A 110,604-nucleotide genomic window follows, 5' to 3' on the forward strand; every position below is an offset into this window, starting at 1 on the left:
AACTCTTGCGGATACTTCGACGAACCAGACACAAACACATCCTTCCCCAGGCCAAAGCCAAGGATCAGAGTGTCCGACCCACCGGGGGAACCTCACACAATCAAGCTTCGGGGTGCCCCACGCAACACCGCAGCAATGTCGCCGCCAGGCGACGAGCTACTCCACAGCCCCCAACCGATCCAAAAACCCCCGCTGCCCCTTGACCAACTTCTCCCGAGCCACCTCCACCGAAAACCACTCCACCCGATCCACCTCAGGAAACTCCCGCATCACCCCAGACCGAGGCGGCCACTCCATCTCAAACACCCCCGGCACCACGTCAGCCGGATCAACCTCCCCCTCCACCGCCCAAGCAGTCACCACCTTCCCGGACTGCCGCACCTCCCCCAACGCCACCCATTCCCCCTCCGGCACCGGCACCCCCAGCTCCTCGAGGAACTCCCGCCGAGCCGCCACCTCCTCCGGCTCCCCCTCCTCGACCTCCCCCTTGGGCAACGACCAAGCAGCCAAATCCCTCTTCGCCCAAAACGGCCCGCCCATATGCGCGAGCAACACCTCGACCCCGCCCGCACCCCGCCGAAAAACCAACACCCCAGCACTCCGCCTGACAGCCATCCCCCCACCCTGCCAGCCCCGCTGACCAGCCCGAACACCGCCACAGAAAAAACTTCCCGGCGATGTGTCGATCCCAGCCACCCCCGTTCGACGCATAGGCAGAAGGCACCCAACAGCCACCCGGGAGGGACCCACAATGACCACCACCACCGCCCCCAAGACCGCCACGACCGCCACCGAAGGCAAGAAGTCCCTGGCAGACCGAGCCCGCCCCACCGTCCTGGCCCTCTTCCGCGCCGTGGTGTCCTTCCTCTTCCTCTGCCACGGCCTGATGGGCTTCGGCCTCTTCGGCGGCATCGACAACGCGGGCGGCGCGCTCCCCTTCGGCCAGTGGCCGGGCTACTGGGCCAGCCTGATCGAGGTCATCGGCGCGATCCTGGTCTTCGCCGGGCTCTTCACCCGGATCTCCGCGACCGTGCTCTCCGGCGTCATGGCCTACGCCTACTTCACCGTGCACGCCCCGGAAGGCCTTCTCCCCCTGCACAACATGGGCGAACCCGCCGCCCTGTTCGCCTGGATCTTCCTCGCCATCGCCGTAGTCGGCCCCGGCGCGGCAGCGCTGGACAACCTGCGCCGCCGCTGAAAACACCGCACCAGAGCGGCAATCCCGGGAAATCTAACCGGGGTTGCCGCTCACGAGCATCGCCCGCCCCAGCGCGTGCTCCATCAACACCGTCAGCACCTGCTTCGTCGAATCCCGCTCCCGCGCGTCGCACAGCAGCAACGGCACCTGAGGGTCGAGATCCAACGCCCCGCGGACTTCCTCGGTCCCGTACCGGTAAGCGTCGTCGAAGCAGTTCACCCCCACCACGAACGGCAGGCCGCGCTGTTCGAAGAAATCCACTGCGGGGAAACAGGATTCGAGCCGCCGTGTGTCCGCCAGCACCACCGCGCCGAGCGCGCCTTCGGCCAGTTCGTCCCACATGAACCAGAACCGGTCCTGTCCCGGCGTGCCGAACAGGTAGAGGATCAGCTCGGGGTTGATGGTGATCCGGCCGAAGTCGAGCGCGACCGTCGTGGTGGTTTTGCCCTCGACGCCGGACAGGTCGTCCACGCCCTCGGACGCGGCGGTGATCACCTCTTCGGTGCGCAGCGGAGGCACCTCGCTGACCGAGCCGACCAGGGTCGTCTTGCCGACTCCGAAGCCGCCCGCGACGAGCACCTTCACCGCCTGCGCGGTGAGCGACCGGCGGGGCTCAGAGTTTCCGGATGCCATCGAGAACCGCCTGGAGTACGTGGGGGCTGGGGGCGTCGGTCACCGGCGTCGCGGTGCGGAACAGCACGAGGTTGCGTTCTATCAAATCGCTCAGCAGCACCTTCACCACGGGCAGCGGCAGGTCGACGCGAGCCGCCACCTCGGCGACCGAAACCGGGCGCTGGCACAGGGAAAGAATGCGCGAGTACTCCGGTTCGAGGCCGGGCGTCTCGCTCGCGGTGCGCAGCGCGACGACGAGCGTGATCAGGTCGAGCCCGCGGGTGTCGGACCGGGTCCGCCCGCCGGTGACGGCGTAGGACCGCACCAGCGGACCGGCCTCGTCCTCGTACCAGGACTCGCGGCCCTGCGCCATCATGGCGAGGTCCGCTGGACCGCTCCGGCCCGCGGCGCCGCGGTGAGCACCGCGCCGACCCGCTTGACCATCAGGTTCATCTCGTAGGCGACGAGCCCCATGTCCGCGTCGACCCCGGCCAGCAGCGCGAGGCAGGCGCCCCGGCCCGCCGCGGTGACGAACAGGAACGCATGGTCCATCTCGACCATCGTCTGCCGCACGTTGCCGCCGCCGAAGTGCCGCCCGGTGCCGCGGGCGAGGCTCTGGAACGCCGACGCGACCGCGGAAAGGTGCTCCGCGTCCGCCTCGGACAGGTTGCCCGACCGGCCGATCAGCAATCCGTCCGCGGACAGCACCACCGCGCGGTCCGCGCCGGCGACCCGCTGCACGAGGTCGTCGAGCAGCCAGTCGAGCTCGTTGACTCCGTTGTTCGCCATCAGTCGCGATCTCCGTACCTGTTGTCGTGCCCGGGATCGGCCTCGCGGGCCCGCCGGGTGCCCTGCTGGAACGCGCTGAGCCGGGAGCGGGCCTCCTCCGGCGAATCCTCGCGGACGTCGTCGGATTCCGGCGCCGGCCGGTCACTGCGCAACTGCGGAACCAGGTTCTGCTGCCGCCGCCGCTGTGGAAGCGGCGGACGACCGGGCGGACGCGGCGGCGCGGCCCGGCCGTTTTCGACTGCCGGACGCGGCGCACGGCCGTTGTCCGCGGGCGGACGCTGCTCGCGGTTGTGCGGCGGACGGACCGGCGGCGCCTCGGCGACCGGACGCATGGCGCGGCGGGTCGGCAACTCCGGCCGCTGCTGCTCCGGCGCGACCCGCGGCTCGGGTGCGACCCGAGGCTCCGGCGCGCGACGCGACGGCTGCGGCAGTTCCGCCTGCACGGGTTCCGGACGAGACGCTTTCCGTTGCGGCAGCTCCGGTCGCTGCGGCTCACCCCGCTGCGGTTCCGGCGCAGGCCGCGACGGCTCCACCGCGAGCCGGGAAAGCTCCGGCACCCCGTCCGATTCCGAAGACGACTCGGCGTCGGCGTCCGAAGGTTCCGTCTCGCTGATCGGCGCGAGCAAATCCTTGCGCACCAACACGATCGCCCGGGTTCCGCCGTACGCGGAATCGCGCAGGTGCACCGAGATCCCGTGCCGCGACGCCAGCCGCGCGACCACGAACAGGCCCAGCCGCGGTTCGTCGGACAGCGCCATGATCCCGAAGTCCGGCGGGTCGGCGAGCATCGCGTTGAACTCGTCGGCCTGCTCCTGCTCGATGCCCAGCCCTTGGTCCTCGACCTCGATCACGACGCCCTTGCCGACGACGTTGCCGCGCAGTTCGACGCGCGATTCCGGCGGCGAGAACGACGTCGCGTTGTCGATCAGCTCGGCGAGCAGGTGCACGAGGTCGCCGACGACCGGCCCGCGCACGGCGACCTCCGGCAGCTTCGCCGTCTTCACCCGCGCGAAGTGCTCGGTCTCCGCCGCCGCGCCGCGGACGAGTTCCACCAGCGACACCGGATTGCGCCACTGCCGTCCCGGCTGGCCGCCGCCGAGGATGATCAGGTTCTCCGCGTTGCGCCGCGCGCGGGTGGAGAGGTGGTCGAGCCGGAACAGCGTGTCGAGCTGGTCCGGGTCCTCCTGCTTGCGCTCGGCGGCGTCCAGCACCTTCAGCTGCCGGTGCACGATGACCTGGCTGCGGTGCGCGATGTTCAGGAACACCGCCTTGGTGCCTTCCCGGGTCTTGGCCTCCTCGACCGCGGCGGCGAGCGCGGACTGCTGCGCCAGGTTGAACGCCTCGGCCACCTCGCCGATCTCGTCCGTGCCGTGGTCGAGCAGGTGCCCGCCCTCGTCGAGGTCGACCGGTTCGCCCGCCCGCACGCGGCCGACGAGTTCCGGCAGCCGCACCTCGGCCGCGTCGAGGGTGTCCTCGCGCAGCCGGGCGAGCCGGGAGATGAAGCGGTTCGACAGCCGCAGCGCGATCAGCACCACGGCGAGCGCGAACAGCACCGCCGCCGCGCCCGCGATGATCGAGTTCCGCAGCGTGTCGTCCGCGTCGGTGATCGCCGCGTTGGTCGCGTGCGCGCTCTGCGCGGCGAACATCGTCATCAGCGTGGTGGCGACCTGTCTGGCGTCGGTCCGCCACTGCTCCAGCGGCACCGGAAGCTGTTTCGCGCCGGACAGCAAGGCGTTCTCGACCTGCGTCACGGTCGTCCACGCGGGACTCGAGACGAGCTTGTCGTAGTTCGCCCGCACCTCGGGCACCATCTGCGGCACCGACTGTTCGAGCTGCGCGTGGTACGCGCCGATCTGGCCGAGGTACGCGCGCTGCTCGTCGCCGGACAGCCCGCCCGAGGCGAGCCCGGCCGACGCCAGCGCGTCGCTGCGCTGCATTTCCTCGGCGGCGTTGAAAATCGGGATCGCGGACAGCCGGGCGTAGGCGTTGTCCGCGCCGCGAGCGGCCTGTGCGAGGCCCGCGACGCCCTGGGTGAACTGGTCGATGATCTGGTTGTAGAAGGAAAAAACCTCGAGCCGCGGCACCTGGCCGGCGTCGACCTGCTGGCGCAGCTGCGGCAGTTTCGCTTCCAGCGCGGCGAACGTGGCGATGTTCTGCTTGACGCTCGCGGGCACGTTCGAGTCGCTCGCGAAGTTGCCCTGCAGCACCGAGGTGATCTGCGCGGCGGACGCGTCCGTCTTCGGCCGGGTGGCCAGCAGCGCGGCGCGCGCGGCGTCCTGTCCGGCCAGCACGCTCATCGACAGCTGCCGCTCTTGTTCCGCGGCGAGCAGGAACGGAATGCCGGGGCCTTCCGAACCGCGAATCTTCTGCGCGTAACCGCGCGCCTGCGACGCGTCGAAAATCAGGTATCCGGCGAGCGCGATACCGACGATCAGCAACGCCACGCTAGGAATCAACGCGATCGCGAGCACGCGAGAGCGAATCGAGGAGCCGCGGCCCTTTCGCCCGGAATTCTGCTTCACCGTGATCCGTTTTCCTTCCGGCACTGCTGTGGTATTCGGGTCCTCGGTGTTTTCGTTGCACCGGTCCGACCAGCCGGATCACAGTTCACCGTGGTCTGCGTTGCCCGCGACGACGGTAAGCAACCTTCACGGGCGAGTCAAGTCCGGACCCGCGTTGCCGTCATCCTCTTGTTACCTGCTAGTAACCCACTGCGGTGCTTGGAAAACTGATCACCACCGGACGTGACGTTGGTCGCACCGGCCGCGGCGGCGCCCGCCGGGCGCCCGCGCGTGAGGTCGGTCACGACCCCGCGCCCGCGAAAACCAACCGTAAACTTATGCGCATTTCCGCATCGGCGGCGGAATCAAACGAAAAACCGAGATCAATTTCCGGAATTCAGCGCCGGACACCATTCGGCGGCCGGTGCGCGGAAAGCCGCGGCCCGGGAGCGGGTTCCGTTTCCGGCGCGCCCGCCGGACGGTCGCGGCGGAGCAGATCGTGCAGCATCTCCCGGCACGCCCACGCCAGCACGGCCACGGACGCGACCAGCACCGCCACCAGCGTCGATTCGACCGGATAGCGCCCGACGAAGTCGCCGAAACGCGCGAGCACGAAGCCGAGAGCCACGCCGACGAGCAGGGTCACGACATACGAGAGCGGCACTTCCCGACCGCGGGTCTCGATCATTTCGGCCCCTTCCGCCCCGGATTCGCGCGGCGGCATCGTTCCCCGATCAGCTTCCGCCCGCGAAAAAACAGGCACCGAGCATACCCGCCGGGCAGCGCGCGGCGCCCCCGTCGATCACCCGAAGGGGCGAGCACGACACCGATTGTTCACCCAGAACCGGCGGATCACGGCGAATCCGCGAGGATATTGCGCGAATTCTTTTCAACGCACCTCGCGCAGCGCGGTCACCGCCCGCAGCACCTCGGCGTAAGTCGTGTACAGCGGGGCCAGCCCGAAGCGCAGCACGTCCGGCGGCCGGAAATCGCCGAGCACGCCACGTTCGTGCAGCGCGTCCATCGTCTGCTGCCCGCCCGGGTCGCGCACCGAAACCTGGTGTCCGCGCGTGTGCTCGCGCGGCGTCGGAATATCGGCTTCCGGCAGCAGTTCGTCCGCACACCGGAAAAAGAAATCGCCCAGCGCCAAGCCTTTCGCGCGCAGCACGGAAAGATCGACGCCGTCCCAGACGTCCAGCGCGGCGTCGAGCGCCAGCATCGACAGGATGTCCGGCGTGCCGGCGCGGGCGCGCGCGATCCCCGCGCTGCCGCGGTATCCCGGTTCCATTCCGAACGGATCCGCGTGCCCGGCCCATCCGGCGAGCGGCTGATCGAATTCCGCCTGATGCCGCTGTGCCACATAGACGAACGCGGGCGAACCCGGTCCGCCGTTGAGGAATTTGTACGTACAGCCCACCGCGAAATCGACGTCGCACGCGTCGAGCCGAACCGGAATCGCGCCGACGCTGTGGCAGAGATCCCACACCGCGAGCGCGCCGGCCGCGTGCACGGCCTCGGTGACCGACGGCATGTCGTGCAGCCGTCCGCTGACGTAATCGACGTGATTCACGAGCACCGCGGCCGTCCGTTCGCTCACCGCGCCGGGCAGTTCCGCCACCGGCACGCGCCGCACGGTGTGCCCAGTGAGCCGGGCAGCCTGGTCGGCCACGTAGCCGTCGGTCGGGAAGGTCGCCGCGTCGACCAGCACCTCGTCGCGGCCAGGGTTCGCCCGCACCGCCGCGACGAGCGCCTTGAACAGGTCCACGCTCGTCGAATCCGCCACCACGACCTGCCCGGCGGCAGCCCCGACCAGCGGCGCGATCCGCTCGCCGACCCGCTGCGGGGCCTCCCACCAGCCCTCGGTCCACGACCGGATCAGCCGCCGCCCCCACTGCTCGCGAACCACCTGGCTCAACCGCTCCGCGACGTGTTTCGGCGGCGCGCCAAGAGAATTCCCGTCGAAGTACGCGACTTCCGGGTCAAGGTCGAACTCCGCGCGTTTCGCGGCGAGCGGGTCGGCGGCGTCGAGCGCGGCCGCCTCGTCGGCAAGGCTCTGGCCGCACACGGCGGATTCGGTCATCGACGCTCCTCGGGGTCCCGGTTCGCCCCCTTTCTAACAGGAGGCGGGCCGGTCTATCGAGCGCCGAGGCTGGCCGGGATTCTCTATCGGCCGCCGCTTCGACGACCTACAGTGACCTCACCAGGCACCACCGGAGGAGGTCAGCGTTGACCCAGTCGATCGCCGAACAAGCCGAGGGCCACACCATCCCGTCGCTGCTGCGGCGCAATGCCGTCGAGTACGGGGACCGGCCCGCGCTCACCTCGCTCGATCTCGAAGGCCGTCCGACGCTCACCTGGAGCGAGTTCCGGACCGCGATCGCCGAGGTGTCCCGCGGGCTCGCCGGGCTCGGCCTCGCCGCGGGCGACCGAATGCTGATCATGGCCCCGAGTTCGCCGGACCACCTGGTCACCGACCTCGCCGCGGTGCATCTGGCGGCCATCCCGTGCACGGCGTACGCGACGCTCAGCCCGGAGCAGATCCGCTACGTCGCCCGGCACAGCGCCGCCCCGGTCGTCGTCCTCGCCGGCGCCGACGAGCTGTCCCGCTGGCTGCCGGTCCTCGACGATCTGCCCGCGCTGCGCCGCGTGGTCGTCATCGACGAATCCGCGATCCCGGACGGCGACGACCGGTTCGTCGCGTACTCCGCGGTGCGCGAAGCCGGCCGCGCCGCGCTCGCCGCCGACCCCGAGGCGTTCGATCAAGCGTGGCAGGCGATCCGCCCGGACGACCCGCTCGCGATGATCTACACCTCCGGCACCACCGGCGACCCCAAGGGCGTCGTGCTGTCGCACCGCAACGCGATCCACGAGGGCATCGCCGTGCACACGCTGCACAAGGCCCCGATGCACCCGACGAACATCGCGTACCTGCCGCTGGCGCACATCGCCGAACGCGAGCTGTCGATCTACCTCCCGATCGTCGCGGCGGGCCACGTGCACACCGTCGGCGATCCGTCCGGCGTGGTCGCGGCGCTCGGCCAGGTGCGTCCGCAGAGCTTCTTCGGTGTGCCGCGGGTGTGGGAAAAGATGGTGGCCGGCCTGAAGAACATGCTCGCCGGGGTGCCCGAGGACCGGCGCGAGGCGCTCATTTCGGCGAACGAACTCCTGCAAGAGGGCTACAAACTCCGCAGCGCGGGCGAGGAACTGCCCGCCGATCTCGCCGAGCGCATCGCGAAGACCGACGAAACCGTGCTCGCGCCGGTGCGCGGACTGCTCGGGCTCGACCAGCTCCACATCGCGTCCAGCGGCGCGGCCGCGCTGCCGCTGGAGGTGCTGTACTTCCTCGCCGGCCTGGGCGTCGAGATCCGCGAGGTCTGGGGTCTGTCCGAGACCACCGGCGCGGCGACCGCGAACAGCGCCGACGCGTTCCGCGCGGGCACCGTCGGCCGTCCGATCGACGGCGTCGAGGTGAAGACCGGCGAGGACGGCGAACTGCTCGTCCGCGGCCCGATCGTCTTCCTCGGCTACCTGCAGCCGGACGGCACGATCGAATCGGCCACCGACGCCGACGGCTGGTTCGCCACCGGCGACATCGGCACGATCGACGACGACGGGTACGTCACGATCACCGACCGCAAGAAGGAACTGATCATCACCTCGAGCGGCAAGAACATCGCGCCGACCCGGATCGAGGGTTTGCTGAAGGAACACCCGCTGATCGGCCAGGCGGTCGCGATCGGCGACGCGCGGCCGTACGTGACCGCGCTGATCGTGCTCGACGACGAGATCGCCCCCGGCTGGGCGGCGGCCAACGGCGTCGAAGCGGCCGGGATCGACGCGCTCGCCGCGCACGAGGCGGTCCAGGCGGAGATCGCCCGGGCCGTCGAATCAGCCAACAGCAGGCTCGCGCGGGCGGAGCAGATCAAGAAGTACCACGTGATCACCACCGCGTGGACGCCCGAAACCGGCGAGCTGACCCCGACGCTCAAGCTCAAGCGCCGGGTGATCAACGACCGCTACGGCTCCGACATCGCCTCGCTCTATTCCTCGTGAGCGCTAACGCCGGTGAGAACCGGCGCAGACACTCACGAGGCCTGACCGCCTTCCGCCGCTCCAGGCAGTAGCTGCATGCCTGCCCCGTGCGTGGCCGGAGGTCTCGTGAGTGCCGGTTCTAACCGGCACTCACGAGGCCTGCCGGGACCACTTGCGCAGCCGAGGCGGCACGCGTTTTTCCAGTCCGTAGTTCTCCAGGTGGGCGGAGAACACCTCGTCGAACGCCTGCTGCACGGTCTCGGTGTCCCAGTCCGGGCGTTCGAGGATCGGCTGCTTCAGGTACGGCTGCCCCATCACGTGCAGCTGCGGGCCGTTGCACCGGATCATCTGCCCGGTGATGCCGTGCGCGCCCTCGCCGAGCAGGAACAGCACGAGCGGCGCGATCTTCGCCGGCGTCCGCTCCGGCGGGCAGGCCCGCAGCGCCCGCTCGGATTTCCAGACCATCCGGGTGTGCGCCACCGGGCACACCGCGTTCACCCGGATCCCGGAATCGTCGAGGTCCAGCGCCCATGAATAGGTCAGCGACGCGACCGCGCCCTTGCTCGCCGAGTACACGCCGAGCTTGCGCTGTCCGAGCGACGCTCCGGAGGAGATGTTCACGATCGACCCGCCGCCGCCCGCGGCGACCATCGCGCGGATCGCGGCGAGCCCGGTGTACATCACGCCGAGCACGTTCACCTCGACCAGCTGGCGGGCCTGTTCCGCGTCGTCCTCCCAGGGCAGCGCCTCGTAGTTGAGCCCCGCGTTGTTGACCAGGCCGTCGATCCGGCCGAACTCGGCGACGCACTGGTCGACGATCGCCTGCGCCTGCGCCGGATCGGCCACGCTGTGCCCGTTCGCGACCGCGCGCCCGCCGTGGTCGCGGATCGTCTCGGCGGTGCGCTCGGCCAGGTCGGCGTCCACGTCGTTGACCACCACCGCGCCGCCCGCCCTGGCGACGTGCACGGCGAACGCCTCCCCGAGCCCGCGTCCGGCCCCGGTCACGACCACGGCCTTGTCCTGCAACAGTCTGTCCACGCTCACTCCCCGCTGGTGCGCCCGGCGCGAGGACGAACGCTCCGCCGGGTCTCTCCCAGTGTTGGACCGTTCGGCCCAGTCGCACCGGTCGATGGCGACGAACGGTGGCCGCGCTGCGCCGAACGAGGAAAGCTGATCAGTGGCACGGGTACCCCGCGGCAGGTCAGTCCGAACGGCTCCGCGTTCCGGCCACCGGATTCTTCCCGACTGTTCACCCTGGTGTGATCAGCGGCATACTGAGGGTGCACGCCCTGGCCGGAGTAGTGACACTCCTGGCCAGGAGCAGTACGGGCGAAGGCACAATGCGGGCAACACCGGCATTCACTCGATCGGGGAGGGGGCAGTGGTCATCTCGTGACGACCGAAGCGACCTCTCGGCTGACGGCACCGCTGCGGAATGTCGAATATCGCGTGCTCTGGGCGGCGGAGGCCATCTCGAGCGCGGGCGACCAGCTGGCGAAGGTGGCGCTGTCCATCCTCGTCTACCACCGCACCGGTTCCGCGTTGTGGGCCGCGGTCGTCTACGCGCTGACTTTTCTGCCCGCGCTCGCCGGCGGGCTCGGACTGTCCTTCCTCGCCGACCGCTATCCGCGACGAGCGGTGCTGAGCGTCAGCGCCGCCGCGCAGGCCGTGCTCGTGGGGTTGATGAGCCTGCCCGGAATGCCGCTGGTCGCGCTGTGCTTACTGCTCATCGCGGTGCAGCTGGCCGCGTCGCCCGCGAACGCGGCGCAGAACGCGATCACCCGCGAGGTGTTCACCGACGACCATCTCTACCTGCGCAGCCAAGACCTGCGCGGGATCACCACTAATACGGTGCAGCTGCTCGGCCTGGCCGGCGGCGGCGTGCTGGTGACGGCCGTGGGCACGTCGTGGGCGCTGGCGATCGACGCGGTGAGTTTCGCGGTGGCCGCGGTGATCGTGCGGGTGTGGGTGCACAACCGGCCCGCTGCCGGCGGCGACCACAGCACCTGGTTCTCCGCGACGCGCTGGGTGTTCGGGCAGCGCAAACTGCGGGTGCTGATCGCGTTGTCGTGGCTCGTGGGGCTGGCCGTGGTGCCCGAGGGGCTGGCCGCGCCGCTGGCCCAGCAGCTGAACGCGCCGTCCGCGGCGGTCGGCTGGCTGCTCGCCGCCGACCCGCTCGGCTTCGTCGCCGGGGCCTATCTGCTGTCGAAATTCGCGTCCGCCGAGGTCCGGCAGCGGCTGCTCGGAGTGCTCGCGACGACGTCGCTGGCCTTGCTCGCGCTGTTCCTGCTGCAGCCGAATCTGGTGGTCGCGCTGGTGCTGCTCGCGCTCGCCGGTGCGATGGGCGCCTACATCATCACCGTGACCGCTACGTTCTCCACCTGGGTGCCGAACGAACTGCGCGGCGGCGCCGGCGGGCTCTACCGCACGGGGCTGCGCGTGGCGCAGGGCATCGGGGTGGCTCTCGGCGGGGTGGTCGCACAGGCGACCGGGTCTGCCGTTACCGCCATCGCGCTGGCCGGGCTGGCCGGCGTGGCTCTGGCGATCCCCACCGCGTTCTCGTGGACCCGGGTGCGGCACGCGGTCGCGGCCGGGGCCTGATCGTGGGTTGCGGGATGAATCGGTGGCCGGGGTCGAGGCACCGGCCGAATGGGTCCGGGTACGCCGGACGGGAACTCGTTTCACGCTTCACGGTCACGCACGGAACACACCTCCGTTCGCATTGTTACGAATCCGTCTTGGATCGGTCACAGAACTCACGCTTCACGGTCACGCACAGCTGCTCACCTCCGCTCGCTGACAATTCATCGGAAAATGACAACAGGTCGATTCACGCTTCGCGGTCGCGCATGGGAAAACACCTCACTCGGGGGGACGGCGGGGACGCTCCTCCGCAATTTACTTCATGGATGCAGCAGTTGTCGCGGAAGGCGTCTCCGGGTTCGGAGACTACGACCGAATACAGCGTTCGAAGTCGGTGAGTGAGATGATACCGGCAACTGATAACGGCGCAGAACCGGGAACCGTCCGGGAACCGCATCCGACACCGGAGGAGGCACGGCCCGATGCCCGGAACCGAACCGGCGCGCGGTGAACGCCGCGGCCCCGGGGAGGAACCGCCCGCCGCGAAGGGCGGCGCGGGAAGGCTGCGCGCGCTGATCGCCGGGAACCCCATTCACTCCTGGGATCTCTGGACGAAACCGCCCCGGATGGTCGCGTTCCTGCTCGCCTGGGACGCGATCGCGGTGGCGCTGCTGACCTTCGGCGTCGTCACCTCGCCGAGCCCGGATCTCGTGGACTGGGGCCGGTTCGCGATCCTCGCCGGCTGCGCGACGGTGCACATCCAGCTCACCCGGAGGCAAGAGGAACGGCGGCGCAACCGGGTCACGGCCGTCCACATCGACCTGACCGGCATCTGGGTGTTCCCGGCCGCGCTGCTGCTGCCGATCCCGCTGACTTTGCTGCTGATCGCGCTGCTGCGCGTCCAGCGGTGGTTCAACTCCCGTCGACCCCCGCACAAGTTCGTGTTCACCTCGTTCACGCATGCGGTGTCGGCACTGCTGGCGCACCACCTGTACCAGACTTTCGCGTCCGCCGAACTGGCCCGGCTTTCGCCCGCGAACTCGTTGCAGGTCTTCGGAATCCTGATGCTCGTCGGCTTCAGCTACGCGGCGCTGCAGGCGATCGTGATCGGCGGGCTGCTCGCGCTCGGCGGCACGTCCGCGCCCACCCTGCGCAACGTATTGGGCACCAAGGACGACAACCTGCTGGAGCTGTCGACGATCAGCCTCGGCACCATCGCGACGATCCTGCTCGTGAACATCCCGCCGGCGATCGTGATCCTCGTGCTCATCACGGTGCTGGGCAACCGGCTGGCGGAAATCAACCAACTGCAGTCCGAAGCGCGCACCGATCCGAAGACCGGGATCTTCAACGTGCGCGGGTGGTCGGAGTCCGCCGAACGCGCGTTGGCGCGTGCCGCGCGCGGCGGGGAATCCTTGGCACTGCTGATGATCGACCTCGATCACTTCAAGTGGATCAACGACACGTACGGCCATCCGGCAGGCGACGACGTGCTCCGCACGGTGGCGCAAACTCTCGACGAGATAACGCGTCCCAAGGACATCATCGGCCGTTTCGGCGGCGAGGAGTTCCTGATCCTGCTGCCCGACGCGGACACCACGGCGGCGAAGGTGACCGCGGAACGGATCCGTACCGCAATCGCCGATCAGCGCATCGTGACGACCGACAAACGCGGCGGTTCGGCATTGATCACCGGGCGCACCGGGTCGATCGGCGTCGCATTGCTCGGAGTGAACGGAACGACACTGGAACAGTTGCTGCAAGCCGCCGACGCGGCCGTCTACGCCGCGAAGGAAGGCGGCCGGAACCAGGTGCGCTTCGCGGACGCGAATCTGCCTTCCGAGTGATCCACAATTCCGATCACCGGCACTGTTCGCGATTAATCGCGAAACCGATTCAGAAACTGTGCGCAACGGAGCGCACCCCGTTCCGCCGCCGGATTGGGCCGCCGGGTTAATTGTCCGCGGGACCGCTAACCGCGACAGCCGGTTTTCGGGAAGGAACGAAAGCCGCCGGGGCCGCCGGACCCGGTTGGCCGAGGCCCGAAAATCCGCCGCGGCCACATCGGACTCAGGCCGCGGATCTCTGTCCACACCAGACCTTGCCTGCCCGCCGGGCGACTTTGCCGGGCGATCCGGCCAGCTCGTTCGTGCAGTGGGGGGGGCGGCACCCAACGCCCCCGGGGGTTACCCCCCGCGCGGGTGAGGGGGACAGCCGCCTCCCGCATCGCGCACCGGGCTGGCACCCTGGAGCGCATGCCAGCCACCGACGACCGTGCCCCGGCCGCCGTTCGCGTTCGCCGACCCTGGTCGACGTCCGGCTGGCTGCTGCTCGTCCTGCTCGTGGTGTTCGGGTTCGGCCTGATCGCCTCCCGGCCCGCGTCGCCGCCCGACCAGGGCCCGCCGACCGGCGGCGTGCTCGCGGCGCGGAACGCGGTCGACGCGCTCGCCCACCCCGACGGCCAGGCCACCGCGCTGGCGCTCCTGCCCAAGGACTTCACCGCGGTCACCGGCGTGAAGCCCGGCCCGCTGCCCGCCCGCGACGGCACCGTCCGCGCGGCGCACCTCGACGGCGGCTGCTCGGCCCCCTGGGGCGACGACAACACCAAGTGGGACTTCTCCGTCCCGTGCAAGGCGCACGACCTCGGCTACGACCTGCTCCGCTACGCCAACGACAAGGGCCACCCGCTCGACCAGTCCGCCCGGGCGTCGCTCGACGACCGGCTGGAGCAGGACATGCACCGCACCTGCGACCTGAACCCGATGAACTCCGAGCGCACGTGCCAGCTGGTCGCGTCGGTGTTCACCGGCGGGCTGGTGGTCAACTCGTGGCACCAGCGCTGGGGCCCGCCGGTCGGCGACCCGATCGGCCCGATGGTCGCCGGCGTGCTGGTGATCGGCTGCCTGCTCGTGATGCGCCTGCGCGGCTGGCACACCAACCGCCGGACGACCCCACGCCCGCGGCTGCCCCGCGGCGTGCCCCGGCCGTGGGCGGTGCTCGGCATCGCCGGGGCCGCAGCGCTGATGGTCGGCGAATCGGCGACCGCGCTGGCCGACTGGGCGGACGCGCCGGAGGCCACCTGGTGGCCGTTGACCTGGCTCGCGCAGCTCACCCCGCTGCTCTTCTTCGCGGGCGGGCTCGCCAACGCGGCGGGCTGGCGGGCCGAGCGCGACCGCGGCTACCGGCATTACCTGGCCGAGCGGTCCAGTCCGCTGTTGCGCCCGGCGTTGATCTTCGCCGTAGTCGCCCTGATCGTGCCGCTGGCGCTGGAGCTGCTGGGCATCCCGGCCGGGACTAACGCCACCGTCATGCGGATCGCGCTGCACCCGCTGTGGTTACTCGGTGTCTACCTGCTGACCGTCGTCGGCGCGCCGATGCTGCTCGCGCTCTACCGCCGGACGCGGTTGTGGTCGGTCGCGGCGCTGATCGCCGCCGTCGTAGCCGGAGAACTCGCCGCGAGCTGGACGGACGTCTCCTGGCCGCGCTACGCCGCCACGCTCGCTTTAGCGCTCCTCGCACAGCAGGTGGCGTTCGCGTACGCGGAGGGCGTCCGGCTTCGCCGCGCGGTGCTCGGCGTCGCTGCCGTAAGCGGCGTCACGGCTCTCGCGGTCGCTGTGTTCGCCTTCGACGCTTCGCCGGTACTGCTCGGCAACCCGGGCGCGCCGGCCGCGTTGTCCGCGAGGCCGTGGACCGTGCTGCTGCTGGGTGTGTCGCAACTCGGCCTTATCGGGCTCCTCGCGACACCACTGCGACGCTGGGCCGCGCGCGACCGCGTCACCCGCACAGCCGCGCTCATGCTGCGCGCCCCGATGAGCCTGTACCTGGCGTTCCTGGCCGCGATGCTGCTGCTCGTCGCCGTGGTCTACCTGCCAGGACCGATCGCGAACGGCCTCAACTGGCTGTTGCGGCCGCGCATGCTCGCCGCGGTGGCGCTTCTGCTCGTACCCGCGGCGCTGGTGTTCTGGTGGTTCGAGCGGCATCCGGGCAAGCCCGGCAAACCCGGTGCCGAGACGCCGGTCGCACCGCTTCCGTACACGCCGACCGGCCGCCGTCCTGTGCTGCTCACTCGCGCGGCCGCCACGCTGGGCATCGGGTACGCGACGCTCGGCGTGTTCGGTCTCGCGCTGGCCCGGTTCGGCGCGCAAGCCGCGGACGCCGACGTGCTCGGCTTGCGGCTGGACCCGGTCCAGAGCCTCGTGCATCTGCTCCTCGGCGTCCTGCTGCTGCACGCGGTCCGGACCGGCGGAGCGGCGACCTCGGCCGCGACGTGGTTCGCCGCCGCGCTGACCTGTGTGCCGTCGCTCGTGGCCGCCGCGGGCGGCGAAACGCACGGCTCCGCGGTCGTCGTCCTGCACATCCTCACCGCGGTATTCGCCCTGGTCGGAGCGGGTACGTGCATGGTCCCGACGAGAAGGACGGCCGCCGCCGCACCCTGACCGGCGACACGCGTACCGCCGACCGGGCGAAAATGCTTCGGATACCGGACCATGGGTGGTGCGTGGGTGGTGCACGCCACACCGTCCGGGGGAGGTGCGAATCCGTCGCAACCCCCGCCCGGCACCATGCGTCTCCAGAAGCGGACGACCAGAACGACGAGAAGGAGCCGACCGCGTGGACTACCCGCCTCGGAACGGGCAAGGCGATCGCCGCCCCGCCCGCTCGTGGCAGGACCAGCCCGGCCGGGGACCGGCGCGGCGGCCCGGGCCACCGGCCCGTTCGCGACGCGAACCGCAGGCTTCGGGTCCGCCTCGTCGGCAAGGACCGCCGCCTCGCCGCCAGTCCCGCCGCGGCGGGATGCGCGGCGCGAAAATCGCTCTCGCGGTGGTGTCGCTGCTGGTCATGGGGCTGACCGGGTACGCGTGGGCGTCGCTGCAGGGACTGGTCAACGGGCTGAGCTACTCCGACGTGATCGGCGAGGGCGCGGGCGGAGACAAGCCCGCCGACGGCGCCCGCGACATCCTCCTGGTCGGCCTCGACAGCCGCACCGACGCCCAGGGCAACCCGCTGTCGCCGGAACTGCTCGCCCAGCTGCGCGCGGGCGAATCGGACGGCGAGCTGAACACCGACACGCTGATCCTGGTGCACATCCCGAACGACGGCAGCAAAGCCGTCGCGATGTCGCTGCCGCGCGACTCGTACGTGAACATCCCCGGCTACGGCAAGCACAAGATCAACTCGGCGTACGCCAGGGCGATGCTGCAGGCGCGCAAGGACCTGCAGGCGCAAGGCGTCACGGATCCGAAGGAACTCGACGTCAAGGCCAACCAGGCCGGGGCGAAGCTGCTGATCGCGACGATCCAGGAGCTGACCGGGTCCACGATCGACAACTACGCGGCGATCAACCTGCTCGGCTTCAGCGACATCACGAAGGCCGTCGGCGGCGTCGACGTGTGCCTGAACAACAACGTCGACGACGACTACTCCGGCGCGAACTTCACCAAGGGCCAGCACACCATCGCCGGGGTGGAGGCGCTGGAGTTCGTCCGGCAGCGGCACGGGCTGCCGCGCGGCGACCTCGACCGGGTGGTGCGCCAGCAGGTGTTCATGGCGGGCATGGCGCGCAAGATCCTGTCCGCGGGAACGCTGACCGACCCGTCCAAGCTCAACGCTCTGGTCGACGCCATCAAGAAGTCCGTGGTGCTGAACCAGAACTGGGACATCTTCAGCTTCGCCCAGCAGATGAAGGGCCTCACCGGCGGACAGCTCGAGTTCCGCACCATCCCGGTCGACAACGTCGAATACCGCACGCCGAACGACGGCGTCGCGGTCAAGGTCGACCCGGCGAAGGTGAAGGCGTTCGTGCAGGGCCTCGCCGGTCCGCAGACTGGAGCGAACGGCGCCCCGGTGCCGCCGCAGCAGAAGCCGGACGAGTCGCATAAGGACACGACGGTCGACGTGCGCAACGCCTCGGACCGCACCGGTCTCGCGGCGACCGTGTCGAAGCAACTGGTGGACAAGGGCTTCACCGCCGGCGACACGGACAACGCGTCCTCGCGCAAGACGACTGTGATCTGGGTCCCAAGCGGCGGCGAGGCGGCCGGGCAAGCGGTCGCCGACGCGCTCGGCACCAAGGCGACGGTGCAGGAAGACAAGAGCGTGCCCAAGGGCCACGTGAAGGTGTACCTCGGTTCGGACTACCAGCCCTCGGCCGGTGCGTCGAGCGGAACCGGTGCGGCACAAGCCCCTCCGGCGCAGCAGGCCGCGCCCCCGGCCACCCCTTCGGGTCCGGGGAGCGACGACCAGCCGATCACCGCTGACGGCGTGCCCTGCGTCAACTGACGCGTTGCTCCATTCGGGGAATGTCGAAAATCTTCCCGAAACCCGCGTAATGAGCGGCCGCTTCGGCACTTTCACCACCGGGACGCAAGCCCGCGTCCGTGAAGTTGGTTGAGGGGCAGGGGCCGTGATCGACGCTGAGCACTACCAGCGGGTGCTGGGAGACGAGCTGCGCAAGCTCAGGCGTGGCCGGGGATGGACGCGCAAAGAGCTGAACGCGCATCTGCAGAGCGAAATCTCGCTGCAGACACTGGCGACGTACGAACTGGGCACCCGGCAGTGTTCCGTGGTGCGCCTGGTCGAACTGTGCGTGGCGATGGACGAGCTTCCGCAGGATTTGCTGGCGAAGGTGCACAGCCGGGTCTTCACCGAGGAACCGGGCCGGGTCCGCGTGGACCTGCGCCGGGTCGTCGCGGAAGCCGGTCCGGAGCTGACTCCGTTGCGGCGCTGGGCCGAAGGACGGTTGCGGCAGAACGGAGTCGCGATGCCGGGGTCGCCCGCCCGCGCGGGCGCCGCCTCCCGGCCGTCTGTTCCGGTATCCGGATCCTCAAGCACGCCAACCTCTTCCGCTCCCGCGGCTTCAAGCCAGCCCGCTTCGGCGAGCGCCTCGTCCGACGAGGTGTCGTTCGACTTCGCCGCGCTGGAGCGGATGGCCGAACTGTGCGGTCTTCCGACGGCTGAGCTGGTTTCGCACCTGCGCAAGCTCGCTCCCGCCTGACCTGCGCCCACAGACCACGAGGGGGACCTTCGCGACTCCTCCCCTGCCGCGAAAGTCCCCCTCGTTCTGCTCAAGCCTCCGCGAGACCTCGTCCGCGCAGGTTTCTTCCCGCTCAACGACAACGCCGCCTTGCCTGCGTCCACTGTGGAGCGCCCGCTCCCCGCTCGATGCTGCCGTCTGCCGCTCCCAGTACTACGAGGGGAACTTTCGCGACTCCTCCCCTGCCGCGAAAGTTCCCCTCGTACCTCCTAGTCCACTGTGGACTAGGACCGAGACCACGAGGGGGACCCTCGCGACTCCATCCCCAGTCGCGAAAGTCCCCCTCGTGCCGCATCACCCGAGCAGTTCGTAGTCCTCCCGCCGCACCGTCCGGGTGTCCAGCCAGTACCGCCAGGTGAATCCCGGCCACAGCGTCCGGTTCACGCCCTTCGCGTCCAGATACCAGCTCTTGCAGCCGCCCTGGGTCCAGATGCCCCTGTCGAGTTTCCGTTGCATCTCGGCGTTGAACCGCTCCTGGACCTCCTCGCGCGGGTCGAGCGCCCGGTCGCCGGCCAGCCGCAACGCCTGCGCGATATAGGAAATCTGCGCCTCGATCATGAAGACCACCGAGTTGTGCCCCAGCCCGGTGTTCGGACCGAGCAGGAAGAACAGGTTCGGGAAGCCGTTCACGGTGATCCCGAGGTGCGTGCGCATCCCCTCGCTCGCCCACTCCTTCGCGAGGTTCCGTCCGTCGCGGCCGACGATCTCCAGGCTGTCGAACGCGTCGGTCACGTGGAAACCGGTGCCGTAGACGATCGCGTCCACCTCGTGCTCGACGCCCGCGTTGTCGACGACGCTGTGCTCGCGCACCTCGGCCACGCCGTCGGTGACCACGTCGACGTTGTCGCGGGCGAGCGCCGGGTAGTAGTCGTTCGAGATGAGCACGCGTTTGCAGCCCATGGTGTAGTCCGGGGTCAGCTTGGCGCGCAGCTCCGGATCCGACACCGCGCGGTCGATGTTGCTCTTCGCGAGCCGCTGGCCGATCTTCATGATCCACGGCTGGCCGTTGAAGCCGATCGCGCGCGCTTCCAGCGTCCAGTAAAGGAAATTCCGGTACAGCCGCTGCACCGGCGGCACCGCGCGGAACAACCCGCGCAGCCAGCCCGGCATGTCGCGGTCGGCCTTCGGCATCACCCACGGCGGCGTGCGCTGGAACAGCGTCAGCTCGGCCGCCTCCGGCGCGATCTTCGGCACGAACTGGACCGCGCTGGCCCCGGTGCCGACCACCGCGACGCGTTTGCCGGCGAAGTCGAAGTCGTGCTCCCACTCGGCGGAGTGGAACGCGCGCCCCTTGAACCGTTCGATGCCCGGCAGGTCGGGGATCATCGGCCGGTGCAGCGCGCCGACGCCCGCGACCAGCGCCGGGGCCACGAACTCGTCGCCGCCGCGGGTGCTGACGTGCCAGCGGTTCTCCTCGGCGTCCCAGCGCGCGCCGGTCATCTCCTGGCCGAAGCGGATGAAGCGGCGCAGGTCGTACTTGTCCGCGACCCCGCGCATGTACTCGTAGATCTCCGGCTGCGGCGAGTACGCGCGCGACCAGCCGGGGTTCTGCTCGAAGGAGAAGGAGTACATGTGCGACGGGATGTCGCACGCGCAACCGGGGTAGCTGTTGTCGCGCCAAGTCCCGCCGACGTCCTGTGCCTTCTCGAGCACCACGAAGTCGTCGCGGCCGTCCTTGCGCAGCTGAATCGCCATGCCGAGCCCGGAGAACCCGGTGCCGACCACGATCACGCCGGTCTCGGTGCGGTTGCCCATGCGTCCTCCCGTTAACTGTTACCCGAAGTCCAGCTTACTCGGAGTAGGTTACTGGCGGTAGAGTGTGCGGCATGACCACCGCCAAGCGCAAGCGCATGCCCCGAGCCGAGCGGGAACGGCAGATGATCGAGGTCGCCGAGCAGGTCTTCGGCGAGCGCGGCTACGCGATGGCGTCGATGGACGAGATCGCGGAACTCGTCGGTGTGTCCAAGCCGATGCTGTACGAGTACTTCAACTCGAAAGAGGGCCTGCTGCTGGCGTGCATCCGGCAGTCGCGGGCGGCGCTGCAGGAGGCCACCGAGCAGTCGATCGTCGGCGCGGAGTCCGCGCAGGACGCGCTGCGCCGCGGACTGCTGGCGTTCTTCGTCTTCATCCGCGAGCGCCGGCAGGCCTGGTCGCTGCTGCGGCACGAGATGGCCCTGATCGGCACCCCCGCCGCGGACGAGATCGAGGAAACCCGCCGCCAGCAGACCGACCTGATCACCGCGTTGATGAGCGGCTACTTCGACAGCGAGGACACCCTGCGCGCCGAGGCGTCGGCCGAGTTCGTCGTCGGAGCCTGCGAGCGGCTGGCGATCTGGTGCGAGCGCTTCCCGGAGGTGACCCCGGAGAAGGCCACCGAGTACGCCATGGATCTGCTGTGGGCCGGGTTGTCACAGCGTGCGATCTGATGTGCACGTGAAGATGACCGTGCATTAGGCCATTCGGTCGTCACTCAGCGCACATCTCGTCCCGTTACTTGTGACACAGAGTTTTCTTGCGGTATCGATGACACGGTAGAAAGACACACTGAGTGTCGCGCCAGCGGCTGGCAGGCAGGAATCGCGTCATGAGTTTGCGGTGGCCGGGTCTCGACCTGTGACGCATGCTGATGACGAGAGGGGTGAGGCAGTGGTGGAAACGATCACGGCGACTTACAAGCACGACAACGACGACTGGACGATTACCGTCAGCGGCCGCGGCAAGGAGCTGACCGGCAAGGCGCCGGGCATCATCGCCGCCCGCGACCGGGCCGACCAGCTCGTGGAGAAGCTCGCCCCGAACGAGCGTCCCACGGTCGTGCACCTGCTGAACGGCAACGCGCTGGAGTTCACCAGCACGTACATGGCCGCCCGCCTGACGCTGCCGGAGATCGAGCCGCTGGAAATCCCGCCGTCGGGCGGAGCCAAGGCGGCAGCGGCTGCTGCGGACTCCGGCAAGACTGAAGCTCCGGCTACTGCTGCTTCGGCTACTGCGGCTGCCGCTCCGGCCGCCGCCGCTCCGGCGGCTACTGCTCCGAAGGCCGCCGCGGAGAAGGCTCCCGAGCAGCCCGCCAAACCGGCGCTGCCGCCGAGCAAGCAGCTCCCGAAAGAGGTCGAAGACCGCAAGCCCGACGAAACGAGCCGCCCCGGTGTGACAGCCGGCGCGTCGGCCACGCCGCCGGTCGCACGCGCCTGACCTGCACTGTTTCTTTCACGCGGCTCGCGCTTTCGCGGGCTTGTTTGGCGTGCGCTGACTAGCCGCAGCCCGGCGAAGCTGGGTACCTGGGGCGCGGACTCCGGCAAGACGTCGCTCCTTGACGTCTGCGGGCCGCTGCTCAGGTCACCGCGCCCTGCGCGCTGACTAGCCGCGGCGGCTGTCGTCCCGCCCCTTCGCCTTTCGGACCGCGGCGCAGATCCGGCCGTACGACGTCCGGAGACAGTGTCGGCACCCCTCTGCCGACCGGGCCCGCAAACAGTCCGCTATGCCCAGTACAGCGGGATAAAACCGCCACCGTCACCCAGGCGGGGTAGCCCAATACGGCGAACGTGCTCCGCCAAACCGACCCAGGCGGGCGACCGCCGAATGAGTGACCCCGGGTTCAGTGGCACTTCTCACGAAGTTAACCCGCCGTGACGATCAAGGCTGTCGATCCGCCATCCAGGGATGAAACAGCCAGTATTCGGCAGGTCACGCGCCGCCGAGCAGCTCTGCCCAAGACGCGACGCGGGGTAACCACGGATCCGCCCTAGCGGCGCGCCTCGTACAGGCGCGCTCGCTCAGCCGCACCCTTGGAAAGCCCCAGGCAAGTCGCTCAGGCCACGGAGAGCCGCTCAGGCAGCTGGGAACCGGATACCCACACGCCCCGCGTGCGAGGTGCCCCGCGTGCAAGGTGCCCCACGTGCCCCACGTGCAAGAGCCTGCCCAGAACCCCAAGCCCCGCCTGCCCCGGACCAGCAAAGGCCCGGGGCTGTCAGCACGGGAGGCGAACCGTCAGCGGAACAGCTTCCGCACCAGCAGCACGGCCACCAGCACGCCTGCCCCGATCAGCGGGTACTTGACCTTCGGGTTGTCGAGCTTCGCGCGCACGCCGTCCTTCGCCTGTTCGGCGAGCTTCTGCGGATTGGCCTTCGTGCCCAGCTGGTCGAGGGTCGCCGCCAAAGCGGTCCTCGCCTGCTCGATCTCACGCTCGATGGTCTCGGGGTCGCGAGCCACGTGCCCTCCTCGCCGCAGTCGGACTGTAGGCGGTCCACGGTAGAGGACAACCCCCGCGAGACGGCGACTGGCCACGCCGAGCCGACCCGAACGTGGCGCGCGCTACGATCACACCTGGTTCCTGGGGGCCGTAGCCCAATTGGCAGAGGCACACGGTTTAGGTCCGTGCCAGTGAGAGTTCGAGTCTCTCCGGCCCCACCCGCACGCTCTGATCAGTAGTGCAGCAGACCGCCGCCGTTGAGGCATTTCAGTCTCTACGGTGGCTGGAATGGCTGACCATCTGCTCGTCATGACAACCACTCCGGACCGCGAGTCGGCAGCCCGGATCGCCTCGTCAGCCGTAGCGCGCAGGCTCGCGGCCACCGCTCAGGTCCGCGGCCCAGTCACGTCCTACTTCTGGCACCTCGGAGAAGCGGGCGAAGGCGAGGAATGGATCGTCATGTTCAAGACCACCGGCACGCGCTACGGCGAGCTCGAGGCACACATCATCGCCGAGCATCCGTGGGACAAACCGGAGGTGACCGGCATCGAGCTAGCCCGCGGGTCGGCCGAATACCTGCGGTGGATGGAGACAGCGACCACGCCTGAAGGCTGAGTCAGGCGCGGACCAAGTCGACCGCAGCGGCGAACTCGAGGACATCCCGGTGCCGATCGAGAGACTTGAGTCTCTCCGACTCCACACTGCCTCCAGCCTGAAAGCCCGTCCGAACAGGTTGCCGGACCGAAAGGTTCAGCTCATCCCCGGCCAGAAACCCACACCGTCAGCAGTGCGGCGGCGATCCGACCCATCCCGCGATGTTGCACTCCGGCACGAAACCCACACGCTGGCATTTCCCGGAGTCCTTGTCCTATTTCCCCTCGCCCCAGTCGGTCCAGCAATAGTCCGGATATACCGTCCATTCTTCGACGTCGTCGACCCACGGCGGATTCTCCAGCCGCGGCCACTGCCGGACGCTCAGGTTGATCCTCGGCCGCAATCCTGCAAGCGGCCCTTGGCATCCCGACCAGCAGCAGGTCGCGGCTGAGCAATGGCCGACACCGCCAACGGGCCTATCGGAACGCCGAGGAATGCCGGACAAGGAATCAAACAGCGGCTAAAAACTCATCAACCGCAAGCGGCATCGCCCCGGGCCGCGCTCGCTCGTGAGGACAGTTGCTCCCGTGCCCGGGTCAGCGCGGCGATGCGTTCGTCCAGTACGGCCAACCGCCGGTCCACCAGCGCCACCGCGCTCGAGGACAGGCGTCGCGAGGGCAAGTCTCCCTGCAGGCACGAGCCCAGCGGGCGGATGTCTTCCATGGTGAGCCCCGAATCGAGCAGGTAGCGGATGTTCGCCACCCGCTCGATCGCGGACTCGTCGTAGCGCCGGTACCCGTTGCGGGAGCGGGCCGCGGTCAACAGGCCCTGCTCCTCGTAGAACCTCAGCGCCCTGGTGGTGACTCCGGTGGCCTTCGCCAGCTCTCCGATCCGCACCGACCCGAGCGTACGCCGCTAAGCGATCACTGCGCCGCCGTCGACGGGCAGGACCACGCCGGTGAGGTAGTCCGCGCCGGGGCTGGCGAGTTGGACGATCCAGTGGGCGACTTCTTCCGGCCGGGCCAGCCGTCGCAAGGGCACCATCGCCTGCAGGGACGCGTGCTGTGCTTGGGCCTGCTCGGCGGTCAGGCCTTCGCGGGCGTAGATCTCGGTGGCGACCGGACCGGGGGCGACTGCGGCGACGCGGATGCCGCGCGGGGCGAGTTGCACTGCCCAGCTTCGGGTCAGCGAGTCCAGCGCGGCTTTCGTCGCGGCGTAGAACTCCCGGCCTGCCATCGGCCATCCGCGCTGGCCGATCGCGGTCGTCACGTTGACGACCGCGCCGCCGGTCTCGCTCAGGTGCGGCATCGCGGCTTGCACGAGATAGACCGGTGCGAGCAGGTTCGTCGCGACCACTCCGTCGAACGCGCCTGGCTTGATCTCGCCCAGCGCGGCCGGTTCGACGATGCCGGCGTTGTTCACCAGCACGTCGAGCCTGCCGAATTCGGCAAGCGCCGCAGCGACAATCGTCTCTGCGGTGCCTGCCTCGGTGATGTCGGCGGCGAACGGGCGGATCCGCGGGGAACTGGCCGCGGTTTCGGCGAGCCGTTCGGCGGTCCGGCCGACGACGAGGACGTTCGCGCCCTGCCGGGCGAACTCGTGTGCGGTGACCTGTCCGATGCCCGTTCCGCCGCCGGTGACGATCACGGCCTTGCCTTCAAACTGTCCTTCACTCATGTCATCCGACGCTAAACATTGCCGTATGCGTGAAGGTCAAGCCGCTCAGCGCACGCGGTCGTAAACCAGGGCCACTTCGCCGAGATCGCCGGTCTCCTGGTGCGCGACTGTCCACTTAGTACCCGGCAGGCCGTCGTCGAACAGCCGCGGGCCGCCGCCGGCGATTTGCGGGCAGATGGTCAGGTACAGCCGGTCGACCAGGTCCTCGGCCAGCAGCGCCTTGATCACGCTGACGCTGCTGTTGACCAGGATGTCGCCCTCGCCGTCGGCCTTGAGCGAGACGACGACCTCGGCGGCGGGCGCGTTCACGACGCGCGTGCGCTCCCACGGCGACTCGGTGAGCGTGCTCGACAGGACGACCTTTTCCGTGTCCACCAACCACTTCGCGTAACCGCGGTCGCGCGGGTCGGCGTTTTCGTCGGCGGCGACGGTCGGCCAGAAGCCGAGGAAGCCTTCCGCGTTGCGGCGGCCGAGCAGCGCGGTCGTCGCGTTCTCCCAGATGCGGGTCATCTGGTTGCGGGCGGTTTCGGTGGTCACGTACGGGATGATCGCGCTCATGTCGCCGGGGCCTTCCGGACCGTGGTAGCGGCCGTCGAGGGTCAGGGCGAGGTTGGCGGTGACACGACGCTCGGTCATGACTGGGTTTCCTTTCGGGCGATGACTTCGGTGAGGTGGTCGAGGACCTGTCCCCAGCCGGTTTCGATTCCGGCGATGGCGGACACGGCCCCGACGGTCGTTGCGCTGATCTCCAGACCCAGCCGCAGCTGGGTGCCGCCGTTCGCCGCGGCGGCGAGGGCGAGGTCGTAGTGGCCGCTGAACGCGACGGCTCCGGCCGCGTCCAGCACCGACAGGTCGAACACGAGCCGCTCGGTTTCGCGAGCGGTCCGGACCTGTCCTTCCGAGCGATAGCTGCCTTCGGCGTCGCGGTAGGCGAGAACGACGCGGCCGCCCGGCTTCGGCTCGAGGACACACTCGGTGACGGCCAGGGACGGCGGGACCCACCACGACGCCAGCAGCCCGGCGTCCGTCCAGTACCGCCAGACCGTTTCCGGCGGCACCGGCAGCACGCGTTCGAAGGAGAACGCGCGACCGTCGGCCCAGCGATCCCGGTCCGCGGCGGCGGTGTCGGCTTCGATCGCCGCGCGGTAGCGATCGAGCACGTCGCGCTCTCCCGCGTGTGCCTCGATCGTCGCGGCCAGCTTCTGGAGCTGGTCCGCGAACTGCCGCAGCGGAGCCGCTTCGGCCGCGTAGACCCGCCGTTGCCCGAGCGGGGCCATGGTGACCAGGCCGGCGCGGGCGAGGGTCTGCAGGTGCTTGGTCGTCTGCGGCTGCCGCAGCCCGGTCAGCTCGGCCAGTTCGCCGACCGACCGCGGCCGCTCAGCGAGCAGTCCGACCAGCTGCCACCGGGTGGTGTCTGCGAGTGCTGAGGCGATCCCGTCCATGCACCGAAGTATTCACTAGCTCGAATATTCGTGTCAAGGAATTCTTTTACCCGGGCAGCAGCCGGGCGGCGAGGTTCCGGACCGCCAAGCCCCGCTTCGTGCGCGGGACCAGCATCGACGCCGCCGTCCCGACCCCGCGCTGCTTGGGCTTCACCCGCGCTCGATGGGTGGTCTCGTAGTGCGCGAACGCCTCGGCGTGGGTGCCGTCAGCGAGCGCCGCAGCCAGGGTGTGCGCACCGACGATCGCAAGGCTCGACCCGTCGCCGAGCAGCGAGACGCACGACGCGGCATCGCCGACCAGCGCGACCCGTCCACGGGACCACTTCGGCGGATCGACCACGGCGACCGCGTCGAAGAAGACGTCGTCGGCCGCTTCGAAGCGCGCCAGCAGCTCCGGGACCCGCCAGCCGAGACCCTGGTAGGCGGCGGACACGATTTCCTTGCCCTGTCCGGAGTTCGGCGCGCGGAAAATGAACGCGACCCCGGAATCTCCCCGCACCGGATGGATCGCCACGAGCCTGCCCGGGGTGTTCAGCAGGACCACGTCCTCCGGATAATCGGACGGCTCGCCGAGCGACACCGTCCCGACATACAGCCCGGCGCGCCGGACGAACTTCTCCTCGGCGCCGAATACGAGCCGCCGCACCGACGAGTGCACGCCGTCCGCGCCGATCACCAGGTCGAACCGGCGCGGAGCAGCGTGCTCGAAGGTCACGTCGACCCCGCCCTCGTCCTGCTGCAACGCGGTGATGGTGTCGCCGAAGAGAATCTCGGCGTCGTCGCGCGCCGATTCGTACAGCGCGGAGGCGAGATCGGCGCGCGGGACCTCGATCTCCTTGCGCACCGCCATCCGCACCGTGGTCACCGATCGCCCGCGCGCGTTGAGCACTCGCAGTCGCTTCGCGTGCGTCGCGACCTCGCGCAATCGCGGCACGACGCCCATCGCGTCGGCCACCTCCATCGCGCCAGCGCGGACGTCGACCGGGTTGCCGCTGCTGCGCTGGCCAGCCGCCCGCTCCACGACGGTAGGCCGGAAACCATTGCGCGCCAACCAGAACGCGAGGGTCGAACCAGCGATCCCGGCACCGCACACGAGGACGTCACGAGTCATGTCTTCGACAGTAACCGCACTCAGTGCAGAATTGCAATGAGTGCAGGATTGCACCCGATGTCGTAAGCTCGCGGAGTGTCTCTCCGTGATCGCAAGCGCGCCCGCACCCGCCAAGCGCTGATCGACGCGGCGACGGACCTCTTCGAGCGCAACGGCTACGACGAGACGACCATCGCCGACATCGCCGCAGCCGCCGAGATCGGCACGCGCACGTTCTTCAGCTACTTCGCCAGCAAGGAAGAACTGGTATTCCCGGACGCCGAGAGCCGGGTACAGGCGTTGCTCGAAGCCCTCGCGAACCGCGCCCCGGACGACCGGCCGATCGACCTGCTGGTCCGCGTCCTCTCCGATGGCGGCGAGGTCAGCAACGACATCATCGGCAAGCTGACCCCGTTGCGGATGCGGCTGCTCCAGACCGTGCCCGCCCTCCAGGGCCGAGCGCTCCAGATCCAGTCCGACGCCGAGCGCCGGATCGCCGAAATCCTCGCCGAAGCCTTTCCCGACGAACTCGACGACCTCAGCGCCCGCACGTTGACCGGTGCGTTCGCCGGCGCGGTGCGCGGAGCGTCGCAGGCCATGCTCGACCGCACCGGCGACCTCACCGCCGAGCAGCGAACCCAAGCGACCCGGCAGGCCATCGTGAAGACGCTCGGGCCGTTGCTCAAACGCGACTGACGTGCTCCGCGCACAGACAGGCCACCGCGGTGTCGATCCACTCGCGGCCCTCCCACTCCGGATGCCGCTCGATCAGCTCCTCCCGCACCTCCGCGATCACGGTCTCCTCGGCCATCGCCGAATCGCGGCGACGCCAGGTCTCGTCGCGCAGCAGTTCGAGATAGGCGCGCAGATCGTCGAGGAGTTCCGGACCGCTGATGTCGCCGTGGCCGGGGACGACGATTTCCGGCCGCTGCCGCGAAAGCTTCCGCATGACCTCGATCCAGCGGATGCCGGACACGTCGGTGTCGTGCGGCGGGAACCACGGGAAGATCGCGAACTGGCCGGTCTCGGCGAGGTCGCCGGTGAACAGGACGCCCGCGTCCGGGACCGTCACGACCTGGTCGCCCTTGCTGTGCGCGCGGCCGGTGGCACGCAGCTGCACCACGCGACCGCCGAGATCGAGGTCGTGCGACGAGTCGTAGACGACGTCCGGCGTCGGCAGCTCAACGCCTTCGAGCTGCCGCGCGACCGGCTCCCCCAGCCCGGCGAACATCTGCAGGTAACCGGGACCCTTCGCGGCGAGATCGGTCGCCTGCGCGCGGTTGGCCAGATAGGTCGCGGCCCCGGCGAAGGTCTGCGCGCCGAACGCGTGCTCGGGGTGGAAATGCGTGGTGGTGAGGTAAATCCGGCGTCCGCGCGCGTACTCGGTCGCGAACTTCAGCACGGTTTCCGCGTTGCGCGGGCCCATGCCGGTCTCGACGACGAGCACGGAATGGGTCCCGCCGATGACGCCGACGTTCGGCACGAGCTGCACGCCCTGGTTCGGGATCACGACGAGGTCGCGGGCGAGTTCGCGCACCTGCGAGGTCTGCACGACGGGATCGGGATACGGATAGCCGGGCATGGGCGGGTGCTCCTCGGGGAACGCGGGATCAGTGACGGTTCCAGTCCAGCGCGGCGGCCGCGCGCGTGTCCAAGACCGATCCGCTTTTCCCGATACCGCACGGGTATCGTCCGACGTACGGCATGGTCCTGGCCCGCTTGCCAGATGACGTGATGGCGGCGCGCGTCAGCCGCTCCACTACCCTAGAGTAATGGATTCGCGACAGATCGCATTCGTTCGGGCAGCTCTTTCCGATGAGCTTCAAGCCGCTGGAGTGGAGCTGCCCGATGATCGTTTGGATCGCCTCGCCGAGCTGGCGACGAAAGCCGCGCTGAACTGGATGATCGCCGCCGCTCAAGAAGGCATGATCGAATCGGTGCACGTGTCCAGCGAGGATCCGCGCGATGGAAGGTAAGTACCGGTACCCGCCGATGGAGCGGCCGCTGGGCTCCGGCATCTGGGGACGGCCGACACTGGCCGACAACCTCAAGCACTTCGCGTACTACATCGACCGCGACGACCTGTGGAAAACGTGGTGCGGCCAGGAGGTGCCTCCAGACCACAAGTGCCCCCCGATCGGCTGGCGGCCTGACGGCACTCGCGGAGCCGTCCGGACATGCCAGGACTGCGAACGGCTCTACAAGGAGCAACACAACTTCGCCGCAGCCGTGAGCCGGAAGTTCTCCCCGCAGAGGCAGCAGCGGGTCCGGCTTACGTGCCTAGGCTGCGGTAAGGACGTGCCGCCGCAGACATCGGTCTGCGGTTGCGGCACTTTGTTTTACAACCCCAATCACAGCGGAAGCTAGGCCATCCCGCTTTCCATTCCGCACTGCCGCCGTTGCTCTCCTGCCACGCGGGCGACGGGATCTCGTTCGACATAGCCGAACGCCCAGCCAGCTTGTCGACGCGGCTTGCGACAATCTCGCACGGGTATCGTCGCTGGTTGTGGATCTCCGTTCGCTCCGGTACTTCGTCGCGGTCGCCGAGGAACGCCACTTCGGCCGGGCGGCGGCGCGGCTGCACATGACCCAGCCGCCGTTGAGCCGCGCGATCAAGCAGCTCGAAACCGACCTCGGTGCGGCCCTGCTGGACCGTTCGCCGTCCGGGGTCTCGCTCACCGCCGCCGGAAGCGCGCTCTACGGCGAGGCTCGCACCTTGCTCGAGGCGGCAGACCAGGCCCGCGCGAAAGTCGCGGCGGCCGCGGGACCCGGGACGCTCACGCTCGGCACCCTCGCCGACAGCTCGGAACCGGTCGGGATCCGGCTCGCCGGCGAGTTCCGCGAACGGCATCCGGGCGTGCGGATCAGCGTCCGCGAGGCCGATCTCACCGACCCGACCACCGGGCTGCGCGCGGGGCTCGTGGACGTCGCGCTCACCCGGATTCCCTTTGACACCAACGGAATCCGCACGCACGTGCTGCGCTCCGATCCGATGGGCGTCGTCCTGCGCGCGGACGATCCGCTGGCCGGGCGCGACGAGGTGCGCCGGGAGGAACTCGCCGACCGGACGTGGTTCCGGTTCCCGGACGGCACCGACCCGCAGTGGCAGGCGTTCTGGAGCGGCGGCGTCGCCGGCGGGCCGGTCGTGCGGACGGTGCACGAATGCCTGCAAGCCGTGCTGTGGAACGGAACCGTCGGGCTCGCCCCGCTCGCGCACGCGTTTCCCGAGGGTGTCGCGACGGTCCCGTTGGCGGACTACCCGCCGAGCCGGCTCGTGGTCGCGTGGCGCGAGGATTCGACGCCGCCGCTGGTCCGCTCGTTCGTCGAACTCGCCGTGCGCATCGCCGGGCTCGACCGCCGCGAAACCCCCGCGAACCCGTAGGCTGGGCCCGGACATCGGGGAGGTGTGGGCCGTGCCGGGACGCAATCCGCTGCGGGTCCTGCGCAAATGCGCGGACTGGTTCGAAAACCGCGGCGTGTACATCCCCGGCGAGGAAAGCCGCGCGGTCGACCCGGTCCGCGACTTCGGCTGGCTCATGGTCGCCTGGGGCGCCGGCGTCGCGGTGTTCATCCTGTTGTTCGCGTTCGCGGTCTGAATCCCGTCCTCAGGCTGTTGACATCGTGGTGACGACTGTCACCCGGAGTGCTCTTTCGATCACGGATCGGCCACGGCTGTACACCAGGTCCGCGTCTTCCGCACCGTGACGGCATTAGTGCCGCCAGAGTGGAGCGGGTCGGCTCGGCAACTACGCCGAACGGCACCCCGCCCCACCCCGACTGGAGTACCCCCGCGATGGCGCCCCCGCGCACCCCGAAACTGCTGTTGACCGCCTGCCTGCTGTTTTCCGTGGCAGCCTGCGGCGGCGTCAACGCTCGGGAAGGCTCCGCCGCGATGGGCGTCGGCAACCCGGCGGCGCAACCGGCCGCCGCACAAGCCTCCGGCGACCTGCCGTTCGGCGCCAACCACCGCTTCGCCAGCGGGATCACGGTCTCGCTGTCCGCCCCGCAGTCCTTCCAGCCGAGCCCGGCGGCGTACCCGCGCAGCGCTCGTGCGGCGGCGTTCTACATCCAGGTCACGAACAACGGCACGGATCCGTATCGGGTCTCCGGGCTTTCCGTCACCGCGATGGTCGCTGGGAAGCCCGCGAAGCAGGTTGTGGACGCCACGCAGGGTCTCGGCGGCGTTTCCGACGCAGGCAAGGACCTGATGCCGGGCCGGTCTACGCAGGTCACGCTCGCTTTCGCGGTGCCCGCCGACAGCGCCCGGATCGCGGTGCAGGTGCGGCCGAGCACGGGCGAGCCCGCCGTCGTCACCTATTGCGGAGACGCCTGAATTACCCTCGTCTCCATGACCGACCAGCGACTTGCCGTGGGCGACGAAGCGCCCGGATTCACCCTGCCGGACAGCACCGGCAAGAACGTCTCGCTCAGCGACTTCCGCGGCCAGGCCGTGGTGGTGTACTTCTACCCGGCGGCGAGCACGCCGGGGTGCACCAAGCAGGCTTGCGATTTTCGGGACAATCTCGCGGAACTGAACGACGCGGGATATCAGGTGCTGGGGATTTCTCCGGACAAGCCGGAAAAGCTGGCCAAGTTCGTCGATGCGGAGAAGCTGACGTTCCCGTTGTTGTCCGATGTGGACAAGACGGTGCTGACCGAGTGGGGCGCGTTCGGGGAGAAGAAGAATTACGGGAGGATCGTGCAGGGGGTGATCCGCTCTACGTTCATCGTGGACGCGGAGGGGAAAATCGCCAAGGCCGCCTATAACGTGCGGGCTACCGGGCACGTGGCCAAGTTGATCCGCGATTTGGGGATTGCTTCCTGAATTGTTTCCCGGAGCGCGGAGAGGCCGGACAAGCCTCTCCGCGCGATCGGTCAGCGACGCACCTGATAGCGCAGGTGAAGCACCCGGTCGCCCTGAACCACGTCAGGATCCTCCAGCAGGTGCTGTGCGTTGACCGAGCCGAAGTAGCGTTTGCCGGATCCGAAGACGACCGGGACTAAATCCATCCGCACCTCGTCGACCAGGCCCGCGGCGAGTACCTGACCGCCGACGTCGCCTGCGGCGACCTCGACTAGGCGGTCGCCTGCTAGCTCTTGTGCTTCGGCCACGGCTGTCTTGACGCTGTCGACGAAGTGGAACGGGGCCTCGGGGTTCCAGCCTTCGGGCGCTGGGCGGTGCGTTACGACGACTACGTGGTCGATTCCGCTCGGCGGCTTGCCTTCCCAGCCGTCTGTCAGGTCGAAGACGTGGCGGCCGACGATCGTCACCCCGATCCGGTTCCAGTACGGGCGGGTGTAGTCGTAGGACGCCTGCGAGACCTTGAGCGCGCCGCTTTCGTCCAGCGGGACGTCGCCGCTGGTCAACCAGTCGAACAGGGGTCCGGGCTGGTCGCTTTCGTCGGCGATGAAGCCGTCTGCCGACACCGAGCTGTACATGACGACCTTGCCCACGGGGTCTCCTCTGTATTGGGGGTGGCCCCAAATTAGCGGGTTGCGAGCGGTCGCTCTTGTAAGAAATCAATCGGTCGGCAGCGGCCAGTTGTTCAGTGTGTGGCCGGGGTGTTCGAGGAGGAAGCGCCGCCGGACTTCGACGTACTGGGTTGGCGTGAGGCCGGTGAAGGCGCGGAACTCGTGGCCGAAGTGGGCCTGGTCGAAGTAGCCCGCGCGACCGGCGAGTTCGCCCCAGTCGATCGGGCCGGCGGGGTCTAGCGCGAACACGGTGGCGGTGAAGCGGTGCGTGCGGGCCAGGCGCTTCGGAGTGACGCCGATGAGAGTTTTGAACCGCTTCGCCAGATGGGTGCTGCTGACCCCGGCTGCCACGGTCAGGTCGCCGATCGTCACCGAGCCGCCGGTCGCCGCGATGACGCTGCTCGCGTGGCTGACCAGGGCCAGACCGGCGGTCTCGGATAACCGACGCATCAGCTCCTCTTCGAGCAACGTCAGCATCTGTTGCGGTCCTGCCGTGGCCAGCCGGTCTCGTAGTTCTGAGACGGCGGAGCGGCCCCAGACCTGTTCTATCGTCACTGGCCGGTCGCACAATTCGGCCGCGGGCATCGGCAGGAACGGGGCCAGGCCCCACGGTTTGAAGTGCACGCCGACGGATCGGGTCTGGGGCGGGTAGCCGAACTCGTACGCGCGGGTGGGCATGGTGATTACGCAGCCGTCGGCGTACTCGGCCGTCTCCAGGTCGGTGCCGGAGCGGATGCGGAAGGGTGCTCCGAGGTTGACGATGAGCAGCGCCGCCGGTGCCGGCGGCAGCATCAGCCGGGCGTACGGCGGCGCGCCCTCCAGGTAGTAGAGGTCGTCGATCAGCCCGGCGAGGGGCGGTCGCGGCACTCTGGACACGTACTCCACGCCCACAGCATCGCCGACACCTGCCCGCGAGCGCTACTCACGGAAAACTGCCGGGAAGCGCACCGTGAAAGCCGTGCCTTCGCCGGGAGTGCTGGCGGCAGTTACTTCCCCGCCGTGGGCTTCGGTCAATTTGCGGACGATTGCCAGGCCTAGACCGCTGCCGCCGGAGATTCGGCTTCTCGACGGGTCCGCGCGCCAGAAACGGTCGAAAACTCGGGGCAGATCTTCTGCGGAAATACCGGTTCCGGTGTCGGTTACTTCGAAAATTGCGTCGTTTTCGCGTTGGGTCGCGGTGACGGTTACCGATCCGCCGGACGGGGTGTGGCGGATTGCGTTGGAGACCAGGTTGTCGAGGGCTTGGCGCAGGCGTACCGGGTCCGCGGTAATGGCCGGGTTTTCCATCGGCGGGACGGACAGGTGGACGCCCGCGGCTTCGGCGCGGGGGGCGTGGGCGGCGGCGAGGTGGGCCAGGAGCGTGTTCGCGTCGATGGGTTCTGGGTGGACGCGCAGCGCGCCGGCGTCGGCCAGGGCCAGGTCTTGCAGGTCGTCCACGATGTGCTGCAGGTGGACCGCTTCCTCCAGCAGGGAGGCGACCAGGTCGTCGTCCAGCTGGCTGATGCCGTCCTGGGTTGCTTCCAGCCAGCCTCTGATGGTGGACAGCGGGGTGCGCAGTTCGTGCGCGACGTCGCTGACCATCGCTTTGCGAGCGTTCTCCAGCTCTTCCCTCGCGCGCGCCATGTCGTTGAACGCCGCGGCCAGACGGGCGATTTCGTCCTTGCCTTTGACTCGGACCCGGGCGCCCGTCTCGCCCGCCTTCAGGCGTTGGGCAGCGCCGGTCAACGCGCGGAGAGGGCGGATCAGGCGGATCGACGCGAGCGCGGTGACGATGACCGTCAGCAGGAGGATCGCGGCGGTGACGGCGATGAGCTTCGTGCGGTTTTCCGACGAGAGAGCGAAGCCGGTCGGGGGCTGGTCGGTGCCCTTTTCGGTGATGTAAAGCCAGGCCGCGGGGGCGACGTAGGGGGTCAGCTGCTCTTTGCGGGCCGAGGTCACGCAGTTGGTGACGGTCTGGTCGGTGGCTTGGACGACCGGACCGTCGAAGGTCCAGGACAGGGCCAGTTTCGCTACCGGGATCGCGCGGTCGTTGCGGCCGAGGCAGGCGTCGATCAGGCCGGACAGCTTGGCCAGGGCGGCTTGTTCGGTCTCGGTGGGGCGTTCCAGCAGGCCGGTGCCGCATTGGGCGGTTCCGGCCGGGGCGATGACCCGCGGGTGGCCGCTCGGGGAGATTTCCAGGCTGCCGAGGCCGGTTCTGCGCTGGGTGCAGGACAGGACTTTTTCGGCTACTTCCTGGAGGTCGTCGCGTTCGTCCGCGGGGAGGTTGTACGGGCCGACGGCGTCGGGGTCGATCCGGTCCGGGGTGGATTTGACCCCGAGGCGGGTGTCGACGGCCAACGGGTCGATGACCGCGGACGGTTGCGGCGGGAGTTTGCCGGGGTTCTGTTCCGAGCTGGCGATCAGCTTGCCCTGCGGGGTGGTCAGGACGATTTTGCGGCCGGTCTTTTCCGCGTAGTCGTTGATGGTTTTGCTCGCGCCGGACCACGTGGGATGGGTCGCCGCGTACGAAAGGAGAGCCTGGTAGATCGTGCCATCGTCGGCGAAGAGCTGGCCTTGTTCTCGTTCGATGGCGCCGGAAGTGGTCCGGGAGGCGAGCCAGGCGGTGGCCGCGATCGCGCACACCGCAATGGCCGCGGTTACCGCGAAGAGGCGGAAGAGGAGGCTACGGGGCATCGGACTTGGCGGTCAGTTTGTAGCCCACGCCGTAGACCGTCAGAAGTTTCGCCGGTTTTCTCGGGTTGGGTTCGATTTTCTTTCTGAGGTTCATGATGTGCACGTCAATCGCGCGCTGAGTGATGTAGCGGTCGAAACCGTGCAGGTGTTCCAGGAGCTGGGCTCTGGTGAAAACCTGGTCCGGGCGGGCGGCCATGACCTCCAGGATCCGGAATTCTCCGGGAGTGGTTTCGATCGGGTTTCCGCTTACCGCGACCTCGTGTTTGTCTTTGTCGACGGTCAGCGTGCCGACTTTGAGGGGACCGTCTTTCGCCGCGTTCGTCCGCCGGAGAAGGGTGCGGACCCTCGCCATGAGTTCGCGCGGGCTGTAGGGCTTGGTGACGTAGTCGTCCGCGCCCAGGTCGAGGCCCTGGAGCAGGTCGTCCTCGGTCGAGCGGGCCGTGAGCATGAGGATGGGCAGGTCGGAGGACGCCCGGATGGTCCGGCAGACGGTCAGGCCGCTCATGCCGGGGAGCATGACGTCCAGGATCAGCAGATCGGGTTCTGCCGTGCGGATTTCCGCCAGTGCGGCTTCGCCGGTGGGCGCGACGACGACGGTGTGCTGCTCGTGTTCCAGGTAGCGGCGGACCAGTTCCGCTTGTTTGGGATCGTCTTCGGCCAGCACGATATCGGCGCACATACCAGCCGAGACTAGCCCGAGTCCCGCCCCGGAGCCACCAGCGGCTCCGGGGCGGGACGGGAAGTTATGCGCCGGCCAGTTTCCGCAAAGCCGGCAGAAGTGCGCGCAGGGCTTTGCCCCGGTGCGAAGCGGCGTCTTTTTCCGCCGGAGTCAGTTCCGCGCTGGTTTTCGTTTCGTTTTCCGGCACGAAGATCGGGTCGTAGCCGAAACCGTTTGTTCCGTGCTTTTCCCTCGTCAGCGTGCCTCGCCATTCGGCACGGACCGTCGTGGCCTCGCCGGACGGGAGCGCCAGTACGGCCGCGCAGACGAAGGCCGCGCCCCGGCGCTCGTCCGGGGTGTCGGTCAGCTGCGCCAGCACCAGGTTCAGGTTCGCTTCGTCGTCGCCGTGTTTGCCGGACCAGCGCGCCGAGAGGACGCCGGGCATGCCGTTGAGGGCATCGACGGTCAGGCCCGAATCGTCCGCGATGGCGGGCAACCCGGTGGCGGCGACCGCGTCCCGGGCTTTGGCCGCCGCGTTGCCTTCGAAGTCGGGGGCGGTTTCCGGGGCTTCCGGGAACTCCTCGACGTCGTTCAGGCCGAGCACCTCGACGCCCTCGATGCCTTCCGCTTCGAGGATCCGGCGCAGTTCGCCCAGTTTCTTCGCGTTCCGCGTGGCCAGCAGCAGCTTGGTCACTTCTGGCCCTTCTTCTTGTCCGGCCGCGGTTCCGGCAGCTCGCCCGGGTACGGCAGCGCCAGCGCTTCGTTCTGCAGGCGCGTCAGTTCCTCGCAGCCGCCCAGCGCCAGGTCCAGCATGGTGTCCAAAGTGGACCTCGCGAAGGTGGCGCCCTCGCCGGTCCCCTGCACCTCGATGAGGGTTCCGGCGTCGGTGGCGACCACGTTCATGTCGACCTCGGCGCGCGAGTCCTCCTCGTAGGGCAGGTCGAGCCGCACCCGGCCGTCCACGACGCCGACGCTCACCGCGGCCACCGAGGACGACAGCGGCTGCGGGTCGTTGAGCCGGTTCGCCGCGCCCAGCCAGGTGATCGCGTCCGCCAAGGCCACGTAGCCGCCGGTGACCGCGGCGGTGCGGGTGCCGCCGTCCGCCTGGATCACGTCGCAGTCGATGACGATGGTGTTCTCGCCGAGCGCGGCCAGGTCGATGCAGGCGCGCAGCGAGCGGCCGATCAACCGGGAGATCTCGTGCGTCCGGCCGCCGATGCGGCCCTTGACCGCTTCGCGGTCGCTGCGGGTGTTGGTCGCGGACGGAAGCATCGCGTACTCGGCGGTGACCCAGCCGAGACCGGACCCGGCGCGCCAGCGCGGCACGCCCTCGGTCACGCTCGCCGCGCACAGCACCCTGGTGTTGCCGAACTCGACGAGCACCGACCCGGCAGGCCACTTCTGGAACCCGCGGGTGAGCTTCACTTCGCGGAGCTGGTCGTCGTTCCTGCCATCTTTTCTCACCACGGGGAGCACTCTAGGACGCACCTCTGACACTTTCGCGATCAGAGGTCGTAGACCGCGCCTTGCGTCACCAGCTCGGCGTCCGGGAACACCGCTTTGGCCTCCGCCAGGACTGCATTTCGGTCCGTCCACGGGGCGACGTGGGTGAGCAGCAGACGGCCGGCCCCGGCTTCCTTGGCCAGTTCACCGGCTTCTTTCCCGGAGAGATGCACCCCTTCCGGACGGTCTGCGGCATCGGTCCAGGACGCTTCAGAGAGCAGGACATCGACGCCGTCGGCCAGCTCGCCCAAACCGCGACACAGCCCGGTGTCGCCGGTGTACGCGAGGATGGTGCCCCCGTACGCGATGCGCAGGCCGAAAGCTGGCGTCGGGTGGTACACAGCGACGGCGGTCACGTCGAAGGGACCGATCTCGATCCTCTCTTCGCGCAGCTCGTGGAACTCGTACACGTCCGACAGATCCGCGGCAGCGCGCTCGGCGGCGTCAGCTGCGTACGCGTGCGCGAGACGCGAAGGCGCTTCCGCTGGCGCGTACAGCGGAAGCTGCCGCGGCCGGGCCGGATACGGCGGCGCGGGATGGTAGCGGCGAAGCACGGTTAGGGAGTTGACGTCGGCACAGTGGTCGGCGTGCAGGTGCGAAAGGACGAGCGCGTCCAGGTCGAACGGATCCAGCACAGTCTGCAATTGGGCGAACGCGCCGGTGCCCAGCTCGAGGCCGAGCCGGTAGCCCTCCGCCTCCAGGAGGTATCCGGACGCGGCGGCACCCGGCCCGGGGATGCTGCCCGAACACCCGAGGATCGTCAGTCGCACCCCGTCACCCTAACTCCGCTCAGCGGCGCCGCAGCGTCACGCGCTGACCGGGTCCAGCGCACCCGGCGCGAAGCCCATGAACCGCTGCGCCAAGCGGGCGAACGGTTCCGGCGAGCCGGTGGCGAGGAACTCGTGCCGCGGCGGCTCGTCGCGTTCGGCGAGCAGGTCGAGTTCGGTCAGCACGCGGTAGAGGTCTTTGGCGGTTTCGTCGGCGCTGGAGACGAGCGTGACGTCCTGTCCCATCACGATCTGCAGTACGCCGGACAGCAGCGGATAGTGCGTGCAGCCGAGGATGAGCGTGTCGACCTCGGCTTCGAGCAACGGCTGCAGATAACCCTGTGCCAGCCCGAGAATCTGTCGGCCGGTGGTGATGCCGCGCTCCACGAAGTCCACGAAGCGCGGGCAGGCGACACTGGTGAGGCGTACGTCCGGCGCGGCGGCGAAGGCGTCGTCGTACGCCCTCGAACGCACAGTGCCCTCGGTGCCGATCAGGCCGACGCGTCCGGTGTGTGTGGCGACTGCGGCACGGCGCGCGGCGGGAAGGACCACTTCGACCACTGGTACGTCGTAGCGCTCGCGCGCGTCGCGAAGGCAGGCCGCGGACGCTGTGTTGCACGCGATCACCAACGCCTTCACGCCACTCTCGACCATGTCGTCGAGAGCGGCCAACGCGTACTCGCGAGCGGTGGCGATGGGCAGCGGGCCGTACGGGTTGCGCGCGGTGTCGCAGACGTAGCGGAGCTGTTCGGCAGGCAGCAGTTCGAGAATCGAGCGTGCGACGGTGAGCCCGCCGACGCCGGAATCGAAAACACCGATGGGCGCGCCGGGAGAACTCACACCCCGAGGTTACCCGGGGTCGTCGGCTCGATCTTCGGGGATTTGACGCGTTCGCCGCGTGAGGTCAGCCACGCGGCGAGGATCCCGGCCAGCGCGCCGAAGAGGTGGCCCTGCCACGAGATGCCGGGGTTGCCGGGCAGCAGGCCCCAGAGCATCCCGCTCCAGATGCCGAGCAGCACGACCGCGACCGCGATCTGCGCGAGCGACCGGTGGAACAGGCCGCGCACCAGCAGGTACGCGAGCCAGCCGAAGGCGAGCCCGGACGCGCCGACGGTGTAGGCGTTCGCCGGTCCGACCAGCCACACCCCGAGCCCGGAAACCAGCCAGATGATCGCGGTGACCACGGCGAACCGGCCGATGCCCGCCGCCATCGCGAGGAAGGAGAAGATCAGCACCGGGACCGTGTTGGAGAACAGGTGCGACCAGCCCGCGTGCAGCAACGGCGCCCAGAGGATGCCGTCGAGGCTGGACGCGTCCCGCGACAGGATCCCGCCGTGGGTGAACTCGCCCGGCAGGATCACGTCGAGCAGTTCGACGAGGTACAGCACCGCCACGAACCCCAGCGCGACGAACGCCGCGGCCTTGGGATTGGGCGGCAGGATGCGCTTCGCGGCGTCGACCGGCTTGCCGCCGCCGGCAGCGGGCGGCGTCGGCGGGAGGGGAGGCAGTGTGGTCACGCTCTCAGGCTACGTCGGCGGGAAGCCGACGGCCTCGGGAGAAATCCCTGAACTTGGCCCTTGGGTGACGTGGCCGTGAAGGACTCTAAGTCCGTGAGGGGCCGCCCCTTCACGACCATGCCGCTTCCGGGCCGTCCGTGAAGGGCCCCTTGAGGGAATCTGATTCCCTCAAGGAGTCCTTCACGGACCGGCAGTCACACCATTGCGGGCTTGCGGAGCAAGTTTCCGTAGGCGGCGGCGAACAAGGCGGAAAGCAGCGCGGCTACCGCCGCCAACGCGAAGCTCCATCCAGGACCGCCTGCCGACAGCACCACCGCGCCCACCGCTCCGGCGAGGCTGCTGCCCACCACCCGAACCAGCGCGTTGATCCCGCCGGCGGCGGCCGTTTTCGCGGGCTCGACGTGCTCGACGGCCATCGTCCCCAGCGCGGCGTACCCGAGCCCGATCCCCAGCCCCAGCACCGCCGCGACGGCATAAAGCCCAAGCCCGTCCCCAGGCAACGTGGTCAGCCACAGAGCAGCCGCCAGCACCACCGCCGAGCCGCCGGCGACCAGCGCGGGCGCGCTGAACCGCCGCATCAGCGAACCAGCCAGCACGGAAACCACCAGCATCACGATCGTCGTCGGCAGGAGATAAAGCCCCACCTGCAACACCGACGCCCCGAGCACGCCCTGCGCGTACGCCGAAAGCGTCATGATCGTGGCGAACAACGCGAAGCCGAGCAGGAACGACGCCACCGTCGCGCCGACCGTTTTTCGGTGCAGCAGCATGGGAATCTCGATCAACGGCGTCTTCGTGCGCCGCGCCGTCACCACCCACACCGACGCCAGCACCACGGCCGCGACCAGCAGCCCGACAGTCCCCCAGCCCCATTCGGAACCCTTGCTGATCGCCAGCAGCAGGCAGATCAGCCATCCCGACACCAGCACCGCGCCCAGCAGATCCGGCGAACCGCTCCGCACCGCGGCCGTCCGGTCCTCCTTAACCGCGGCGACCAGCGCGAACGCCACCGCGCCGAGCACCGCCAGCGCCCAGAACACCACCTGGTGATCGCCACCGGCGAGCCCGGCGAGGATCATCCCGCCGCCGCTGCCCGCGCCGATCGTCGCGCTCAGAACGCCGATCGCGGTCGGCAGCGATCGGGCTGGCAAAACGGTCCTGACCTGGCCGATCGCCAGCGGAAGCAACGGTGCGGCCGCGCCCTGCAGGATCCGGCCGACGACCAGCAGCGGCAGCGAATCCGCCACCGCCGCCAGCACCGATCCCCCGACCAGCAACGCCAGCACGACCAGCGACATCGTGCGCCTTCCGTACAGGTCGCCGAGCTGCGCGACCAGCGGAATCGCGACGGCGCCCGCCAGCAGCCCGGCAGTCAGCGCCCACGACATCGAGCTCAGCGGCACCCCCAGCTTGAGCTGCAACCTCGGCAGCAACGGCACCACCACGGTCATCTGCAAAGTCCCGACCGCCACCGCGAACGCCAGCGCGGCGACCGTCCCCCAGTAGTTTTTATACACGTATAAAAAGTAGCATGGCGACATGCCAGCGCGCACCGGCCGACCGCCGAAGATCTCCAAGGCCGACATCGTGGCCGCCGCTCACCGGGTCATCGAGGAGGACGGCGTCGACGCGTTGACCATGCGGCGGCTGGCCCGCGAGGTCGGCAGCACGGCGATGGCGCTGTACCACCACGTGCGCGACAAAGAAGGCCTGCTTCTCCTGCTGCTGGACGACTACGCGCACAGCGAGATGACTCGGCCGGAGAACCTCCCCGAGGAACCGGGCGACCGGATCGTGGCGGTCGCGACAGCGATGCGGGACGGGCTGGCGAACTGCCCGTGGATCGTGGAAGTACTGCGCTCCGACGACCTGCTGTCGGTCGGAGGGCTGTGGTATCCGGAGAAAATCGTTGCGGCGGCGGGAAAAGCCGGTCTGCCGATCGAGGCGGCGGTGGAGGTCTACCGGGCGGTGTGGCACTACACGCTCGGCGAGATCAGCTCACGCGCGGCCGCCGCGCGACGACGCGATCAGGGCGGCGACACCTACCGCCAGCGAGTGTTCGCGGAACTGGACGCGACGGAATTCCCGACGCTCGCCCAGATCGGGCCGCGCTGGGAAACCCTTACCGCACAAGACAGTTACGAACGAGGCATCCGCGCGCTCGTCAAGGGATTGCTGCCGTGAGGGGAACCCGGCCGGGCTCCCCTCACGGGCGCTAGGTCAGGCCCAGAGCTGACCGTCAAGCCGTTCTGCCGCTTCGTCCAGCGACCCGGAATACGCGCCGGTCGACAGGTACTTCCAGCCGGCGTCCGCGACCACGAAAGCCACGTCCGCCTTCTCGCCGCGAGCCGCGGCCTTCTCCGCGACCCCGAGAGCCGCGTGCAACACCGCGCCAGTGGAGATCCCGGCGAAAATGCCCTCGTGCTCCAGCAACTCCCGCGTCCGCCGGAGAGCGTCGTACGCCCCCACCGAATAGCGTCCGTTGAGCACACTCTCGTCGTAGAGCTCCGGCACGAACCCCTCGTCGAGGTTGCGCAGGCCGTACACCAGCTCGCCGTAGCGCGGCTCGGCCGCGATGACCTGGACGTCCGGCTTGTGCTCGTGCAGGTACCGCCCGACACCCACCAGCGTCCCGGTCGTCCCGAGCCCGCCGACGAAATGCGTCAGCGTCGGCAGGTCCTTCAGCAGCTCCGGCCCGGTCCCGCGATAGTGCGCGTCCGCGTTGGCCGGGTTGCCGTACTGGTAGAGCATCACCCAGTCCGGGTTCTGCTTCGCCAGCTCCTTGGCCCGCCGCACCGCCTCGTTCGAGCCGCCCGCGGCCGGCGAGAACACGATCCGCGCGCCGTACGCCTGCAGCAGCTGCTTGCGTTCGGTGGAGGTGTTCTCCGGCATCACGCACACCAGGCCGTAGCCCTTGAGCTTCGCGGCCATGGCCAGCGAAATCCCGGTGTTGCCCGAGGTCGGTTCGAGGATCGTGGACCCGCGCCGCAGGATGCCGTCCCGCTCCGCCGCCTCGATCATGGCCAGCGCGGGCCGGTCCTTGATCGAGCCGGTCGGGTTGCGGTCCTCGAGCTTCGCCCACAGCCGCACCTCGTCGGTCGGCGACAGCCGCGGCAGGCCGACCAGCGGCGTGCCGCCGAGGGCGTCGAGGAGGGACTCGTAGCGGGTCATCGGCTCAGCGCGCGCCGCCCGCGACGGCGGGCAGGATGGTGAGGGTGTCGCCGTCCTTGACCTCGGCGTCGAGCCCGCCGGAGAAGCGCACGTCCTCGTCGTTGACGTAGACGTTGATGAAGCGGTGCAGCTTCTCCTCCTTGACCAGGCGCGCCTTCAGCCCGGCGTGCCGCGACTCGACGTCGTCGATGATCTCGAGGACGGTCTTGCCCGCCGCCTCGACGGACTTCTCGCCGCCGGTGTGGGTGCGCAGGATGGTCGGGATGGACACGGTGACGGCCATGGTTCTTACCTCCGGGTGGGTTCCTACACGCTGACGCATCGGACGCCGCGCTTTATTCCGCGGGAGTTCAGTCGACGATCTCGACCGGCTCCTCGGTGATCTCGGCGTCCACGATCCGGTACGAGCGGAACTCGTGCGAATCGGGCTCTCTTGTCGAGACGAGCACGTAGTGCGCGTCTGGTTCGGCGGCGATGTTCGCGTCGGTGCGCGACGGATAGGCCTCGGTCGCGGTGTGCGAGTGGTAGATGACCACCGGGACCTCGTCGTTCGCGTCCATCTCGCGGTAGAGCTTGAGCAGGTCGCCCGAGTCGAACTCGTAGAAGGTCGGCGAGCGGGCCGCGTTCAGCATCGGGATGAACCGCTCGGGGCGGTCCGAGCCGGCAGGACCGGCCACCACCCCGCACGCTTCGTCGGGGTGGTCACGGCGGGCGTGGGCGACGATCTCGTCGACGAGTTCACGGCGGATCCGGAGCACACGGACATCTTAGTTCGTGGACCGAACGAGTCCACACTGTGAGAGCTACCGCTCATCCGCAGGTCAGGGCACAATAACGGGATGCCGGTGTCCTCGAAGCTCCGCGAACGCTGCCGCCCGCTGCTGGCCGAAGGGGACGTCGTCCAGTACGTGTTCCCCGCCACATCGCTGATGGTGTCGATGATGGCCGCGCACCGGAATTTCGTCGTCGTGGTCACCGATCGGCACGTGACGGTGCTGGCCTGCAGCACTTTCCGCCGGTGGAAGCCGGTTTCGGTGTGGGAACAGCTGCCGCGCTCGACCGAACTGGGCCCGGTGGACGTGCACCCCTCGCTCGGGCCGACCGTGTCGTTCGGCGGCCTGGTGCTGGAAATCGAGGAGGAGTACGTGGCCACCGTGCGCGCCGCCGACGTCGAACGGAACGAGGACGCGCTCCCGCAGGACCCGTTCTGACCTCAGCCCAGCGCTTCCGGCCACACGTCCCGATACGCCGGGATGCCCGCCGCGGAGGTCGCCGACAGCAGCCCGTGCACCATCGCCCGCGCGAACACCCGCGCTGATGCCGCGCACAACGCGTCCAACGCGCCCGCTCGCGCCGCCACCGCGAACGACCCGGGCTCCCCCGGCAGTTCCCGCGCGCCCGTCGCCAGCGCGAACACGGTGTCGCCGTCGAACATCGAATGCGCCGGACGCACCGCGCGCGCCAACCCGTCCTGCGCGGCGACCGTCAACCGGCGTGCCTCGGCTTTCGTCAACGCCGCGTCGCAAGCCACCACACCGATCGTGGTGTTCAGGTCGGTTCGCTGCCCCGGCACCTCGCCCGGCCGATCCGGCCAGCGGACACCGAACTCGCCGTCCACTTCGTGATCGCCGGCAAACGCCCGCCCGGTCGCGAAATCCACCGCCTGGCCCGCCGCGTTGACCGCGACGATCGCGCCGACGGTCACCTCTCCGACGACCTCGCTCGCCGTCCCGATGCCGCCCTTGAGCGAACCGACCACCGCGCCCGAGCCCGCGCCGACGGTACCCATCTCGACGGCTTCCCCCGCTGCTTCGCAAGCGGCGTAACCGAAATCGGCATCCGGCCGATTGCCCCACTCGCTGCGCGGCAGGTCGAACAGCACCGCCGCGGGCACGATCGGCACTACCTCATACGGCTGCGCGCCAACGGGAAACCCGAAATTCCGCTCGGACAGCCACCGCATCACGCCGTCCGCCGCCGCGAGCCCGTACGCGCTTCCGCCGGAAAGACAGACCGCATTCACCTGCTGTACCAGGTTTTCCGGCTCCAGCAGGTTGGTTTCGCGCGTGCCGGGCGCGCCGCCGCGCTGATCGACCGCGCCGGTCGCGCCGTCCGGCACGAGCACGACAGTGGTTCCGGAAGCCCAGCCCTCGTCAAGCCGCTGGTGATGGCCTACGAGCACGCCGGGAACGTCGGTGATTTTCCCGCCAGTCAGCCGGTCAGCGCTTGGATCAGCGTCTCCTGCACCCATGTCAGCCAATGGTAGACGCCGAGATGGGGTGCGCGGGGGTCGTCTTCGGGCAGTTCGTCGGGCATGTCCTCGGTGACGTCGAGCGCGGTGCCCAGCGCCAGCCGGACGTCGTTCAGCGCGCCGAGCCAAGCGTCGGCCTGCTCGAAGGTCAGCTTCACCGAACCGCCGTCGCGCGGGAGCGTGTCGAGCACGATCTTCGCGACGCCGACCTTCTTCTCCAGCAGTTCCGGCTCGTGCAGCGACCGCATCGCCGCCGCCGAATCGAGGTCCTCGCGGCTCGGGTTGTCCGGGTCGAGCCGGTGGAAGTCCGGCAGCAGCCGCGACAGCACCGGGTCGTCCGGCGATTCGGCGGGCCCGGTGCGGATCCCGGTCAGCTCGGCGAGTTCGTCCTGCGGGGCCTCCTCGGCCCGGGCGGTGAGCATGTCCTCCAGCTGCCCGACCAGCCCGCGCAGCACCGCTGCTTCCTGCTGTTCGAAGCCGGCGAGGATGGCGTCCCCCTTGCGCCGCCAGGCCTTCACGAGGGCTGTTCCATGGTCGCCCACAGGCCCGCCGCGTGCAGCTTCGCCACGTCGGTCTCCACCTTCTCCTTCGAACCGGACGACACGATCGCCCTGCCCTTGTTGTGCACGTCGAGCATCAGCTTCGTGGCGTGGTCCCGGCTGTAGCCGAACAGCTTCTGCAGGACGTACGTCACGTACGACATCAGGTTCACCGGGTCGTTCCAGACGATCGTCCGCCAGGGCTGGTCGGATTCGGCCAGCTCGGCCCCGAGTGGATCGACCTGCGTCTGTTCGGATGCGACAGGCGTGGACATGCACACCATGGTGTCACGGGGCCATCCCGGTACGCCGCGCCAGGTCCGTCCATGTGAGTGAATAGGCTGCTCCCATGGGTTCCCCCGAGCCGGTCACCAGCGCCAGCACGGCGCTGCTCACCGACCATTACGAGCTGACCATGCTGGCGAGCGCGCTCGCGGACGGGACGGCCGACCGGCCGTGCGTGTTCGAGGTCTTCGCGCGGCGGCTTCCCGACGGCCGCCGCTACGGCGTCGTCGCGGGCACCGCGCGCGTGCTCGACGCGATCGCCGACTTCCGGTTCACCGACGCCGAGCTGACCATGCTGGAGCAGACCGCGGTCGTCGACCCGGAAACGCTGGCGTGGCTGGCCGACTACGAGTTCCGCGGCGACATCGACGGCTACCGCGAAGGCGACCTGTACTTCCCTGGTTCGCCGATCCTCACCGTGACCGGCAGTTTCGCCGAAGCGGTGGTTCTGGAGACGGTGGTGCTGTCGATCCTCAACCACGACAGCGCGATCGCGTCCGCGGCGGCGCGGATGTCCGGCGCGGCGCACGGCAGGCCGATCATCGAGATGGGCGGACGGCGCACGCACGAGTACGCCGCGGTCGCCGCCGCGCGCGCCTCCTACCTGGCCGGATTCGCCACCACGTCGAACCTCGAAGCGGGCCGCCGCTACGGGATCCCGACGCGCGGCACCGTCGCGCACGCGTTCATGTTGCTGCACGACAGCGAGGAAGCGGCATTCCGCGCACAGGTCAGCAAGATGGGTGCGGACACCACACTTCTGGTGGACACCTACGACATCACCGCGGGCATCGAGGCGGCCGTGCGCGTCGCCGGTCCGGAGCTGGGCGCGATCCGGATCGACTCCGGCGACGTCGGCCCGCTCGCCCGCAAGGCCCGCGACCAGCTCGACTCGCTCGGGGCGAAAGACACCCGGATCGTGGTGTCCGGCGACCTCGACGAGCACGCGATCGCGGCGCTGCGCGCGGAACCGGTGGACGCCTACGGCGTGGGCACCTCGGTGGTCACCGGATCCGGCGCGCCGACCGCCGGGATGGTGTACAAGCTGGTCGAGGTCGACGGCAGGCCGGTCGCGAAACGCAGCGCGCACAAGGAATCCCGGGGCGGGCGCAAGCACGCGCTGCGCAGGCACCGCAGCACCGGGACGGCCGTCGAGGAAGTGGTCTGGACCGCCGCCAGCGGCCGCCCGGAAGCCGGCGAAAACGATCTCGACCTGCAGATCCCCCTGGTGCGCGAGGGCGCGCCGGTGGATGATCTGCCCACACTGGATGACGCACGCGCCCGCCTGCGGCGTGCGCAGGTGAGCCTGCCGTGGGAGGGCCTCAAGCTCTCGCACGGCGAGCCCGCGATACCGACGACTTTTCTGTAGGGAGCCGACCATGGGAACCGCGCTGATCGTGGTGGATGTGCAGAACGACTTCTGCGAGGGAGGCTCGCTCGGCCTGCCGGGCGGGGCGGCTGCCGCGGCGGCCATCTCGCGGCGGATGGCCGACGGCGGCTACACGCACATCGTCGCCACTCGCGACCACCACATCGATCCGGGCGACCACTTCAGCGACACGCCCGACTTCAACACCAGCTGGCCGCGGCACTGCGTCGCGGGCACGGCGGGCGCGTCGTTCCACTCGGCGCTGGACGTGGTGCCGGTCGAGGCGGTGTTCTCGAAGGGCGAGTACACCGCCGCGTACTCCGGTTTCGAGGGCAAGTCCGGCGACGGCAAGACGCTCGAGGAATGGCTGCGCGCGCACGAGGTGACCGACGTCGAGGTCGTCGGCATCGCGACGGACTTCTGCGTGCGCGCCACCGCCCTCGACGCCGCTCAGGCCGGGTTCAACGTGCAGGTGCTGCTGGATCTGACCGTCGGCGGTTCGCAGCCGACGGTGGACGCGACGCTGAAGGACTTCGACGAGGCAGGCGTGCGCTACACCGGCACGCCCGCCCTGCCGCCCTCGTGAGCGTTCACGCCGGTTAGAACCGGCTCAGCCGCTCACGAGGCTGGCGCGCCGCCCTTGCCGTACGGATTGCACGCCGCGGTGCCGAGGTAGATGTCCCCGCTCGCCGGACCGCCTTGCGGGAACAGCTTCACGTGCACCGCGTGCGTGACCAGGCTGCCGTCGGCGGGCTGCGGCGTCACGGTCTCGTTCAGCGTGATCGTGGCCAGCGCCGTGCCCGCCGCGCCGCCGGGGATCGTGATCCGGTAGTTCGCCGGGATCGACGACGGCATGGTGAAGCCGGAGACCTCGCCGATCGACATCGTGCCGGTGCTGCCCGAATCCGCGGTGGTGGCGCAGCCGACCGAGTACGTGCGGACCTTCAGCTCGGGCCCGCCGTACCGGGTGAGCAGGTCGGATTCGAACCGCTGCCCGCCGGTCTTCACCTGCGCGATCGAGCCTTTCCGCTCGCACGTGGTGCCGCCGAAACCGAACACCGCGACGTTGCCCGCCGCGCCGCCGGTGGTGCGCGCGAACGTCGGCCCGTCGGCGTCGCAGCGCGCCAGTTCGCCGGTGACCACGTGCTCGTGGTCCACCAGCACGTCGAGGCTGCCCGCGGAACCCCAGCCGGTGGACGTCGGCGGATCGGCGTGCGCCACCGCCGGTGCCGCCGCCAGCAGAACCCCGGTGACCAGCAGGATCCGTCCGCGCATTCGACCTGTCTCCCTTCGCCCGTGCTTCGACATCGGCAGCGCGGCAGGGGTCCCAAACGTCGACCGGGACAGCTCACCCGTACGTGTGGCGGAAGACAGGGGTGGTGAGGAACGCAACTTGTCTCGTTGCGCCGCCTCACTCGACGATAACCTGCCCGGACGTCCGTTTTCCGTGGTTGGAGGTCCCGTGTCGTCACTGTCTCTCCCGGCCCGCCGTCAGGTGCTGGCCGACCTCGTGCCCGGCACCCTGGTGCGCGACCTGACGCTGGTCGCCGGCGGAGCGTTGCTCACCGGCGCGGCCGCGCAGCTGGTCATCCCGCTTCCGGGCACGCCGGTGCCGATGACCGGCCAGACCTTCGCCGCGCTGCTCGTCGGCGCGACGCTCGGCATGCGCCGCGGCGCCGCCTCGATGCTGCTGTACTTGCTCGTCGGCGCGGCCGGCGTGCCGTGGTTCCAGGGCGGGACGTCCGGGCTGTCCGGAGCCTCTGCGGGCTACATCGTCGGCTTCGTGTTCGCCGGTGCGCTCGTGGGCGCGCTCGCCCGTCGCGGCGGCGACCGCACTCCGCTGCGCACGGCGGGGACCATGGTGCTCGGCAATGTCGCGATCTACGCGTTCGGCGTGCCGTGGCTGATGGCCGCCACCGGGTTCGATCTCGCCACCGCTTTCGACAAGGGCGTCACGCCGTTTCTGGTGGGCGACGTGCTGAAGACCGTGGTCGCGGCCGGTGTGCTGCCGCTCGCGTGGGCCGCGGTTTCGCGGTTCCGCAAGGAAGACTGAGCCGTAATTCCGGGAGCTTCGATCCGGCGCGAGGGGTCCGTTCGCGCCGGATCGAAGATCCTGTCGGACCCGGCGGCTATCGTGTCTCGCTGTGCCCGCCCGAACCGATTTCCCCGGCGTCCTCGAACTCCTCACCCACGCGGTGGAGTCTGTCGGCGGCGCTGAACGCCCCGGCCAGGTGAAGATGGCCGATGCCGTCGGCCACGCCATCCGCACCGGCGAACACCTCGCCGTGCAAGCGGGAACGGGCACCGGCAAATCGCTGGCGTACCTGGTGCCCGCGATCCGGCACGCGGTGGAGAAAGACACCACCGTCGTCGTCTCCACGGCCACCATCGCGTTGCAGCGCCAGCTGGTCGACCGTGACCTCCCGCGCCTCGCCAAGGCGCTCAAGAAGCCGCTCGGGCGCGAACCGACCTTCGCGATCCTCAAGGGCCGCCGCAACTACCTGTGCCTGCACCGGCTCGACACCGGTCCGTCCGACGAGCCCGAGGACGCGCAGCTGTTCGACCCGTTCGCGGTGTCCCGGCTGGGCAAGGAAGTCACGCGGCTGCACGAGTGGACGTCGGACACCGAAACCGGCGACCGCGACGAGCTGGTGCCCGGAGTGTCCGACCAAGCGTGGCGTCAGGTTTCCGTCACCGCAAGGGAATGCCTCGGCGCCGCGAAGTGCCCGGTCGGCACCGATTGCTTCGCCGAACGCGCGCGAGCCGAAGCGGGCCGCGCGGATGTCGTGGTCACCAACCACGCGCTGCTGGCCATCGACGCGCTGCAGGGCTACCAGGTGCTGCCAGACCACGACCTGGTGATCATCGACGAGGCGCACGACCTGGTCGACCGGGTCACCTCGGTCGCGACCGGCGAACTCACCAGCGCGATGGTTTCGGCCGCCGCACGCCGCTGCGGAAAGCTGATGGACGCGGGAATCGCGGACCGGCTGCTGGAGTCGTCGGACGGACTCGCGCTGATCCTCGACGACATCCCGGCCGGGCGGCTCGACGCGCTGCCGAAGCCGTTGCAGGGCGCGATCCCGGCGGTGCGCGACGCGGCGAAGGAATGCCTCACCGCGCTGGGCTCGGATCGCAAGGAAGACGTCGGCGAGGCGACCGCGCGCAAGCTGGCCCGGTCGCTGCTCGAAGAAGTGCACGACACCGCGGTGCGGCTGCTCGACGCGTACGACGAGGATCTGGCGCACCAACGCGACGTCGTCTGGCTGACCGGGGACAGGTACTCGGCGAACCCGCGACCGCCGGCGCTGAAGGTCGCGCCGCTCGGCGTCGCGGGGTTGTTGCGGGAGCGCGTGTTCAACCAGCACACCACCGTGCTGACCTCGGCGACGCTCACCCTCGGCGGCGAATTCGACACCATGGCACGGCAATGGGGTCTCCCGCCAAGCGGTCCGCGCGTGGTGAAGTCGCCGGGCACGGCCACCGACAAGGAAGCCCCGTCGGACGAGGACAACGGCCCGAAGTGGACCGGGCTGGACGTCGGCTCGCCGTTCGACCATCGCCGCAACGGCATCCTCTACCTCGCCAAGCACCTGCCGCCGCCCGGCCGCGACGGTCTCGCGGAGTCCACAATGGACGAACTGGCCGAGCTGGTCGAAGCCGCGGGCGGCCGTACGCTGGGCCTGTTCTCCTCGATGCGCGCCGCGAAACAGGCCGCGGAAGCGATGCGGGAACGGCTCGACCACCCGATCCTCTGCCAGGGCGACGACGCCACGCCGTTGCTGGTGCGACAGTTCTCCGAGGACGCGCGCACCTGTCTGTTCGGCACGCTCACGCTGTGGCAGGGCGTGGACGTGCCCGGGCCGTCGCTGCAGCTCGTGGTGGTGGACCGGATCCCGTTCCCGCGCCCGGACGATCCGGTGTCGTCCGCACGCCAACGCGCGGTGGAAGCCCGAGGCGGCAACGGATTCCTCACCGTCGCCGCGACGCACGCGGCGCTGCTGCTGGCACAAGGCACCGGACGGCTGCACCGCTCGGTCACCGACCGCGGCGTGGTGGCAGTGCTGGACTCCCGCCTGGCCACCGCGCGCTACGGCGGTTTCCTGCGCGCCTCGCTGCCGCCGTTCTGGCCGACAACAGATCCGCAGGTCGCACGAGACGCACTGAAGCGACTCGACGCGGCCGCGCCCGCCTGACCGAGCGCACGGGACAGGCGGGTACGGTGAGTGGAACGAACACGACAGGGAGCACCGTTGACCCAGGATTCGTCCAGCGCACAATCCCGGACCGTCAGTGTTGACGACACCGGGGTGCGGCGCCGGCTCGCCGATGGCAGCGAAGAAGCTGTGACGTGGTCAGAACTGCAATCCGTCATGGTGAGAGTCATCCCCGACGGCCCCTGGAACGAAGACGTCTTCTTCATGCTGGTCGGCAACGACGGCAAAGGCACCGCGGTCCCCAGCGGCGACCCGGCCGCGGACGCCCTCATCGAACGCCTGCAGACCTTGCCCGGCTTCGACAACGAGAAGTTCATCGAAGCGATGACTACGGACGCTGACCAGGCTTACGTGGTGTGGCAGAGCTGATTCGGGCTCGCTGAAGCGCCGTTCCAGAACTGGTTCTGTTGCGGCTTTCGCTGTTAGGTTTCACTGCTTTGTCCCGGCCGGAAACCTTTGCTGGGCAAGGGTTGCCGGGCTGCGGCTTCGACGGTTTCGGGGACGGCGGCTCGGCTGCCGTTCTGCGGGATTTCCATCGCCGCGCGTCAGCGACCCGGATCGCCGCAACCGCCCGCCACGGCAGCGCGGCGACCGCACCGGCGAGACAGCCAGCCGCCCGGCCCCGGGAACGGCCAGCCGCCACGGCTCAGCAACCCCACCCCGGGAACCGCCCGCCATCACAGCTCAGCAACCCCGCCCCCGGAACAGCCCGCCACCACGGCTCAGCAACCCCGCCCCCGGAACAGCCCGCCACCACGGCTCAGCAACCCCGCCCCCGGAACAGCCCGCCGCACCAGCTCGGCTACTCCACCGCAAGAACCAGCCACCGCACCACCACAGCAACCCGCGCCCGCCACCACGGCGCGGCCGCCCCACCTCACCAACCAACCGCCGCAGCTCAGGCGGTCGGGAAGGTCTCCGTCACCGGAATGCCCTTCTTCAGCGTCCGGCTCACCGTGCACAACCGCTCGATCGCCCGGTCCACCGCGCCCGCCAGCGCCTCCCGCTGAGCCTCGTCCAGGCCGGACACGTCAACGTCGAACGCAACGTGCACCGCGTCCAGTTCCGACGCCCCTTCACGCCGGTCGGCCGTCACCGCGACGCGGAACTTCGAGTCCTCGCCCACGCGCCGCGTGATCAGCTGCTCCGCTGTCACCGCGGAGCAGCCCGCCGCTGCGATCTGCAGCAGTTCCGCCGGGGAGAACGCGCCCTCCGCACCAGCCCGGCCCAATCGCACCTCCGCGCCGCGCTCGTTGCGGCCGACGAAGCTGTGCGTGCCTTCGCGCTGTACTTCCAAGGTCATCGGAGACGCCTTCCCACCCGTCGAATCACTGCATTGGCGCAACCGCGCGGGTCACGCCGATGTTCCGGGCTGCTGCGCCAGCACGGTGATCGTCCCGGGGTCTACCTCGGTGAAGCCCGCGTCCCGGACCGCGATCACGCGGTTGTCGCGCCAGCCCGCTTCCGGGTCGTCGACCGGGCACAGTTCCTTCCACTTGCCCGGGCTGGGCGTCCGGACCGCGACTCGGTAGTCCCTCGCCGCCCACGCCGCCAGTTCGTCGTCCGGAAGCAGCGACGCGAGGATCATCGTGGCGTGCCCGACCTGCGCGGACGCCTTGCCGACGGTCATCGGGACATCCGGATTGAGCATCAGCAGCGGGACGTCGGCCGGGACCGGACCGGGGGTGTCGGCGGGCAGTTCGCTGCCGGAGATCTGCAGCCGTGAGACCTCTTTCGGGGCCTCCTTCACGAGCCCGGGCACAAGCGCCCGCGCCTGCGCGCCGTCGACCTCGATCGTGATTCCCGGCTGGTCGAGCACCGCTTGCCAGTGCGCGCCGCGAGCCCGGCGCGCGACCTTCCGGATCCGGTTGTCGAGCCACGCGTGCACCGGCTCAGCCCATTCGCCGCCGGGCTCGACGCGTTCGTCCAGGCACACCGCGATCGCCGCCGCGGCGGCCGCTTCGAGCAGCGCCGTCCGGCCGGGCGGTTCGGCGCGTTCGATCCGCAGGATGATCGGCATCGCGCGGACCTCGTCCGGGTTTTCGTCGGAGGTGTCCGAGGTGTCTTCGGCGGGGAGGCCGAGCCACGAGGCGTACCGGCTGCGCAGCGGTTCGAGCAGAGGGTTCACGGGCGGGCCAGTTCGAGTCCGTCGGCCGCGTCCGCCGCCTCGACCTCGGCGCGCGTGACGCCGAGGACGAACAGCACCGCGTCGAGGTACGGGTGCGAGAGCGCGGTGTCGGCGACCTCGCGCAGCGCGGGCTTGGCGTTGAACGCGACGCCCATGCCAGCCGCGGCCAGCATGTCGATGTCGTTGGCCCCATCCCCGACCGCGACGCACGCGCCGAGCGGAATCCCGTACTCACCGGCGAACCGGCGCAGCGCGGTCGCCTTGCCCGCGCGGTCCACGATGTCGCCGACCACGCGGCCGGTGAGCTTGCCGTCGACGACCTCCAGTTCGTTGGCCGCCGCGAAGTCGAGGCCGAGGTCGTCCACGAGATGGTCGATGACCTGGGTAAACCCGCCGGACACGACGCCGCAGCGGAACCCCATGCGCTTCAGCGTCCGGACGGTCGTGCGCGCCCCCGGAGTCAGCTCCAGCTTCGCCGCGACCTCGTCCATCACGCTCGCGGGCAGTCCGGCCAGCAGCGAAACGCGCCGCTCCAGCGACTCCGCGAAGTTCAGCTCACCGCGCATCGCGGCCTCGGTGATCTCGCGGACCTGCTCCTCGACCCCGGCGTACGCGCCAAGCATCTCGATGACCTCGCCCTGCACGAGCGTGGAATCGACGTCGAAGACCACCAGCCGCTTCGCGCGACGCGTGATGCCCGCGCGCTCGACGGCGATGTCAATGTTGGCCTCGGGTGCCGCATCGGCCAGCATGGACCGGAGCTCGGCGTCGGCTTCTGCGGTGTCTTCGCGCACCGAGACGTACAGCTCAAGCCCGGTCACCGGGTAATCGGCGACACTGCGAATCGAGTCGATGTTCGCCCCGACGCCCGCCAGCCGCCGCGCGATCTCGGAAAACGCCCGCGCGGTCACCGGACGCCCGAGCAGGACGAGCACGTGCGACGAATCGCGCCGGCCGAGAGCGAACGGATCCGCGCCGATCGCGTCGCCGATCCGGACCTCGACCTCCATGCCGACGGTCGCCATCGCCTGCTCGACGGACTCCTGGAGCCCCTCCGGGTCGCGGTAGACGCCGGCGAGCACGCCGAGCACGAGCTGCCCGCGGATGACCACCTGCTCGATGTCGAGCACGTCCACGTCGTGCCGCGTGAGCACGGCGAACAGCACGGACGAGACCCCGGGCTTGTCCGGACCGGTCGTGGTGATGAGGACGGGAGTCTGGCTCACTGGTTCGGTATCCCTCGTTCGTCTCGGCACCGACGCTTAGGCCACGGCGAGTCGGCACGCACAGTCTGGCCTCCAGCGGCGGCGGGCAGAACGCCCCCGTGCCGTGCTTCACACCGCTGGCGCCACTAACGGGCGATGCGGGGGCGGTGTGGGGCGGGATATGGCCTGGGTCGGTCGCAGCGGAGACGACCAGGGGCGGGTGAGGACAGGGCGGGCTGGAGCGGCGGCAGTGCGTGCTGGGTGAGGGCAGGGCGAGCCGGAACGGCGGCAGCGCGGGCTGCGCAGGCTCGGACGAAGGCTGATGAAGCGGCGCGCTGGGACGCGCGTGGGTGGATTGCGCTGCGGCCATGGCGAGCGACTCAGGCTGCAGTGCAGGTGCGGCCAGGAACCGGGCTGTGACCGGGCGGGCTGGGGCGGAAGCTGGCGGAACGGTGCGGTCGCAGGTTCCAACGGAACGGACCGGGCGAGGGCTGGCGAACCAGTGCGGCTGGGCGCAACGGCGGATGGCGGACGCGCGGCTCGGGCAAGGCTTCGCGAGGCAACGAGGCAACGAGGCAACGAGGCAACGAGGCAACGAGGCAACGAGGCAACGAGGCAACGAGGCAACGAGGCAACGAGGCAAGCATGAGCGGTCGGTCAAGTCTCGCGGACGTTCATCCCGGCGAGAACGACACAGACACTCACCAACTCCCCCGCCAGCGCCGCCACCCGCACGCCCTCGGCATAGCCAGCCCAGCAGCCCGGCACGACAACCCAGGCACGAAAAACGGCGCGTGCCCGGCCGAGAAACCTCGACCGGGCACGCGCCGTGCAGCTGTTGCGAGCGCCGTTACTGCTCGCTCGCGTTGTCCTTGCCGTGGTCGCCCGGCATGGTGGCTTCCACGAGCTTCTGCGACGGGGCCGCGACGTGCTTGGCCTTGCCGAAGAAGCCGATCTCGCCTTCCGCGTGGAGGCGTTCGACCATGTGCGGGTAGTGCAGCTCGAACGCGGGCCGCTCGGAGCGGATCCGGGGCAGTTCGGTGAAGTTGTGCCGCGGCGGCGGGCAGGACGTGGCCCACTCGAGCGAGTTGCCGTAGCCCCACGGGTCGTCGACCGTGACGATTTCGCCGTACCGGTAGCTCTTGAACACGTTCCAGATGAACGGCAGCGTGGACGCCCCGAGGATGTACGCGCCGATCGTGGAGATCGTGTTCAGCGTGGTGAACCCATCGCTGGCCAGGTAGTCCGCGTAACGCCGCGGCATGCCTTCGGCACCCAGCCAGTGCTGCACCAGGAACGTGGTGTGGAAGCCGATGAACGTGGTCCAGAAGTGCCACTTCCCGAGCTTCTCGTCCATCATCCGGCCGGTGATCTTCGGGAACCAGAAGTAGATCCCGGCGAAGGTCGCGAACACGATCGTGCCGTAGAGGACGTAGTGGAAGTGCGCCACCACGAAGTAGCTGTCCGACACGTGGAAGTCGATCGCCGGAGCGGCCAGCATGATGCCGGTCAGACCGCCGAAGAGGAACGTGACGATGAAGCCCATCGAGAAGATCATCGGCGTCTCGAAGGACAGCTGGCCCTTCCACATCGTGCCGATCCAGTTGAAGAACTTCACGCCGGTCGGGACCGCGATGAGGAACGTCATGAAGGAGAAGAACGGCAGCAGGACCGCGCCGGTCGCGTACATGTGGTGCGCCCACACCGCCACCGACAGCGCCGCGATCGACAGCGTCGCGAAGACCAGGCCCTTGTAGCCGAACACCGGCTTGCGGCTGAAGACCGGGAAGATCTCCGACACGATCCCGAAGAACGGCAGCGCGACGATATAGACCTCTGGATGGCCGAAGAACCAGAACAGGTGCTGCCACAGGATCACCCCGCCGTTGGCCGGGTCGAACACGTGGGCTCCGAGGTGCCGGTCCGCCAGCAGGCCGAACAGGGCCGCGGTGAGGATCGGGAACGCGAGCAGGATCAGGATGCTCGTGATCAGGATGTTCCAGGTGAAGATCGGCATCCGGTACATCGTCATGCCGGGCGCGCGCAGGCAGACCACCGTGGTGATCATGTTGACCGCGCCGAGAATGGTGCCAAGACCGGACACCGCCAGGCCGGCGATCCACAGGTCGGCTCCGACGCCGGGCGAGTGGATGGCGTCCGACAGCGGCGTGTAGGCGAACCAGCCGAAGTCGGCGGCGCCGCCGGGGGTCAGGAAGCCGGACAGCACGATCAGGCTGCCGAACAGGAACAGCCAGTAGGAGAACGCGTTCAGCCGCGGGAACGCCACGTCGGGCGAGCCGATCTGCAGCGGCAGGATGAAGTTCGCGAACCCGAACAGGCTCGGCGTCGCGTACAGCAGCAGCATCACCGTGCCGTGCATGGTGAACAGCTGGTTGTACTGCTCCTGCGACAGGAACTGCTGCCCCGGCTGGGCGAGCTCCGTCCGGATGAGCATGGCCATCGCGCCGCCGATCATGAAGAAGGCGAACGACGAGACCAGATACATGATCCCGATCTGCTTGTGGTCCGTCGTGCGGAACAACCGCAGCAGGTACGAACCCTTTGCCGTCTCGCGCGCGGGATACGGGCGCGTTGCGATCGGCTTGGGGGCTACGGCCGTCACTCCTGCCTCCAACACTGCAACCTTGTGGTGGTCAACTTCGGGGCGCTCGGGCTCAGGCGCGGGCCTGATCCGGGCGGTTAAGGGGATCGTAGCCCTCGGTACCGACAGTCGCTCGCACCGGCTGGTTAGATCACCGCGTGACCGACTCGTACCGCGCCGCGGCGGTCTCCTCCGCGCTCGCGATCGGCCGCCGGTTCGGCCTCCCCACCGGCTCCGCGCAGGTGCTGCACGAGCGCTCGAACGTGCTGGTGAGGATGGGTCCGGTCGTGGCGAGGGTCCCGGCCACCACCCGGCTGCTGCGGCCGGACGCGACCGCGTGGCTCGAGCGGGACGTCGCCCTTTCGGCCTACCTCACCGAACGTGGTGTGCGCGTCGTCTCACCGGCCGTGGATCCCCCGGCCGGACCGCATTTCGCCGAGGGCTTGCCGGTCACGCTCTGGCACTGGACGCCGCACGATCCGGACCATCGGCACGGGCCGGGCGAGACCGCCCGATCGCTCGCCCGGGTCCATGCCGCGTTGCGCGATTACCCGGGCGAACTGCCCTCCCGCGGCCCGGTCGGCGAACTCCTGGACACCGTCGCCCGCGACGGTTCGCTGCTGGACGGCTTCGCCGGCCGGATCCGCGCGGAAACCGAACGACTGGCGGCGCTGCTGCCGTCCGGCCCGGTCCAGGCCCTGCACGGCGACGCCCATCCCGGCAACCTCATCGAGACCTCCGACGGCCCGTGTTGGCTCGACTTCGAGGACACCTGGCGCGGACCACTCGAATGGGACCTGGCAATCCTCGCCCAACAAGGCGGACCCGAATTCCTCGCCGCGTACCCGGGCGAAGCGGACGAAGCCGTTCTCGCGACGTGTACGCAGCTTCGCTCGCTCTTCGCGGTGGCGTGGCGGTTCCTGATCGCACAGCGTTTCCCACACCGTCTGGACGAAGCGCGCGCCGCAGCTGTCGAGTACTTCAGCTGACCCAGCCGAGGATCGCTTCGACCACGCCTGCCGGGTCCTCCAGTGGCGTCAGGTGCCCGACGTCGGGAAGGACTGCGAGGGTCGCGTCCGGCAGCGCGTCGACCATGGTGTTGGCGGCGTCGAGCGGCGTGATCGCGTCTCGGTCCCCCACGATGACGAGCGCCGGAACGTCGGTTTCGCGCAGCAGGTCAACGGAATCAGGCCGGTTGCGCATCGCCCGCGCGGCCCAGGCGACCCCGGACGGCGGCTGCGCGTCGATCAATTCGCGCACGCGCGCGAGGACGTCGGCGGACGCGGTGTCGGCGAGAAGGTTCGGCAGGTTCGCGTCGGCCAGCCAGTCTTTGACGCCCTCGGTCTCCGCACGATTCGCGACGTCGAGCCGGGTCTGCGCGGCTTCGGGGGTGTCGGCGGTGGCTTTGGTGTCGATGAGGATCAGTCCCCCGACGCGCTCGGGAGCCAGCCGGAGGACTGCCATCGCGAGGTAGCCGCCCATCGAACAACCGCCGAGAACCACCTGATCGAGTTCGAGCTTGTCGAGGAGCGCGACGACGTCCCGGGCGGCGTCGGCGAGATCCGGCTCGGCTTCGGTCTCCGGCAACGGGCTCCGGCCGAGACCGCGCTGGTCGGGCGTGATGACCCGGAGGCGTTCCGCGAGCGGCGCGCGGACCGGGTCCCACATGCGGGCGTCGAGCGGGAAGGCGTGCAGGAGCACCAACGGCAGTTCGGTCATGGCGGAGATTGTCGCTGTTGTCGCCGCGATTTTTGTCGGACCCCGTCGTTATGGTCGGGGCGTGACAGAGATCGTGACGGAAAGGCTGGTGCTGCGGCACTTCGTGGAGACCGATCGGCAGGCGGTGGTGGAGATCCAGAGCGACCCGGAGACGAATCGGTACAACCCGCGTCCGCCGGACACCGCGACCACCCTGGTGATGTTCGACAGCTGGCTCGAGCACTGGGCGGAGTTCGGCTACGGGTACCTGGCGGTCCGGGAGCGGGGCAGGCCGGAATCCGCCGACGGGTCGGACGTGATCGGCATGACCGGAGTGCGCAACCGGGAGTTCCGGGGCGAGAAGGTGCTGAACCTGGCGTACCGCTTCCGGCCGTCGGTGTGGGGAAAGGGTTACGCGGCGGAGGCGGCGCGGGCGTCGGTGGAGTGGGCGGAGCGGGAGATTCCGGCGATTCCGGTGCTGATCAGTGTGGCGGTGACGAACGCGCCGTCGCTGCGGGTGGTGGAGAAGCTGGCGTTCACGGAGTACGTGGAGGAGGAGTACGACGGGGCGGTTTCGCGGCATTTTCGGCGGTGACGGGGTTTCGGCTGCGCAGCGACTGGGGGCGGCTGGGGTCGGCGTGCTTGGGCGGTTACGCGTGGGGTTTCGGCGGTGACGGCTGCTTGGCTATGACGGGTGTTCGGCCGCGTTCGGCGGTGGGCGGTCCGCCGTGACGGGCTTTCGCGGTCACGGCGGGGTGCGGGTGCCGAGGCAGCTTCACTCGCAGCGGAACGCGGCGATACCGCATCCACGCCCGCGTCAACCGCGATGCGGTCTGGCGGCACCGGGCCCGACGGAAGGGAACCCTTTCGCAGTAACGGTTCCGCGTCACCAACGTCGGTTCGGCCGACGCCGGGCCCGAGCCTCCCAGCAAGGCCGATGCCAATGCCGACGATCCGCGACGCCGCCGGTCTCGTCCGCGGGCCAGACGACCAGGTGCGGAACGCCAGGGCGGATCTCGTGGTCGCACCCGGGGCAGCGGTAGGTCTTGGCGGCCTGCGAGCCGGGGACGGTGCGCACCAGCCAGTCCCCGTCGGGGCCGGATTCGCTGCGGGCCCAGCCGCTGACCGCACCGGCTTCTGGCCGCTCGGCAGAAGCGGGGCGGCCTCGGCCGGGTCGGTTGCGTCTGGGCACGCAGACACGGTAACCGGGCTTCTGCGAGACAGCTCAGCCACGCACCCCGTACCACCGGCTCACCCTGGCTGCCGGGAACCGCGTCTCGCGGGCACTCGCTGAATTGGCTGGCCACAACCACTCGCGCTCGATGCGTTGAGTGCGCCAGCGGTGCGCGCCGCCCTATGAAACGGCGAGGTGAGCCAGCGGCGCGCACCGGCCCATGAAACGGCGAGCTGAGCCAGCGATGCGCGCCGCCCCATGAAACGGCGAAGTGAGCCAGCGGTACGCGCCGCCCCATGAAGCAGCGAAGTGAGCCAGCGATGCGCGCCGCTCATGAAGCAGCGAAGTGAGCCAGCGATGCGCGCCGCTCATGAAGCAGCGAAGTGAGCCAGCGATGCGCGCCGCCCATGAAGCAGCGAGGCATGAACGGAGCGCCCAAAGCGGCATCCGGGTCGCCGGATCAACCCCGCGCGATCGCCAGCGGAACCAGCTGCTCCGCCGACGTCAGCGAACCGTGCTGGCCCACCAAGTTCGACTCCACTGCCTCGGCCAGTTCGCGCACCATGCCGAACGTCCCGGTAGCCGCCGCGACGACGTCGCCGATTCGGGGGCGGACCCGGTCGCTCACCGCGGCGCCGAACCAGCCTGCCGCGATTGCCTCTTCGCGCGGCAGGACCCAGGCCCGCGAGCCCAGCACCTCGCGCCACGCGGCTACGACATCCGGCGTCGCGCCAGGTTCCGTGTAGACATGCCGCGCGCGGACTTCGCCGCCGAAAGTGCGTACTCCCGACAGCAGCTCCGGAGCGTCCTCCAGGTTCAGCTTTTCCTCGACGGTCACCATTCCGTGATCCGCCACCACCGCCAGCACCGCACCGGCGGGCAGTCCGTCCACAATGGACTCTACCAAGCGGTCGACGTGCCGCAGTTGCATCCGCCAGGCGGTCGAGCCAGGGCCGTAGAGGTGGCCTAGCAGGTCTAATTCACTGTGGTAGGCATAGCAAAACGACCGCGAAGCCAATACCTCCAAGGTCCGCGCGGCCAGGTCGCCCAATGCGTGGACGCCGGCGTACCGGGCTCCGCTTTGGGTCGCTTGAGTCAAGGCTGTGTTGGCGAAATGCGCCGAAGACACCACTGCGGCCTCGATTCCCGCGGCGGCGGCGCGTTCGAAGGTCGTCGGCAGAGGCTGGACTTCGCGTGGGGGCAGGGCACCTCGCAGGTCGCTGCCGTCGTCGTGGGAGCGCCAGCGCAGGGCGTTCATGACGCCGGAGCCGGGGATCTCGAAGGTGTAGCCGACCATGCCGTGCTCGCCGGACGCCAAACCGGTGCCGATCGCGGCGACGCCTGCGGCGGTGGTCGACGGGAAGCCGACTCGCAGGGGGGTGCCGGCCAGTTCGGTGAGAACAGGGGCGTCCGCGGCGTGCTGGGCGAGCAGTTCCCAGCCGAGGCCGTCGATGAGGAGCACGCAGGCGCTGCGGGCTTCGGGCAACGCCAGGCCGCCGTCCTCGCCGGGCACGCCCAGCGCGCCGAGCAGAGCGGGAACGACCTGGCCTAGGTGCGGAACATCCGCGTACTGGGGCACATCCACCCGGACAGCTTCCCACCAACGCGGCCCGCCAGCGATAATCAAGGCATGCCCACCTACGCCTACCGCTGCCGCGACTGCACCGAGACGTTCGAACTCCAGCGCCCGATGGCCGAGTCCAGCGCGCCCGCCCCTTGCCCGGAAGGTCATCTGGACACGGTCAAGCTGCTCACGACCGTCGCGCTCACCGGCTCGGCATCCGCACCGGCACCGGCCGGAGGGGGTTGCTGCGGAGGCGGGTGCTGCAGCTGATCGGCGAGGAGAGCCCAGCCCCAAGCCAGGCCGCGGCATCCGCCGTCGAACCCGACGGCGGATGCCGCGACGCAAAACCGCTCAGCAGCCCTTCAAAGCCTGATCCAGATCGAGCCACAAGTCCTCGACATCCTCCAGCCCGGCCGAAAGCCGCAGCAACCCGTGCGTGATGCCGGAGCCCGTGCGGTCGTCCTCCGCGACAATCCGGTGCGTCAGCGAAGCCGGATGCTGGATCAACGTGTCGACGCTGCCCAGGCTCACCGCGGGCGTGATCAGCCGAACGGCGCCGATCACCGCGTGCGGGTCGCCGGTTACCTCGAAGGCCACCAGCGGGCCGCCCAGTTTCGGGTAGTGCACGGCGCTGACCGAAGGGTGGGAGGCTAGCCGCGAGGCCAGGACAGCGGCAGTCTCCGAAGCGGCCTTGACGCGGAGCGGGAGCGTCGACAGGCCGCGCAGCAGCAGGTATCCGGCGAGCGGGTGCAGGACACCACCGGTGGCGAAGCGCAGGGAACGCAGGCGCGCGGCTTCCTCCGCATCGCAGGCGACGATGCCGCCCATGACGTCGCCGTGGCCGCCAAGGAACTTCGTCGCGCTGTGCAGCACCATTCGGGCGCCGAGGCGGCCGGGGCGTTGGAGAACGGGCGTCGCGAAGGTGTTGTCGACCAGGACCGGGACGTCGCCGCACGCGGCGGTCAGCGTGGCAATGTCCAGTTCGCTCAAGGTCGGGTTCGCGGGCGTCTCCACGAAAACCAGGCCGGTGTCGGGGCGCAATGCCTCAGCGACATCCTCGGGAGCGGTCCAGGTGACCTCGGTGCCCAGCAGGCCGGTGGTCAGCAGGTGGTCGGTGCAGCCGTACAGCGGGCGGACGCCGACGACGTGGCGTTTTCCTTGCGACACGGCGGAAAGCAGGCACGCCGACACCGCCGCCATGCCGCTGGCGAAGGCCACGGCGTGGTCGAAGCCTTCGAGTTCCGCCAGGGCCTGCTCGAACCGTTCGACGGTCGGGTTGCCGATGCGGCCGTAGATGCCGGTGACGTTCCCGCCCGCGGCGAACTCGTCGATCCGGCGGGCCTCCTCGGCGCTGTCGCGCGCGGGGTAGGTCGTGGAGAAATCGAGCGGGACGGCGTGCAGGCCGAGGTCGGCGAGATCGTCGCGACCGGCGTGGACGGCTCGGGTGCTCAGGGCGGAAGTCATGGCAGTCACGGTCGGACAAGCAACGGTCGCAAAGCAACAAGCTCGGATAAGATTCAGGAATGTCCGAAACAGTCGAACTCAGTCCGGTTGATCTTGAGATTCTGCGGGTGCTGCAGAACGATGCCCGGACGTCGAACAAGGAGCTGGCGGCGGCGGTCGGGCTCGCGCCGTCCACGTGTCTGGACCGTGTGGCGCGGCTCCGGGAGACCGGCGTGATCACCGGGCAGCACGCCAAGGTCGACGCGGCGAAGGTGGGCCGTCCGCTGGAGGCGTTCCTGTTCGTGCAGGTCCGGCCGCATCGACGGCCGCTGGTCGAGCAGTTCGTCGAACACCTGCTGGCGCTGCCGGAAATCCGCGCGGTCTATCACCTCACCGGACCGGACGACTTCCTCGCGCACGTCGCCACCACCTCGGCCGCCGAGCTGCAACGGCTGGTGCTGGACGAGCTCACCTCCCGCGACGAGGTCGCCCGCGTGCACACGAATCTCGTCTTCCAGCAGTGGCAAGGCGGCCCGCTGCTGCCGCCGGACGGCGAACCCGCCCAGGGCGCGCGCATCCGGCGGCGCGAACGGTGATCTGCTGGCGGGCTCGCGTATTCGAATTACGTGTGTTCGGTCGGTTTGCCTGAGGGCGAGCGGACCGGCGTCGTCAGCAGGTGCCGCGGAGCCCTCGAACTGCTCAGCTGGACTGCTCAGCGCGGTTGTCGTACTCCTCGCGGGCGGCGAGAACCTCGGTCAGGTGCCGCACTGACCACTCCGTGAGCGCCTTCACGGGCACCCGCAGCGACTCGCCCAACGGCGTCAGCGCGTACTCCACGCGCACCGGCACGGCCGGGTACACCGTTCGCCGGACTATGCCGTCGCGTTCGAGGGCCCGCAGCGTCTGGGTGAGCATCTTCTCGCTCACTCCCGACAACCGGTTGCGCAGCTGAGTGAACCGGCACGGCCCCTGTTTGCCGAGTTCGCCGAGCACGAGGATCGACCACTTGTCGCCGATCCGGTCGAGCAGGTCCCGTGACGGGCAGCCGCGCACATACGGATCCCACGAGGATGTCGTCCCGGTCACGGCCTTGGCGGTTGCCACAGCACTCACCTCATTGCTTTCCGACGGGTGGCTACCTTACCAAAAAGTGGCTACTTCCCAACAGGAAGCAGCCGGGCCATCGTGGGCCGCAACGCCGCGGAAGACCGCGGCAGGAGGTCCTCGCCAACACCGGAAAGGTGCTCCCACGATGTCCACCCGCACCGCGTTCCTTGCCCTCACCGCGATATCCACCGCCCTGACTGCGCTCGCGTCTCCCGCCACGGCCGCAACACGCGAGGGCGACCCCGCCACGATCGCCATCAACGGCGCCAACGCCTATCCCGAAAGCGTCGCGGCCGACAACCGCTACCTCTACACCGGCAGCATCGCCGACGGCACCGTCTACCGCGGCCGCCTCGGGTCGAAGACGCTCGATCCCTTCCTGCCCGGCGGTCGCGACGACCGCACCGAGGTCGCCGGGATCAAGATCAGCGGCGATCGCCTGGTGGTCGCCGGAGCCTTCACCGGGCGCTTGTTCACCTACACCAGCACTGGGAAACTCGTTGCCGGCTACACCGTTCCCGACACAGGCGAGAAAACCCTCGTGAACGACGAAGCCGTCGCCCCCAACGGCGACGTCTACGTCACCGACTCGTTCCGCCCCGTGCTCTACCGGATCCCCGCCGCCGAGGTGCACGGCCCGGCCACCGGCGCCCGCCGAACCCTGCGGGCGGCCTACCGCCTGCCGGACTACGTGGCCGGCCAGTCCAACGGCAACGGCATCGTCGCCGCTCCCGACGGAAAATCGCTGATCATCGGCTACTGGTACAGCGGCGCGCTCTATCGGCTCACCCTCGCGACCGGCGAAATCCGCAAGATCGCCGCACCGCCGCTGACCAGCGCCGACGGCATGGTGCTGCGAGGGAACACGCTGTCCATCGCACGCTCCGTGAACAACGAGATCACCACTGTGCGGCTGTCCTGCGATTACGCCAAGGCCACCGTCGTCGGCGAACGCACCTACCCAGGGGCCGACACCACCACCGGCGTCGCCGTGAGCGGGGACCGGCTGCTGGTGACCAACTCCCAGATGAACTCGTACCTGCGCGGCGACCCGCCGGCCAGCCCGGTGTTCACCCTCGAAAGCCTGCCACTGCGCTGATCACGCCGGCCGAGCAGCGCAAAATAGACCCGTGCAGATCAGCCTCCTGACCGAATCCGACCGCGCCGCCTGGGAAACCCTCGCCCGCGGCAAAGACGCCTACTTCGACGTCGAGCGCACCGACGACAGCTACGACCGGACCTGGCGCCGTCTGCTCGACGACGACCGGATCCGCGGGGTCGCGGCCAAGCTGGACGGCGCGATGGTCGGCATCGCGCACTATCTGTTCCACGCCAGCATCTGGTACTCCGGGAAGTGCTACCTCGCCGATCTGTTCGTGTCCGAGAACGTCCGGCGCAAGGGCGTCGCGACGGCGCTGATCGAGTGGGTCGCCCGCGACGCCGACGAGCACGGTTTTCCTTCGCTCTACTGGAATACGCTCGAAGACGCCCCGGCCCGCGCACTGTACGACCGGGTGGGCAAATTCCACGACGGCTTCATTCTCTACACGTACAAACGTCAGTAGTCCTTGAAGCCCTTCCCCGTCTTACGACCCAATCGCCCGGCTGTCACCAGGTGTTCCAGCAACGGCGCTGGAGCAAAGCCTTCTTCGCGGAATTCGTTGAACAGCGTCCGCTCGATCGCCAGCGACACGTCCAGCCCGACCACGTCCAGCAGTTCGAACGGACCCATCGGCAAGCCGCAGCCGACCTTCATCGCGGTGTCGATGTCGTCCGCCGACGCGTAATGCGCCTCCAGCATTTTCACCGCGTCGTTGAGATACGGGAACAGCAACGCGTTCACGATGAATCCGGCTCGGTCGCCGCAATGCACCGGGTGTTTCCCGACTGCCGCGCACACGGCCGTCGCGGTCGCGGTGACGTCCGGGGCGGTCGCGATCGTCGACACCACTTCCACCAGTTTCATCACCGGCGCCGGGTTGAAGAAGTGCAGACCGATCACCTCGCCGGGACGCGAAGTCGCCGCCGCGCATTCGATGACCGGCAGCGAGGACGTCGTGGTCGCGAGCACCGCGCCCGGCCGGACGACCTCGTCCAAGGCCGAAAACACCGCCTGCTTAACGGAAAGCTCCTCGGCCACCGCCTCGACCACCAGGTCGACCTCGGCCAGTTCCTCGAATTCCGTCACCGGCCGGATCCGGCCAAGCGCGGCGGCAGCGTCCTCTTCGGACAGTTTGCCCTTCACCACGGCCTTGTCGAGCGACTTCTTCACCTTCGCCACCGACGCTTGCGCCTTCTCCATGCTCCGCGCCCGCAGCACGACGTCGAAACCGCGCTTGGCGAACACTTCCGCGATGCCGGTGGCCATCGTCCCAGTCCCGATCACTCCGACGGACTGGACCGGACGAGCAAGCGAAGAATCCACAGTGGACGATGCGACCGAATCCACCACCACCGGCGAATCCGGCGCGTCGTAGGCGTAAAACCCGTGCCCGCTCTTGCGTCCCAGCTGACCCGCGGTGATCATCTGCTTCAGCAGCGGCGCGGGAGCGTGCAGCCGGTTGCGGGATTGGTGGTACATCGTGTCGAGGATTTCGTACGCGGTGTCCAGCCCGATCAAATCGAGCAGCGCGAGCGGGCCCATCGGGTAGCCGCAGCCGAATCGCATTGCCGCGTCTAGATCTTCGCGAGTGGCGTAGCGCTGTTCGTACATCCGCACCGCGTGGTTGAGATAGCCGAACAGCAGCGCGTTCGCGATGAACCCGGCCCGGTCGCCCATCACCACCGGCGATTTGCCCAGCCGCTGCGCGAATTCCACGACGTCGGACACCACGTCCGGCTCCGTCACCACCGTGCGCACGACCTCGACCAGCTTCAGCACCGGCGCCGGGTTGAAAAAGTGCATCCCGACGACCTTGCCCGGCCGCGCGGTGTGCACGCCGATCTCGGTGATCGACAGCGAGGACGTATTGGACGCGAACACCACGTCCGGCCGCGTCACCTGGTCCAACTGGGTGAACACCTCGGCCTTCGCCGCGAGGTTCTCCGGGATCGCCTCGATCACCAGGTCCACTTCGGACAGATCGGCGAGCGAGGTGGTGGTGCGGATCCGGCCCAGCAGCGCCTCCCGGCCCGCCTCGTCGAGCTTCCCGCCCGCGAGCGCCCGTTCGGTCGAATGCCGCACGTGGCCGAGGCCGCGTTCGACGCCCGCCTCGTCCAGTTCCACCGCGACCACGTCGAGTCCGCTGCGGGCGAGCACCTCCGCGATGCCCGCGCCCATCGTGCCAAGACCGACCACACCGACCGTCGAGATTTCCCGTGCCACAAGGCCTCCAGAGGTTACCCGCTGGTAATTGCCGCTCACTGTGCCACGCGAGACCCCCGAAAGCACATCGGAATCGAGTCAGTCCAGCCGAAGTCACCCGGTCGGAAACCCGCAGGTCACTCCCCGAAGTTCGCCTCCACCAGCTCGGCCACCTTCGCGACCGCCTCGCTCGCCTGCAGTCCGCGGGCCCGCACCACGATCCGGTCGCCTTGCCGCGCGCCGAGCGACATCAGCGCCAGCACGCTGTGCGCGTCCGCCTCCTGCTCGCCCAGCCGGACCGACACCTCGGCCTCGAATTCGGCCAGGCTGCGCACTACGACCGCGGCCGGTCGCGCGTGCAGGCCGACGTCGTTGGTCAGCGTGAATTCCTTCTCCACCACGCCTTCCTCGCCGGCCGCCGACAGCTCCACCGCGGCCAGATCAGGCGCGACACCGGCACTCGCCGCGGCCTCGCCCACCGCCTTGGCGTTCGCTCCGCTCTGCGCCGCGACGGCCGCCGCCACCGCGCCTTCCACCAGCGGTGCGTCGACCACCACCGCGGCGGAGGGATCGGCTAGCGATTCCACCGCCAGCTCGGCGGTCATCTGCGCGCTGCCGAGGTCGTACAGCAGCACCACGCCGTCGCCGGAATCGGCGCGCTGGGTGGCGGCCACGACTTCGTCGTAGTCGGTGCCGATGCCGCCGCCGTCGGGCAACCCGCCCGCCGGGACGATCCGGACGTCCGGGGCCATCTGGGCGGCCAGTTCGGCCAAGCCTTCGGCCAGTTTCGCGCTGTGCGACACAAGAACGATTCCGACGGTCACCGGGCCGCCTCCGCGAACGCACGCAGCAGCAGCGCCGTCGAGCGGGCGCCTGGATCCATGTGCCCGACCGCGCGTTCCCCGAGGTACGAGGCACGGCCCTTGCGCGGCACCAAGTCCACAGTGGACTCCGCGCCGCGATCGGCCCCGTCGGCGGCCGCGGTGAGCACGTCGGCGATCGTGCCGTCGGCAGCGCCTTCGGCCGCGGAGACGGCCGGGATCAGCGCGTCGACCATCGTCGCGTCGCCGCCCACCGCCTTGCCGCGCGCCTGCACGCCCTCCAAGGCCGCGCGCAACGCGTCCAGCAGCAACGGCACGTCGATCTCCGCCGCGTCGCCGAGCTTCGCCGACGCGCGCAGGAAAGCCGTGCCATAAAGCGGCCCGGCCGCGCCTCCGACCTTGGAAATCAGCGTGGTGGCAGCGAGTTTCACGACCCCGGCCGGCGTTTCCGGCACCGCGGTCTCCAGCGCGGAGACGATCGCGGCGAAGCCCCGGTTCATGTTCTCGCCGTGGTCGGCGTCGCCGATCGCGCGGTCGAGGTCCACCAGTTCGGTGCGGTGCTCGGCGATCACTTCGGCGGCGGCGCGCAACGCGGCCGCGACCCCTTCGGCAGTGCAGGCCATCAGATCCCCCACCGCAGCGCGGGCGTGCGCACCGGCGCGTCCCACAGCTGCGTAAGCTCGTCGTCCAATTTCAGCAGGGTCAGGCTGATGCCCTGCATTTCCAGGCTCGTGATGTACGGGCCGACCAGCCGACGCTCGACCAGGATCCCGCGTTCGGCCAGCAGCCGCTCGGCGATCCCGTGCGCGAGGTACAGCTCCAGCTGCGGCGTGCCGCCCATCGAGTTGGTGAACAGCAGCACCTTCTCTCCGGACTCGAACGGCAGGTCGGACACCACTGCCTCGACCATCCGGGCGACCAGCGCGTCGGCCGGTTCGGCCGGGATCCGCTCGCGGCCGGGCTCGCCGTGGATGCCGATGCCGAACTCGATCTCGTCCGGCCCCAGGTCGAAACTCGGCTCGCCCGCATGCGGCACGGTCGGCGCGGACAGCGCCACCCCGATCGACCGCACCTGCCCGATCACCTTGCGCGCCAACGCTTCCACCGCGTCCAGCGAATCGCCGCGCTCGGCCGCCGCGCCGGCGATCTTCTCCAGCAGCACGGTTCCGCCGACGCCGCGCCGCCCGGCGGTGAACGTGGAATCCTTGACCGCCACGTCGTCGTCGATCACCACGCTGCGCACGTCGAGGTCCTCGGCCGCGGCCAGTTCGGCGGCGGTCTCGAAGTTCAGCACGTCGCCGGTGTAGTTCTTCACGATCAGCAGCGCCCCGGCCGGACCGGTGGTGGCCGCGATCGCGCCCTGCACCGCGTCCGGGGTCGGCGAGGTGAACACCGGCCCGGGCACCGCGGCGTCGAGCATCCCGGGGCCGACGAACCCGCCGTGCAGCGGTTCGTGCCCGGACCCGCCGCCCGAGACCACCGCGACCTTGCCCGCCACCGGCGCGTCCGCGCGCACGACCAGCGCCGGATCGTCGCGCACGCGCAGCAGGTCCGCGTGCGCGACCGCGAGCCCTCTCAGCGATTCGGCGACAACGGCCGCCGGATCGTTGATGATCTTCTTCATGGCGGACCTCCGGCACCTCGGCGTCGTGGACGGACCCAACCTATGAGGTCGCCGGGCCCGCCGCAAAGCGCCCCACGGGTCACGCCGCGGGCAGTTTCCCGGCCAGCTGCTTGGCCAGCCCGACGGTCTTGCCGCACGGGTCGTCCTTGTCCGCCTGCGCGTCGGAGTTCGTGTACTCCAGCTGGACAACCTCGACGTGGTCTTCCTTCCACTGCCGGTGCTGCCATTTGACCTGGCAGCTCGACCCGGAGGTGCCCTGTTTCGCGTACGCCTGGTTCGGCGTGCCGACGTCGGCCTTCAGCCAGCCGTCGCCTTCGGACGGCGCGACGCCGGGGAACATCGTCACCCGGACGCTCGGAATGAGTCCCCATTCGCACGAGTGCAGCCCGGAAGCCCGCGGCTTGCCGCCCTTCACGACGCCGTCCACCGCGGCCGCGTCGAGCACCGTGCACGGGTCGACAGCCAGCAGCGAGCCTGGGCCCGGCGTGTACTTCTGCGGGTTGTTGTGCAGCTTCTCGACCGCCGTGGCGACGAGTTTGCGCCCGGCCGCGCAAGCGTCGCCGCCGGTGTAGTCGATCCGGAAGGACACGCCGAAGGACGGATTCCGCGCGGTGAGCGCGCTGACCACGCAGCCGGTCCCGCCGCCGAGGTCGGGCACCTCGACCTGCGGCAGTCCGCCGACCGCACCGGTGGTCTTGTCCGAAGCGAACGTCACGATGCCGCCGACCTCGACGCTCGCGCGGATTTCCTTGCCGCCCGGGTCGTTCGCCTTGGCGACGCAGGAGTCGAACTGCGTGCTCGACGCCGTCGCCTCGCCCTGCATCGTGCCGAGCGGGCTCATCGCGGTCTTGTCCACGAACTGGCACGGCAGCAGGTCGCGCAGGGCGGCGGGGGCGACCGCGGGATCGGTGATGGGGCCGGATGACGCGCCGCTGTCCCCGGCGGCGGGGACGGTCGTGCGCGCGAAGTTCTCCTTGCCCAGATTCGGGCCGCCGCACGCGGACATCGCCGACGTCGCGACCACGCCCGCGGCGACCAGGGCGGACAACTTCAGGAACCGGCCGAACCGGCGATCGTGCACCACGTCCGGCAACCTAGCGGGCGAGGTTGCCGGACGTGGGAACAACCCGGTTATTCGGCGGGTGAGGTTTCCGTCGTTTCCGCCGACGGCGGCACGACCAGCGGCCGCAGCACCGCCCACAGCACGAACAATGCGGTCACCACCAGCAGGCCGATGCCCGACCAGAGATTGATGTTCACGTCGGCGGCCTTCTTCAGATCGGCGTCGCTGGTGAACCCGGCGCCCATGATCGTGAGGATCACGCCGTAGACGCCGAGCAGCAGCGCGATGATCAGCCGGATGTCGAAGGCGCCCGCCTTGTGCGGCCGCGAGGTTTTCTCGGTCATGCGGGCCTCCTCAGAAGATGATGTTGAGGGCGATGGTGATCACGAGGACGATGCCGGCCAGCAGGCCCGGCTTGCGGTACCAGCCCGCGTTCTCGCCGGTGTTGTCGTGCTTGAGCGCGTCGCGCGGCGTGAGCGAGTAGACCAGGCCGACCAGCTGCGCGTCCGGCTTCGGCTGGGTGGCCAGCGAAACCCCGATGCTCACCACGATGTCGACGACGAACGCGGTGCCCGCCGCCACGAAGCTGGTGCCCTGACCGGCGAGCGAAAGCACGTCGAACTGCGACAGCAGCCAGATCGTGATCGCCGACGCGGTGCCGGCGACCAGGCCGATCCACCCGGCGGCCGCGGTCATCCGCTTCCAGAACATGCCGAGGATGAACGTGGCGAACAGCGGCGCGTTGAAGAAGGAGAACAGGTCCTGCAGGTAGGTCAGGATGTTCGCGGACTGCGACGCGACGAACGCGGTGCCGATGGCCAGTACGGTCGCCCAGACGGTCGTCTTCCGGCCGAGGTTCAGGTAGTAGCCGTCCGGCTTGTCCTTCTTCACGTACGTCTGCCAGATGTCGTACGTGAACACGGTGTTGAAGGAGCTGAGGTTCGCCGCCATGCCCGCCATGAACGACGCGAGCAGGCCGGCGATCGCGATGCCGAGGATGCCGTTGGGCAGCAGGTCGCGCATCAGCAGCAGGAGCGCGTTGTTCGCGGTGACCCCGCTCGTGGCCGGTTTGTCCGCGAGCAGAAGTCCCTTGTCCTGCAAGTACTCCGGCACCACGACGCCGGCGATCATGCCGGGGATGATCACGATGAACGGCACCAGCATCTTCGGGAACGCGCCGATGATCGGCGTGCGCCGTGCGGCCGACATGCTCTTCGACGCCATCGCGCGCTGGACCTCGACGAAGTTCGTCGTCCAGTACCCGAACGACAGCACGAAGCCGAGACCGAACACGATGCCGAGGACGGACAGGAAGTTGTTGCCGAAGCCGGTCAGGTTGTCGCCCGGCCAGGAGTGCAGCTGCGCGGTGCCGCCGGGGCTGTGCGTGATCTTGTCGACCAGGCCCTGCCAGCCGCCGACCTTGACCAGGCCGACGATGGTGAGCGGCAGCAGCGCCACGACGATCACGAAGAACTGCAGCACCTCGTTGTAGATCGCGGCGGACAGCCCGCCCAGCGCGGTGTACCCGAGCACGATGGCGGCGGCGATCACGATCGACACCCACAGCGGCCAGCCCAGCAGCAGGTTCACGACGCTGGCCAGCAGGAACAGGTTCGCGCCCGCGATGAGGATCTGCGCCGCGGCGAAGCTGATGCCGTTGACCAGATGCGCGGTCGGCCCGAACCGGCGGCGCATGAACTCGGGCACGCTGCGGACCTTGGAGCCGTAGTAGAACGGCATCATCACCAGGCCGAGGAACAGCATCGCCGGGATGGCGCCGATCCAGAAGTAATGGACGGTCGGCAGGCCGTAGAGGACGCCGTTGGCCGACATGCCCATGACCTCGACCGCGCCGAGGTTCGCGGAAATGAACGCCAGACCGGTGACCCACGCGGGCAGCGACCGGCCCGAGAGCAGGAAGTCGAGGCTGCTCGACACCTGCCTTCGCGCGAGATAGCCGATGCCCAGCACCAGGACGAAATAGAACGCCAACTCGATGTAGTCGATCGGACTCGCGTCGAGCCGCAAGTTCGCGTCGGCGAGGAACGGCACCCCTGCCACCTCCGAATCAAACATTCTCACACAGAAAACACCATCGTTCCTGTCAGACCGGCACAGTACTGCATGGATTCCGAACAGGCACCCCGACACCGCGGTTTTTCACCAACCTGCCGCTGACCTGTGCATTCCGCGTGCCCGGAAGCACCCGTGTTGAGTCCTGTCGCTTCACCTCGCCAGGACTCACCATGGTCACAGATTCACCCGATTCGGGAAGGTGCCCCTCCGCCGCCCATAAGATCCCGGCACCCTTCGACCGACCTCGGAAAGGACACCCCCGAGATGACCAACCCCACCCCCGCCCTCCGCATGCCCGGACGACTGCGCGGCGCGCTCGTGTTCGTGTTCCTGCAGGCGCTCCTGAACGGCCTATACGGCGTCCTCGCCCAGGTGGAGATCGCGAGATGGGTGGACCACGGCCAAGATCCGGCCGGGGTCCTGTACCTGATCGAAATCCTGTCCTACATCTTCGCCGCCGGCCTGCTGGCGTCCGGCATCGCGATCCTGCTCGGCTACGACTGGGGCCGCTGGGCGCTGCTGGCGTGCGAGGTGCTGTCCGCGATCAGCGGGCTGATCAACCTGGTGTCCGGCACTCCCCAGGCGCTCATCGGGCTGGTGCTGGCCGGACTGGTGGTGTCGACGCTGTTCCAGGAGCAGGTGAAGGCCTGGTTCGAGGCGAAGGCGGCGCAGCGCCGGGGCGCGGCGGGTCCGGCGGCCCCGCAACCCGGATCGACGATCTGACGGATTCGCCGAGCCGAATGTGCTGAACAGAGGGCTCCCGGCCTGGGCCGGGAGCCCTTTCCTCTCTCATCGACTGGCGTTGTCGAGCCGTGCCAGCCATTCGCGAAGCAGACCGGCTTCGAAGACGCTGAAGCCCGCGTCCGTCACCGGGTCGGCGTCTTTGGTGGGAGTGACGATCCCGAGCAGCGCCTGCGCACGGTCGGCGACGGGAGAGCGATCGCCGGGTGCGGCTTGCTCCGTCAACGCGTCGAGCACGATGTCGCGCAACGGCCGGATCAGCTGGATGTCCCGCGCTTCTTCCGGCTGGGCGAGGAGAAGCAGAACCGCGCCGGTCGTAGACGCCTCGATCGCCACCTCAGCCGCTTCGACCGATCCTCGGAGCAGCCCTTGCGCGTTGGCGCGTTCGAGCATGCCGCGCAGGATGGCCCGGTTCTCCGCGGCTGCCGCGGGCTGTCGGCCCGGCCGGACGTTTCCGTACATCAGCTGGTAGATCGCCGGGTTGGCCAGCCCGAACGCGACGTGCATGTCCCAGCCGCGGCGCAGGTCTTCGACCGGGTCATCGCCGGGTTCGAACGCGCGCTTCTCCGCGAGGTAGCTCTCGAACCCGAACGTGGCCACGGCGTCGAGCAGCCCGTCCTTGTCCGCGAAAAGCCGGTACAGCGTGGGTGTTTGCACTCCGGCCGCCGTCGCGACGGCGCGAGTGGACAGCCCCGACGGTCCCGCCGCGGCCAGCAGTTTCACCGCTTCGCTCAGGATGCGCTCGCGCTGGTCGTCCGTTGCCATGTGCCGACGATAACAGAATCCTGTTGACGTTGACACTGACGCTGTCACGGTAATAACGTTACCAACGTCAACACCGAAAGGATCAGCTCATGTCTTCTGTGCACGTCGCTATCGCCTACTACTCCGGATACGGGCACACGCTCGAGCTCGCGAAGGCCGTCGTCGCCGGCGTCGAATCAGTGCCCGGAGCCCGCGCCGACCTGGTCGACGTAGCCGAAATGTCCGACGCGAAGTGGGAAACCCTCGACGTCAGCGACGCGATCGTCTTCGGCACCCCGACCTACATGGGATCCGCGTCCGGGGCGTTCCACGCGTTCGCCGAGGCGACCTCGAAGCGCTGGATGACCCAGCGCTGGCTGGACAAACTCGCGTCCGGGTTCACCAACTCCGGCTCGATGAGCGGCGACAAACTGCACACGCTGCAGTACCTCGCGCTGCTCGCCGCGCAGCACGGCATGCACTGGGTCAGCCTCGGCCTGATGCCCGGCTGGAACACCACCACCAGCAGCGAACACGACGACAACCGGCTCGGCTTCTACCTCGGCGCGGGCGCGCAAACCTGGAACGACCAGGGCCCGGACGCCGTCCACGCCGCGGACCTCACCACGGCGCGCCACCTCGGAGCGCGGGTCGCGACCCAGGCTCTGCGGTACCAGCAGCCGCTGGCGTCCTAGCCGCTGTCAGAACAGCCGGAACTCGTCCGAATCCGTGCCGCGCAACGCGTCGTAGTCCAGGACGACGCAGCGGATCCCGCGGTCCTCGGCGAGGACGCGCGCCTGCGGCTTGATCACCTGCGCCGCGAACACGCCCTGCACCGGGGCGAGCAGCGGGTCGCGGTTGAGGAGTTCGAGGTACCGGGTCAACTGCTCGACACCGTCGATTTCGCCGCGGCGCTTGATTTCCACCGCGACCGAACCGCCGTTGGCGTCGCGGGCCATGATGTCGACCGGGCCGATCGCGGTCGGGTATTCGCGGCGGACCAGGGTGTAGCCGTCGCCGAGGGTCTTGATGTGCTCGGCGAGCAGTTCCTGCAGGTGCGCTTCCACGCCGTCCTTCTGCAGGCCCGGGTCCACGCCGAGTTCGTGCTTCGAATCGTGCATGACCTCGGCGAGCGTGATGACGAGTTTCTCGCCCGCCTTGTTCTGGACCGTCCAGATGTCCGGGTCCTCGATCAGCCAGCACGGCGGCGACATCCAGTTCAGCGGCTTGTACGAGCCGCCGTCGGAGTGCACGAGCACCGAACCGTCGGCCTTCACCATCAGGACGCGGTTGGCCATCGGGAGATGCGCGGTCAGCCTGCCGACGTAGTCGACCTGGCACCGGGCGACGACGAGCCTCATCGGATCCGCCCCGCGCGGAGCGGGCTGGCGAAACCGGCCGGAGAGGGTGGGAGCACGAGACGCACCCGCCGAGGGTAGGACAGTCTCGGTGATACTGGCGAGGTGGACCCCATTCAGCGTGTCGCGACCCGCGAGGTGTATCGGAACAACTGGATGACGGTGCGAGAGGACGCCATCCGCCGCGCCGACGGCAGCGACGGCATCTACGGCGTCGTCGACAAACCGACCTACGCACTGGTCATCCCCCTGGACGGCGACCGGCTGCACCTGGTCGAGCAATTCCGGTACCCGCTCGGGATGCGGCGATGGGAATTCCCGCAGGGAACCGCGCCCGATCTCGCCGAGACCCCGCCCGCGGAGCTGGCTCAGCGGGAGCTGCGGGAGGAGACCGGATTGCGGGCGGCGACGTTCACGAAACTGGGAACGCTCGACGTCGCGCCGGGGCTGGCGAGCCAGCGCGGGCACGTGTATCTCGCGACGGGGCTTACCGAGGGCGCTCCGGAGCGGGAACTGGAAGAGCAGGACATGCGGACGGCGTGGTTCAGCCGGACGGAGGTGGAGAAAATGATCTCTGCCGGGGAAATCACGGACGCGCAGTCGGTGGCGGCGTACACGTTGCTGTTGTTGCACGAACGCCGCTGAGCGCTGGCCGCACGACCGAGAAGGCTGTGAGGGCCACCCTGAGGGAATCAGATTCCCTCAGGGTGGCCCTCACGGACGTCAGGTCAATCCGTCCAGTCGGGCTTGCGCTTCTCCAGGAACGCCGCCATCCCCTCACGCGCGCCCGGCAACTGCGAAGCCGACGCCATCACCTCGACGGCGATTGCGTACGCGTCGGCTTCCGGGCGGTCCAGCTGGGCGTACAGCGTCTGCTTCCCCATCGCCTTGCTCGCCCGGCTGCCGCGGGTCGCGCGGCCGAGCAGCTCCGCGACTGCCTCGTCCAGGGAGTCGTCCGGGACCACGCGGTTGACCAAACCCCAGTCCAGTGCTGTCGCCGCGTCGACCACGTCGCCGGTCAAAGCCAGTTCCATCAGGCGTTTCCGGCCGATCGCGCGCGCCACCGGCACCGCGGGCGTGTGGCAGAACCAGCCGCCCTTGCCGCCCGGCAGGGCGAATCCCGAGGATTCCGCCGCGACCGCCAGATCGCACGACGCCACCAGCTGGCACCCCGCGGCCGTCGCCAGGCCGTGCACCCGCGCGATCACCACCTGCGGGACCGATTCCATGGTCCGCATCAGCGTCGTGCAGAGGGTGAGCAACTCGCGCACCCCGATGAGGTCACGCGCGGCGACGTCGCCGAAATCGTGCCCGGCCGAGAAGACCGGCCCAGCTCCGGCCAGCACGATGCCGGTCGCGTCGGACTCGCCCGCCTCACGGAACGCGGCGAGCAGCTCGCCGAGATGCTCGGCGGACAGCGAATTGCGCCGCGCCGCGCGGTTCATCGTGATGGTGACCGTGTCGCCGTCCCGCTTTACGAGGATGTGCTCGTACTCGCCCATGCCCCGACCGTAACCCCGCCGGCCGGGATGCGGAAAGTGCGCCGATAGGAATCCGGCCCGACCCCCACCTCCGCCCGCAGCCGTCGGCGCAGGTTCGCGGCACTGCCGAGCCCCGCCCGCTCAGCCACCCGCGCGACCGGCAGATCCGTGGTCTCGAGAAGCCGCTGCGCGTGCTGCACCCGCTGGACGAGCAGCCACCTTCCCGGCGTACTGCCCGTGGCGGCGGCGAACTCCCGGTGAAACGTCCGAGGACTCATCCCCGCGTGCTCCACCAAATCCGGCACGCCTATCTCATCGGCGAGCCGAGTCATCGCCCAGTCCATTGTGGACGCAATACCCGGCCGCGAGGCGTTGGCGGGCAACGGAGATTCCGCATACTGCCGCTGCCCGCCTTCCCGAACCGGAGGCATCACCAGACGGCGGGCAAGACGCGCGGCGACCTCCGCCCCATGGTCACGGCGCACCAGATGCAGACAAAGATCAAGCCCACCGACGACCCCCGCCGACGTAAGCACGCCGTCCTGCTCGGTGTACAACACGTCGCGACGAAGCTCCGCTGCTGGCGCGGCTGTCGCGAGCGCGTCGAGATCGCGCCAATGCGTCGTCGCAGGCCGCCCGTCTAGCAGCCCCGCAGCAGCGAGAGTAAACGCTCCAGAGCAAAGCCCGGCAACCGTCGCCCCGCCACGATGAGCCCGCCGAAGCGCCCCGCGCGCGGCGGCAGGCACCTCAGCCAGCGGATCGTCACGACCCGGCGCGAGAATCAGGTCGCACTCATCCAGTCCGGAAAGACCATGCGTCGCAACGACTTCACCAAACGGCGAGACCCGCGTACGCCCCCGTCCGGGCGCACACACGCGCACCGTGAACGGCCCGATGCCACTGTCGGTGCGGTCCTGAGCCCACACCTCCGCGATCACCGCCAGGTCGAACATCCGGCTGCCCGGCAGGAGCAGCACCCCGATCGTGCGCATGGCAGAAAAGTACCGCATCGCGCCTCTTGTGCCACTCCCCTCCGACGCGATCCCCCGGCCACAATCGAGCCCATGACCACCGCACTGCTGCTGATCGACGTCCAGCAAGGCTTCGACGACGCCGAGTTCTGGGGCCCGCGCAACAACCCCGGAGCCGAAGCGAACATCAAGGCCCTGCTGCAGGCTTGGCAGGATCGGCGCGACCCAGTCGTGCTAGTCCACCACGATTCCGTCAAGCCAGAGTCGCCCCTGCGCCCCGGGCAGCCCGGCAACGACTTCAAACCCGAACTGGCAGGCGCCCGCCCAGACCTGGTCTTCGGCAAAAAGGTGAACTCCGCCTTCCTGGGCGACGTCGACCTGAACGCCTGGTTCACCACCCGAGGCATCACGAGCTTCGTCCTGGCCGGAATCCAAACCAACTTCTGCTGCGAAACCACCGCCCGCATGGGCGGAAACCTGGGCTACGACGTGACTTTCACCCTGGACGCCACCTTCACCTTCGACCTGAACGGCCCGGACGGCACCACCTTGACCGCCGAAGAACTGACGAGAGCAACCGCGACAAACCTCCACGGCGGCGGCTTCGCCACAGTGAAATCCACCAAGGAAATCCTGGCCAGCATTCCGTGAGGGGAACCCTGAGGGAATCTGATTCCCCCAGGGTTCCCCTCACAGACCAAACCGCCACCACCACACCCACCTAACCCAGGCAGCCAGTCCCCGCCCCGCACCCCGATACGAAGCCAGAAATGCAGTCCGCGGGGGCTTGTCAAGGCATCTTTCCCGCCTTGACAAGCCCCCCGCGGACTGTCATCACCATCAGCTTCGGGGTGCCCCAACTCACCGGGGCGCAATGTCGCCGCCAGGCGACGAGCCCCTAAGAACCCAACCCGTGCCGCTCCCGAACCAATTCCACAATCCCAGCCATAATGTCCGTCAGCTCGTAATCCTTAGGCGTAAACACCCGAGCAATCCCCCGCTCAGTCAACAACGCTGCATCATCAGGCGGAATAATTCCGCCCACGATCACCGGAACATCCCCAGCCCCAGCCGCCCGCAACCCGTCGACGACGAGCGGCACGACCTCCAGATGCGACCCGGACAACACCGACAGCCCGACCACGTGCACGCCTTCCTGCACCGCAGCCGCGACAATCTGCTCCGGGGTCAACCGAATCCCCTGGTAGATAACCTCAAACCCCACATCCCGGGCCCGCACCGCAACCTGCTCGGCCCCGTTGGAATGCCCGTCCAGCCCGGGTTTCCCGACGAGAATCCGCAACCGCTCGCCCATTTCAGCTTCGGTGCGACGAACCAGCTCCCGAACCCGCTCCAACTCCGGATCCCCTTGCCCCGCAGTCGCTGCGGCAGAAACCCCGGTAGGCGCCCGGTACTCCCCGAACACCTCCCGCAAAGCCCCGGACCACTCCCCGGTCGTCACGCCCGCCCGCGCGCAGTCCACAGTGGCCTCGAAAAGGTTGTCCGAAGTGGACGCTTTCTCCTTCAACGCGGCAAGGGAAGCAGCGACAGCAGCGTTGTCCCGCTCTTCCCGCCACTTCTCCACCGCGGCAACGGCAGCCTTCTCCACCGCGGGATCAATAGTCTCGATCGCCTGAGCCCCCTCCGCCTGCAACGGCGACGGCTCAGTCGTCTCGAACTTATTCACCCCGACGAGAACCCGCTCCCCGTTCTCCATCCCCCGCCGGTACTCGGCAAGAGACGAAACGAGCTGCGACTTCATGTACCCGCTCTCGACCGCGGCCACCGCCCCGCCGAGATCCTGCACGCGGGCGATCTCCTCCCGGGCCCCGGCCACGATCTCGTCCACTTTGGACTCGACCACCCGCGATCCGTCGAAAATGTCCTCGTACTCCAGCAAATCCGTCTCGAACGCGAGCACCTGCTGCATCCGCAACGCCCACTGCTGATCCCACGGCCGCGGCAAGCCCAGCGCCTCGTTCCAAGCGGGCAGCTGAATCGCCCGAGCCCGCGAACCCCGCGACAACGACACCGCCAGCATCTCCAGCACGATCCGCTGGACGTTGTTCTCCGGCTGCGCCTCCGTCAACCCGAGCGAGTTCACCTGCACGCCGTACCGCAGCCGGCGCGCCTTCGGGTTCTCGACGCCGTAGCGCTCGCGCGTCAGCTCGTCCCACAGCTGCGTGAACGCGCGCATCTTGCACATCTCTTCGACGAACCGGACGCCCGCGTTGACGAAGAACGAAATGCGCGCGACGACCTTCTCCATGTCGGCCTGGTCGACCTGGCCGGAGTCGCGCACCGCGTCCAGCACGGCGATCGCGGTGCAGAGCGCGTACGCGACCTCCTGCGTCGGCGTCGCGCCCGCTTCCTGCAGGTGGTAGCTGCAGATGTTGATCGGGTTCCACTTCGGCACGTGGTGCACGGTCCACGCGATCATGTCGGTGATCAGCCGGAGGCTCGGCCCGGGCGGGAAAATGTAGGTGCCGCGGGACAGGTACTCCTTGATGATGTCGTTCTGCGTGGTGCCGGTGAGCTTGGCCAGCACCTCGTCGACGTCGCGGCCCTGCTCCTCGGCCTGCTCGCGGGCCACCGAAACGTAGAGCGCGAGCAGCCACATCGCGGGCGCGTTGATGGTCATCGAGGTGTTCGCCTCGGCGAGCGGGATGCCGTCGAACAGCCGTCGCATGTCGCCGATGTGCGAAACCGGCACGCCGACCTTGCCGACCTCGCCGCGCGCGAGCACGTGGTCCGGGTCGTAGCCGGTCTGCGTCGGGAGATCGAAGGCGACCGACAACCCGGTCTGCCCCTTGGCGAGGTTCCGCCGGTAAAGCTCGTTGGACGCGGCGGCGGACGAGTGACCCGCATAGGTGCGCATCACCCAGGGCCGGTCGCGCTCGTGGTCGGTGGGGTACGGCACGGTGCACCTCTCTTCGCCGAGACGACCGCCCGAGTGTACCCGCCGGTAACTTAATCGGCGGAGTGGATTCGGCCACGCCCGGGTGACGCGCCGGGCCGGACGACCACTACCCCGCGGTCAAGGTCGACCGTACCCAGCGGCGGCGCTCCCTGCGCTTCCTCCTCGAGGGTCATCTCGACCGAATCGCGGTGTTCGAGCTCGGTGCGCTTCGTGCCGTAGAGGAACGCGGTGACCTCGTCGAGGTACGTCGAGGACAGCCGCGCCTTGAGCCGCGACGGTTTTTTCTTCCGCCGCAGTTCCCAGCCGCCGACGATCAGCAGCACGATGGTGGCGACCGGCAGCGAGAGACCCAGCAAGGTCATCAGCATGGTTAGCCAACGACCGGGGCGCGCGGAGCGTTCCGGGCGATCAGGTCGGCGACCTGGGCGGCATCCGGGACGGCCATCAGCTCCGGCAGGAACGGATACCAGGCGGGCCGGTGGCGGAAACTCTGATCGCGCAGCCACTCGTCGGCCGTGGGACGGAAGTCGATCGTCCCGGTGCCGTCGCCGTGGTCGCGTACTCGCGGCGGGCGGAGATCGGCGAGCTGGACCCAGCGGAACTCGACGCCGGGCGGCGATTCCGACACGAAGATCAGCCTGCGGTCGGTGACCAGGTACGTCGTCACGGCGATGAAGCCGCGACGTTCGCGGTTGCGCTCGAACCCGCTGGTGAGAGCCATGCCGAGCAGAGCGGCCCAGCCGGCCGTGACCCAGTTGCCCAGGTCCAGGAGCGCGGTCAGTCCCGAGGCGACGAGGAACAAGATCCCCACCGTGAGGTAGTAGTGGTAATCGCGATAGCGCCGCACGTAGTGCTGCGGTCGCCCGGACCAGAGCAGGTGTTCGTCTTCGGCCAGTGGGTACATGACACCCTCCTCGCTCCCGAAGAGTGCACGCCGACCGGTTCGCCCTGGTTGCCCAGCTGGCCGGAATTATTGCTGCGGTGAGGGCGAGCGCGGAGCGTGCTGGGCGATCAGGTCGGCGACGTGCTCCGGATCCTCGATCGCGATCAGTTCGGGCACCATCGTCGCGAGCGACGACTGCGCCCGGAACTGCTGGTCGCGCAGCCAAACGCGCAAGGACGCCCCGAAACCGACCGTGCCGGTGCCGTCGCCGTGGTCGCGCACCCGCGGCTCGCCCAGATCGGGAAGCCATACCCAGCGGAACTCGACGCCGCTCGGGTGATCGGCGACGAAGACGAGCCTGCGATCCGTGACGAGGTAGGTCAGCACCCCGAGCAGCACCTTGCGCTGCCGGTTCCGTTCGGCGGCCAGCCCGAGAACCAGGCCGAAGAAGCCCGGCCACAGAGCGAAGAGGGCGAGATCCACGCCGAACTTCACGGTGCCGATGACGCCGACCGTGACAAGCGCCGCGAAAGCCACCATCGCTACGACGTAACCGTGGTAGCGCGCGTACCTGTGGGGGTACCGCTGCGGCCGCCCAGACCAGAGCAGGTGTTCGCCTTCGGCCAGTGGGTACATGACGCCCTCCTCGCTCCCGAGGAGAGCATGCCGCCCGGTTCGACCGGGTTGCCCGGCTGGCCGGAATCAGCAGGATGTTCTGCCCGACGGATGGAGAGCGCGGAGCGTCCGAGCGATCAGTTCGGCGACGTGCTCCGGCCCCTCGATCCCGATCAGTTCGGGCGTCATCGTCGTGAGCGACGACTGCGCCTGGGACTTTTGGTCGCGCAGCCGGACGCGCGAGGGCGCCTTGAAGCTGACGGTTCCGTCGCCGTGGTCGCGCACCCGCGGCTCGTCCAGGTCTGGAAGCGGAACTCGACGCCGCCCGGTCGGTCGGCGACGAAGACGGTCCTGCGATCGGTCCCGAGGTAGGTCAGCACCTTGCGCTGCCGGTTCCGTTCGGCGGGATACCTGACGCCCTCCTCGCTCCCGAATGATGCACGCTCGCCCTGGTTGCCGAACCGGTGTGACGGAAATCCGCGAGACGTCGGCCGATCCGGGATCTACCGTGGTCAGACGTGACGTGGAGCGGGTACGGCAGTTATCTGGTGATCGTGGTCCTCATCGTGCTCGCGCCGGGGCCGGACACGATGGTGATGCTGAAGAACGCGCTGTCCGGCGGGGCGCGCGGCGGTTTGCTGGCCACCGCGGGCATCCTCGCCGGCAACGCGGTGCAAGGCACCGCCGCGGCGCTCGGGCTCGGCGTGGTGATCGCCCGCTCGCAGCCGGTGTTCCTCACGCTCAAGTGGCTCGGTGCGGCTTACCTCCTCTTCCTCGGCATCCAGGCGCTGCGCGGCGCTTGGCGCGGCAACTACGACGCGGTCGCCGACACCCAGCGCAAGCGCGCCAGCGGCTTCCGGCGATGGCGCGAGGGGTTCCTCTCGAACATCACGAACCCCAAGGTGCTGGTGCTGTACCTGTCGGTGCTGCCGCAGTTCCTCGACCCGGTGCGCACGACGACCTGGGACGCGCTGGTGCTCGCGTACACGGTCGCCGTGCTGGGCACGATCTGGCTGCTGGTCCTGCTGTTCTTCGTGCACCGGGTCCGCGCGTGGCTCAGCCGCCGCAAGGTCCGCCGCGCGCTGGACGGGGTGACCGGCACCGCGCTGGTCGGGTTCGGCGCGGCGCTGGCCCTGGAATCCTGATCCCGGCCAGAACCGGGGTGTTCGAGTTCAAGACCTCGTGAACGGTTGACGTTTCAGGGCATCGTGGACACCGTCCGGCCCGTCAGCGTGGTCGCCAGGATTTTCATGGTGATCATGCGTCGACGGGCAGAGCCGGGTTTTCGATGGATCCGGAGTTCCTCGCCGAGGCGCCGCCGGGTTCACCCTCCGCAGCACCGCCCCGCCCCGCCGCCAGACCGCCCTAGGTGCGGCCGCGGCCCCGGAATCAACACCCGCGAAACCTCACAGAACCTCGTCCAGCCAGTCGTAGATGCGGCCGTTCGCGAGCCGCATCGCGCCGACGTGGCAGTGTGCGTCCGCGCCCTCCTCGGCGGTGAACTTCAGCAGCTTCTTCGGGCCGCTGATCCGGTCGTACAGCTGCTGCGGCTGACCGGTGAAGAACAGGTCCTCCGGAGCGTCGCAGATCAGCGCCGGGCACGCGATGCGCTCGGCCACGCCGTCGTACAGGTTGTATTCGAGGTACTTCGCCAGGAACTCGCGATCGGTCGCGCCGCCCATCACGTAGCGGCCGTGGCTCAGTGCCCAGCGGACGGTCGGGCTCTGCTCCCTCGCGGCGGTTAGAAAAGCGTCCAGCTCGGGATCCTCCGGCGCGTTCGCCCGGCGGACGAGCTCATCGCGGTCCCACGGAAGCTGTTGCACGAAGACCGCACCGGCGTCGAAGAGTCCGTCCACCGCGACGACGGCCGACAGCCTCGGCTCGAACGCGGCGGCGCGCGGCGCGAGCATTCCGCCGAGGCTCCAGCCGATCAGTGCGACCTTCTCCGGGATCACCTCCGGGAGAGCGAGGGCGTAGTCGAGCACCTGGCCGACGACGTGCTCCCAGTCCGGGCGGAACAGCAGGCCGTCGCGGTGGACGGCGCTGGGCTGTCCGGGGCCGTCGAAGGTCAGCACGTGGTAGCCGCGCTCCTGGCCCGCGGTCGCGCCCATGAAATGCAGGTCCTCGGCGCTGCCGTCGAAACCGTTGTGCGCCACCAGAAGAGGCTTCGGGCCGTCGCCGGGGGCGCGGTAGAAGTAGCCGCGCAGGACGTGGCCGTCGTAGGGGATTTCGATCCGTTCGACGTGGTCGATCGACTCCACGGCGCGCTGGAAACACTCGACGTTGCGCTCGTAGGCGTAGTTGATCCGCGGGTCTTCGGGGTTGCCGTGCAAGAAAAACTCGGCACGGCGGTAGTACGTCGAGGCGCGCAGGTAGGCGTCGCGCGCGCTGACCGGGTGCATGGTGGCGGCTTCGGCGTAGAGCCGCTCGGCGGTGGCGAGCCACGCGTCGTGCCAGCTGTCGTAGTCACCGGACTTGATGTTCGACGCGATCGCGACGACCTCGCCGAAATCCGCGCCCCCGTAGGCGATCTCGCCAAGGGCGATCAGGGTTTCGAACCAGAATTGCGGGTCGTCTTCGAACAGCAGCGGCTTCATCGGATCTCCTCTTTCGCGAAGGTGCGGAAATCACGGGCGGGTCGTCCGGCGACCCGCTCGACGGTGTCGGTCACGCGGTCCTCGGCGCCGCCGCGGATCGCCTCGTCCAGCGAGGCGAGCATTTCGGCGTACGACTCGGGGAGACCGTCGCGGACCAGGAATCGCTGGTACTCAAGGGTGGAAACCGGAGCGTGCACGACCGGATGGCCGAGCCGTTTCCCGACGATCTCGGCCGCCTCGGCATAGCTGAGCGCACGCGGGCCGGTGATCAGGTGGTCGGTGTTGTGCGGTTCCGGGTCGAGCAGCGCGCGAACGGCGACCGCGGCGATGTCGCCGGCGTCCACGAACGCCACCCGGGCGTCGCCGGTCGCGGTCACGATCCGGCCCGCGCGGGCACTGTCGCCGACCAGGTTCCCGGCGGTGAAGTTCTGCATGAACCACGACGGCCGCAGCACCGCCCAGCCCGGCTGACGACGGACGAGACCGGGCAGACCGCCGATCACCGGGGTGTGTCCGTCCACCGAGGACGAACTGAGCAAGACCACCCGCGCGTCCGGAGCGTGCTTGAGAAACTCCTCGACGAGCGGCTGCGGATCAGCCGCGACCGGGGCGATCAAGTAGACCGCAGAGACCCCGTCCAGCGCCGGGCCGTACGTCGCGGGCTCGTCCCAGTCGAACCGGATCTGGCCTGCCCGCACCGGATTCCGGGTCGCCTCCCGCGGCCGTGCGCCTGCGGCTTCGAGTCCGTGCACGACGCGGCTGCCGGTGGTGCCGGTCGAGCCGAGCACGAGGACGTCAGACACCCGGCACCCCGAGAACGTCGATCACGGCGAGCGGGCTGAAGTAGTCGCGATAGCGGCGGATCAGGCCGTCGCGGACGGTGAACACCACGACGTAGCCCAGGCGGTACGGCTTCTGCGTGGCGACCGCGACGCCGGCCAGTTCGAACTCCGCGATCGAGACCTCCGGATCGGTCGTCTGGTGCACGGTCTTGGCGGCGACCTCGCGGATGTCGAACAGGTTCGGGTAGTTGCTCAGGTACTCGGCCAGGGCGGCGCGGCCCTCGACGCGCTTGGGCTCGCTGGGCGCGGCGAACGGGAACTCGAGCACGGCGTCCTCGGCGAACAGCTGCACAAATCCGGCCATGTCGTGCTGGACCAGCAGGTCGAGCGCGTGGTCGATGAGTGACATCGAACCCCCTCCTCAGGAACGGACGAGACGGTCCCGTCTCGTCGCCAACGTACACGGGACGGGACCGTCTCGTCCACACGCTATGCTGATCGGCATGACGACCCGCCGGACGCCGACCGGAGCTGCCGTGCTGCAGCCCGACGTCACCTACGCCATCACCGAAGCCGTGATCGACGAATTGGCCGATCACGGCTTCGGCAGGCTGTCGATGGAAGCGGTCGCGAAACGCGCGGGAGTCGGAAAAAGCGCGCTGTACCGGCGCTGGCCGTCGAAAGACGAAATGATCGGCGCGGTCATCGCGGAATTCAGCGTGGCGCGCGCGGTGGACCCGGACACTGGCAGCCTGCGCGGCGATATCCGAGCCTCGCTGGAAGCACTCTGCGAATGGATCACGCATCCGCGCTTTTCGCGGATCTTCCCCGGGCTGATCGCGGAAGCCCAGCAAAACCCGGCAATGGCCGAATTCGCCCGCTTGACGATCGGCGGACCTCGGCGGGCCGTCAACCGGGCGGTGTTCACGAGAGCGATCGAGCGCGGGGAGATCCCGGCGGACACGGATATCGAACTGGCACTGGATATGGGCGCGGGAATTGTTTACTGGCGGCTGATCGTGCGCGGGTTTCCGGCGGAGGAAGGGTATTTGGACAAGGTGACAGACCTGGTGGTGCGCGCACTGACCGCATAACCGCGGCCGTCCTTACCGACGACCGGGCACCGAATCCTCCGCAGGCGAATCCTCTTCGAGGTTCGCGACGAGCCTTTTCAGCAAATCCACCAGGAGATCGGCTTCTTCGGCGGCGAAGCCTCGCAACGCCTGCTCATTGGTTTCGACCAGCGCCGACTTCACGTGCGCGACCTTCGCCGATCCGGTCTCGGTCAGCGAGATCAGGCTGACCCGTCGATCATGCTCGGCGGGGACGCGCCGGATGAGGCCGTCTCGCTCCATCCGGCCGAGCAACTGGGCCATGGACGGCTGCTCGATCCGCGCCAGCGCCGCCAGCTCCTTCTGGGAAAGCGCGTCCGTCTTGGCCAGCGCCGCCAGCACGGGCATCTGCGCGAAGGTCAACCCCAACGGCCGCAGCCGCCGGTCGTTGACCCGGGACAACGCGCGCGAGGCGAGGTTGACCAGGGCGGCGGGCGCGGATTCGAACCGGGGGTCCTTCACGCCGCGAAGTATATAGGCTCCTATTGACCTAATGCATAGGCTCCTATACATTCATAATGCATAGGAACCTATGCATCATGGTCCAGGCAGGGAGAGACCCGTGATCATCCGCAACGTGACCGTCCTCGACGGGCAGTCGGCCACCCCGATCGCCGACGCTGAAGTAGTAATGGCCGACGGGAAATTCACCGCCGTCCGGTCGTCGGCGGACGCGCGGCCCGCCGACGGCGACGGTCCCGTGTTCGATGCACGGGGCGGCTACCTGGTGCCGGGCCTGTGGGAGAGCCACACTCACCTGGGCGGGCTCGCTTCCTTCCAGCCCGAGAACGAGCGCGCGGCGTACGTTTCCCAGCTGCTCACCGACTACCTGGGCGTCGGGGTGACCACCGTCGTCGACCTCGGCGGCCCGCTCGACATCGAACTCGCCGTCCGGGACCACCGGAGCAAGGCCGCCAACGCCGCTGCCGAACTGTTCTTCGCCGGGCCGGTGTTCACCGGGATCGAAGGCTGGCCGGTCCTCGACGATCCGAAGCGGGCACCCATCGCGTACCAAATCGACGACGCTGACGTCGCCTACCGGCAGGCCCTGGAGCTGGCCGACCAGGTCGACTTCCTCAAGTGCATCTACGACGGCGAGCCAGGAGCACCGGACAAACTGCCCCTGGACGCGCTCAAAGCCATCGTCGCGGCCGCCCACGAGAAGGGCAAGAAAGTGCTCGTGCACATCCACGAACGCATCGACCTGGAGGAGGCGGTGGCAGCCGGCGCGGACGGCATCGAACACGCTTTCCAACCGCAGGATCCCAGCAGCACCGCCGAGGCCCGCGACGTCGCCGCGATGCTGGCGGAAACGAACACCCACTACTGCCCGACGCTGGTCACCTGGGAGCAGATCGCGCACAACGGCGACGCTGGCTACTTGCAGCAGCTGGTCAAGGACGGCTTCGCGACGCCCGAGGACCTCCCGCAGATCACCAGCCGCCCCATCTACGGCCAGGAGTTCCCGCGGCATTCCGCGAAGGACTCCCTCCTCCGCTTCGACTACGCGATGCGCACGCTGGCGCTGATGCACGACGCGGGGGTGAAGATCAGTGCGGGCAGCGACGTGGCGCTGCTGATGCCCGCGCCGCCCGTCGCGCTGCTGCGAGAACTGCAATTACTGGCGAAGGCAGGCGTGCCACTGCCCGCGGTCCTGGCGGCCGGCACCCGGCATTCAGCCGAAAAGATCGGTCAGCAAGGGGGAACGATCACCGTCGGCTCCGTCGCCGACGCACTGTTGCTCGACGCCGATCCCTACACGGACATCGCGCACCTGACCGAGCGTTCCCACCACGTCGGGACGCTGCGGACCGGACAGCTGAGCTGGGAAGAGGCCTGACACAGCCGAATCGCGAAGCCGGGGACAAATCAGCGTCCCCGGTTCGCGACCACGGTGCGGCTCAAGCCCGCTCCGGCTCCCCCGCCACCCGGTCGATCCGGGCGCCCAGCCGGTTCAAGTTCTCGACGAAATGCGGGTACCCGCGGTCGATGTGGAACACGTCCCACACCTCGGTCACCCCATCCGCGCACAGCCCGGCCAGCACCAGCCCTGCCCCCGCGCGGATGTCCGACGCCCACACCGGCGCGCTCGACAGCTTCTCGACCCCTCGGACCACCGCGTGATGACCGTCCGTGCGGGCGTCGCCGGACAGCCGGATCATCTCTTCGATGAAGCGGAACCGAGCCTCGTACACGTTCTCCGTGATCATCGACGTGCCCTCGGACACCGCCGACAGCGCGACCGCGAACGGCTGCAGGTCCGTGGCGAAACCGGGGTACGGCAGCGTCACCCAGTCCACCGCCTTCGGCCGCTCCGGCTGGACGACGCGGAAACCCTTGTCGTCGTAGGTGGTGACCTCCGCGCCGGCCAGGCGCAGCTTGTCCAGGACCAGGTCGAGGTGGTGCGGGTTCACGCCGCGCACGGTCAGGTCGCCTCGGGTCATCGCCGCGGCGAAAGCCCAGGTCGCGCCTACGATGCGGTCGCCGATCACGCGGTGTTCGGTGGGGTTCAGTGCTTCGACGCCGTGGACGGTCAGCGTCGAGGTGCCCGCGCCCTCGATCTTCGCGCCCATTTCGGTCAGCATCGTGCAGATGTCGGCGATTTCCGGTTCGCGGGCGGCGTTGTCGATCACCGTCGTGCCCTCGGCCAGCACGGCCGCCATCAGGATGTTCTCGGTCGCCCCGACACTCGGGAAGTCCAGCCAGATCTGGGTGCCGACCAGCGTTTCGGCCTTCGCGACGACGCAGCCGTGCTCGATGGTGCTCGTCGCGCCGAGCTTGCGGAGGCCGTTCTGGTGCATGTCCAGCGGACGCTGGCCGATCGCGTCGCCGCCGGGCAGCGCGACGACCGCCTGCTTCAGGCGGCCGACCAGCGGGCCCAGCACGCACACCGACGCGCGCAGCTTGCCCATCGCCGCCGAATCGGCGCGGTGCGACAGCTCCGCGGGCGTGGTGATGCGCGCCGTGTCGCCCTCGATCTCCACCTCGCAGCCGACACTGCGCAGGACGTCGCCCATCAACGGGACGTCCAGGATCTGCGGGCAGTTCGTGATGGTCGTGGTGCCTTCGGCCAGCAGTGCCGCGGCCATCAGTTTCAGCACGCTGTTCTTGGCGCCGACCACGTCGACCTCGCCGACCAGCCGGGCTCCGCCATGCACGTCGAAGTGCTCGCTCATGGCCGCCAATCATGCCCTCTCGCCCAGTTTTGCCCGAACCCGGGCCGGTAGAGTCGAACGCATGGTGGTTCGTATCAACCGGGTTTACACGAAGGTCGGCGACAGCGGCACGACCGCGCTCGGCGACGGTTCCCGGGTGCCCAAGACTTCCGCCCGGCTGTCCGCCTACGCCGACACCGACGAGGCCAATTCGGTGCTCGGCCTGGCGATCTCCCTCGGCGGGCTGCCCGACGAGATCGCCGAAGTGCTGCGCCGGATCCAGAACGACCTGTTCGACGTCGGAGCGGACCTGTGCCTGCCGATCCAGGAGGACCCGCCGTACGAGCCGCTGCGCATCACCGAGGCGTACCTGGAACGGCTCGAAGGCTGGTGCGACGAGTTCAACGACCGGCTGCCGAAACTCACGTCTTTCATCCTTCCGGGCGGCACCCCGGGCGCGGCGTTCCTGCACCAGGCGCGCACGGTCTCCCGCCGCGCGGAACGGTCGGCGTGGGCGTTGATGGAGGCCGAGCCGGAGACCTCGAACCCGATCGCGGCCAAGTACCTGAACCGGCTCTCGGACCTGCTGTTCATCCTCGCCCGGCTGGCCAATCCGGACGGCGACGTGCTGTGGCAGCCGGGCGGCTGATCGTCTCCGGGCGGCCGATCACGGTGTTCTTCATGCCGTCGAGCCGGAACGAGGACGGCACCCTGCCGCGGTTCGCGGAAACGTCCGCTCCGTCACCGCCCGGCTCTGACTACCGGACCCAGCTGGCTTCCTGAGCGGCCCAGTAACGCTCGTAGTCGACGTCCCACGTCGAATCGCGGCCCGGCTCGACGGCCTGGGCGACAGTGAGGTCCTCGAGCCGCACCGGCTTCGGCAAGGTCTGCCACCGGCGGGCGCGGTCTTCCCGTTCTCGGGCGTCCATACACCCAGGGTAGCGCCGGAGAACCCGCCGCACGAGAAACACAAACCGGGCCCGCCGCAATGGCGGACCCGGCTGAAAAACTCACGAAGCTCGCGGCAGCCTTCGCCCCGGCGGAGCCGATTCGAGCCACGACAGGAACCCGGTCAGCGCACCCGGCCCCATCGCGATCTCGATCGCTTCCTGGTCCGAGGACTCGCAGCGCAGCACCGTCGATCCCTCAGGCACCGCGTACGCCTCGGAACCGGACGGATCCCGCCGGTCCGCGATCTGCATGCTTTCCCGCTGGAACACGCGATCCGGACCAGTGCGCAGGCTCCACACCCGGTACCAGACGAACTTCTCGCCCTCGTACCGGCCGAGGCCGAGGTGCCAGCTCGAACGGGGACTGTCCGGACGCCACCGCAGCGCGACGCTGACGCCGCCGCCGCGGCGCATCCGGATCCACCGCTGGCCGTACCAGCCGACCACGACGACGAGCACGATCAGGAGCACTAGCACCACCACAGCGATCTGCACGGCCCGGCTCCTGCCCGTCTAGTCCGCTCAGACCGACTGTCCAGCCGCGCGGAGCTGGGCCGTGGCCCTCGTCCGCTCGGTCTCGTCGCCGGTGCTGAGGGCTGCCTTCGCGGCGGCCACGTCGATTTCGTCGGACAGCTCGGCGCTCTCCGCGAGCACGCTGACGCCGGTCGCGGTGACGGACAGGAATCCGCCGTGCACCGCGGCGGTCAGCACGTCGCCGTCCGTCGTGTTCACCTTCACCACGCCACCCTCGACGAGCTGGCCCAGCACCGGCTCGTGTCCGGGCATGATGCCGATCTCGCCCTCGGTGGTCTGCGCCACCACGAAGGTGGCGGTACCCGACCAGAGCCGGCGCTCGACGGCAACCAGCTCCACGGACATCTCAGCCACGTAGCACTCCTTCGCTCGGGGTGTCACCACCGAGTGTAATAGGTCTTGCTTCGGTTACGAGAACGGCGGGGGCCGATGTCCACAGTGGACAGTGCCCCCGCCGGTCTCACGCACTCACTTGCCGGTGATCTCGTGGTACTTCTTCTCGAGGTCCTCGAGCCCGCCAATGCCCAGGAACGCCTGCTCCGGGTAGTGGTCGAAGTCGCCCTTGGTGATGCGGTCGAACGACTCGATCGTCTCGGCCAGCGGCACCGTGGAGCCCGGGATCTGCGTGAAGGCCTCGGCCACCAGCATGTTCTGGGACAGGAACCGCTCGATCCGGCGCGCCCGCTGCACGGTGAGCTTGTCCTCTTCGGAAAGCTCGTCCATGCCGAGGATCGCGATGATGTCCTGCAGCTCCTTGTACTTCTGCAGGATCCGGATGACCTCGGAGGCGACGCGGTAGTGGTCCTCGCCGACGATCGCCGGGTCGAGGATCGTCGACGTCGACGCCAGCGGGTCCACCGCCGGGAAGATGCCCTTCTGGAACACCGACCGGGAAAGCTCGGTGGTGGCGTCCAGGTGGGCGAACGTCGTCGCCGGGGCCGGGTCGGTGTAGTCGTCCGCGGGCACGTAGATCGCCTGCATCGAGGTGATCGAACGGCCGCGGGTCGAGGTGATCCGCTCCTGCAGCTGGCCCATCTCGTCCGCCAGCGTCGGCTGGTAGCCCACGGCCGAAGGCATGCGGCCCAGCAGGGTCGACACCTCGGAACCGGCCTGGGTGAACCGGAAGATGTTGTCGATGAACAGCAGCACGTCCTGGTTCTGGACGTCGCGGAAGTACTCCGCCATGGTCAGCGCGGACAGCGCGACGCGCATACGCGTGCCCGGCGGCTCGTCCATCTGGCCGAACACGAGGGCGGTGTCGTTGATGACGCCGTCCTCGGACATCTCCAGGAAGAGGTCGTTGCCCTCACGGGTGCGCTCGCCGACGCCGGCGAACACCGACGTACCGCCGAAGTTCCGGGCGACACGGGTGATCATTTCCTTGATCAGCACCGTCTTGCCCACGCCCGCGCCGCCGAACAGGCCGATCTTGCCGCCCTGCACGTACGGGGTCAGCAGGTCGACGACCTTCAGGCCGGTCTCCAGCATCTCCGTCTTGCCCTCGAGCTGGTCGAAGGGCGGCGGGTTGCGGTGGATGCCCCAGCGCTCGAGGTCGTCGCCGTAGCCGGGCTCGTCGAGGCACTCGCCGAGCGCGTTGTAGACGTGGCCCTTGACCTTGTCGCCCACCGGGACGGTGATCGGCTTGCCGGTGTCGGTGACCTCGGCGCCGCGGACGAGGCCGTCCTGCGGCTGCAGCGAAATCGTGCGCACGAGGTTGTCGCCGAGGTGAGCCGCCACCTCGAGGGTCACCGTCTTGCGCAGCTGCTCGAACTCGATGTCGACCTTGAGCGCGTTGAACTGCTCGGGAACGGAACCGCGCGGGAACTCGACGTCGACGACCGGCCCGGTCACCGAGACGATGCGCCCCTTGGCGCGCGGGGCTTCAGTACTGGTCATCAGTCATCACTTCCTGCTGCGGTGAGCGCGTTCGCGCCACCGACGATTTCGGAGATCTCCTGGGTGATCTGCGCCTGCCGGGCCTGGTTCGCCTCCCGCGTCAGCGTGTTCACCAGTTCGTTCGCGTTGTCCGACGCGGCCTTCATCGCCGTACGGCGGGCGGCCAGTTCGGACGCGGCGGATTCGAGCAGCGCGGAGTACAGCCGGGTGTTGATGTACTTCGGCAGCAGCGCGGAGAGCAGCTTGTCGGCGCTGGGCTCGAACTCGTAGCTCGGCAGCAGACCGGCCGGCTTCTCGTCCTCGCCGTCGGAGTACTCGACCTCCAGCGGCGCGACCCGCTTGGCGACCGGGCGCTGCGTCAGCATCGACACGAACTCGGTGTAGACGACGTGGATCTCGTCCACGCCCGTGATGCCGTCCGCGTTGCCTGAAGCGTCGTCCACCCCGGCGTTGAAGGACTGCACCAGCGTCTCGGCAGCGGTGACCGCGTCCGGGTAGCCCGGCTGGTCGGAGAAGCCAGTCCAGCTTCCGGCCACCGCGCGGTTGCGGAACCGGTAGTAGTTCAGGCCCTTGCTGCCGGTCGTGTAGATGTCGACCTCCTTGTTCTCCTTCTTCAGGAGAGCAAGCAGTTCTTCGGTCGCCTTCAGCACGTTGGAGTTGTAACCGCCGCACTGGCCCTTGTCACTGGTGACGACCAGGACGGCGGCGCGCTTCGGGTTCGGGCGCTCGACCAGGAGCGGGTGGTCGAGATTGGCCGCCGCGCCGGCCAGCGCCGAGAGCACCTTGGTGATCTCGTCCGCGTACGGCCGGGAAGCGGCGACCTTCGCGCGCGCCTTGGTGATGCGCGCGGTGGCGATGAGTTCCATCGCCTTGGTGATCTTGCCGATCGACTTCGTCGCCTTGATGCGCGAGCGAAGCTCCCGGAGTTGTGCGGCCATGGGCTACCAGCTCACTTCTTCGGGGCGGGCTTGTTGACCTTGACGGTCTCCTGCCCGACCTTTTCGGCGGCCATCGCGTCGGCGTTCGACTCGAGCGGCTTGCCCTCGGAGGTGGTGAACTCCTTCTTGAACTCGTTCACCGCCGCGATCAGCGCGTCGCGGGTGTCGTCCTCGAACTTGCCGGTGTCGCGGATCGCGCCCAGCACCTCGGCGTGCTTGCGCCGCGCCGAGTCGAGGAACTCGAGGTTGAAGCGGCGCACGTCCTCGGTCGGGACCGAGTCGAAGTAGCCGTTCGTGCCCAGGTACACCGTGGCGACCTGCTCCTCGACCGGGACCGGGGAGTACTGCGGCTGCTTGAGCACCTCGTACAGCCGGGCGCCGCGCTCCAGCTGCGCCTTCGACGCGTCGTCCAGGTCCGAGGCGAAGGCGGCGAACGCCTCCAGCTCGCGGTACTGGGACAGGTCGATGCGCAGCGAGCCCGCGACGTTCTTCATCGCCTTGACCTGCGCGGCGCCGCCCACGCGGGACACCGAGATGCCCACGTCGATGGCCGGGCGCTGGCCGGCGTTGAAGAGGTCCGACTGGAAGAAGCACTGGCCGTCGGTGATCGAGATGACGTTCGTCGGGATGTAGGCCGACACGTCGTTGGCCTTGGTCTCGATGATCGGCAGCCCGGTCAGCGAGCCCGCGCCCAGCTCGTCCGAGAGCTTCGCGCAACGCTCGAGGAGACGGGAGTGCAAGTAGAAGACGTCGCCGGGGAACGCCTCGCGGCCCGGCGGGCGGCGCAGCAGCAGCGAGATCGCGCGGTAGGCGTCGGCCTGCTTGGTCAGGTCGTCGAACACGATCAGGACGTGCTTGCCCTCGTACATCCAGTGCTGGCCGATGGCCGAGCCGGTGTAGGGGGCGATCCACTTGAAGCCGGCCGAGTCGGAGGCCGGGGCCGCGACGATGGTGGTGTACTCCATCGCGCCCGCGTCCTCGAGCGCCGTCTTCACCGAGGCGATCGTGGAGCCCTTCTGGCCGACCGCGACGTAGATGCAGCGAACCTGCTTGCTCGGGTCGCCGGTCTCCCAGTTGGCCTTCTGGTTGATGATCGTGTCCACCGCGACCGCGGTCTTGCCGGTCTTGCGGTCGCCGATGATCAGCTGGCGCTGGCCGCGCCCGATCGGGGTCATCGCGTCGATCGCGGTGATGCCCGTCTGCAGCGGCTCGGACACCGGCTGGCGCTCGACCACCGAGGCGGCCTTCAGCTCCAGCGCGCGGCGGCCGGTGGTCTCGATCTCGCCGAGGCCGTCGATGGCCTGGCCGAGCGGGTTGACGACCCGGCCGAGGTAGCCGTCGCCGACCGGCACCGAGAGGACCTGGCCGGTCCGCTTGACCTGCTGGCCTTCTTCGATGCTCTCGAAGTCGCCGAGGATCGCCGCGCCGATGGAGCGCGCGTCCAGGTTCAGCGCCACGCCCAGCACGCCGCCCGGGAACTCGAGCAGCTCGTTGGCCATGGCCGAGGGCAGCCCTTCGACGTGGGCGATGCCGTCACCGGCGTCGGCGACGACGCCGACCTCTTCCCGCTCCACCGAAGGGGCGTAACTCGAGACGTAATTCTCGATCGCGTGGGCGATCTCGTCCGAGGAGATCGTCAGCTCCGCCATTTCGTTCCCGCTCTCGCTTCTGTTCTGTCCAGTGTGCAAAGTCTGTTGTGCCGCTCAGGCCCGGCTCAGCGTGCGGCGCACCGCCGCCAGCTGCCCGGAGGTGCTGCCGTCGATGACCTCGTCCCCGACGCGGACGACGAGGCCGCCGCCGAGTGCCGGGTCGATCTCGACGTGCAGCGCGATCGGCCGCCCGTAGATGCCGTCGAGCTTGGTCCCGAGAAGGGCCCGCTGCTCGTCGGTGAGCGCGTTCGCCGAGGTCACGTACGCGACCGAGCGCTCGCGCCGCTCCGCGGCCAGGGTGACCAGCTTGTCGAGCGCGTTGCCGATGCCGCGCCCCTTGGCGCGCTGCACGGCCTGCTCGACCAGGGTCTCGACGACCGCGTCGACCTTGCCCGCGAACAGCCCGCGGACCAGGGTCCGCTTCGCGTCGGCGGGAGCGGTCAGGTCGGACAGCGCCGCCTCGAGTTCCGGGGCGCCCGCGACGATCCGCGCGACCTGGAACAGCTGAGACTCGACGGTTTCGATGTTCCCGGCCTTTTCGGCGGCGGTGAGCAGCGCCGAACGGCCGATCGATTCGAGCCCGTCCACCAGCTCGCGGGGACTGGACCAGCGGCTGCCCGCCACGGTGTCGAGCACCTTCAGGGCCTGCTCGCTCAGCTTTCCGTCGAACAGGCGGCGGACCAGGCCCTGGCGGCTCCCCGGCGCGACCGAAGAATCGCCGACCGCGCGGCGCAGGCCGATTTCGCGGTCAAGGAGGTCGACGACCGAGAGCAGCTCGTCCCCGACCGAGGCCGACACTGTGGGGTCGGCTCCGGCCAGCACCTCGCCGAGCGAGCGCTCGGCGAGGTCGAGCGCTTCACGGCTCGCAGCATGCAGCGTCATCTCTGGTTACTTCCCCGCTCCGTTAGTGGCCCCGGCGGTGTCCAGCTCCGCGAGGAACCGGTCGACGGTGCCGCGACGGCGCGCCTCGTCCTCGAGCGATTCGCCGACGATGCGGCCGGCCAGCTCGACCGCGTTGCGGCCCATCTCGGCCCGCAGCTCGGCGACGATCTGCGCCTTCTGCGCCTGCAGCTGGGCGTGGCCCTGCGCCACGATCCGCTGGGATTCGGACTCCGCCTGCTCGCGCAGCTCCGCCTTGATCTGCTCGGCTTCGAGCCGGGCGTCGTCGCGGATCTTCGCGGCTTCGGAACGGGCGTCCGCCAGCTGCGCCTTGTACTCCGACAGCGCCTTCTCGGCCTCTGCCTGAGCCTTCTCGGCCCTCTCGATGCCGCCTTCGATCTTCTGCGCCCGCTCCTCGTACGCCTTCTCGAAACGAGGGACGACGTACTTCTTGAGGATGAACAGCAGGATCAGGAAGGCGACGATGCCGAGGATCACTTCCGGCCACGCCGGAATGATCGGATTGTGGGCTTCTGCCGCGAGCACCACTTGGGTCTTCAGCACAACGTCTCCTTACGCGAGAGCGGACGACTCAGGCGGAGGCGATGAAGTAGATGACGATACCGATCAGGGCCAGCACCTCGGTGAGCACGAAGGTGGCGTAACCGATGCCCTGCAGCTTGCTCTGGGCCTCCGGCTGACGCGCGGTGCCGTTGATCACCGCGGCGAAGATCAGGCCCACGCCGATGCCGGGGCCGATCGCGCCCAGGCCGTAGCCGATCGCGGCGAGGCCCTTGTTGATGCTGACGGCTTCGGCGGCCTGCTGGGCCAGAACGATGTTGCTCACGTGCGTTTCCCTTCACTTCGGTCCGCGCACTCACGCGGATCGGGGTCTTTAGGTGTTCTCAGTGCTCCGACGCCAGCGCGGCGCCGATGTACCCCGCGGACAGCAGGGCGAAGATGTACGCCTGGAGGCACTGGATGAACGCCTCCAGGAACGTCAGGCCGATGGCGAAGATCCACGCCACCAGCGACACCGGCTTCAGCGCGATGCTCGAGGTCTCGGTCAGCAGGAAGGAGCCGCCGAGGGTGAAGACCGCCAGGATCAGGTGTCCCGCGAACATGGCGGCGAAAACACGGATGGCGAGCGTGAGCGGGTTCAGGAAGAACTTCTCCGCGAACTCGATCAGCGCGTACAGCGGAAGCACCGCGCCGGGGACGCCGGCGGGCGCGAGTTCCTTTTTGAAGTATCCGCCGAGCCCGTGCTTCTTGATCCCGACGTAGTGGTACATCGGGTAGACCACGAGCACCGACAACGCGATCGGGAACCCGAACCGCGCCATGGTGGGGAACTGCAGGAACGGGATGACCCCGTAGAGGTTGTTCAGCAGGATGAAGGTGAACAACGCGAAGATCACCGGCACGAAGCGCTGGAAGTCTTTCGAGCCGATCTGCTCGCGGGCGATGTTGTTGCGCGCGAAGTCGTAGATGCCCTCGGCCACGAACTGGCCTTTGGTCGGGACGACCTTCAGCTTGCGCGTCGCCAGCAGGAAGTACCCCGCGATGATGATCACCGAGAGCACCACCAGAAGCATCGGCTTCGTGACGAAGCCGAACAACGGCGGCAGCTCAAAGCTTTCGGCGCCAGGGGGCGCGAAGGTCGCACCCTCGGTCAGTACCAGCGCGGCCACTGGGCTCCTCCCGGTTCTCCCGGCCGGCGTTCACTCCGCCGGGGGAATCGTCACGATCTGGACTTAACGTACCCGATACGCATCGGGACGCCGGAGGCGGCGGTACCCACCGTGCGCGGAGCCAATCGACCGGTCTGCGCTCGAGGGATGTCTCGCGTGAACACTGCCCTGCGGTCTACTTCGGACCAGGTGAGAGAGGCGGAACCATCCGGTCGCCACACTGCTGATCGCGGTTCGTCGTCGGGAGTGCGCGGCCGAGGCCGCCACCCATGACGCGGACCATACCAGCAGGTCAATCAGTGCCGTACAGGCGTACTCCTTACCAGCCGAATGGTCCAGGACTTAGGTCCCGGGTCCGGCTGGGACCCTTGTCCCGAATCCGTCAATTCGAGGCGGGAATGATGGTCGGGATACGCGCTTTGCGGAATGTCGCGAACTCCACGGCGGCGGCCACGAGAATGGCGACGATCATCGTGATCCCGAGCGAAAGCGGGTGCAGCACGGTGACGCCCTTGAGCAGAGTGAGCGCGAGGAACAGCAGGATGACCTTCGCCGCGTAACCGCCGAGCGCGATGAGCATCACCAGCGACGGGTCCTGTCCGGCGGATACCTTCATCATGCCCAGCGTCGAGAGCGAGGCGACCATCGCCAGCACGCCGCCGACCAGCGCCCCGAGGAAGCCGTGCAGTCCGTTGAGGACGGTGAAAAGCACGATGCAGACCAGGATGAACGGCGGGGTGAACAGGAGCGACGCCCGCGTCATCGAGCGCGCCAGCTGGCGCACCGGAGCGGCGTGCGGGTTCTCCGGAGCTTGGGCAGCTTTTGCCTGAGCCGCGGCCTCAGACGTCTCAGACGTCTCGGGCGTCGTCTCCGGCGTCTCGGTGTCGCTCACTGCATTCGCTCCTCGTTCGGTTCGACCCGCCAGTATAGACCGCCCGCGGTCTCACACGCCGTGGCGGTGCCGGGAACGCAACCTCGGCACCAGTGAAACGAGCACCGCCATCACCAGTGCCGCGCCAATAGCCCAGAACACGACCGGGCTGTCGAAAATCGTGATGGAAACCGCTCCGAAAGAGAGAATTCCGGCCCACAAATAGATCAGCAGCACCGCGCGCCGTTGCGAATGGCCGATTTCCAGCAACCGGTGGTGCAGATGCATTTTGTCGGCGGCGAACGGGCTCTGCCCGCGCCGCGTGCGCCGGACGACGGCCATCACGAGGTCGAGCACCGGCACGAAAAGCACCGCGACGACGACCACCAGCGGGGACAGCAGGGCCAGCGCGTCCGAGGCGGAGAACCGGGTGTAGTTGACTCGTCCGCTCGCCGAGGTGGTGGCTCCGGCGAGCATCAGCCCGATCATCATCGATCCGGAGTCGCCCATGAAAATTTTGGCTGGCTGGAAGTTGTACGGGAGGAAACCGAGACAGGCCCCGGCGAGCGCGGCGGCGATGAGCGCGGGCGGGTACGAGCCGAAGTCGCCGCCCGCGTTGTCGAGCAAGCCGAGCGAGAACACGCAGGTGGCCGTCGCGGCGATGAAACCGAGCCCGCCGGCCAGCCCGTCGAGGCCGTCGACGAAGTTCATCGCGTTGACCATGACGACGACCATGACGACGGTCAGCAGCGCGCCCTGGTTCTTGTCCAGCACCAGCACCGAGCCGATGGAATCGCCGTTGCCGCCCCACGGCACCCAGAACGACACCCACTGCACGCCGAAGATGACGAGGATCCCGGCGCACATGACCTGTCCGGCGAGCTTCGTCCACGCGTCGAGTTCGAACCGGTCGTCCAGGATGCCGATGAGCGAGATGACGCCCGCCGCGAGCAGCACGCCGACCGCGTCGTAGGAGACGTCGAAACCGTGGCTGAGCGCGGGAAGCTGGTGCGCGAGGCCCATCGCCGCGGCGATCCCGAGATAGATGCCGACGCCGCCCATCCGCGGGATCGGCTTGACGTGCACGTCGCGCGCGCGAGGGTTGGCGATCGCGCCGATCCGGATGGCCACGCGCCGCACGACGCCGGTCAGCAGATAGGTCACCGCGGTCGCGGTGAGCGCGACGAGCAGGTACTCCCGGATCGGGAGAAGTCCTTGGACTACGGGCATGACCGCGTCACGCCCGCCGGGAGGTCGAAGTCACCGCGCCACGCTACCGCGCCCGCGTGCGGCGCCGGTGAACGGCAGTCACTTCCCCGGCTCAGTCCAGCGTCTCCTCGGCGACGCCGATCACCTCGGCGATGGCGGCCTTCGTGACCGCGCCCTCGCGCAGCACCACCGGCTTGTCGCCGGTGAGGTCCACGATGGACGACGCCACCGCTTCCCCGCTCGACCCGCCGTCGAGGTACACCGACACCGAATCGCCGAGCTGCTCCTGAGCTTCCTCGGCGGTCGAGGCGGGCGGACGCCCGGAGACGTTCGCGCTCGACACCGCCATCGGGCCGACGTCGCGAAGCAGCTCCAGCGCGACCGGATGCAGCGGCATCCGCAGCATCACCGTGCCGCGCGAGTTGCCGAGATTCCACTGCAGACTCGGCGCGTGCGGCAGGACAATCGACAGGTCGCCGGGCCAGAACGCCTCGATGAGCGCCCGCGCCTGCGGCGGAACGCCGAGCACCAGACCGTCCACAGTGGACCAAGAACCGACGAGAACGCCGACCGGCATGTCCGGGCCGCGGTTCTTCGCCCGCAGCAACGCCTGGACGGCGCCGGAGTCGAACGCGTCGGCGCCAATGCCGTACACCGTGTCCGTCGGCAGGACGACCAGCCGGCTCGACCGCACCGCGGCAGCCGCCGCGGACAGGCCTTCGGCTCGGGATTCGCGCTTGCCGCAGTCGTAGACCGCACTCATGACGGGCAGCCTATCCCCCGGCGCGGAGGGGTTCGGAGCGCCCCGACGTGCGATGGGGCACCGGGCGGCTGAGGACGCGGGGCAATGCGCGGGGATCTCGCGCCGCGCGGGCTGGCCTGGCGCGCGATGCCGAGGTCCGTGAGGGGAACCCTGGGGGAATCAGAGTCCCTCAGGGTTCCCCTCACGGACTTTCGCAGGCACACAGCCCGCCTCGCCAGGCGGTGCACCGCCTGCACCGTTGCCAGCGCCGCCACAACGGACCCGCCGCGCACCGCGTTGCTGAAACCCCAAAGTGGCATTCGGCGCGTCCCGCGCGCCCAACGCCCCATTAGGGGCATTTCGTCAGGAACGAGGCGGAGGGCTCGGTCCGGTGCGGGAGCGCGGCCGCACCGGACCGAGCCTGGCCGAGCGGCCAAGCAGCCGAAGGTCAGCGGTCAGGCGATCAGCTGCCGTAGGTGGCCTGCTTCACCGCGAACACGTTCCGGTTCCCCGCCCCCTCCTGGAGCGACCACAGGAGATCCGCGTCCTTCGGGTCCTCCCAGTACGAGATGCTCTCCCCGCTGCTCACCCAGGCGTGCGTGGCCGGGCCCGCCGTCGGGGTCCAGTAGTAGAGCTGCTTCTGGGCGGAGGAGTTGAACCACCAGCGGCCGTTGTGCGAGGCGACGCCGTTGAGGTTGTACCAGGGCAGTTGGAGAGCCTGGCTCGCCGTCGTCGAGGCGGCGAACGTCGTCGCTCCCGAGGCGAACGGGAACCGCACCGCGCGCGGCGGGCGGTTCGGGTAGTCGGTGCAGTCGGCCTTGCAGGTGTACTCGGTCATCACGATCGACTTGCTCACCCGGTCCAGCGAGATGCTCGACCAGGCCAGGTTCGCGCCGGACGTGGTGTGCGCGGCGACCGTGCCGACCTGCGGCAGGACGTAGCGGTAGTTGTGCGCGTAGTACTGGCCGCCGGAAAGGCCGATCTGATCGGCCGTGCCGCCCGAGTTGACCTCGAGGATCTTGCGCATGTCGAAGACCCGCATGCCGCCGCCGGTGTCGGCGACGTACAGGTAGTCGCCGTACCAGGAGACGCCGCCGGCGTGGATCGGGATGTCTTTGTAGTTCGGCGAAGCGGTGGTGCCGGTGGGTTCGACGAGCAGGATCTTGCGGTACTTGTTCGGGTGGGTCGCGTCCCAGTCGGCGAGCGTGATCCGGCTGCGGGCCTGTTTGCCGCCGCATTTGTCGCGGGTGTACCAGCTGACCGCGACGAGCTGGTGGCCGTCGTAGTTGCCGCCGTTGTCGCCGCCGACCGCGTCGCGGCTGGTGGTGATGCCCTGCGGGTAGTTGGTGCAGTCGGTGTTGTCGCCGTCGTCGAACCGGAATCCGCCGGTCAGCCCGGCCGGGTTGAAGGTCGACGGCAGCGGTTGGCGGTCGTGGTTCGCGTTGTCCATCACCGTGTGCACCGGCACGGTGTGCAGCTTCGACGAAAGGCCCGAGTAGGCCGCGTCGTACTTGTGATAGTCCGAGGTCAGGGTGTATTCGCTGGCGGGCAGCGTGGTCGGCCCGGCGGCGGCGGACGCGGTGGTCGCGCTCGCGGTGAGCGCCGTGGCGGCGATGAGCGCGGCGCCGCATCCGGCGGTGATTCGATGACGCAAGAACATGACTCCCCCAGAAGTCTGCTTGTTCGGCCGCCCCAAGGTAGGGGCTCGCTCGGCGCGGGGGCAAGCAGTTGCCGCCCAGTCGAAAGGCGCCATCCGCCGGATGGGCGGATGGCGCCTTTCCGTGCTCAGAATCCGATCGCGGTGCAGGCGGTCGTCGTTGACTTCGCCGGATCGGCGATCGACGTGGCGGTCAGCCGCACGCGAGCGGTGTGCGGTGCGCCCGCCGAGCGTTTCGCGTACGCCTGGATTTGCGTCGAGCTGCCGAACTTGGCGGTGGCCAAGGCGTTCGGGAGCCGGACCTCCCAGCCGCGGGTGTCGGTGGACGCGGTCAGCCGGTAGGTGTCCTGGTCGTACGGGGCTGCCGCGCCGCGTGCCGAACCCTGGTTCGAAAGGCGGAAGTCGCAGGTCGCCAGCCCGCCGCGGGTGAACGCGGGCAGTGCGGGCCACAGCCACGCGCCCCGCGCCTGCGGTCCGGTGCCGTCGAGCGACGCGACGGTGACCGTGTACGACAGCACGCCGCGGCTGTCCCGGTCGAGGTCAGTGACGAGGAACCGCAACCGGTTGGCCTCGTCGGTGTACTCGTAGCCGCTGGCCGCCCCGGTACCCGCCTTGAACGTGGCGTCGTTGAGCTGCCGGTAGTCGCCGACGGTGATCTTGACCGGCGTGCCGTCCGAGCGGACGTAGTCGGTCAGGCCGATGTCCTGCGGGTTCGCGTCGACGATCCATTCGAACGGCGCGGCGTCCCGGGCCTTGGTCTTGGCCAGCAGGACGCCGGAATCCGGCGCGAACGAGTCCGAACCCATCCGGTCGATGACTTCGACGCTGTAGTGGTCGTACCCGCCGCCGTCGCACTTCGGATCCTTCGTCGGATCGCACTTGGGCGAACGGTCGCCGCCGGTGAGTGCGATCGTGACGCCCGCGTACGCGCCGGTCGCGGGCTCCGCTTCCCGAGCGGTCACGCGAGCGGTGACGGGACCGGTCGTGGCGAGCTGATTCCGGTCCAGGGTCAGGACGGACTTCGGATCGACGATGCCGAGCTTGAGTTTGTTGCGCAGCATGTGGTGCGCGCCCATCGAACCGCCTTCGGTCGCCGGGATCTGCCAGCGCGTGTGCGGGCCGCCGGGACCGTTGAAACTGCCGCGCGACAACATTTCCCACGGCCCGGTGTACGAGCGTCGCGGCGGGTTGCCGAACGGGTTGTTGTAGTTGTCGCCGATGCCGAGGATGTGGCTGAACTCGTGCGCGAACACGGCCTGGCCGGAGCTTTCCCCCTGGGTCGAGGACCCGTCGGCCGCGTTGGGCCAGATGCTCGCCGCCGAGGCCCACGACGTCCACGGCACGTAGCGCGTGTGCGCCCAGTTCTGGTCCCCGGGTTTGCTGCCCGGCGGGCCGAATTCGGCGGGCACGTTCTCCTTCGAGCCGAACTTCATCTCGCCGAATTCCTGCCACGTCGAGCTTTCGTCCTGGCCCGCGGAGAGGAAGAAGATGAAATCGAACTGGTCGGCGACCGGGCCGACGTCGGCTCGCCACGCGTCGCCCGCGTCCTTGCGCAGGTCGCGGGTGCAGTCGGCGTTCGCCGGACAGTCCTCCGGCTGCATTTCCATGCCGTACTCGAAGGATTTGCCGGGCATCCGGTAGGGGCCGAACGCGGTGAGGTCGACGCCGAAGCGGCCGCCGGAATCCTCCATCCAGTACTCGTTGATGGTGTGGCCGTGGTTCAGGGTTTCGGGTTTGTTGAGGAAATCCTGGTAATGCTGCGCGACTTTTTCCCGCGGCAGATTGCTCGCCGACGGCGTCGGATTGCCGAAGACGGTCGAATGCGGCGGCTTCGTGACGACGAAATCCTCGTCCGGGTAGTCGGCCAGCACGACGGCGCCCTTGAACTTGCGCACGGTCGGTTTCAGCGACGGATCGGCCCAGTTGGTGCCGGGCACGTGGCGGTAGTCCTGCCAGGTCATGCTCGCCTGGTCGGTCCAGTGCGCGGAATCCAGCGGTGCGGGCCAGCCCTGGGTGAGCGGATCGGCCGCGGCGGTCCCGGCGAACAGCGCGGGCGCCAGTGCGGCGACCGCGACGACTACGGCTACGCGGCCGCGGAGGGTCCGGGTGCGGGCGGCGCCGAGGCGGGTTGCCCTCGCGCGGGTGGTCTCGACGCGAGTGGTCCCGGCAGGGGCGGTCTCGACGCGAGTCGTCCCGGCACGGGTGGTCTCGACGCGAGTGGTCCGGGTGCGGTGATTCCGGCGGGGTAAGGGGGATCTCATCCTCGCTCCTCACAGTCCGCCGGTCCGCCCGGCGGTCCCGAGGCCCGACGCTAACGGTGATCGTTAGGCGGGCGAACGAAATCCACCCCGCTGCCGCACGACGAAAGTCGGGCAAGACAGGGGCAAAGGTGCGAATGGCGCAGTGGTGCCGCCGGGCAGATGCCGAGCGAAGTCCGTGAAGGGCTCCTTCCGGGAATCTGATTCCCTCAGGGGTCCCCTCACGACTCACTGCTGTCCGTGAGGGCCACCTTCACGGACGGCCCGGCCCGCGAAGTGTGGTTACGGACGTCGGCTGTCCGTGAAGGGCTCCTTGAGGGAATCAGATTCCTTCAACGAGCCCTTCACGGACCTTCGGAGAGCAGAGAGGTCAGCCCAGTCGGCGGGCGGTGACGAAGCGGGCCCGGCCCGTGTAGTCCGGGTGGTCCTCGACGCCGGTCAGCACTCGCCGCGCCCGCACGAGCGCGGGCACCGCCGAACCGTGGGTGTCGTCGTGTTCGATCGCCAGCCCGCCACCGGGACGCAGCAAGCGCGCACCGGCCGCGATCGCGTGCCGGATCACCGCCAAGCCGCTTTCCTCGGCGAAGACCGCGCGGGCCGGGTCGTGCTCGCCGACTTCCGGCGGGACCGGCGTGCCCTCCGGCACATAAGGCGGGTTGCAGAGCACCAGATCCACGAGACCGTCGAGTTCGGCGAACATCGTCGGGTCGGCGATGTCGCCGGAGTAGAGCCGGATCGGCGTATTTCCGGCCGCGGTGTGCACGTCGGCGTTGTGCCGGGCCCAGGCGAGCGCCTGCGGGTCGACGTCGACCGCGTAGACCACCGCGTCCGGGCGTTCGTGCGCGAGCGCCAGCGCCAGCGCGCCGGAGCCGGTGCACAGGTCGACCACCACCGGGTATTCGCGGCCCTGCAGGAACTTCACGCCCCATTCGAGCAGCAGTTCGGTCTCCGGGCGCGGGACGAACACGCCCGCGCCGACGTTGACCGTGATGTTGCCGAGCGCCGCCCATCCGGTCAGGTACTGCAGCGGGATCCGTTTGGCGCGCTGCGCGACCAGCTGCCCGATCGCGTCGATCACCGGCGGGTCGACCAGCGGCACCATCGGCAGCCTGCCCCGTTCGACGCCGAGCACGTGCGCGGCGATGAGATCCGCGTCCGACCGCGGCGATTCCACGCCCGCCTCGGTGAGGATCCGGGTGGCCTCCATGATGGCCAGGCGCAGCGGCTGCCGATTCACTGGTCGTCCTTCACTCGTCGAAGCTGCCCCCAACGGGGGTGCTGCTCAGCGTATCGACCCCCGCCCGCGCGAGCGTCACGCCTGGCCGAGATACCCGGACAGGACTTCGCGCCGCTGGGCGAGATCCCCGATCCGCCGCTCCACTTCGGCGAGTTCCCCGCGCAGCCTGCGGACGAGGTCCGGGCACAGGTCGAGGTGCGCGGCGGGGCCGCTCGCGCAGTCGAGCATCCCGGCGATCATCTCCGTGGTCAGGCCCGCGGCCAGCAGTTTCCGGATCTGCAGCACGCGGACCACGGCTTCCTCGCCGTACACCCGGTAGCCGCTCGTGTTGCGCGTCGAGGCCAGCAGCCCCTGCTCGCCGTAGTAGCGCAGCAGCCGCGGCGCGACGCCGGTGCGCTGCGCGAGTTCGCCGATCAGCATCCGATTCCCCCGGGTCTGGCCTTCACACTGGTGTCAATCCTTAACGTCGCGAACATGACAGAACATTTCGCGCCTCTCGTTCTCGGAGAGGGTCCCGGCCTGCTGCTCGCGCACGGCGCGGGCGGCGGCGTGCGCGCCAACTTCGGTCCGCTGCTGGACGATCTCGCCCGGACGCACACCGTGGTCGGGGCCGATTACCCCGCCGCGGGCGGCACGCTCGACGAACTCGCCGACGGCCTCGTCGCGACCGCCGCCGACGCTGGCGTCGAGAAATTCACCGTCCTCGGCTACTCGCTCGGCACGGCCGTCGCGGTCCGCGTCGCCACCCGGCATCCCGACCGCGTGACCGGGCTCATCCTCACCGCCGGCCTCGCCCGGCCGGACGCGCGGATGGAGCTGGCGCTGGACCTGTGGGCAGAGCTGCTGAAGGGCGACCGCACCCTGCTCGCCAAGTACCTGATGCTGACCGCCGCGAGCGAGCCGTTCCTCGCCACGCTGACGCCGGAACAGCTCACCGCTGCGGTCGCCGGGCTGGCCGAGTCGGTGCCCGAGGGCACGGCGAAGCAGGTCGAGCTGGTCCGATCCGTGGACACCCGGGCGGAACTGGCGTCGATCGCGATCCCGACGCTGGTGATCGCCACGACGCTGGACGCCCTCGTGCCGCCGCGACACTCGCGGGAACTGGCCGACGGCATTCCGGGCGCGGAGCTGGTCGAAATCGCGTCCGGGCACGGCATCACCGACGAAGCGCCGGATGCCTGGCTCACCGCGATCCGGAAGGTGCTGCGATGAGCCGTCAGGTGGTCTTGCCGAATGAATCGCCCGACCTGACCCCGCGACGCCTCGCCGAGCTTGCCCGGCTGGCCGAGGAGCTGGGGTACGAATCCGTCTGGCTGCCGGACCACGTGCTGCCGCCCGAACCGTTCGGCGAGGTCTTCGGCGGGGTGTACGAGCCGCTGGCGACGCTCGCCTACCTGGCCGCGGCGACAGAACGGGTGCAGCTGGGCACCTCCGTGGTGATCGTGCCGCTGCGCGAGCCGTACCTGCTGGCCAAACAGGCCGCGACGATCGACCGGCTGTCCGGGCACCGGCTGATCCTGGGCGTCGGCGCGGGATGGAACGAGCCGGAATTCGCGGAGATCGGCGCGGATTTCTCCCGGCGCGGGGCGACGCTGGACGAGACGCTTTCGCTGCTGGACCAGCTGTTCACCACCGGACGAGGCCGGGATGGCGGGTACTTCGAGCCACGACCGGAAGGCCGGATTCCGATCCTGGTCGGCGGGAATTCGACGGTGGCGCTGCGCCGGGCGGTTCGGGCCGGGGACCAGTGGCTCAGCGCGGGTCTATCGCCGGAGGCGTTCGCGGAACGAGTCGCGACGCTGGCTCGGCTCGATCCTGAGCGGCGCGTGCGGCGGATCGCCCGACAGCAGTTCAGCGAGGACCTGAGCGCGGCCGTCGAGACTTACCGGGCGTATCGGGAAGCCGGGGCGGACGCGGTGGCCGTGCACCTCGGGGGTGACGACGGATACGAGGAGCGGATGGCGGCGTTTGCGGCGGCGACCGCGTGAGGTGCGGCAGGGCGCGGAGTCGGGTCACAAGACCCGGCCACTGCCCAAGCCCCACCCCCTCGCCATTGCCGCAGCTCCCCTAGACTCCGGCCGGTGAGATCCAGGGACCTGCGCTTCGGCCTCGGGGTATTCGTCGCCTCGCTCGGACTGTTGCTGCTGCGGTTCCTGGTGCCCCGCCCGGTCGGCATGGCCGACAACGGCGACGGCTGGCGGTTGCTGTGCCAACTCGGCGGGCGGCAACTGGACCGGCCGTCGGAAGGGTTCGTCCGGTTCAGTTACGGGTCCGCGCCGCCGTGCGATTCCGCGTACGTCTCGAGCCAGACCTGGCTCGACTGGGCGGCGGGCAAGATCGGCGCGCTGTTCGGTGCGTCCGGAGTGCTGAACCTGCTGGTGCTCGGCGTGCTGACCTGCGTGCTGGTCGCCGGCGCGATCACCGTCACCGTGCTCGGCCTCGATCTGAACCGGCGCAACCGGCTGATCGCCACGGTGTTGCTGCTGCTTGTGATGGGCGACTCGGCGTTCTTCGGCTACTTCGCGTCGGTACTCAGCGAAGGCGCGGCGTTCCTCGGCATCCTGCTGATGTGCGGCGGCCTGTTCCTGTTGCACCGCACCGGAAAGCTGCGCTGGGCCGGTGCCGCCGTGACTGTCCTCGGTGGACTCGTCGGGATCAACGCCAAATCGCAAACCCTGTTGCTTATCCCGCTTTTCGCGCTCGCGCTGCTGCTGACCCGGCCGTCCGGCGCGCGCGGGCGGAAACGCTGGGTGCTGCCGCTCG

General features: G+C 69.1%; 119 protein-coding genes, 1 tRNA gene and 1 pseudogene (1 of these 121 only partly in view). 41 read left to right on the forward strand and 80 right to left on the reverse strand.

Features of this window, described 5'->3' with window-relative positions:
- Nucleotides 1-156: 156 nt before the first annotated feature.
- On the reverse strand, nt 157-615 hold the full coding sequence (locus tag ACZ7OI_RS21635) for an NUDIX hydrolase (protein ID WP_470266002.1): 459 nt from the start codon (nt 613-615) through the stop codon (nt 157-159).
- A gap of 136 nt (nt 616-751) precedes the next feature.
- Between ACZ7OI_RS21635 and ACZ7OI_RS21640 the strand changes: the two genes are divergently transcribed.
- Nucleotides 752-1,198 (forward strand): DoxX family protein, encoded by a 447-nt coding sequence (locus ACZ7OI_RS21640; protein ID WP_470266003.1) that lies wholly within the window; start codon nt 752-754, stop codon nt 1,196-1,198.
- 33 nt (nt 1,199-1,231) lie between these two features.
- On the opposite strand, the gene ACZ7OI_RS21645 is transcribed toward ACZ7OI_RS21640, so the two are convergent.
- The 6 genes from ACZ7OI_RS21645 to kynU form a co-directional block, all read right to left on the reverse strand.
- Complete coding sequence (locus tag ACZ7OI_RS21645) at nt 1,232-1,831, reverse strand: GTP-binding protein (protein ID WP_009082429.1); 600 nt, start codon at nt 1,829-1,831, stop codon at nt 1,232-1,234.
- Nucleotides 1,812-2,183, reverse strand: a complete 372-nt coding sequence (locus tag ACZ7OI_RS21650) for a DUF742 domain-containing protein (protein WP_344271717.1) — start codon at nt 2,181-2,183, stop codon at nt 1,812-1,814. The genes ACZ7OI_RS21645 and ACZ7OI_RS21650 overlap by 20 nt, the downstream gene beginning before the upstream one ends.
- A complete protein-coding gene (locus ACZ7OI_RS21655; RefSeq protein ID WP_009082431.1) occupies nt 2,183-2,599 on the reverse strand; it encodes a roadblock/LC7 domain-containing protein in 417 nt (138 codons plus the stop codon). Before ACZ7OI_RS21655 ends, ACZ7OI_RS21650 begins: the two co-directional genes overlap by 1 nt.
- Complete coding sequence (locus ACZ7OI_RS21660) at nt 2,599-5,121, reverse strand: sensor histidine kinase (RefSeq protein WP_470266004.1); 2,523 nt, start codon at nt 5,119-5,121, stop codon at nt 2,599-2,601. The genes ACZ7OI_RS21655 and ACZ7OI_RS21660 overlap by 1 nt, the downstream gene beginning before the upstream one ends.
- Before the next feature lie 376 nt (nt 5,122-5,497).
- Nucleotides 5,498-5,788, reverse strand: coding sequence for a hypothetical protein (locus ACZ7OI_RS21665; RefSeq protein WP_470266005.1), 291 nt, complete (start codon nt 5,786-5,788; stop codon nt 5,498-5,500).
- A 201-nt stretch (nt 5,789-5,989) separates the two neighbouring features.
- Complete coding sequence (kynU, locus tag ACZ7OI_RS21670; RefSeq protein WP_470266006.1) at nt 5,990-7,180, reverse strand: kynureninase; 1,191 nt, start codon at nt 7,178-7,180, stop codon at nt 5,990-5,992.
- Between the two features lie 146 nt (nt 7,181-7,326).
- Here kynU and ACZ7OI_RS21675 point away from each other — a divergent pair, with 146 nt between their 5' ends.
- On the forward strand, nt 7,327-9,153 hold the full coding sequence (locus ACZ7OI_RS21675; protein WP_470266007.1) for an AMP-dependent synthetase/ligase: 1,827 nt from the start codon (nt 7,327-7,329) through the stop codon (nt 9,151-9,153).
- Between the two features lie 129 nt (nt 9,154-9,282).
- Here the strand turns inward: ACZ7OI_RS21675 and ACZ7OI_RS21680 are convergent, their stop codons facing one another.
- Nucleotides 9,283-10,170: an SDR family NAD(P)-dependent oxidoreductase gene (locus ACZ7OI_RS21680; protein WP_470266008.1), complete on the reverse strand. Its 888-nt coding sequence runs from the start codon at nt 10,168-10,170 to the stop codon at nt 9,283-9,285.
- 354 nt (nt 10,171-10,524) lie between these two features.
- On the opposite strand from ACZ7OI_RS21680, the gene ACZ7OI_RS21685 reads away from it, so the two are divergent.
- The 5 genes and pseudogenes from ACZ7OI_RS21685 to ACZ7OI_RS21705 all read left to right on the forward strand — a co-directional run.
- Nucleotides 10,525-11,733 (forward strand): MFS transporter, encoded by a 1,209-nt coding sequence (locus ACZ7OI_RS21685; RefSeq protein WP_470266009.1) that lies wholly within the window; start codon nt 10,525-10,527, stop codon nt 11,731-11,733.
- Nucleotides 11,734-12,197: 464 nt separating this feature from the next.
- A complete protein-coding gene (locus tag ACZ7OI_RS21690) occupies nt 12,198-13,562 on the forward strand; it encodes a GGDEF domain-containing protein (protein WP_470266010.1) in 1,365 nt (454 codons plus the stop codon).
- A 408-nt stretch (nt 13,563-13,970) separates the two neighbouring features.
- The gene (locus ACZ7OI_RS21695; protein ID WP_470266011.1) at nt 13,971-16,151 is read left to right on the forward strand and encodes a phospholipase A2; all 2,181 of its coding nucleotides are present in this window, start codon (nt 13,971-13,973) and stop codon (nt 16,149-16,151) included.
- A gap of 175 nt (nt 16,152-16,326) precedes the next feature.
- Nucleotides 16,327-17,994, forward strand: coding sequence for an LCP family protein (locus ACZ7OI_RS21700; RefSeq protein WP_470266012.1), 1,668 nt, complete (start codon nt 16,327-16,329; stop codon nt 17,992-17,994).
- Between the two features lie 124 nt (nt 17,995-18,118).
- Nucleotides 18,119-18,469 (forward strand): annotated as a pseudogene (locus tag ACZ7OI_RS21705) (helix-turn-helix domain-containing protein); the annotation flags it as partial.
- A gap of 573 nt (nt 18,470-19,042) precedes the next feature.
- On the opposite strand, the gene ACZ7OI_RS21710 reads toward ACZ7OI_RS21705, so the two are convergent.
- Complete coding sequence (locus ACZ7OI_RS21710) at nt 19,043-20,503, reverse strand: flavin-containing monooxygenase (RefSeq protein WP_470266013.1); 1,461 nt, start codon at nt 20,501-20,503, stop codon at nt 19,043-19,045.
- Nucleotides 20,504-20,574: 71 nt separating this feature from the next.
- Here ACZ7OI_RS21710 and ACZ7OI_RS21715 point away from each other — a divergent pair, with 71 nt between their 5' ends.
- Both ACZ7OI_RS21715 and ACZ7OI_RS21720 read left to right on the forward strand, forming a co-directional pair.
- Nucleotides 20,575-21,174 carry a TetR/AcrR family transcriptional regulator gene (locus ACZ7OI_RS21715; protein ID WP_116204995.1) on the forward strand — a complete coding sequence of 200 codons (600 nt, stop codon included), beginning with the start codon at nt 20,575-20,577 and terminating at the stop codon, nt 21,172-21,174.
- A gap of 220 nt (nt 21,175-21,394) precedes the next feature.
- Nucleotides 21,395-21,940, forward strand: a complete 546-nt coding sequence (locus ACZ7OI_RS21720) for a hypothetical protein (protein WP_470266014.1) — start codon at nt 21,395-21,397, stop codon at nt 21,938-21,940.
- A gap of 795 nt (nt 21,941-22,735) precedes the next feature.
- On the opposite strand, the gene ACZ7OI_RS21725 is transcribed toward ACZ7OI_RS21720, so the two are convergent.
- Nucleotides 22,736-22,957, reverse strand: a complete 222-nt coding sequence (locus ACZ7OI_RS21725) for a DUF3618 domain-containing protein (RefSeq protein ID WP_037358573.1) — start codon at nt 22,955-22,957, stop codon at nt 22,736-22,738.
- A gap of 124 nt (nt 22,958-23,081) precedes the next feature.
- Here ACZ7OI_RS21725 and ACZ7OI_RS21730 point away from each other — a divergent pair.
- Nucleotides 23,082-23,155: transfer RNA gene (locus ACZ7OI_RS21730), tRNA-Leu, on the forward strand.
- A 70-nt stretch (nt 23,156-23,225) separates the two neighbouring features.
- Complete coding sequence (cutA, locus tag ACZ7OI_RS21735; protein ID WP_470266015.1) at nt 23,226-23,552, forward strand: divalent-cation tolerance protein CutA; 327 nt, start codon at nt 23,226-23,228, stop codon at nt 23,550-23,552.
- A 510-nt stretch (nt 23,553-24,062) separates the two neighbouring features.
- On the opposite strand, the gene ACZ7OI_RS21740 is transcribed toward cutA, so the two are convergent.
- Genes ACZ7OI_RS21740 through ACZ7OI_RS21760 form a run of 5 tightly spaced genes read right to left on the reverse strand, consistent with a single transcriptional unit; the run spans nt 24,063 to nt 27,761 of the window.
- On the reverse strand, nt 24,063-24,428 hold the full coding sequence (locus tag ACZ7OI_RS21740) for a MerR family transcriptional regulator (protein ID WP_470266016.1): 366 nt from the start codon (nt 24,426-24,428) through the stop codon (nt 24,063-24,065).
- Nucleotides 24,429-24,446: 18 nt separating this feature from the next.
- Complete coding sequence (locus tag ACZ7OI_RS21745) at nt 24,447-25,208, reverse strand: SDR family NAD(P)-dependent oxidoreductase (RefSeq protein ID WP_470266017.1); 762 nt, start codon at nt 25,206-25,208, stop codon at nt 24,447-24,449.
- 45 nt (nt 25,209-25,253) lie between these two features.
- Nucleotides 25,254-25,844, reverse strand: coding sequence for a dihydrofolate reductase family protein (locus ACZ7OI_RS21750; RefSeq protein WP_470266018.1), 591 nt, complete (start codon nt 25,842-25,844; stop codon nt 25,254-25,256).
- On the reverse strand, nt 25,841-26,650 hold the full coding sequence (locus ACZ7OI_RS21755) for a metalloregulator ArsR/SmtB family transcription factor (protein ID WP_470266019.1): 810 nt from the start codon (nt 26,648-26,650) through the stop codon (nt 25,841-25,843). Before ACZ7OI_RS21755 ends, ACZ7OI_RS21750 begins: the two co-directional genes overlap by 4 nt.
- 46 nt (nt 26,651-26,696) lie before the next feature.
- Complete coding sequence (locus ACZ7OI_RS21760; RefSeq protein ID WP_470266020.1) at nt 26,697-27,761, reverse strand: FAD-dependent oxidoreductase; 1,065 nt, start codon at nt 27,759-27,761, stop codon at nt 26,697-26,699.
- A 75-nt stretch (nt 27,762-27,836) separates the two neighbouring features.
- Here ACZ7OI_RS21760 and ACZ7OI_RS21765 point away from each other — a divergent pair, with 75 nt between their 5' ends.
- The gene (locus tag ACZ7OI_RS21765) at nt 27,837-28,436 is read left to right on the forward strand and encodes a TetR/AcrR family transcriptional regulator (RefSeq protein WP_470266021.1); all 600 of its coding nucleotides are present in this window, start codon (nt 27,837-27,839) and stop codon (nt 28,434-28,436) included.
- Here ACZ7OI_RS21765 and ACZ7OI_RS21770 read toward each other — a convergent pair.
- The gene (locus ACZ7OI_RS21770; RefSeq protein WP_470266022.1) at nt 28,423-29,322 is read right to left on the reverse strand and encodes an MBL fold metallo-hydrolase; all 900 of its coding nucleotides are present in this window, start codon (nt 29,320-29,322) and stop codon (nt 28,423-28,425) included. The genes ACZ7OI_RS21765 and ACZ7OI_RS21770 overlap by 14 nt on opposite strands.
- A 190-nt stretch (nt 29,323-29,512) precedes the next feature.
- On the opposite strand from ACZ7OI_RS21770, the gene ACZ7OI_RS21775 reads away from it, so the two are divergent.
- The 5 genes from ACZ7OI_RS21775 to bcp all read left to right on the forward strand — a co-directional run bounded on the left by ACZ7OI_RS21775 (nt 29,513) and on the right by bcp (nt 32,565).
- A complete protein-coding gene (locus tag ACZ7OI_RS21775; protein ID WP_470266023.1) occupies nt 29,513-29,716 on the forward strand; it encodes a hypothetical protein in 204 nt (67 codons plus the stop codon).
- Nucleotides 29,717-30,246: 530 nt separating this feature from the next.
- The gene (locus ACZ7OI_RS21780; protein ID WP_470266024.1) at nt 30,247-31,122 is read left to right on the forward strand and encodes a LysR family transcriptional regulator; all 876 of its coding nucleotides are present in this window, start codon (nt 30,247-30,249) and stop codon (nt 31,120-31,122) included.
- 31 nt (nt 31,123-31,153) lie between these two features.
- Nucleotides 31,154-31,336 carry a hypothetical protein gene (locus ACZ7OI_RS21785; protein ID WP_116205006.1) on the forward strand — a complete coding sequence of 61 codons (183 nt, stop codon included), beginning with the start codon at nt 31,154-31,156 and terminating at the stop codon, nt 31,334-31,336.
- Between the two features lie 197 nt (nt 31,337-31,533).
- On the forward strand, nt 31,534-32,073 hold the full coding sequence (locus ACZ7OI_RS21790) for a hypothetical protein (RefSeq protein WP_470266025.1): 540 nt from the start codon (nt 31,534-31,536) through the stop codon (nt 32,071-32,073).
- Nucleotides 32,074-32,088: 15 nt separating this feature from the next.
- Nucleotides 32,089-32,565 carry a thioredoxin-dependent thiol peroxidase gene (bcp, locus tag ACZ7OI_RS21795; RefSeq protein WP_470266026.1) on the forward strand — a complete coding sequence of 159 codons (477 nt, stop codon included), beginning with the start codon at nt 32,089-32,091 and terminating at the stop codon, nt 32,563-32,565.
- A gap of 50 nt (nt 32,566-32,615) precedes the next feature.
- Here bcp and ACZ7OI_RS21800 read toward each other — a convergent pair whose 3' ends face one another.
- The 10 genes from ACZ7OI_RS21800 to ACZ7OI_RS21845 form a co-directional block, all read right to left on the reverse strand.
- Nucleotides 32,616-33,194, reverse strand: coding sequence for a dihydrofolate reductase family protein (locus ACZ7OI_RS21800; RefSeq protein WP_470266027.1), 579 nt, complete (start codon nt 33,192-33,194; stop codon nt 32,616-32,618).
- A gap of 66 nt (nt 33,195-33,260) precedes the next feature.
- Complete coding sequence (locus ACZ7OI_RS21805) at nt 33,261-34,079, reverse strand: helix-turn-helix domain-containing protein (RefSeq protein ID WP_470266028.1); 819 nt, start codon at nt 34,077-34,079, stop codon at nt 33,261-33,263.
- Nucleotides 34,080-34,130: 51 nt separating this feature from the next.
- The gene (locus tag ACZ7OI_RS21810) at nt 34,131-35,885 is read right to left on the reverse strand and encodes a sensor histidine kinase (RefSeq protein ID WP_470266029.1); all 1,755 of its coding nucleotides are present in this window, start codon (nt 35,883-35,885) and stop codon (nt 34,131-34,133) included.
- Nucleotides 35,875-36,564, reverse strand: coding sequence for a response regulator transcription factor (locus ACZ7OI_RS21815; protein ID WP_470266030.1), 690 nt, complete (start codon nt 36,562-36,564; stop codon nt 35,875-35,877). The genes ACZ7OI_RS21810 and ACZ7OI_RS21815 overlap by 11 nt, the downstream gene beginning before the upstream one ends.
- Nucleotides 36,565-36,628: 64 nt before the next feature.
- Nucleotides 36,629-37,237: an RdgB/HAM1 family non-canonical purine NTP pyrophosphatase gene (gene rdgB, locus ACZ7OI_RS21820; RefSeq protein WP_470266031.1), complete on the reverse strand. Its 609-nt coding sequence runs from the start codon at nt 37,235-37,237 to the stop codon at nt 36,629-36,631.
- Entirely contained in the window at nt 37,234-38,010 is a 777-nt protein-coding gene (gene rph, locus ACZ7OI_RS21825) for a ribonuclease PH (protein WP_470266032.1), read from the reverse strand. The genes rdgB and rph overlap by 4 nt, the downstream gene beginning before the upstream one ends.
- A gap of 38 nt (nt 38,011-38,048) precedes the next feature.
- Nucleotides 38,049-38,816, reverse strand: coding sequence for an MBL fold metallo-hydrolase (locus ACZ7OI_RS21830; protein ID WP_470266033.1), 768 nt, complete (start codon nt 38,814-38,816; stop codon nt 38,049-38,051).
- A gap of 36 nt (nt 38,817-38,852) precedes the next feature.
- Nucleotides 38,853-39,653 (reverse strand): glutamate racemase, encoded by an 801-nt coding sequence (murI, locus tag ACZ7OI_RS21835; protein WP_470266034.1) that lies wholly within the window; start codon nt 39,651-39,653, stop codon nt 38,853-38,855.
- The gene (locus tag ACZ7OI_RS21840) at nt 39,650-40,321 is read right to left on the reverse strand and encodes a rhomboid family intramembrane serine protease (RefSeq protein ID WP_470266656.1); all 672 of its coding nucleotides are present in this window, start codon (nt 40,319-40,321) and stop codon (nt 39,650-39,652) included. Before ACZ7OI_RS21840 ends, murI begins: the two co-directional genes overlap by 4 nt.
- Nucleotides 40,322-40,524: 203 nt before the next feature.
- Nucleotides 40,525-41,847, reverse strand: coding sequence for an MFS transporter (locus tag ACZ7OI_RS21845; protein WP_470266035.1), 1,323 nt, complete (start codon nt 41,845-41,847; stop codon nt 40,525-40,527).
- Between the two features lie 22 nt (nt 41,848-41,869).
- Between ACZ7OI_RS21845 and ACZ7OI_RS21850 the strand changes: the two genes are divergently transcribed.
- On the forward strand, nt 41,870-42,514 hold the full coding sequence (locus ACZ7OI_RS21850) for a TetR/AcrR family transcriptional regulator (RefSeq protein WP_470266036.1): 645 nt from the start codon (nt 41,870-41,872) through the stop codon (nt 42,512-42,514).
- A gap of 36 nt (nt 42,515-42,550) precedes the next feature.
- Here ACZ7OI_RS21850 and ACZ7OI_RS21855 read toward each other — a convergent pair whose 3' ends face one another.
- From ACZ7OI_RS21855 to ACZ7OI_RS21865, 3 genes are all read right to left on the reverse strand, one after another.
- Nucleotides 42,551-43,501, reverse strand: a complete 951-nt coding sequence (locus ACZ7OI_RS21855) for a PLP-dependent cysteine synthase family protein (RefSeq protein ID WP_344271617.1) — start codon at nt 43,499-43,501, stop codon at nt 42,551-42,553.
- A gap of 4 nt (nt 43,502-43,505) precedes the next feature.
- Nucleotides 43,506-43,784, reverse strand: a complete 279-nt coding sequence (locus tag ACZ7OI_RS21860; RefSeq protein ID WP_370934711.1) for a MoaD/ThiS family protein — start codon at nt 43,782-43,784, stop codon at nt 43,506-43,508.
- A 67-nt stretch (nt 43,785-43,851) separates the two neighbouring features.
- The gene (locus ACZ7OI_RS21865; RefSeq protein ID WP_037815268.1) at nt 43,852-44,259 is read right to left on the reverse strand and encodes a M67 family metallopeptidase; all 408 of its coding nucleotides are present in this window, start codon (nt 44,257-44,259) and stop codon (nt 43,852-43,854) included.
- 81 nt (nt 44,260-44,340) lie between these two features.
- Between ACZ7OI_RS21865 and ACZ7OI_RS21870 the strand changes: the two genes are divergently transcribed.
- Nucleotides 44,341-44,712 carry a hypothetical protein gene (locus ACZ7OI_RS21870; protein WP_470266037.1) on the forward strand — a complete coding sequence of 124 codons (372 nt, stop codon included), beginning with the start codon at nt 44,341-44,343 and terminating at the stop codon, nt 44,710-44,712.
- A gap of 2 nt (nt 44,713-44,714) precedes the next feature.
- Here ACZ7OI_RS21870 and ACZ7OI_RS21875 read toward each other — a convergent pair whose 3' ends face one another.
- Genes ACZ7OI_RS21875 through clpS form a run of 3 tightly spaced genes read right to left on the reverse strand, consistent with a single transcriptional unit; the run spans nt 44,715 to nt 46,566 of the window.
- Nucleotides 44,715-45,752 carry a P1 family peptidase gene (locus ACZ7OI_RS21875; RefSeq protein WP_470266038.1) on the reverse strand — a complete coding sequence of 346 codons (1,038 nt, stop codon included), beginning with the start codon at nt 45,750-45,752 and terminating at the stop codon, nt 44,715-44,717.
- Complete coding sequence (locus ACZ7OI_RS21880; protein WP_037715369.1) at nt 45,713-46,270, reverse strand: DUF2017 domain-containing protein; 558 nt, start codon at nt 46,268-46,270, stop codon at nt 45,713-45,715. The genes ACZ7OI_RS21875 and ACZ7OI_RS21880 overlap by 40 nt, the downstream gene beginning before the upstream one ends.
- Nucleotides 46,267-46,566 (reverse strand): ATP-dependent Clp protease adapter ClpS, encoded by a 300-nt coding sequence (clpS, locus tag ACZ7OI_RS21885; RefSeq protein ID WP_067593947.1) that lies wholly within the window; start codon nt 46,564-46,566, stop codon nt 46,267-46,269. The genes ACZ7OI_RS21880 and clpS overlap by 4 nt, the downstream gene beginning before the upstream one ends.
- 74 nt (nt 46,567-46,640) lie before the next feature.
- On the opposite strand from clpS, the gene ACZ7OI_RS21890 reads away from it, so the two are divergent.
- A complete protein-coding gene (locus ACZ7OI_RS21890; protein ID WP_470266039.1) occupies nt 46,641-47,945 on the forward strand; it encodes a nicotinate phosphoribosyltransferase in 1,305 nt (434 codons plus the stop codon).
- 10 nt (nt 47,946-47,955) lie between these two features.
- The gene (locus ACZ7OI_RS21895; protein ID WP_470266040.1) at nt 47,956-48,531 is read left to right on the forward strand and encodes an isochorismatase family protein; all 576 of its coding nucleotides are present in this window, start codon (nt 47,956-47,958) and stop codon (nt 48,529-48,531) included.
- A 32-nt stretch (nt 48,532-48,563) separates the two neighbouring features.
- On the opposite strand, the gene ACZ7OI_RS21900 is transcribed toward ACZ7OI_RS21895, so the two are convergent.
- Nucleotides 48,564-49,220: a choice-of-anchor P family protein gene (locus ACZ7OI_RS21900; protein ID WP_470266041.1), complete on the reverse strand. Its 657-nt coding sequence runs from the start codon at nt 49,218-49,220 to the stop codon at nt 48,564-48,566.
- A gap of 187 nt (nt 49,221-49,407) precedes the next feature.
- Between ACZ7OI_RS21900 and ACZ7OI_RS21905 the strand changes: the two genes are divergently transcribed.
- From ACZ7OI_RS21905 to ACZ7OI_RS21915, 3 genes are all read left to right on the forward strand, one after another.
- Nucleotides 49,408-49,998, forward strand: coding sequence for a biotin transporter BioY (locus ACZ7OI_RS21905; protein WP_470266042.1), 591 nt, complete (start codon nt 49,408-49,410; stop codon nt 49,996-49,998).
- 91 nt (nt 49,999-50,089) lie between these two features.
- A complete protein-coding gene (locus ACZ7OI_RS21910) occupies nt 50,090-52,141 on the forward strand; it encodes an ATP-dependent DNA helicase (RefSeq protein WP_470266043.1) in 2,052 nt (683 codons plus the stop codon).
- A 57-nt stretch (nt 52,142-52,198) separates the two neighbouring features.
- Nucleotides 52,199-52,531, forward strand: coding sequence for a hypothetical protein (locus ACZ7OI_RS21915; RefSeq protein WP_009082506.1), 333 nt, complete (start codon nt 52,199-52,201; stop codon nt 52,529-52,531).
- Between the two features lie 529 nt (nt 52,532-53,060).
- Here the strand turns inward: ACZ7OI_RS21915 and ACZ7OI_RS21920 are convergent.
- The 4 genes from ACZ7OI_RS21920 to ctaD form a co-directional block, all read right to left on the reverse strand.
- The gene (locus ACZ7OI_RS21920) at nt 53,061-53,465 is read right to left on the reverse strand and encodes an OsmC family protein (RefSeq protein ID WP_470266044.1); all 405 of its coding nucleotides are present in this window, start codon (nt 53,463-53,465) and stop codon (nt 53,061-53,063) included.
- Between the two features lie 51 nt (nt 53,466-53,516).
- Nucleotides 53,517-54,290 (reverse strand): peptidyl-tRNA hydrolase, encoded by a 774-nt coding sequence (locus ACZ7OI_RS21925; protein WP_470266045.1) that lies wholly within the window; start codon nt 54,288-54,290, stop codon nt 53,517-53,519.
- Entirely contained in the window at nt 54,287-55,516 is a 1,230-nt protein-coding gene (gene serB, locus ACZ7OI_RS21930) for a phosphoserine phosphatase SerB (RefSeq protein ID WP_470266046.1), read from the reverse strand. The genes ACZ7OI_RS21925 and serB overlap by 4 nt, the downstream gene beginning before the upstream one ends.
- 829 nt (nt 55,517-56,345) lie before the next feature.
- A complete protein-coding gene (gene ctaD / locus ACZ7OI_RS21935) occupies nt 56,346-58,118 on the reverse strand; it encodes an aa3-type cytochrome oxidase subunit I (RefSeq protein WP_470266047.1) in 1,773 nt (590 codons plus the stop codon).
- A 137-nt stretch (nt 58,119-58,255) separates the two neighbouring features.
- On the opposite strand from ctaD, the gene ACZ7OI_RS21940 reads away from it, so the two are divergent.
- Nucleotides 58,256-59,086, forward strand: coding sequence for a phosphotransferase enzyme family protein (locus tag ACZ7OI_RS21940; protein ID WP_470266048.1), 831 nt, complete (start codon nt 58,256-58,258; stop codon nt 59,084-59,086).
- Here the strand turns inward: ACZ7OI_RS21940 and ACZ7OI_RS21945 are convergent.
- Nucleotides 59,079-59,816, reverse strand: a complete 738-nt coding sequence (locus ACZ7OI_RS21945) for an alpha/beta fold hydrolase (protein ID WP_470266049.1) — start codon at nt 59,814-59,816, stop codon at nt 59,079-59,081. The two genes, ACZ7OI_RS21940 and ACZ7OI_RS21945, sit on opposite strands and share 8 nt — an antisense overlap.
- A gap of 61 nt (nt 59,817-59,877) precedes the next feature.
- Between ACZ7OI_RS21945 and ACZ7OI_RS21950 the strand changes: the two genes are divergently transcribed.
- Nucleotides 59,878-60,390 (forward strand): GNAT family N-acetyltransferase, encoded by a 513-nt coding sequence (locus ACZ7OI_RS21950; protein ID WP_470266050.1) that lies wholly within the window; start codon nt 59,878-59,880, stop codon nt 60,388-60,390.
- Between the two features lie 291 nt (nt 60,391-60,681).
- Here ACZ7OI_RS21950 and ACZ7OI_RS21955 read toward each other — a convergent pair whose 3' ends face one another.
- Together ACZ7OI_RS21955 and ACZ7OI_RS21960 are read right to left on the reverse strand one after the other, a co-directional pair.
- Nucleotides 60,682-60,987: a hypothetical protein gene (locus ACZ7OI_RS21955; RefSeq protein WP_470266051.1), complete on the reverse strand. Its 306-nt coding sequence runs from the start codon at nt 60,985-60,987 to the stop codon at nt 60,682-60,684.
- 442 nt (nt 60,988-61,429) lie between these two features.
- A complete protein-coding gene (locus tag ACZ7OI_RS21960) occupies nt 61,430-62,554 on the reverse strand; it encodes an alkaline phosphatase family protein (protein WP_470266052.1) in 1,125 nt (374 codons plus the stop codon).
- A 45-nt stretch (nt 62,555-62,599) separates the two neighbouring features.
- Here ACZ7OI_RS21960 and ACZ7OI_RS21965 point away from each other — a divergent pair, with 45 nt between their 5' ends.
- On the forward strand, nt 62,600-62,803 hold the full coding sequence (locus ACZ7OI_RS21965; protein WP_344271545.1) for an FmdB family zinc ribbon protein: 204 nt from the start codon (nt 62,600-62,602) through the stop codon (nt 62,801-62,803).
- Nucleotides 62,804-62,884: 81 nt separating this feature from the next.
- Here the strand turns inward: ACZ7OI_RS21965 and ACZ7OI_RS21970 are convergent, their stop codons facing one another.
- Nucleotides 62,885-63,997 carry a trans-sulfuration enzyme family protein gene (locus ACZ7OI_RS21970; RefSeq protein ID WP_470266053.1) on the reverse strand — a complete coding sequence of 371 codons (1,113 nt, stop codon included), beginning with the start codon at nt 63,995-63,997 and terminating at the stop codon, nt 62,885-62,887.
- A 59-nt stretch (nt 63,998-64,056) separates the two neighbouring features.
- On the opposite strand from ACZ7OI_RS21970, the gene ACZ7OI_RS21975 reads away from it, so the two are divergent.
- Nucleotides 64,057-64,572: an Lrp/AsnC family transcriptional regulator gene (locus ACZ7OI_RS21975; RefSeq protein ID WP_470266054.1), complete on the forward strand. Its 516-nt coding sequence runs from the start codon at nt 64,057-64,059 to the stop codon at nt 64,570-64,572.
- Nucleotides 64,573-64,675: 103 nt separating this feature from the next.
- Here the strand turns inward: ACZ7OI_RS21975 and ACZ7OI_RS21980 are convergent, their stop codons facing one another.
- Nucleotides 64,676-65,080, reverse strand: coding sequence for a winged helix-turn-helix transcriptional regulator (locus ACZ7OI_RS21980; RefSeq protein ID WP_470266055.1), 405 nt, complete (start codon nt 65,078-65,080; stop codon nt 64,676-64,678).
- Between the two features lie 148 nt (nt 65,081-65,228).
- Between ACZ7OI_RS21980 and ACZ7OI_RS21985 the strand changes: the two genes are divergently transcribed.
- Nucleotides 65,229-66,182 (forward strand): SMP-30/gluconolactonase/LRE family protein, encoded by a 954-nt coding sequence (locus tag ACZ7OI_RS21985; protein ID WP_470266056.1) that lies wholly within the window; start codon nt 65,229-65,231, stop codon nt 66,180-66,182.
- Nucleotides 66,183-66,213: 31 nt separating this feature from the next.
- On the forward strand, nt 66,214-66,648 hold the full coding sequence (locus ACZ7OI_RS21990; protein ID WP_470266057.1) for a GNAT family N-acetyltransferase: 435 nt from the start codon (nt 66,214-66,216) through the stop codon (nt 66,646-66,648).
- Here ACZ7OI_RS21990 and ACZ7OI_RS21995 read toward each other — a convergent pair.
- The 7 genes from ACZ7OI_RS21995 to ACZ7OI_RS22025 all read right to left on the reverse strand — a co-directional run bounded on the left by ACZ7OI_RS21995 (nt 66,642) and on the right by ACZ7OI_RS22025 (nt 73,947).
- Nucleotides 66,642-68,408, reverse strand: coding sequence for a 3-hydroxyacyl-CoA dehydrogenase family protein (locus ACZ7OI_RS21995; RefSeq protein ID WP_470266058.1), 1,767 nt, complete (start codon nt 68,406-68,408; stop codon nt 66,642-66,644). The two genes, ACZ7OI_RS21990 and ACZ7OI_RS21995, sit on opposite strands and share 7 nt — an antisense overlap.
- A 116-nt stretch (nt 68,409-68,524) precedes the next feature.
- The gene (dhaM, locus tag ACZ7OI_RS22000) at nt 68,525-69,211 is read right to left on the reverse strand and encodes a dihydroxyacetone kinase phosphoryl donor subunit DhaM (RefSeq protein WP_470266059.1); all 687 of its coding nucleotides are present in this window, start codon (nt 69,209-69,211) and stop codon (nt 68,525-68,527) included.
- Nucleotides 69,208-69,831 (reverse strand): dihydroxyacetone kinase subunit DhaL, encoded by a 624-nt coding sequence (gene dhaL, locus ACZ7OI_RS22005; RefSeq protein WP_470266060.1) that lies wholly within the window; start codon nt 69,829-69,831, stop codon nt 69,208-69,210. The genes dhaM and dhaL overlap by 4 nt, the downstream gene beginning before the upstream one ends.
- Nucleotides 69,831-70,832 carry a dihydroxyacetone kinase subunit DhaK gene (dhaK, locus tag ACZ7OI_RS22010; protein WP_470266061.1) on the reverse strand — a complete coding sequence of 334 codons (1,002 nt, stop codon included), beginning with the start codon at nt 70,830-70,832 and terminating at the stop codon, nt 69,831-69,833. The genes dhaL and dhaK overlap by 1 nt, the downstream gene beginning before the upstream one ends.
- A 79-nt stretch (nt 70,833-70,911) precedes the next feature.
- Nucleotides 70,912-71,916, reverse strand: a complete 1,005-nt coding sequence (locus tag ACZ7OI_RS22015; RefSeq protein WP_470266062.1) for a DUF3558 domain-containing protein — start codon at nt 71,914-71,916, stop codon at nt 70,912-70,914.
- 47 nt (nt 71,917-71,963) lie between these two features.
- The gene (locus ACZ7OI_RS22020) at nt 71,964-72,239 is read right to left on the reverse strand and encodes a hypothetical protein (RefSeq protein WP_470266063.1); all 276 of its coding nucleotides are present in this window, start codon (nt 72,237-72,239) and stop codon (nt 71,964-71,966) included.
- A gap of 10 nt (nt 72,240-72,249) precedes the next feature.
- Nucleotides 72,250-73,947, reverse strand: coding sequence for a sodium:solute symporter family protein (locus ACZ7OI_RS22025; RefSeq protein WP_470266657.1), 1,698 nt, complete (start codon nt 73,945-73,947; stop codon nt 72,250-72,252).
- Between the two features lie 288 nt (nt 73,948-74,235).
- Here ACZ7OI_RS22025 and ACZ7OI_RS22030 point away from each other — a divergent pair, with 288 nt between their 5' ends.
- The gene (locus tag ACZ7OI_RS22030; protein ID WP_470266064.1) at nt 74,236-74,694 is read left to right on the forward strand and encodes a hypothetical protein; all 459 of its coding nucleotides are present in this window, start codon (nt 74,236-74,238) and stop codon (nt 74,692-74,694) included.
- A gap of 66 nt (nt 74,695-74,760) precedes the next feature.
- On the opposite strand, the gene ACZ7OI_RS22035 is transcribed toward ACZ7OI_RS22030, so the two are convergent.
- A complete protein-coding gene (locus tag ACZ7OI_RS22035) occupies nt 74,761-75,477 on the reverse strand; it encodes a TetR/AcrR family transcriptional regulator (protein WP_470266065.1) in 717 nt (238 codons plus the stop codon).
- A gap of 89 nt (nt 75,478-75,566) precedes the next feature.
- Between ACZ7OI_RS22035 and ACZ7OI_RS22040 the strand changes: the two genes are divergently transcribed.
- Nucleotides 75,567-76,151, forward strand: coding sequence for a flavodoxin family protein (locus ACZ7OI_RS22040; RefSeq protein WP_470266066.1), 585 nt, complete (start codon nt 75,567-75,569; stop codon nt 76,149-76,151).
- Nucleotides 76,152-76,157: 6 nt separating this feature from the next.
- Here ACZ7OI_RS22040 and nucS read toward each other — a convergent pair whose 3' ends face one another.
- Complete coding sequence (gene nucS / locus ACZ7OI_RS22045; RefSeq protein WP_470266067.1) at nt 76,158-76,817, reverse strand: endonuclease NucS; 660 nt, start codon at nt 76,815-76,817, stop codon at nt 76,158-76,160.
- A 102-nt stretch (nt 76,818-76,919) separates the two neighbouring features.
- Here nucS and ACZ7OI_RS22050 point away from each other — a divergent pair, with 102 nt between their 5' ends.
- Nucleotides 76,920-77,459, forward strand: coding sequence for an NUDIX domain-containing protein (locus ACZ7OI_RS22050; RefSeq protein WP_470266068.1), 540 nt, complete (start codon nt 76,920-76,922; stop codon nt 77,457-77,459).
- A gap of 83 nt (nt 77,460-77,542) precedes the next feature.
- Here ACZ7OI_RS22050 and ACZ7OI_RS22055 read toward each other — a convergent pair whose 3' ends face one another.
- Both ACZ7OI_RS22055 and ACZ7OI_RS22060 read right to left on the reverse strand, forming a co-directional pair.
- Nucleotides 77,543-78,316 (reverse strand): enoyl-CoA hydratase-related protein, encoded by a 774-nt coding sequence (locus ACZ7OI_RS22055; protein ID WP_470266069.1) that lies wholly within the window; start codon nt 78,314-78,316, stop codon nt 77,543-77,545.
- On the reverse strand, nt 78,289-79,287 hold the full coding sequence (locus ACZ7OI_RS22060) for a GlxA family transcriptional regulator (RefSeq protein WP_470266070.1): 999 nt from the start codon (nt 79,285-79,287) through the stop codon (nt 78,289-78,291). Before ACZ7OI_RS22060 ends, ACZ7OI_RS22055 begins: the two co-directional genes overlap by 28 nt.
- A 72-nt stretch (nt 79,288-79,359) precedes the next feature.
- Between ACZ7OI_RS22060 and ACZ7OI_RS22065 the strand changes: the two genes are divergently transcribed.
- Complete coding sequence (locus ACZ7OI_RS22065; protein WP_470266071.1) at nt 79,360-79,917, forward strand: cysteine hydrolase family protein; 558 nt, start codon at nt 79,360-79,362, stop codon at nt 79,915-79,917.
- A 247-nt stretch (nt 79,918-80,164) separates the two neighbouring features.
- Here ACZ7OI_RS22065 and ACZ7OI_RS22070 read toward each other — a convergent pair whose 3' ends face one another.
- The 5 genes from ACZ7OI_RS22070 to ACZ7OI_RS22090 form a co-directional block, all read right to left on the reverse strand.
- Nucleotides 80,165-82,186, reverse strand: coding sequence for a protein meaA (locus ACZ7OI_RS22070; protein ID WP_470266072.1), 2,022 nt, complete (start codon nt 82,184-82,186; stop codon nt 80,165-80,167).
- A 50-nt stretch (nt 82,187-82,236) separates the two neighbouring features.
- Nucleotides 82,237-82,548: a DUF6191 domain-containing protein gene (locus ACZ7OI_RS22075; protein WP_470266073.1), complete on the reverse strand. Its 312-nt coding sequence runs from the start codon at nt 82,546-82,548 to the stop codon at nt 82,237-82,239.
- Between the two features lie 8 nt (nt 82,549-82,556).
- Nucleotides 82,557-83,090, reverse strand: a complete 534-nt coding sequence (locus ACZ7OI_RS22080) for a hypothetical protein (RefSeq protein WP_470266074.1) — start codon at nt 83,088-83,090, stop codon at nt 82,557-82,559.
- A gap of 66 nt (nt 83,091-83,156) precedes the next feature.
- Nucleotides 83,157-83,705 carry a hypothetical protein gene (locus ACZ7OI_RS22085; RefSeq protein ID WP_470266075.1) on the reverse strand — a complete coding sequence of 183 codons (549 nt, stop codon included), beginning with the start codon at nt 83,703-83,705 and terminating at the stop codon, nt 83,157-83,159.
- Between the two features lie 66 nt (nt 83,706-83,771).
- A complete protein-coding gene (locus ACZ7OI_RS22090; protein ID WP_470266076.1) occupies nt 83,772-83,969 on the reverse strand; it encodes a hypothetical protein in 198 nt (65 codons plus the stop codon).
- A 233-nt stretch (nt 83,970-84,202) separates the two neighbouring features.
- Between ACZ7OI_RS22090 and ACZ7OI_RS22095 the strand changes: the two genes are divergently transcribed.
- Nucleotides 84,203-84,829 (forward strand): LysE family translocator, encoded by a 627-nt coding sequence (locus ACZ7OI_RS22095; protein WP_470266077.1) that lies wholly within the window; start codon nt 84,203-84,205, stop codon nt 84,827-84,829.
- Nucleotides 84,830-85,090: 261 nt separating this feature from the next.
- Here ACZ7OI_RS22095 and ACZ7OI_RS22100 read toward each other — a convergent pair whose 3' ends face one another.
- From ACZ7OI_RS22100 to ACZ7OI_RS22110, 3 genes are read right to left on the reverse strand one after another with little or no spacing between them, the layout of a single operon-like run.
- A complete protein-coding gene (locus ACZ7OI_RS22100; protein WP_470266078.1) occupies nt 85,091-86,281 on the reverse strand; it encodes an alpha/beta hydrolase family protein in 1,191 nt (396 codons plus the stop codon).
- Entirely contained in the window at nt 86,278-87,084 is an 807-nt protein-coding gene (locus tag ACZ7OI_RS22105) for a Rossmann-fold NAD(P)-binding domain-containing protein (RefSeq protein WP_470266079.1), read from the reverse strand. Before ACZ7OI_RS22105 ends, ACZ7OI_RS22100 begins: the two co-directional genes overlap by 4 nt.
- Complete coding sequence (locus tag ACZ7OI_RS22110) at nt 87,077-87,472, reverse strand: nuclear transport factor 2 family protein (protein ID WP_470266080.1); 396 nt, start codon at nt 87,470-87,472, stop codon at nt 87,077-87,079. Before ACZ7OI_RS22110 ends, ACZ7OI_RS22105 begins: the two co-directional genes overlap by 8 nt.
- A 94-nt stretch (nt 87,473-87,566) precedes the next feature.
- Between ACZ7OI_RS22110 and ACZ7OI_RS22115 the strand changes: the two genes are divergently transcribed.
- Nucleotides 87,567-88,157, forward strand: coding sequence for a TetR/AcrR family transcriptional regulator (locus tag ACZ7OI_RS22115; RefSeq protein ID WP_470266081.1), 591 nt, complete (start codon nt 87,567-87,569; stop codon nt 88,155-88,157).
- Nucleotides 88,158-88,169: 12 nt separating this feature from the next.
- Here ACZ7OI_RS22115 and ACZ7OI_RS22120 read toward each other — a convergent pair whose 3' ends face one another.
- Nucleotides 88,170-88,637, reverse strand: coding sequence for a MarR family winged helix-turn-helix transcriptional regulator (locus tag ACZ7OI_RS22120; RefSeq protein WP_470266082.1), 468 nt, complete (start codon nt 88,635-88,637; stop codon nt 88,170-88,172).
- Between the two features lie 100 nt (nt 88,638-88,737).
- Here ACZ7OI_RS22120 and ACZ7OI_RS22125 point away from each other — a divergent pair, with 100 nt between their 5' ends.
- A complete protein-coding gene (locus ACZ7OI_RS22125) occupies nt 88,738-90,015 on the forward strand; it encodes an amidohydrolase family protein (RefSeq protein ID WP_470266083.1) in 1,278 nt (425 codons plus the stop codon).
- 61 nt (nt 90,016-90,076) lie between these two features.
- Here the strand turns inward: ACZ7OI_RS22125 and murA are convergent, their stop codons facing one another.
- Nucleotides 90,077-91,351, reverse strand: coding sequence for a UDP-N-acetylglucosamine 1-carboxyvinyltransferase (gene murA / locus ACZ7OI_RS22130; RefSeq protein WP_470266084.1), 1,275 nt, complete (start codon nt 91,349-91,351; stop codon nt 90,077-90,079).
- A 61-nt stretch (nt 91,352-91,412) separates the two neighbouring features.
- Between murA and ACZ7OI_RS22135 the strand changes: the two genes are divergently transcribed.
- Nucleotides 91,413-91,979: a cob(I)yrinic acid a,c-diamide adenosyltransferase gene (locus ACZ7OI_RS22135; RefSeq protein WP_470266085.1), complete on the forward strand. Its 567-nt coding sequence runs from the start codon at nt 91,413-91,415 to the stop codon at nt 91,977-91,979.
- A 109-nt stretch (nt 91,980-92,088) separates the two neighbouring features.
- On the opposite strand, the gene ACZ7OI_RS22140 is transcribed toward ACZ7OI_RS22135, so the two are convergent.
- From ACZ7OI_RS22140 to ACZ7OI_RS22220, 17 genes are all read right to left on the reverse strand, one after another.
- Entirely contained in the window at nt 92,089-92,259 is a 171-nt protein-coding gene (locus tag ACZ7OI_RS22140; protein WP_470266086.1) for a hypothetical protein, read from the reverse strand.
- A gap of 81 nt (nt 92,260-92,340) precedes the next feature.
- Complete coding sequence (locus ACZ7OI_RS22145) at nt 92,341-92,775, reverse strand: DUF2550 domain-containing protein (RefSeq protein ID WP_037815359.1); 435 nt, start codon at nt 92,773-92,775, stop codon at nt 92,341-92,343.
- A gap of 27 nt (nt 92,776-92,802) precedes the next feature.
- Nucleotides 92,803-93,168 (reverse strand): F0F1 ATP synthase subunit epsilon, encoded by a 366-nt coding sequence (locus ACZ7OI_RS22150; RefSeq protein ID WP_470266087.1) that lies wholly within the window; start codon nt 93,166-93,168, stop codon nt 92,803-92,805.
- 114 nt (nt 93,169-93,282) lie between these two features.
- Entirely contained in the window at nt 93,283-94,710 is a 1,428-nt protein-coding gene (gene atpD / locus ACZ7OI_RS22155; RefSeq protein ID WP_470266088.1) for a F0F1 ATP synthase subunit beta, read from the reverse strand.
- On the reverse strand, nt 94,710-95,648 hold the full coding sequence (locus ACZ7OI_RS22160) for a F0F1 ATP synthase subunit gamma (RefSeq protein ID WP_470266089.1): 939 nt from the start codon (nt 95,646-95,648) through the stop codon (nt 94,710-94,712). Before ACZ7OI_RS22160 ends, atpD begins: the two co-directional genes overlap by 1 nt.
- Nucleotides 95,649-95,659: 11 nt before the next feature.
- Nucleotides 95,660-97,297: a F0F1 ATP synthase subunit alpha gene (gene atpA, locus ACZ7OI_RS22165; protein ID WP_370934645.1), complete on the reverse strand. Its 1,638-nt coding sequence runs from the start codon at nt 97,295-97,297 to the stop codon at nt 95,660-95,662.
- Between the two features lie 54 nt (nt 97,298-97,351).
- Complete coding sequence (locus tag ACZ7OI_RS22170; protein WP_470266090.1) at nt 97,352-98,179, reverse strand: F0F1 ATP synthase subunit delta; 828 nt, start codon at nt 98,177-98,179, stop codon at nt 97,352-97,354.
- 6 nt (nt 98,180-98,185) lie between these two features.
- Entirely contained in the window at nt 98,186-98,740 is a 555-nt protein-coding gene (locus ACZ7OI_RS22175) for a F0F1 ATP synthase subunit B (RefSeq protein ID WP_470266091.1), read from the reverse strand.
- A gap of 28 nt (nt 98,741-98,768) precedes the next feature.
- Nucleotides 98,769-99,023 (reverse strand): ATP synthase subunit c family protein, encoded by a 255-nt coding sequence (locus ACZ7OI_RS22180; RefSeq protein ID WP_037815373.1) that lies wholly within the window; start codon nt 99,021-99,023, stop codon nt 98,769-98,771.
- A 58-nt stretch (nt 99,024-99,081) separates the two neighbouring features.
- Nucleotides 99,082-99,867, reverse strand: coding sequence for a F0F1 ATP synthase subunit A (atpB, locus tag ACZ7OI_RS22185; protein WP_344271433.1), 786 nt, complete (start codon nt 99,865-99,867; stop codon nt 99,082-99,084).
- A 382-nt stretch (nt 99,868-100,249) separates the two neighbouring features.
- A complete protein-coding gene (locus ACZ7OI_RS22190) occupies nt 100,250-100,759 on the reverse strand; it encodes a hypothetical protein (protein ID WP_470266092.1) in 510 nt (169 codons plus the stop codon).
- A 51-nt stretch (nt 100,760-100,810) separates the two neighbouring features.
- Nucleotides 100,811-101,968 (reverse strand): glycosyltransferase family 4 protein, encoded by a 1,158-nt coding sequence (locus tag ACZ7OI_RS22195; protein WP_370934640.1) that lies wholly within the window; start codon nt 101,966-101,968, stop codon nt 100,811-100,813.
- A gap of 91 nt (nt 101,969-102,059) precedes the next feature.
- The gene (locus ACZ7OI_RS22200) at nt 102,060-102,710 is read right to left on the reverse strand and encodes an L-threonylcarbamoyladenylate synthase (protein ID WP_354743953.1); all 651 of its coding nucleotides are present in this window, start codon (nt 102,708-102,710) and stop codon (nt 102,060-102,062) included.
- Between the two features lie 442 nt (nt 102,711-103,152).
- A complete protein-coding gene (locus ACZ7OI_RS22205; protein ID WP_470266093.1) occupies nt 103,153-104,343 on the reverse strand; it encodes a hypothetical protein in 1,191 nt (396 codons plus the stop codon).
- Nucleotides 104,344-104,474: 131 nt separating this feature from the next.
- On the reverse strand, nt 104,475-106,607 hold the full coding sequence (locus tag ACZ7OI_RS22210; protein WP_470266094.1) for a M6 family metalloprotease domain-containing protein: 2,133 nt from the start codon (nt 106,605-106,607) through the stop codon (nt 104,475-104,477).
- 367 nt (nt 106,608-106,974) lie between these two features.
- On the reverse strand, nt 106,975-107,841 hold the full coding sequence (gene prmC / locus ACZ7OI_RS22215) for a peptide chain release factor N(5)-glutamine methyltransferase (protein WP_344271416.1): 867 nt from the start codon (nt 107,839-107,841) through the stop codon (nt 106,975-106,977).
- Between the two features lie 75 nt (nt 107,842-107,916).
- On the reverse strand, nt 107,917-108,261 hold the full coding sequence (locus ACZ7OI_RS22220) for a MerR family transcriptional regulator (RefSeq protein WP_470266095.1): 345 nt from the start codon (nt 108,259-108,261) through the stop codon (nt 107,917-107,919).
- Between the two features lie 54 nt (nt 108,262-108,315).
- Here ACZ7OI_RS22220 and ACZ7OI_RS22225 point away from each other — a divergent pair, with 54 nt between their 5' ends.
- The 3 genes from ACZ7OI_RS22225 to wsfD all read left to right on the forward strand — a co-directional run.
- Entirely contained in the window at nt 108,316-109,053 is a 738-nt protein-coding gene (locus tag ACZ7OI_RS22225) for an alpha/beta fold hydrolase (RefSeq protein ID WP_470266096.1), read from the forward strand.
- Entirely contained in the window at nt 109,050-109,829 is a 780-nt protein-coding gene (locus ACZ7OI_RS22230; protein ID WP_470266097.1) for a TIGR03619 family F420-dependent LLM class oxidoreductase, read from the forward strand. The genes ACZ7OI_RS22225 and ACZ7OI_RS22230 overlap by 4 nt, the downstream gene beginning before the upstream one ends.
- Nucleotides 109,830-109,922: 93 nt before the next feature.
- Nucleotides 109,923-110,604, forward strand: partial view of a glycan biosynthesis hexose transferase WsfD gene (gene wsfD / locus ACZ7OI_RS22235; protein ID WP_470266098.1) — the start only. It continues 746 nt past the right edge of the window; the window shows 682 of its 1,428 coding nt (coding positions 1-682); the start codon lies at nt 109,923-109,925; its stop codon lies beyond the right edge, outside the window.

The sequence above is a fragment of the Amycolatopsis sp. NPDC114503 genome (assembly GCF_055633655.1).

What these genes read in the sequence shown, in the direction of transcription:
- ACZ7OI_RS21635 (WP_470266002.1), bottom strand. Translation starts at nt 615, where the DNA reads ATGGCTGTCAGGCGGAGTGCTGGGGTGTTGGTTTTTCGGCGGGGTGCG.
- ACZ7OI_RS21640 (WP_470266003.1), top strand. Translation starts at nt 752, where the DNA reads ATGACCACCACCACCGCCCCCAAGACCGCCACGACCGCCACCGAAGGC.
- ACZ7OI_RS21645 (WP_009082429.1), bottom strand. Translation starts at nt 1,831, where the DNA reads ATGGCATCCGGAAACTCTGAGCCCCGCCGGTCGCTCACCGCGCAGGCG.
- ACZ7OI_RS21650 (WP_344271717.1), bottom strand. Translation starts at nt 2,183, where the DNA reads ATGGCGCAGGGCCGCGAGTCCTGGTACGAGGACGAGGCCGGTCCGCTG.
- ACZ7OI_RS21655 (WP_009082431.1), bottom strand. Translation starts at nt 2,599, where the DNA reads ATGGCGAACAACGGAGTCAACGAGCTCGACTGGCTGCTCGACGACCTC.
- ACZ7OI_RS21665 (WP_470266005.1), bottom strand. Translation starts at nt 5,788, where the DNA reads ATGATCGAGACCCGCGGTCGGGAAGTGCCGCTCTCGTATGTCGTGACC.
- kynU (WP_470266006.1), bottom strand. Translation starts at nt 7,180, where the DNA reads ATGACCGAATCCGCCGTGTGCGGCCAGAGCCTTGCCGACGAGGCGGCC.
- ACZ7OI_RS21690 (WP_470266010.1), top strand. Translation starts at nt 12,198, where the DNA reads ATGCCCGGAACCGAACCGGCGCGCGGTGAACGCCGCGGCCCCGGGGAG.
- ACZ7OI_RS21695 (WP_470266011.1), top strand. Translation starts at nt 13,971, where the DNA reads ATGCCAGCCACCGACGACCGTGCCCCGGCCGCCGTTCGCGTTCGCCGA.
- ACZ7OI_RS21710 (WP_470266013.1), bottom strand. Translation starts at nt 20,503, where the DNA reads ATGGGCAACCGCACCGAGACCGGCGTGATCGTGGTCGGCACCGGGTTC.
- ACZ7OI_RS21715 (WP_116204995.1), top strand. Translation starts at nt 20,575, where the DNA reads ATGACCACCGCCAAGCGCAAGCGCATGCCCCGAGCCGAGCGGGAACGG.
- cutA (WP_470266015.1), top strand. Translation starts at nt 23,226, where the DNA reads ATGGCTGACCATCTGCTCGTCATGACAACCACTCCGGACCGCGAGTCG.
- ACZ7OI_RS21745 (WP_470266017.1), bottom strand. Translation starts at nt 25,208, where the DNA reads ATGAGTGAAGGACAGTTTGAAGGCAAGGCCGTGATCGTCACCGGCGGC.
- ACZ7OI_RS21750 (WP_470266018.1), bottom strand. Translation starts at nt 25,844, where the DNA reads ATGACCGAGCGTCGTGTCACCGCCAACCTCGCCCTGACCCTCGACGGC.
- ACZ7OI_RS21755 (WP_470266019.1), bottom strand. Translation starts at nt 26,650, where the DNA reads ATGGACGGGATCGCCTCAGCACTCGCAGACACCACCCGGTGGCAGCTG.
- ACZ7OI_RS21760 (WP_470266020.1), bottom strand. Translation starts at nt 27,761, where the DNA reads ATGACTCGTGACGTCCTCGTGTGCGGTGCCGGGATCGCTGGTTCGACC.
- ACZ7OI_RS21770 (WP_470266022.1), bottom strand. Translation starts at nt 29,322, where the DNA reads ATGCCCGGCTATCCGTATCCCGATCCCGTCGTGCAGACCTCGCAGGTG.
- ACZ7OI_RS21775 (WP_470266023.1), top strand. Translation starts at nt 29,513, where the DNA reads ATGGATTCGCGACAGATCGCATTCGTTCGGGCAGCTCTTTCCGATGAG.
- ACZ7OI_RS21790 (WP_470266025.1), top strand. Translation starts at nt 31,534, where the DNA reads ATGGCGCCCCCGCGCACCCCGAAACTGCTGTTGACCGCCTGCCTGCTG.
- bcp (WP_470266026.1), top strand. Translation starts at nt 32,089, where the DNA reads ATGACCGACCAGCGACTTGCCGTGGGCGACGAAGCGCCCGGATTCACC.
- ACZ7OI_RS21810 (WP_470266029.1), bottom strand. Translation starts at nt 35,885, where the DNA reads ATGCCCCGTAGCCTCCTCTTCCGCCTCTTCGCGGTAACCGCGGCCATT.
- ACZ7OI_RS21815 (WP_470266030.1), bottom strand. Translation starts at nt 36,564, where the DNA reads ATGTGCGCCGATATCGTGCTGGCCGAAGACGATCCCAAACAAGCGGAA.
- ACZ7OI_RS21850 (WP_470266036.1), top strand. Translation starts at nt 41,870, where the DNA reads ATGCCAGCGCGCACCGGCCGACCGCCGAAGATCTCCAAGGCCGACATC.
- ACZ7OI_RS21855 (WP_344271617.1), bottom strand. Translation starts at nt 43,501, where the DNA reads ATGACCCGCTACGAGTCCCTCCTCGACGCCCTCGGCGGCACGCCGCTG.
- ACZ7OI_RS21860 (WP_370934711.1), bottom strand. Translation starts at nt 43,784, where the DNA reads ATGGCCGTCACCGTGTCCATCCCGACCATCCTGCGCACCCACACCGGC.
- ACZ7OI_RS21870 (WP_470266037.1), top strand. Translation starts at nt 44,341, where the DNA reads ATGCCGGTGTCCTCGAAGCTCCGCGAACGCTGCCGCCCGCTGCTGGCC.
- ACZ7OI_RS21875 (WP_470266038.1), bottom strand. Translation starts at nt 45,752, where the DNA reads ATGGGTGCAGGAGACGCTGATCCAAGCGCTGACCGGCTGACTGGCGGG.
- clpS (WP_067593947.1), bottom strand. Translation starts at nt 46,566, where the DNA reads ATGTCCACGCCTGTCGCATCCGAACAGACGCAGGTCGATCCACTCGGG.
- ACZ7OI_RS21890 (WP_470266039.1), top strand. Translation starts at nt 46,641, where the DNA reads ATGGGTTCCCCCGAGCCGGTCACCAGCGCCAGCACGGCGCTGCTCACC.
- ACZ7OI_RS21895 (WP_470266040.1), top strand. Translation starts at nt 47,956, where the DNA reads ATGGGAACCGCGCTGATCGTGGTGGATGTGCAGAACGACTTCTGCGAG.
- ACZ7OI_RS21900 (WP_470266041.1), bottom strand. Translation starts at nt 49,220, where the DNA reads ATGCGCGGACGGATCCTGCTGGTCACCGGGGTTCTGCTGGCGGCGGCA.
- ACZ7OI_RS21920 (WP_470266044.1), bottom strand. Translation starts at nt 53,465, where the DNA reads ATGACCTTGGAAGTACAGCGCGAAGGCACGCACAGCTTCGTCGGCCGC.
- ACZ7OI_RS21945 (WP_470266049.1), bottom strand. Translation starts at nt 59,816, where the DNA reads ATGACCGAACTGCCGTTGGTGCTCCTGCACGCCTTCCCGCTCGACGCC.
- ACZ7OI_RS21965 (WP_344271545.1), top strand. Translation starts at nt 62,600, where the DNA reads ATGCCCACCTACGCCTACCGCTGCCGCGACTGCACCGAGACGTTCGAA.
- ACZ7OI_RS21970 (WP_470266053.1), bottom strand. Translation starts at nt 63,997, where the DNA reads ATGACTTCCGCCCTGAGCACCCGAGCCGTCCACGCCGGTCGCGACGAT.
- ACZ7OI_RS21975 (WP_470266054.1), top strand. Translation starts at nt 64,057, where the DNA reads ATGTCCGAAACAGTCGAACTCAGTCCGGTTGATCTTGAGATTCTGCGG.
- ACZ7OI_RS21985 (WP_470266056.1), top strand. Translation starts at nt 65,229, where the DNA reads ATGTCCACCCGCACCGCGTTCCTTGCCCTCACCGCGATATCCACCGCC.
- dhaL (WP_470266060.1), bottom strand. Translation starts at nt 69,831, where the DNA reads ATGGCCTGCACTGCCGAAGGGGTCGCGGCCGCGTTGCGCGCCGCCGCC.
- dhaK (WP_470266061.1), bottom strand. Translation starts at nt 70,832, where the DNA reads ATGAAGAAGATCATCAACGATCCGGCGGCCGTTGTCGCCGAATCGCTG.
- ACZ7OI_RS22020 (WP_470266063.1), bottom strand. Translation starts at nt 72,239, where the DNA reads ATGACCGAGAAAACCTCGCGGCCGCACAAGGCGGGCGCCTTCGACATC.
- ACZ7OI_RS22030 (WP_470266064.1), top strand. Translation starts at nt 74,236, where the DNA reads ATGACCAACCCCACCCCCGCCCTCCGCATGCCCGGACGACTGCGCGGC.
- ACZ7OI_RS22035 (WP_470266065.1), bottom strand. Translation starts at nt 75,477, where the DNA reads ATGGCAACGGACGACCAGCGCGAGCGCATCCTGAGCGAAGCGGTGAAA.
- ACZ7OI_RS22040 (WP_470266066.1), top strand. Translation starts at nt 75,567, where the DNA reads ATGTCTTCTGTGCACGTCGCTATCGCCTACTACTCCGGATACGGGCAC.
- nucS (WP_470266067.1), bottom strand. Translation starts at nt 76,817, where the DNA reads ATGAGGCTCGTCGTCGCCCGGTGCCAGGTCGACTACGTCGGCAGGCTG.
- ACZ7OI_RS22055 (WP_470266069.1), bottom strand. Translation starts at nt 78,316, where the DNA reads ATGGGCGAGTACGAGCACATCCTCGTAAAGCGGGACGGCGACACGGTC.
- ACZ7OI_RS22060 (WP_470266070.1), bottom strand. Translation starts at nt 79,287, where the DNA reads ATGCGCACGATCGGGGTGCTGCTCCTGCCGGGCAGCCGGATGTTCGAC.
- ACZ7OI_RS22065 (WP_470266071.1), top strand. Translation starts at nt 79,360, where the DNA reads ATGACCACCGCACTGCTGCTGATCGACGTCCAGCAAGGCTTCGACGAC.
- ACZ7OI_RS22075 (WP_470266073.1), bottom strand. Translation starts at nt 82,548, where the DNA reads ATGACCTTGCTGGGTCTCTCGCTGCCGGTCGCCACCATCGTGCTGCTG.
- ACZ7OI_RS22080 (WP_470266074.1), bottom strand. Translation starts at nt 83,090, where the DNA reads ATGTACCCACTGGCCGAAGACGAACACCTGCTCTGGTCCGGGCGACCG.
- ACZ7OI_RS22085 (WP_470266075.1), bottom strand. Translation starts at nt 83,705, where the DNA reads ATGTACCCACTGGCCGAAGGCGAACACCTGCTCTGGTCTGGGCGGCCG.
- ACZ7OI_RS22100 (WP_470266078.1), bottom strand. Translation starts at nt 86,281, where the DNA reads ATGAAGCCGCTGCTGTTCGAAGACGACCCGCAATTCTGGTTCGAAACC.
- ACZ7OI_RS22110 (WP_470266080.1), bottom strand. Translation starts at nt 87,472, where the DNA reads ATGTCACTCATCGACCACGCGCTCGACCTGCTGGTCCAGCACGACATG.
- ACZ7OI_RS22115 (WP_470266081.1), top strand. Translation starts at nt 87,567, where the DNA reads ATGACGACCCGCCGGACGCCGACCGGAGCTGCCGTGCTGCAGCCCGAC.
- murA (WP_470266084.1), bottom strand. Translation starts at nt 91,351, where the DNA reads ATGAGCGAGCACTTCGACGTGCATGGCGGAGCCCGGCTGGTCGGCGAG.
- ACZ7OI_RS22135 (WP_470266085.1), top strand. Translation starts at nt 91,413, where the DNA reads ATGGTGGTTCGTATCAACCGGGTTTACACGAAGGTCGGCGACAGCGGC.
- ACZ7OI_RS22140 (WP_470266086.1), bottom strand. Translation starts at nt 92,259, where the DNA reads ATGGACGCCCGAGAACGGGAAGACCGCGCCCGCCGGTGGCAGACCTTG.
- atpD (WP_470266088.1), bottom strand. Translation starts at nt 94,710, where the DNA reads ATGACCAGTACTGAAGCCCCGCGCGCCAAGGGGCGCATCGTCTCGGTG.
- ACZ7OI_RS22160 (WP_470266089.1), bottom strand. Translation starts at nt 95,648, where the DNA reads ATGGCCGCACAACTCCGGGAGCTTCGCTCGCGCATCAAGGCGACGAAG.
- atpA (WP_370934645.1), bottom strand. Translation starts at nt 97,297, where the DNA reads ATGGCGGAGCTGACGATCTCCTCGGACGAGATCGCCCACGCGATCGAG.
- ACZ7OI_RS22170 (WP_470266090.1), bottom strand. Translation starts at nt 98,179, where the DNA reads ATGACGCTGCATGCTGCGAGCCGTGAAGCGCTCGACCTCGCCGAGCGC.
- ACZ7OI_RS22195 (WP_370934640.1), bottom strand. Translation starts at nt 101,968, where the DNA reads ATGCCCGTAGTCCAAGGACTTCTCCCGATCCGGGAGTACCTGCTCGTC.
- ACZ7OI_RS22200 (WP_354743953.1), bottom strand. Translation starts at nt 102,710, where the DNA reads ATGAGTGCGGTCTACGACTGCGGCAAGCGCGAATCCCGAGCCGAAGGC.
- ACZ7OI_RS22210 (WP_470266094.1), bottom strand. Translation starts at nt 106,607, where the DNA reads ATGAGATCCCCCTTACCCCGCCGGAATCACCGCACCCGGACCACTCGC.
- ACZ7OI_RS22220 (WP_470266095.1), bottom strand. Translation starts at nt 108,261, where the DNA reads ATGCTGATCGGCGAACTCGCGCAGCGCACCGGCGTCGCGCCGCGGCTG.
- ACZ7OI_RS22225 (WP_470266096.1), top strand. Translation starts at nt 108,316, where the DNA reads ATGACAGAACATTTCGCGCCTCTCGTTCTCGGAGAGGGTCCCGGCCTG.
- ACZ7OI_RS22230 (WP_470266097.1), top strand. Translation starts at nt 109,050, where the DNA reads ATGAGCCGTCAGGTGGTCTTGCCGAATGAATCGCCCGACCTGACCCCG.